The sequence below is a fragment of the Streptomyces sp. NPDC094448 genome (assembly GCF_044763775.1).
Lineage (GTDB): Bacteria > Actinomycetota > Actinomycetes > Streptomycetales > Streptomycetaceae > Streptomyces.
In genome coordinates this window covers 1-115,343 of sequence record NZ_JBIWGU010000009.1, presented here as the reverse complement: position 1 = coordinate 115,343, position 115,343 = coordinate 1, and the positions used below count along the sequence as shown (strand labels likewise).

Below are 115,343 nucleotides of genomic sequence, written 5' to 3'. Positions count from 1 at the left end.
CAGCGTCACCCTCCCCTTCCCGGTGATCGACAACGACGAGCTGGCCAAGCTCATCCACATCAACGCCGACGGCGATATGCCGGGGATGAAGGCGGTCACGCTCTCCGGCCTCTACCGGGTCTCCGGCGGCGGTGACGCGCTCGCCGCCCGGCTGGAGGCCGTCTGCGCCGAGGCCGACACCGCCATCGAGGGCGGCGCCCGGCTGATCGTCCTCTCCGACCGGCACTCCGACGCCGAGCATGCGCCGATCCCGTCGCTGCTGCTCACCTCCGCCGTGCACCACCACCTCATCCGCACCAAGCAGCGCACCAAGGTGGGGCTGCTGGTCGAGGCGGGCGATGTGCGCGAGGTCCACCATGTCGCGCTGCTCATCGGCTACGGCGCCGCCGCGGTCAACCCGTATCTGGCCATGGAGTCCGTCGAGGACCTCGTCCGCGCCGACACCTTCATCAACGGCATCGAGCCCGAGCAGGCCATCCGCAACCTGATCTACGCGCTCGGCAAGGGCGTGCTGAAGGTCATGTCCAAGATGGGCATCTCGACCGTCGCCTCCTACCGCGGAGCCCAGGTCTTCGAGGCCATCGGCCTCGACGAGGGCTTCGTCGGCACCTACTTCGACGGCACCGCGTCCAAGATCGGCGGCGCCGGTATCGCGGTGATCGCCGGCGAGGTCGCCGCCCGCCACGCCAAGGCGTACCCGGTGTCCGGGGTCGCCTCGGCGCACCGCGCGCTGGACATCGGCGGCGAGTACCAGTGGCGCCGCGAGGGCGAGCCGCACCTCTTCGACCCGGACACCGTCTTCCGGCTCCAGCACGCCACCCGCACCCGCCGCTACGACATCTTCAAGCAGTACACGGACCGGGTGAACGAACAGTCCGAGCGGCTGATGACGCTCCGCGGCCTGTTCGGCTTCGCCGAGGGCCGTGAGCCCGTGCCGCTGGACGAGGTCGAGCCGGTCTCCGAGATCGTCAAGCGGTTCTCCACCGGTGCGATGTCGTACGGCTCCATCTCCCGCGAGGCCCACGAGACCCTCGCCATCGCGATGAACCGCCTCGGCGGCAAGTCCAACACCGGTGAGGGAGGCGAGGACCCGGAGCGCCTGTACGACCCCGAGCGCCGCTCGTCCATCAAGCAGGTCGCCTCCGGCCGCTTCGGCGTCACCAGCGAGTACCTCGTCAACGCCGACGACATCCAGATCAAGATGGCCCAGGGCGCCAAGCCCGGCGAGGGCGGCCAGCTGCCCGGCCACAAGGTCTACCCGTGGGTGGCCAAGACCCGGCACTCCACCCCCGGCGTCGGACTGATCTCCCCGCCGCCGCACCACGACATCTACTCCATCGAGGATCTCGCGCAGCTGATCCACGATCTGAAGAACGCCAACCCGCAGGCCCGGATCCACGTCAAGCTGGTCTCCGAGGTCGGTGTCGGCACCGTCGCCGCGGGCGTCTCCAAGGCCCACGCCGATGTCGTGCTGATCTCCGGCCACGACGGCGGCACCGGCGCCTCCCCGCTCACCAGCCTCAAGCACGCGGGCGGCCCCTGGGAGCTGGGCCTGGCCGAGACCCAGCAGACGCTGCTGCTCAACGGTCTGCGCGACCGGATCGTCGTCCAGACCGACGGCCAGCTCAAGACCGGCCGTGACGTCGTCATCGCCGCCCTGCTGGGCGCCGAGGAGTTCGGCTTCGCCACCGCGCCGCTCGTCGTCTCCGGCTGCGTCATGATGCGCGTCTGCCACCTCGACACCTGCCCGGTCGGCATCGCCACCCAGAACCCGGTGCTGCGCGACCGCTTCTCCGGCAAGGCCGAGTACGTCGTCAACTTCTTCGAGTTCATCGCCGAGGAGGTCCGCGAACTCCTCGCCGAGCTGGGCTTCCGTACCCTCCGGGAGGCCGTCGGCCACGCCGAGCTGCTGGACACCGCCCGCGCGGTGCACCACTTCAAGGGCCAGGGCCTCGACCTGGCGCCGCTGTTCCACGTGCCCGAGCTGGCCGAGGGCGCGGTCCGCCACGCCCTGGTCGAGCAGGACCACGGGCTGGCGAAGGCGCTGGACAACCAGCTGGTGAAGCTGGCGGCCGACGCGCTCAACGCCGAGTCCGCCGAGGCGGCCCAGCCGGTGCGCGCCCAGGTCGCGATCCGGAACATCAACCGGACCGTCGGCACGATGCTCGGCTACGAGGTCACCCGCCGCTTCGGCGGCGCCGGGCTCCCCGACGACACCATCGACATCACCTTCACCGGTTCGGCGGGCCAGTCCTTCGGCGCCTTCGTGCCCCGCGGTGTCACGCTCCGGCTGGAGGGCGACGCCAACGACTACGTCGGCAAGGGCCTCTCCGGCGGCCGCGTCGTCGTCCGCCCGGACCGGGCGGCCGACCACCTCGCCGAGTACTCCACCATCGCGGGCAACACCATCGCCTACGGGGCCACCGGCGGCGAGATCTTCCTCCGCGGCCGTACCGGCGAGCGGTTCTGCGTCCGCAACTCCGGCGCGACCGTGGTCTCCGAAGGTGTCGGCGACCACGGCTGCGAGTACATGACCGGCGGCCGTGCCGTCGTCCTCGGCGAGACCGGGCGCAATTTCGCGGCCGGTATGTCCGGCGGCGTCGCGTACGTCGTCGACCTCGACCGCGACAACGTCAACGCGGGCAACCTGGCGGCCGTCGAGCCGCTGACCGACTCCGACCGGCAGTGGCTGCACGACGTCGTGCGCCGCCACCAGGAGGAGACGGGCTCCACCGTCGCCGGAAAGCTGCTCGCCGACTGGGAGCCGAACGCCGCCCGCTTCAGCAAGATCATCCCGACCACGTACAAGGCAGTGCTCGCCGCCAAGGACGCCGCTGAGCTGGCCGGTCTCTCCGAGCAGGAGACCACCGAGAAGATGATGGAGGCGGCGACCCATGGCTGACCCCAAGGGCTTCCTGACCACCGGCCGCGAGGTCGCAAAGACCCGTCCGGTCGGCGAACGCCTCAAGGACTGGAACGAGGTCTACGTCCCCGGCTCCCTGCTGCCGATCATCAGCAAGCAGGCCGGGCGCTGCATGGACTGCGGCATCCCGTTCTGCCACAACGGCTGCCCGCTCGGGAACCTGATCCCCGAGTGGAACGACTACGCCTACCGGGAGGACTGGGCCGCCGCCTCCGAGCGGCTGCACGCCACCAACAACTTCCCCGAGTTCACCGGGCGGCTCTGCCCCGCGCCCTGCGAGGCGGCCTGTGTGCTGGGCATCAACCAGCCCGCGGTCACCATCAAGAACGTCGAGGTCTCCATCATCGACAAGGCGTGGGACTCGGGCGACGTCACCCCGCAGCCCCCGGACCGGCTCTCCGGCAAGACGGTCGCCGTCATCGGCTCGGGACCGGCCGGTCTGGCCGCCGCCCAGCAGCTCACCCGGGCCGGCCACACCGTCGCGGTCTACGAGCGGGCCGACCGCATCGGCGGACTCCTGCGGTACGGCATCCCCGAGTTCAAGATGGAGAAGGTGCACATCAACCGCCGTATCGAGCAGATGCGCGCGGAGGGCACCAAGTTCCGTACCGAGGTGGAGATCGGTGTGGACGTCGACGCGGCCCAGCTGCGCCGCCGCTACGACGCCGTCGTCATCGCCGCCGGGGCCACCGTCTCCCGCGATCTGCCCGTCCCCGGCCGGGAGCTGAACGGCATCCACTTCGCGATGGAGTACCTGCCGCTCGCCAACAAGGTGCAGGAGGGCGACTTCGTCGCCCCGCCGATCACCGCCGAGGGCAAGCACGTCGTCGTCATCGGCGGCGGCGACACCGGAGCGGACTGCGTCGGCACCGCCCACCGGCAGGGCGCGGCCTCCGTCACCCAGCTGGAGATCATGCCCAGGCCGGGCGAGGAGCGCAGCGCCGGCCAGCCGTGGCCGACGTTCCCGATGCTCTACAAGGTGACCTCGGCCCACGAGGAGGGCGGCGAGCGCGTGTACGCCGTCTCGACCACCCGTTTCGAAGGCGACGAGGACGGCAACGTGGCCGCCCTGCACCTGGTGGAGGTCGACTTCACCGACGGGAAGCTCACCCCGAGGCCCGGCACCGAGCGCCGGATCCCGGCCCAGCTGGTGACGCTGGCGATGGGCTTCACCGGCACCGACCGGTCCAACGGGCTCGTCGAGCAGTTCGGCCTGGAGCTGGACGACCGCGGCAACGTCGCCCGTGACGCCGATTTCGCGACCAACGTCGACGGGGTCTTCGTCGCCGGTGACGCCGGCCGCGGCCAGTCGCTGATCGTCTGGGCGATCGCCGAGGGCCGTTCGGCGGCGCGCGGTGTCGACCGCTTCCTGACCGGCGCGAGCGAACTGCCCGCCCCGATCCGCCCGACGGACCGCGCCCTGACGGTCTGACCCGGGAAGTCTCTCCCCGGACCGGCCGGAACGGCGCGAGCCCCGGCCGGATCCACCGGAGACGACCCACGGCACTCCGGTGCGCGACAGCGCCGGAGGGCCGGAAGACGTCCCGTACAACGGCGTACGGAACTGATCGCGGCGCCTGCCCCGTCCCCGACCGGACCCCGGGCAGGCGCTGCGGCGTGTCCCGGCCGGGATCATCCGCCCCCACCGCGGGGCCGGTGATCCCGGCCGAACGGCATCAACTGTCGTACTCCTGACGTAATCTCGGCCTACGAGGCGATCTGCCGATCATGCGTCCGCCGGAGCCCTGCCGCCGTGCTGCTCGCGCCACCCTGCTGCCCGGGCCGGCCGTGCTGTCCGCGTGTTCCGTGCACCGCCGGACCGAGGGAACGGAGCCGTGTGCATGGCCGTTTGGCGTACCGCCGGGGGACCGGCGATCAGTCTGCGGAAGGTCGAGGAGCAGGCCCCTGAGCTGGTCGACCTCTACAAATCGGCCGGGGTCTCCCTGCACCGGCACGGTCTGGGCGGACTGCGGGCCGCCGTCTATCTCGTCCTCGACTACTCCGGTTCGATGAAGGACTACTACCGGGACGGCAGTGTGCAGGCCCTGGCCGACCGGGTGCTCGGTCTCTCCGTCAACCTCGACGACGACGGCCGGGTGCCGACGGTCTTCTTCTCCACCGATATCGACGCCGTCACGGACATCGCCCTCGGCGACCACCACGGGCGGGTGGCGAAGATCGTCGCCGGGCTCGGCCATATGGGGAAGACCAGCTATCACCTGGCGATGGACGCCGTCATCGGCCACTACATCGACAGCGGGGCCGTCGACCCGGCGCTGGTCGTCTTCCAGACCGACGGCGGCCCCATCAACAAGCTCGCCGCCGAACGCTATCTCTGCAAATCCTCGAAACTTCCGCTGTTCTGGCAGTTCATCGGCTTCGGGAACACCCACAGCAGACAATTCGACTTCCTCCGCAGACTCGACGAACTGCCCGTCCCGGAGAAACGGGCGGTGGACAACGCCGGTTTCTTCCACGCCGGTGAGGACCCGCGGCGGGTGCCGGACGGCGAGCTGTACGACCGGATGGTGGGCGAGTTCCCCCGCTGGCTGGCGGCCGCGCGGGCGCAGGGCATCATCCAGTAGGCCGGGCCGCCACGGCCCCGCACCCGGCGGCGGGGCAGGCCTGAAGACCGCCGCGCGGGCACCCTCGGCGGTGACCGTGCCGAAAACCCGGCAGAAGATTGCTCTCACGGCCGTCAGCCGTCCGGCGACGCGGTCAGTACGGCGTCCCGGCACTGCGCGGGGGTGCCCCAGGCGTCGCGCAGCGGGCGGGCCCGCCGGAGCCAGAGCGCCAGGTCGAACTCCTCCGTGTAACCGATCGCGCCATGGAGCTGGAGCGCCGTACGGGCCGCCGCGTAACCCGCCTCGCCCGCCGCCGCCTTCGCCGCCGCGATATCCCGGACATCCCCTGTCACGGCCGCCCCGAAAACCAGCGGCCGGGCGAACTCCAGCCCGATCAGCGTGTCCGCGAGCCGGTGCTTGACCGCCTGGAAGCCGCCCACCGGGACGCCGAACTGCACCCGCTGCCGCACCTGGCCGACCGTACGGTCCAGCAGCGCCCGCCCTGTGCCCAGGCACTGCGCCGCCGTCAGCAGCCGGGCCAGCCGCCCGGCCCGCAAGCCCGCTGCCACCGCGGCGGGCCCCCGGGCCAGCACCTCGCCCCCGGGGTCCGGCAGCGCGAGCCGCCGGACCGGATCGGTGGAGACCCGGACCGGCCCGTGCCCCGATGCGATCCGTACCTCCGCCGCCACCGGATCCACGACGATCACCGTCTCCGCCACGTCCGCGTCCAGGGCGTACGGCCCCCCGCCCGGGGCCACCAGCGTTGCGAGCGCCTCCCCGCGCAGCAGCCCCGGCAGCAGGTCCGCCGCCGCCCGCCGCCCGGCGGCCGGCCCGGCCAGCAGCGATGCCGCGGCCACCGTCTCCACCACCGGCCCCGGCACCGCGTGCCGGCCCAGCTCCACCAGGGCCACGGCGAGTTCCACCGGACGCCGCCCCGCCCCCTCGTACTCCTCCGGCACTGCCAGCGCCACCAGACCCGCGTCCGCCACCTTCGCCAGCAGCGCCCGCCCCGGCGCCGGATCCCCCTCGGCCCAGGCTCTGGCCACCGACGGCACATCCGCCGCGGTCAGCAGTGCGTCGAGCGACCGCCCGAAGGCCCGCTGCTCCTCCGTCGGCGTGAAACGCATCAGCGGCGTCCCTTCGGCAGGCCGAGCAGTCTCTCGGCGACGATGTCCCGCTGTATCTCGTTGGTGCCCGCGTAGATCGGCCCGGCGAGTGCGAACAGATGCCCATCGGCCCACTCCGTGTCCGCGAACTCGCCCTCCCCGCCCAGCAGGTCGAGTGCCGTCTCGTGCAGTGCGATGTCGTACTCCGACCAGAAGACCTTGTTCAGACTGGACTCGGCGCCGAGCCGCCCGCCGGCCGCGCACCGGGCCGCCGCCTCCCAGGTGAACAGCTGGTACGCCCGCGCCCCGATCACCGCGTCCGCGACCCGGTCCCGCAGCGCCCCCTCTGGCGAACCCGCCGCCTCCCACTGCCGTACGAGACGCTCCGCCGCGGCCAGGAAACGGCCCGGCGGGCGCAGCGTCAGCCCCCGCTCGTTGCCCGTCGCCGACATCGCGATCCGCCAGCCCTGCCCCGGCTCCCCGATCACGTCCTCGTCCGGGACGAAGACCTCGTCCAGGAAGATCTCCGCGAACGCGGGCTTTCCGTCGAGCCGCGCCACGGGCCGCACCGTCACCCCCGGCGCCGCCAGGCCGAACATCAGATACGTCAGCCCGTCGTGCGGGCGCGCCCGGCCCGGGTCGCTGCGGAAGACCCCGAACGCCCGGTCCGCGAAGGCCGCCCGGGACGACCAGGTCTTCTGCCCGGTCAGCAGCCAGCCGCCGGAGGTGCGGACCGCCCGCGAGCGCAGCGCCGCCAGATCGGAGCCCGCGTCCGGCTCCGACCAGGCCTGGGCCCAGACCACTTCGCCGCGGGCCATCGGAGGCAGGATCCGGGCCCGCTGCTCCTCGGTGCCGTGGTCCATCAGGGTGGGCGCGAGCAGGGCGATGCCGTTCTGCGAGACCCGCCCGGGGGCGCCCGCCGACCAGTACTCCTCCTCGAAGACCAGCCGGGCGGCCAGATCGGCGCCCCGGCCGCCGTAGCGGGCGGGCCAGTCCACCGCGGACCAGCGGCCGGCCGCCAGCTCCGCCTCCCATGCGCGGTGCGCGGCAAAGCCCTCCCGGGTCTCCAGCGACGGCAGGGGCGGCCGGGGCGCATGCGCCGAGAGCCACTCGCGGGCCTCGGCCCGGAAGGCGGTCTCCTCCGGGGAGTGGTGCAGGTCCATCGGCACACCCATCCTTCCCTAACAAGTGTTTGGTAGGTTAACGTGCCCGGGTGGAGAGCGACAGGGAGACCGCCAACGGCGGGCCGCCCGGCCGGGGTCCGCTGGGCGTGCCCCCGGCCTATGTGCCGGGCCACGGTCTGCTCCGGGGCCGTACGGCACTGGTCACCGCCGCTGCCGGGGCCGGGATCGGCGGCGCCACTGCCCGCCGGTTCCTGGAGGAGGGGGCGCGGGTCCTGCTCAGCGATGCCCACCGGCGGCGGCTCGCGGAGTCCCGGGCCGTGCTCGCCGACGAGTTCGGCGCGGACGCGGTGGCCGCCCAGCCGTGCGACGTCACCGACGAGGAGCAGGTGCGGGCGCTCTTCGCCCGGGTCGCCGAGGAGCACGGCGGCCCGGACGTGGTCGTCAACAACGCCGGGCTGGGCGGCACCGCGGCCCTCGTCGACATGGCCGACGAGCAGTGGGGCCGGGTCCTCGACACCACCCTGAACGGCACCTTCCGGTGTACCCGCGCCGCCCTGCGGTCCTTCCGCGACAGCGGCCGCGGCGGAGTGATCGTCAACAATGCCTCGGTCCTCGGCTGGCGCGCCCAGACCGGGCAGGCCCACTACGCGGCGGCGAAGGCCGGGGTGATGGCCCTGACCCGGTGCGCGGCGCTGGAGGCCGCGGCGTACGGAGTCCGGGTCAACGCGGTCGCGCCCAGCCTCGCCATGCACCCCCATCTGGCGAAGGCGACCTCGGCCGAACTGCTGGCGGAGCTGGTGGAGCGCGAGGCGTTCGGCCGGTACGCCGAGCCGTGGGAGGTCGCCAATGTGATCGTCTTCCTGGCGGGGGACTACTCCTCCTATATGACGGGTGAGATCGTCCCGGTCAGCAGCAGACGGGCGTGAGCGGTGACGGGCGCGGCGGACGGTACGGGGGGAGCACGGAACCGGAGGCGGACAATGAAGGTGTGCCGAAGACGAACAGAGCGAACACGCCGGACGGAACGACCGGAACGACCGGAGCAGCAGGCTTGGAGAGACCGGATCGGACCTCCGGGTCGCCCGGCTCGCCCGGGACGAAGGGCCCGGCGGCGAAGTCCCGGGTGAACGCCGCCCCGGAGCGCCGCCGGGAACTGCTCGACGTCGCCGCCGCAGTCTTCGCGGCCCACGGCTACAACGCCACCACCGTCCGCCGTATCGCGGACGAGGCGGGCATGCTCGCGGGCAGCCTCTACTACCACTTCGACTCCAAGGAGTCGATGCTCGACGAGATCCTCTCGGCCTTCCTGAACGAGCTGTGGGCCGGATACGACGCCGTACTGGCCGCGGGGCTCGGCCCTCGCGAGACCGTCGAGGCCCTTGTCACCGAGTCCTTCCGCGAGATCGACCGGCACCGCGCCGCCGTCGCGATCTACCAGAAGGAGTCCCCGCAGCTGGCGGGGCAGCCGCGCTTCGGCTATCTCGACGCATCGCGGCGCCGGTTCGAGGAGCTGTGGACGGGAACCCTGGAGCGCGGCGTCGCCGCCGGGGTGTTCCGCGCCGACCTCGACACCGGGCTGGCGTACCGCTTTCTGCGCGACACCGTCTGGGTGGCCGCGTCCTGGTACCGGCCGGACGGGCGGTACGGACCCGAGGAGATCGCCCGGCAGTTCCTGTCGATGGTGCTGGACGGAATCGCGGTGGGCACCGGAACCACCGGCTCCGAAACCGCCGGCACACCGAGTCCGCGGCCCCGCTAGCCGCGAGAGGGAGGACCGAGATGGCCGAGGCCTATATCGTCGAAGCGGTACGTACCCCCGTGGGCAGGCGCCGCGGGGCACTGGCCGCGGTCCATCCCGCGGACCTCGGCGCCCATGTCCTGACGGCCCTGGTCGAACGCTCCGGCATCGATCCGGCGGCCGTCGACGACGTCGTCTTCGGCTGTCTGGACACCGTCGGCCCGCAGGCGGGGAACATCGCCCGGACGGCGTGGCTGGCCGCCGGACTGCCGGAGGAGGTGCCGGGCGTCACCGTCGACCGCCAGTGCGGCTCCTCCCAGCAGGCGCTGCACTTCGCGGCCCAGGCGGTCCTCTCGGGAACCCAGGACCTGGTCGTCGCGGGCGGGGTGCAGAACATGTCCATGGTTCCGATCGCCTTCGCGTCCCGGCAGGCCGCCGGTCCCCTCGGGCTCACCGAAGGCCCCTTCGCGGGCAGCGCGGGCTGGCGGGCCCGCTACGGCGACGCGCCCGTCGACCAGTTCCACGGCGCCGAACTGATCGCCCGCCGCCGGCGGATCACCCGCAGCGACCAGGAGGAGTACGCGCTCCGCTCCCACCGGCGGGCGGTCCGGGCGATCGACGAGGGCCGGTTCGCCCGCGAGACCGTGCCGTACGGCGCGTTCACCACCGACGAGGGCCCGCGCCGCGACACCACCGCGGAGAAGATGGCCGCCCTCGCCCCGGTGGTCGAGGGCGGCACGATCACCGCCGCCTGCTCCTCCCAGCTCTCCGACGCGGCGGCGGCCCTGCTGCTGGCGAGCGAACGCGCGGTCCGCGACCACGGCCTGACCCCGCGCGCCCGCGTCCACCACCTCTCGGTCCGCGGCGACGACCCGATCCGGATGCTCGCCGCCCCCATCCCGGCCACCGCGTACGCCCTGGAGAAGACCGGCCTCTCCCTCGACGACATCGACCTGGTCGAGATCAACGAGGCCTTCGCCCCCGTCGTCCTGGCCTGGCTGAAGGAGACCGGCGCGGATCCGGCGCGGACCAACGTCAACGGCGGGGCGATAGCCCTGGGCCATCCGCTGGGCGCGACCGGCGCCCGGCTGATGACCACCCTCCTCCATGAACTGGAACGCACGGGGGGCCGGTTCGGCCTCCAGACGATGTGCGAGGGCGGCGGCCTGGCGAACGTCACGATCATCGAACGGCTGTGAGCGGCGGCCGCACGGCGGTCGGCCGACCGGGGCGATCGCCGAACGGCCCGGCGTGCCCCGGACGGGTTCGGAGCGCCCGTACACATCGCGCCGATGGCCCACCTCGACCAGGAGGACGACGAGTTCACCGTCGTCCACGGTGGAGGCGATGCGGTAGTCGCCGACCCGCAGCCGGTAGTGGCTGTCGTGCCCCGAGAGTCTTGATGTCGGCGTCCTCGCGCCGGGGGCCGTCGCCGAGGGGTGTCAGCGCGATGAGCATGCGGATGGTGTCGTACGGCGGGATCGCCCGGGACTGCTCGCCGGGCCGCCGCGGTGAACCGGACCGCGTACTGCACGCGGTGACGGCCCTTCCGGCCGGCTACCCGCCGCGTTCGCCGAGGATATCGGCGAGTACCTCGGCCATCGAACTCGTCGGCTCGTCGAGGTGCCGGAGGGCCTCGCGCGCGAGCAGCTCGTCCGCCGCGTGCGCCGGCGCGCTGTACTCGTCCAGGGGCACCACTGCGGCGACGGGCCTGCCGTTGCTTGTGATCACGGTGGCCTCACCGGACTCGGCCCGGTTCAGGATCTCGGGGAGCCCGGCGCGGGTCTCCCGCATGCCGAGGGGATCGGTCACGGCCTCAGCGTACGCGCATCCGTGTACACCGTCCCCGGAATCAGACCTTCCCCGCCAGCCCCGCCAGCCCCGCCACCACCCCCGCCGCCTCTCCCATCACCCGCTCCATCAGCTCCGCGCAGCTCGGGAGATCGTCGATCACGCCCGCGATCTGTCCCGCCGCCATCACCCCCAGATCCGTACGGCCCTCCACCATCGCCGCCCGCAGCAGCATCGGGGTGTTCGCCGCCATCAGCACCTGGCTCCAGGACAGCTCCCGGCCGTGGCGCAGCGCCAGGCCGTCGCGGACCAGCGCCCGCCACGAGAGCCCCGACAGCCGCCGGAAGGACGCCGCGTGGCGGGCCGCGCGGGCCAGGGTCCGGGCACGGCCGTGGTGTTCCAGGGACTCCACCAGCTCCGTACGGAGCATGCGGTGCGGCAGCCCGTCCACCGCCCGGGTGACCGTCACATCCTGGACTCCCGCCGCCAGATACCGCGCCTTCACCGCGTCCGGCACCGTCGAGTCCGACGTCAGCAGGAACCGGGTGCCCATGGCGATCCCGGCCGCGCCCAGCGCCAGCGCCGCCACCAGCCCCCGGCCGTCGCGAAAGCCCCCGGCGCCGATCACCGGGATTCCGACCGCGTCCACGACCTGCGGCAGCAGCACGGTCGTGGCGACCTCCCCGGTGTGGCCGCCGCCCTCGCCGCCCTGCACGATCACCGCGTCCGCGCCCCAGTCCGCGACCTTCTCGGCATGCCGGCGCGCCCCCACCGACGGGATCACGACCACGCCCGCGTCCTTCAGCTCGGCGATCAGCTCCCGCGACGGCGCCAGGGCGAACGAGGCGACGCGTACCCCCTCGTCGACGACGATCCGCACCCGCTCCCGGGCGTCCGCCGCGTCCGCGCGGAGATTCACCCCGAACGGCGCCTCCGTACGCGACCGCACCTCCCGGACGGCCGACCGCAGTGCGGCGGGCGACATCGTGGCCGAGCCGAGGATCCCCAGCGCGCCCGCGTTCGCGGCGGCCGACACCAGCCTCGGCCCGGCGACCCAGCCCATACCGGTCTGGACGACGGGATGCCGGACCCCGGTGAGCCGGGTGAACGCCGTCTCCACGACCGCTGCCCCCGCCCCGGGGCCGGTACCTTCGGCACCCGTCATCCGCCCGGTACCTTCCGCCCCTGTCGTACGCCCGGTACCTTCCACCCCCGTCATCCGCCCGGCACCTTCCGCCCCTGTCGTACGCCCGTTCATCCGCCCGGCACCTCCCGCTCCCGCAGCCCCTCCGGGTCCAGCCGCTCCCGGATCAGCCGCAGCTCCCCGGCCGTGGGCTCCCGTGTCTCCGGAACACCGCCATCCGGTACGGCCGGGGGGAAACCGGTCGCCTCCCGCACCCGCTCCACCGTCACCCCGGGGTGCACCGACACCAGCCGCATCGACCGGTCCGGGGTCGCGAAGTCGAAAACGCCCAGATCGGTGACGACCCGGTCGATCCGGTGGTACCGGGTCGCGCTCGGCCCGGCCGCCGCGGCCCGGTCGTACCCCACCCCGCACACCAGGTCGACCCGCTCCACGAACACCCGCCGGGAATGCCGCGGCACCCAGTAGCTGACGGGATGGTTGAGGGTGTTCACCGGCGCCCCGCGCACCCCCAGCAACTGCCGGTCCGGGCGCTCCCACGGGCCGATGCAGGAGATGTTCTGGTTGCCGTGCCGGTCGAGCTGGGACGCGCCCATCATCACGTGCCGCCGCCCGCCCGTGACCATCGTCAGATGCCTGCGGTACGGCAGCCAGCCCTCGGCCGCCCCGTCGGGTCCGACGAGCAGCGCCTCGCCGTCCGTCAGCAGCAGGTCCGGCGCGAAGGTGAGCCGTGCCAGCCGGGCCCCGAGGGAGGGGATCAGCCCCATCGGGGCGGCCAGCACCTCGCCGGCGCCCCGCCATGCCTCCGCACAGGCGGCCACACAGTACTCGGCCCGGGTCACCGCCGCCGTACCGCCGCTCATCGCGTCTCCTCCCGCCAGGCCTCGACGGCCGACCGGTACGCCTGCTCGTCCCCGTCCAGGAACCGTCCGGCGAACTCCTCCCACGGTGTGCTCGCGTACATCCGCAGAAACGCCTCGTCCCGCCCGTAGCCGGGGGCGCACGAGGTGAAGTGCGCGCCGTTCGGTGCCTCGACCACGCCGGTCACCGCCTGCCGGGAGACCAGCAGCCGCTGCGGCGGTACGTCCCCGAAACCGTCGACGAGCCGTTCGCAGGAGACGTACGCCGTATCCGCCGCCTCGCAGAACAGATCGTCGAAGTACGGATCGGGGCCCAGATAGCAGGCGTTGCCCCGCCGGTCGGCGCGGTCGAGGTGGACCAGCGCCGCGTCCATCCGCAGCGCGGGCATCGCCACGAACTCCTCCCCGTCCGCGTAGGGCGAACGGACCGTCCGCAGCTCCGGATCGACCCGCATGACATCCGAACCGAGCCCGGCCCGTACCGGCAGGAACGGCAGCCGGTTGGCCGCGGCCGTCAGCCCCCACAGGAACATCGCCTCGTCGATCTCGCTCAGCGCGAAGGCGCCGCGCTCGCGGGCGGCCCGGTAGTGGGGTTCGAGGGGCACCGAGTCCAGGGTGACGAACGCGGTCACCAGCTTCCGGATCCGGCCCGCGGCGGCCAGCAGACCGATATCGGGACCGCCGTACGAGACCACCGTCAGATCGGTCACCTCCGACCGCAGCAGCGCCCGGACCAGCGCCATCGGCTTGCGGCGTGCACCCCAGCCGCCGATCCCGACCGTCATTCCGCTGCGCAGCCCGCCGATCGCCTCGTCGGCCGACATCACCTTTCCGCCGCTCATGTCCCGCCTTCCCGGCCGGAGCCCCGGCCGAAGGTGCCGCGGACCCGGTCACCGGCCCCGCCGAGCGCGGCCTCGAAGGTGAACCCCTGCTCGAACCGGTAGCTGCGCCGTACGTCGACGGGGTCGATACCGTTGATGGCGGCCTTGGCGAGCCGGATCAGGGTGCCGTCCTTACCGGCGATCTCGCCCGCCAGTTCCAGCGCCGCGGCGGCGAGTTCCGCACGCGGGACGACCCGCCACACCGAACCGTGGCCGTGCAGCTCCCCGGCGGTGACCGTGGCCGAGGTGTAGTACAGGGCGCGCATCAGATGGGGCGGCACCAGCCGGGCCAGATGCGTCGCGGCCCCGAGGGCGCCGCGGTCCAGCTCCGGCAGCCCGAAGACGGCGTCGTCGGCGGCGACGATCGCGTCCGCGTTGCCGACGAGCCCGATCCCGCCGCCCAGACAGAAGCCGCCGACCGCCGCGACCACGGGCACCTCGCATTCGTACACCGCCGCGAAGGCCTCCGCGCAGGCCCGGTTGGCGCCGAGCAGCGCGGTCCGGGGCCCGCCGGGGCCGCCGTCGCCGTCGCGCTGGAGTTCCTTGATATCGACGCCCGCGTTGAAACCGCGGCCCTCGGCGGCCAGCACCACACAGCGCACTTCCGGATCGGCCCCGGCGGCACGGACCGCGCGGGCCAGGTCGTACCAGCCCTGTACGGGCAGGGCGTTGACGGGCGGATAGGCGGCCGTGACGACGCGGACCCCGGCCGCCGGGTCCGAGGCCGGGTCCGTGGTGGAGACACCCATGACAGGATCAGCTACCTTTCCACCAAACGTTTGTTAGGTGGAAGGTAGCAGCGGATGGAGCCGGACGGGAGAGTCACGGTCGTCACCGGCGGCACCCGGGGGGTCGGCGCGGGGATCGCCCGTGCCTTCCTGGAAGCGGGCGCGACGGTCGTCGTCTGCGCCCGGCGGCCCCCCGCGGTCCCGCTGGACGGCGCGGTCTACCTCCCCCTCGACCTGCGGGACGCCGACGCGGTGGGGGAGTTCTTCACCGGGGTCGTCCGCCGGTACGGACGCCTCGACTGCCTGGTCAACAACGCGGGCGGAACGCCCTACCGGCCGCTCGCGGACGGGGGAGCGGCCCGGCACGCCCGGGTCATCGCCCTCAATCTGACGGCGCCGCTGTCCGCGAGCATCGCGGCGTACGAATATCTGCGGGCGGCCCGCGGTTCGGTGCTGATGATCGGCAGTGTGAGCGGGGACCGGCCGTCGCCGGGCTCCGCCGCCTACGGCGCGGCGAAAGCGGGCCTGGCGAGCCTGGCCCGGTCGATGGCGGTCGAATGGGCGCCGGAGGTACGGGTGAACACCCTGGTCGTCGGCATGGTCGGAACCGAACGCGCCGCCCTCCACTACGGCGGTGAGCAGGGCGTCGCGGCCGTGGGGCGCACGGTCCCGCTGGGGCGGCTCGCGGAACCGGCCGATGTGGGCGACGCGGCCGTATTCCTGGCCTCGGACCGGGCGGCGTACATCAGCGGGGCGTCCCTGCACGTCCACGGCGGCGGGGAGCGCCCGGCGTTCCTCGCCGCCGCCACGGTGAACCGGACTTCCGGGCCCGGAGAGGGAGAACCGAGATGACGGGAATCTGCGCGGGCCGGGTCGTGGTGGTGACCGGCGCCGGCCGGGGACTGGGCCGGGCCCATGCCGTCGCCTTCGCCGCCGAAGGGGCGAAGGTCGTGGTCAACGATCTGGGCGCGGGCCCCGACGGCGCGGGTGCTTCGGCGGGCCCGGCGGCCGATGTGGTCGCGGAGATCCGCGCGGGCGGCGGCGAAGCGGTCCCCCACGGCGGCGATATCACCACCGCGGCGGGCGCCGCCTCGCTGATCTCCACCGCGCTCGACGCCTACGGACGGCTCGACACCCTGGTCAACAACGCGGGTTTCGTACGGGACCGGATGCTGGTCAATCTGGCCGAGGACGATTTCGACGCGGTGGTACGGGTCCACCTCAAGGGCCATTTCCTGCCGCTGCGCGCCGCGGCGGCCCACTGGCGCGCCGAGGCCAAGGCGGGCCGGCCCGCCGCAGCGCGGGTGGTCAACACCACCTCGGGCGCGGGCCTGCTGGGCAGCGTCGGCCAGGCCAACTACGCCGCGGCCAAGGCGGGCATCGTCGGCCTCACCCTGGTCGCGGCGGCGGAACTGGCCCGCTACGGCGTCCTGGTGAACGCGATCGCCCCCGCCGCCCGCACCCGGATGACGGAACACGTCTTCGCGGACCTCGCGGCGCTCCCGGAGGATGTGGCGCCGCTGGTGGTCTGGCTGGGCTCGGCGGAGAGCACGGGCGTCACGGGCCGGGTCATCGAGGCGGAGGCCGGCCGGCTGACGGTGATGCAGGGCTGGCGGCCGGGCCCGACCGCCGACTCCCGGACCCGCCGCACACCCAGGGCGACGGGCCGGGCCCTGCGCGAGCTGCTGTCGCGTGCGGAGGAGCCGGGGGCGGTGTACGGGACGGGCTGAGGCCGCGCCGCGAGGGGGCCCGGGGAGCCCGCAGCCCCTTCAGCCCGCAGCCCCTTCAGTCCTCGGCCCCTTCAGTCCTCGGCCGTTTGGTCCGCCGTTTCCAGCAGCGCGGCGATCTCCGCATGGCCCGTCCCGCGCTCGTCGCTCGCGACGAGCGTGCCGTTCCGGAGGAGTTCGACGACGACCGTCGCGCCGTCGTCCCCCGGCACCCGGCGGGTCCTGGTGGCGAGGGGCTCGTCGTACCGCGCGAGGAGCGCGGCGCGCAGCTCGGCCTCCGGATCGCGGCCCCGGCGGGCGCGGGCCTCGGTGAGGGCCGCGGTACGGCCGGGTGCGCCCCGGTCCAGCAGCGCGCGTACGGTGCCCGCCGAACCCCGCCTCGCCGCGGCGACCAGGGGGAGGGCGCCGTCGGGGGCAGGCAGCGACGGATCGGCGCCGTGCTCCAGCAGGATCCGTACCACCGGCACATGGCCGCCCCGGACCGCCCAGGCCAGCGGAGTCCAGCCGTCCGATTCGCGTCCGTCCGGCCGGGCGCCCGCCGCCAGCAGGGCCAGGACCACCTCCGTACCGCCGTGAACGGCCGCCCCGCACAACGGCAGCGCGCCGTCGCCGCCCGGTCGCTCCGGATCGGCGCCCGCCGCCAGCAGCGGACGGACGAGGCGTACGTCACCGAGCAGGACGGCCGCCAGATACAGCGCGGTCGTGCCGTCCTCGTCGGAGGAATCCGCGGGCGCCCCCGCCGCCAGCAGACGGGCTACCGCGTCCGCATCGCCCTCGTATACCGCCGTGAGCAGTTCCGTCATACGCGGCACCCCGCCGCGAACCATTGCGTCATGCGCCGAGGCTAGGCGGCGGGCCTCAGGTCTCGCATTCGAGAATCGTGCGGCAGAGCCCGCAGCGGGCCCTGACCCGCCCGCGGACCGGGAGACGGATCCGCTGGTGGCAGGTGGGGCAGGGGAAGGAGACCCGCATTCCGCCGTCCGGCCCCTGCTCGAAGGCGTAGCCGCCCGATGCCGGGCCCCCGGCCGACGGGTGCTCGCGTGCGTACCGCCGGTCGCGGGCATAGCGGTGGCGGCCGGTCCAGCCCGCGGCGGTGAGCGGCGGTCTGCCGGCGTCGCGCCGGGCCCGGTCCCGGCCGCGGGTGTACGCGGTGTACCCCTGTGGGGAGGTGAACCACGGCGACGGGTCCTCGTCGAAGAGCAGCGCCCGTTTGGCGAGGACGTAGCCGAACTCCTCCGGGGTGAGATAGCCGAGCTTCTGCCGGGAGAGCGCGTCCTCGCGGAACGCGTCCAGCAGCAGCCACCCCGCGCCCAGATACGTGGTCACGGTGTCCGTGAGGATCTCGTTGTCGCCGGTGCCGGGGAAGGACAGTCCCAGCCGGTGCAGCAGGACATGGGTGACCTCGTGGGCCAGGGCCGCCCCGATATCGCGGCGGTGGGTCCGGAAGCGGTTGTTCAGCTCGATGAAGTACTCCGGGCCCGCGGTGAGTTCGACGCTCGCCGCGTACTCCATCTCGCGGAAGCCGACGATCATCCGGGCGTCCGGCAGCCTCAGATGCCGGACGAGCGCCCGCGCGATCCGCTGGGTCCCCAGGTGGAGGTCGTCGGTGTCGGCGAAGGCGACATCGGCCGGGAGGACGCTGGGGGCGTAGCGGCCCAGTGCCTCGGGGGCGAGTCTGCGGTGCAGGGCGGTGATCGCCGCGCGCACGGTGCCGAGATGCGGAAACCCGTGCACGACCGGGCCGGCCGGGGCGCCGTCCCTGCTGCCCGCGCCGTCCTTCGCCATCACGTTCCGTACCCCCTCGTGCGACGTAGGGACGCCCGCGGTCCACTGTACGGCGCGGCTCCCGAGGGCGCCCCGGGATCCGGCGGCCGGCTGTCCGGACTCCGCCGGTCGTACCTCCGTCGGACCCGGGTGGTGCCCCGGTGGCCCCTGCATCCCGGCCACCCGACCCGGCCACACCCTGCTCGCTGGCCGGAAACCGCTCCTTGTGGGGCCCGGTGAGCCTTGTCCATAATCCGGTCAGGTCTTGTCGGGGCCATGACATGTCTGGTGCTTCGGTGCCGGTCCCGGCAGGCCGCCGTCCCCGGCCAATCCCCCACGAAAGGCTGTCCCGTGAAGCTCATGCGTACGCTCAAGAGAGTCGTCGCGGCCGCCACCGTCGCCCTCGCCGCCCTCAGCCTCCAGCCCGCGTCCGCCTTCGCCGCGCCCCCGCCCGTCGTCGGCGGCGTCCGGGCCGCCCAGGGCGAGTTCCCCTTCATGGTCCGGCTCTCCATGGGCTGCGGCGGCTCCCTGATCACCCAGCAGATCGTGCTGACCGCCGCGCACTGCGTCGGCGCCACCGGGAACAACACCAGCATCACCGCCACCGCGGGTGTCGTGGACCTCCAGAGCACCAGTGCGGTGAAGGTCCGCTCGACCAAGATCTACCGGGCCCCCGGCTACAACGGCACGGGCAAGGACTGGGCCCTGGTCAAACTCGCCCAGCCGATCAACCTGCCCCTCCTGAAGATCGCCGAGACCAACGCGTACAACAGCGGCACCTTCCAGGTCGCCGGCTGGGGCGCGGCCCGCGAGGGCGGCGCGCAGCAGCGCTATCTGCTCAAGGCCCAGGTCCCGTTCGTCTCCGACGCCTCGTGCCGCCAGGCCTACCCCGGCCTCGTGGACTCCGAGGAGATCTGCGCCGGGCTGCCCCAGGGCGGCGTCGACACCTGCCAGGGCGACTCCGGCGGCCCCATGTTCCGCCGGGACAACGCCAACGAGTGGGTCCAGGTCGGCATTGTGAGCTGGGGCGAGGGCTGCGCCCGCCCGGGTCTGCCGGGGGTCTACGCGGAGGTGTCGACCTTCGCCGCCCAGATCAAGGCCGCGGCGGCGACGCTGTAGCGAACCGGGGTACGGCTGCGGGGCGGGCGGCGACCTTCCGGGGTCCTGCCCGCCCCTTCCGTATCTCCCGTCCCCGCCCCTTCCGCTCTCCCGTCCCCGCCCGGCCGCGCCGTCCGCGCCCTCGTGGCGGCCGGACCGCCGCCCCCGGCGGCCCGGCGGCTGTCCCGTCCGCACCCTGAACACCCCGGTCGGCCCCGGTCCGGCCCCGCGTAAGCTCGACGACCATGACCACCAGCGACATCGACGAGAACGTCCGGGCCGAACTGGACCGCCTGCGGGGGAGCATCGACAATATCGACGCGGCCGTGGTCCATATGCTCGCCGAACGCTTCAAATGCACTCAGCAGGTCGGCCATCTCAAGGCCCGCCACCAGTTGCCCCCGGCCGACCCGGACCGTGAGGCCCGCCAGATTCAGCGCCTGCGCGAACTGGCCGAATCGGCGAAGCTGGACCCGGCCTTCGCCGAGAAACTGCTGAACTTTATTATCGCCGAGGTCATCCGCCACCACGAACAGATCGCGGGAGATTCCCCGGCCGACGGCACCGCCGGCGAGTGACGATTCCCAGGAAAACCAGGCCGCCCCGGACCGGTATCGCGCGTATTTCCTTTTCCGTCGATTTCCGGTGATCGTGAAGGGGCCCCGGACCGCCGCGGCCCGGGGTCTTGGTGCGGGCGGCCTCGCGGGAGGACGCCGTACCCGGGGCTCAGTGGTTGACGAAGCCCCAGTAGCTGCCGTTGTAGTAGGTGCAGTAGCCCCGGGTCGCCGGAGTGACTTCGATATTGCGGGCGACCCCCTGGAGGCACTCCGCGTTCGACGGGTACGACGACAGACAGCGGAAGCCCGGCGCCGCCGCGGGTGCCCCGTTCGGACAGGACAGGATCCCCGCATCCGGGACCGCCGCCGGGGCCGTCTGTGCCACCGGGGCCGCCCGGACCTGGGATGCCTGCGCCGGAACGGCCAGCGCGCCGAAGGCGACCAGGGCTCCGACACCTGCGCCTGCGAGCAGCCTGCGAACAACCATGCTGATTCTCCTTTTCGGGGACGGGTGCAATCCGTCGTCACTGTCGATCGGTGCCGGGCTTTCCCGGCCGGCGATGACCTACCCGAGGCGCCGGCGCTTCAGGCTTATCCCCTTCTTCCGAGTTCCCGATCGGCTTCCGAGTTCCTGGCCGGAACGCTCGGCGACGCTCCTCGCCGATGAATACGGCCGCTCATCCATTACGGCGGGATAAGCCGGGTAATGCAGCCCTTCGCCCGACGGCAAACGACGATTTCACGCCACAGAGCCCCGCGGGGGGTCGCGGAGTCGCACGGCTCCGGTCGCACCGCACCGCGGCGGACCGCGCGGGCGGGCGCACCCGGAGCGCGCTCCCGGGCCCGTGCGCTCAGAGCGCAACACCCACCCCGTGTGCGAACCGCCCCCCATCAGGCAGCATGGCCTCCATGCCCGTACTGACGCGTGACGAAGCCCGGAACCGAGCCCGCCTCCTCGATGTCCACCACTACACGATCGGTCTCGACCTGACCGCGCGTGCCGCCGCACCCGGCACCGGACAGGAGCCGGGAACGGGCGGCGGAGGCACGGCGGGCGCCGCGGAGGAGGAACTCTTCGGGTCGCGGACCGTCATACGGTTCACCGCACGGACCGCCGGGGACACCTTCGTCGAACTCAAGCCGGCCGCCCTGCGCTCCATCACCCTCGACGGCGAGCCGCTCGACCCGACGGCCCTCGACGGCAACCGCTATCCGCTGCCCGGACTCGCCGCCGGAGAACACGAGCTGGCCGTCGAGGCCGATATGCGCTACTCCCGCACCGGCGAGGGCATGCACCGCTTCACCGACCCCGGCGACGGCGAGACGTACGTCTACACCCAGCTCTTCCTGGACGACGTCCAGCGCGTCTTCGCCGCCTTCGACCAGCCCGACCTCAAGGCCGTGTTCGAGGTGACCGTCACCGCCCCCGAACGCTGGACCGTCCTCGGCAACGGCGTCGCCACCCACCGGGGCGACGGCGTCTGGACCTGCACCCCCACCCCGCCGATCTCCACCTACCTCGTCGCCGTCGCCGCCGGGCCCTGGCATTCGGTACGCACCGAGCACGCCGGTCTCCCCTTCGGCCTGCACTGCCGCCGCTCCCTCGCCGAGCACCTCGACACCGACACCGACGAACTCTTCGAGATCACGCGCCAGTGCTACGACCGCTACCACGAGAAGTTCGAGGAGCCGTACCCCTTCGACTCGTACGACCAGGCCTTCGTCCCCGAGTTCAACGCGGGCGCGATGGAGAACCCCGGTCTGGTCACCTTCCGCGACGAGTTCGTCTTCCGCTCCGCCGTCACCGACACCGAGCGGCAGACCCGGGCCATGGTCGTCGCCCATGAGATGGCGCATATGTGGTTCGGCGACCTGGTGACGCTCACCTGGTGGGACGATATCTGGCTCAACGAGTCCTTCGCCGAGTACATGGGCTACCAGACCCTCACCGAGGCCACCCGCTTCACCGACACCTGGACCGACTTCGCGGCCAACCGCAAGCGCTGGGGGTACGAGGCCGACCAGCGGCCCACCACCCACCCTGTCGCTCCCGACGCCGAGGCCGTTCCCGACACCGCGTCCGCGCTGCTCAACTTCGACGGCATCTCCTACGCCAAGGGCGCCTCCGCCCTGCGCCAGCTCGTGGCGTGGATGGGCGAGAAGGACTTCCTCGCCGGGATCAACCTCCACTTCGCCCGGCACCGCTTCGGCAATGCCACCCTCGCGGACTTCATCGACTCCCTCGCCCGCGCCACCGAGCGCGATATCCACGCCTGGGCCGAGTCCTGGCTGCGCACCAGCGGCGTCGACACGCTGCGGCCCGCCGTCACCGACGAGGGCGGCAGCTGGAGCCTGGGCATCACCCGCGACGGCAGCCGCCCCCACCGCGTCACGGTCGCCGCGTACGACACCGACCCCGTCGACCCGGCCCGGCTCGTCCTCCGCGACCGCTTCGACACCGACGTCCCCGCGGGCGAAACCCCCGAGGGGCCCAGGACCGGCCGCCGGCCCTCCCTCGTCGTCCTCAACGAGAACGACACCACCTACGCCAAGATCCGCTTCGACTCCGTCTCCTGGGAGACCGTCCGGACCTCGCTGTCCTGTCTGCCCTCCCCGCTGACCCGCGCCGTCGTCTGGAACGCGGCCCGCGATCTGGTCCGGGACGGTGAGCTGGCGCCCGCCGCCTATCTGGAGACCGCCCGCGCCCATCTGCCGCGCGAGACCGACCTCGCCGTCGTCCAGGGCGTCCTCGGCTTCTGCCGTACGGAGATCGCCGACCGGCTGCTGCCCGACGCCGAACGGCCGGCGGCGCTCGCCACGATCCGCGCGGTCTGCCGCGATATCCTCCGCCGCACCGAGGACGGCAGCGCCGCGGGACTGCGCCTGATCGCCGTCCGGCAGATCATCGACGCCACCTCTCAGCCCGAGACCATCCGGGAGTGGCTGAGCGACGGCTCCGTCACCGGCGGCCCCGAACTGGACCCCGAACTGCGGTGGCGGATCCTGCACCGGCTCGCCGTACTCGGCGCCGTCGACGATACGGCGATCGCGGCCGAGCTGGCCGCCGACCCCAGCGCCACCGGCCAGGAGGGTGCCGCCCGCTGCCGGGCCGCCCTGCCGGCCGCCGAGGCCAAGGCCGCCGCCTGGGACCTCCTCTTCGGCTCCGACACCCTCTCGAACTACCTGTTCACGGCGGTTGCCCAGGGCTTCTGGCACCCGGAGCAGGACACGCTGGTACGGGAGTACGTCCCCCGCTTCTTCACCGATGTGATCGGGCTGGCCGCCCGCCGCGGCCCCGCCCTGGCCGCCGCGGCCGGACGCTACGCCTTCCCCGCCTACGCCGTCTCCGGGGAGACCGTCGCCCTCGGCGAGACCGCGCTCGCCGACCCGGAGGTGACCCCGGCACTCCGCCGCGGCCTCGCCGACCGGCTCGACGACCTCGGCCGCGCGCTGACGGTCCGCACCGCCACGGAGGCACCCACGGTCTGACCGGGTGCCGGAGGAGGAGCGGACCGGCACCGGGGGGCCGGTCCTGGTGCACCGGGAGCCACCGGATGGCCCCCGAGCCGGGGTCCGCCCCTCGGGCCGGGTCGCTCTCCGGGCCGCGATCCGGCCCTGGGCCGGATGGCCCCCGGGCAGTGGTCCCTGCCCGGGGCCGACCCGTGCGGCCCCGCAGATCGCGCTCCGTCCCCGGGCCGGGATCCCCCCGGGCCGCGGTCCGATACCGGCCGGGCGTCCCCGGGCCGCGGTTCCGTGCACCACCCCCGCACTGCGCCGCAAGGCGCCGCCGTGCGCCCCGGCAACCACTCGGCCTCCCCGTCGTTGAACACGGCGGTGCCCCCGGCCCGGGGGCACCGCCGACGGGCCCGAGGAGCCGCGCCACGGCCGTGCCACGCACCGGAGCGGCCGGACACGCCGGGGGTACGGCCCCGGCCCAGGCCCCTTCCTCGACCTCCGCGGCACCTCCGCGCGACCGGACCGCACCGATCGCCCTCGTGGAAGGCAGCCCCGATGACCGGCACGCCCGCCCCCGACCAGCACCGCGCCCTCGACCTCGTGGGCATCGGCATCGGCCCCGCCAACCTCTCCCTCGCGGCCCTCGCCGACGGCGTACCCGGCGGCCTGGACACCGCCTTCTACGAGCAGAGACCCCACTTCGGCCGGCCCGGCGGACCGCCCGTCGAGGACGCCGCGCTCCGGGTGCCGTTCCTCGCCGATCTGGTCACCCTCGCCGACCCGGCCAGCCCGTGGAGCTTCCTCCGCTTCCTCCGCTCCCGCGACCGGCTCTTCCCCTTCTGCGCGGCGGAGCGGTTCCGTATCGACCGAGCCGAGTACGACGCCTACTGCCGCTGGGTCGCCGAAGCACTGCCCGGCCTCCACTTCGGCCACCAGGTCGACGGCGTCCGATGGAACCCCGAACAGGAACTGTTCGAGATCGACTTCACCCGGACCGGCGCCGAAGGCGGGACCCGCGCCGAAGGGGAGACCGCCGCCCCCGGCCGTATCCGCGCCCGCTCCGTGGCCGTCGGCATCGGCAGCGAACCGTACGTCCCCGAACCGCTGCGCCCGCTCGCCGACACCCCGACCGTCCCCGTCGTCCACTCCGCGGACTACCTCCGCCACCGCGACACGCTCGTGGCCGCCGGGCACATCACGGTCGTCGGCTCCGGGCAGTCCGGCGCCGAGATCTTCCTCGACCTGCTCAGATCCCGGCCCGAAGGCCGGGAGGGGCTCCACTGGATCACCAGGACCGAGGCCTTCGCACCGAGGGAGCACTCCGGACTCGGCCTGGAAGACCTCACCCCCGACCACACCCGCTACTTCCACGCCCTGCCCGAGGACGTCCGCGACGGGCCGGCACCCCGCCGGCGGCAGCGCCACCAGGGCATCGACCCGGCCACCCTGGCCGCTGTCCACGACGAGCTGTACCGCCGCTCCCTGCCCGGCGGCTGGCCGGACGCCGTACTCACGCCCGGCGTCCGGGTCCGCACCGCGGGCCGGGTCGCCACCACCCGCGTCGAACTCCATCTGGAACATGTCCAGCAGGGCACCCGCTCCCGGCTCACCACCGACGCCGTCGTCCTCGCCACCGGCTACCGGGAGCGGCCCCTCACCCGGGTACTGACCGGGCTCGACCCCTATCTGCGGCGGGACGCCGCGGGCCGGCCCCGGATCGGCGAGGACTTCCGGCTGGTCCTCGACCCGTCGGTGACCGGCACGGTGTTCGTGCAGAGCGCCGACGTCCGCACCCACGGCGCCGGCGTCTCCGGCCCCGGGCTCACCGCCTGGCGCAGCGCGAGCATCCTCAACAGCCTCACCGGCCGCGAGCCCTACCGGCTGCCGCACCGGACCGCGTTCACCGCCTTCGGCCTGGAACGGCCCGATGCGCCCCGGATCCCCGGCCAGGACCGACGGCTGACCCCCCTGGTCCGGACCTGACCCCGTGGGTGTCCGTCCCGCCCGCGGACGGCGGTTCCCCCTGCCGGATGCGAGAGTTGGGGGCACGCCGTCCGGAGCGCGCCCGCGCGCCGTCCCGAAGGAGCCCGCCCGATGACCGAGGTGTCCCCCGTACCGTTCCAGCCGTACGGCACCCCCCAGGCGCCCCGGGTCGCCGTCTGCGGCGAGGCCCGGCTGGAGGTCGACCCCGAGATCGCCCGGATCACCGTCCAGGTCAGGGCCCGCGGCGTCGACCGGCGCGGCGCCCTGGACGATCTGACCCGGCGCAACCAGGCCGCCCTCGACCTGCTGCGGTCCTACGGGGAGGCGGTGGAGAAACTGGAGACCGGGATGCTCTCCATCACCCCCGAGCTGTCCCGGCGCGGCCGGGGCGAGGAGATCAGGACGTACCACGGAGTCGTGCACATCAACGCCGAGGTGGCCGACTTCACCGTCCTCGGCGAGCTGACCGGCCGGCTCGGCGATCTGGAACTGACCGCCGTCAGCGGCCTCTGGTGGGACCTGCGGCCGGATTCCCCCGCGCGCGGCGCGGCCCGCCGGCAGGCGGTCCTGGAGGCGGTCAAACGGGCCCGGGAGTACGCCGAGGCGCTCGGCGCGCGGCCGGTCGCCTTGGTGGAACTGGCCGACGACGGTGTGGCCCCGGTCCATCCGTACGAGGCCTCCATCGCCTCCGCGGGCCGCTCCGGCGGTGCGGGGTACGCGCTTGCCGAGGCCGCCCCCGAACTGGACCTCGAACCCCGTCGCCAGACCGTCCACGCCCAGGTGAACGCCCGGTTCGTGATCACCCCGCCTGCCCTCTGACCTGCCCTCCGGCCGCCCTCCGGCAGGTCCGGGACCCGGCCTCCGGCCGTCCTTCGCAAGCCCCCGCCGGCCGCTCATCGGAGCAGCCCCTCGCACACTTCTCCAGCTGTCAATACCCTTTAACGCAGAAGTTGTTGAGGAGTCATCCGGACGTCCGTCGCTACCCATCGGTACGGCGTAGGGTCGGGCGCATGCGCCGAGCAAAGATCGTTTGTACCCTGGGCCCAGCGACCGATTCCTACGAGGGGATCAAGGCCCTCGTCGAGGCCGGAATGGACGTGGCCCGGCTCAACCTCAGCCACGGTTCGTACGCCGAGCACGAGGAGCGTTACCGCCACGTCCGCAAGGCATCCGACGAGACCGGGCGCAGCGTCGGGATCCTGGCCGACCTCCAGGGGCCGAAGATCCGCCTCGGCCGGTTCCGCGAGGGACCCGTACTGCTCGAACGCGGCGACCTGTTCACCATCACCGTCGAGGAGACCGAGGGCGACCGCCACCTCTGCGGCACCACCTACTCCGGACTGGCCGGTGATGTCACCCCCGGCGAGCGCATCCTCGTCGACGACGGCAAGGTCGCCCTGGAGGTCACCTCCGTGGACGGCCCCCGGGTCCGCACGACCGTTGTCGAGGGCGGCATGGTCTCCGACAACAAGGGGCTCAACCTCCCCGGGGTCGCGGTCTCCGTGCCCGCGCTCTCCGGGAAGGACATCGACGATCTGCGCTGGGCGCTGCGCACCGGAGCCGATGTGATCGCCCTGTCGTTCGTCCGCAGCGGCCGGGACATCGAGGACGTCCACCGCATCATGGACGAGGAGGGCCGCCGCCTTCCGGTGATCGCCAAGATCGAGAAGCCGCAGGCGGTCGAGAACATCGAGGAGATCGTGGCCGCCTTCGACGGCATCATGGTGGCCCGCGGCGACCTCGGCGTGGAAATGCCCCTGGAGCAGGTCCCGATGGTCCAGAAGCGGGCGGTCAAACTGGCGAAGCGGAACGCCAAGCCGGTGATCGTCGCCACCCAGATGCTGGACTCCATGATCGACAATTCCCGGCCCACCCGGGCCGAGGCCTCCGACGTGGCCAATGCCGTCATCGACGGCACGGACGCCGTGATGCTCTCCGGTGAGACCAGCGTCGGCAAGTACGCGGTGGAGACGGTCCGTACGATGAGCCGTATCGTCGCGGCGGCCGAGGAGGACGTCCTCGCCCAGGGGCTGCCCCCGCTGACCGAGCGGAACAAGCCCCGGACCCAGGGCGGTGCGGTGGCCCGGGCGGCGGCCGAGATGGGCGACTTCCTCGGAGCGAAGTTCCTGGTCGCGTTCACCCAGTCCGGAGACACCGCCCGGCGGCTGTCCCGCTACCGCTCGCCGATCCCGCTGCTCGCCTTCACCCCCGATCCGGCGACCCGTTCCCAGCTCAACCTGACCTGGGGCGTGGAGACTTTCCTCGGGCCGCAGGTCGACTCCACCGATGCGATGGTGGCCCAGGTCGACGAGGAGCTGCTGAAGATCGGCCGCTGCCGGCCCGGCGACACCGTGGTGATCACGGCGGGGTCGCCGCCCGGGGTGTCCGGCTCCACCAATCTGGTCCGGGTCCATCGCATCGGTGACTCCGAGACCGTCTGACCTGCCGGGAGGCGCCCCGCCGGGCCTCCCGAGAACTGCGTCGGGCCCCTCCGCAGAGGGGCCCGATACGTGACCTTGGAATCGAAGCTAAAGTACCCCGGGTGGGATTCGAACCCACGCTGGATGGTGTTTGAGACCATTGCCTCTACCGCTGGGCTACCGGGGCATCCTTGGAAACAAAGGGAAGCTAGCCCCCTTCGTGCCCCAACCATACAGGAGCTGGGTAGTCTCGTGGGGAGTAGCCTGCCTTGGAATGAGGAGTCCCGTGACCGCCCCCGACCAGCCGACCTCCGTCCCCGACGACGACACGTCGCACGTCCCGCCGCAGACCACCCGCGTGGTCATCGCGGAGGACGAGGCCCTCATCCGGCTCGACCTCAAAGAGATGCTGGAGGAGGAGGGCTACACGGTCGTCGGTGAGGCCGGAGACGGCCAGAAGGCCGTCGACCTGGCCCGTGAGCACCGCCCGGACCTCGTCATCCTCGATGTGAAGATGCCCGTCCTCGACGGCATCTCCGCCGCCGAGAAGATCGCCGGCGAATCCATCGCCCCCGTACTGATGCTGACCGCCTTCTCCCAGCGCGAACTGGTCGAACGGGCCCGCGACGCCGGGGCGATGGCCTATCTCGTCAAGCCGTTCAGCAAGAGCGACGTGGTGCCCGCCATCGAGATGGCGGTCTCCCGCTTCGCCGAACTGAAGGCGCTGGAGAAGGAGGTCGCCGACCTCTCCCAGCGGCTGGAGACCCGCAAGCTCGTCGACCGCGCCAAGAGCGTGCTCCAGACCGAGTACGGACTCACCGAGCCCGCCGCCTTCCGCTGGATCCAGAAGACCTCCATGGACCGGCGGCTCTCGATGCAGCAGGTCGCGGAGGCGGTCATCGCGGACTCCGAGGAGAAGAAGGCCGCGAAGGGGCAGTAGCGGGGGTACGGTTCCGGCGCCCCCGCCCGGCACCGGCCGGCCTGCCGGACGGCGATGGGCCCGCATCCCCCCTCGGGGACGCGGGCCCGTCGCCGTATCACGGCCCGGTCGCCTCCGGGGCGCGCCGCGCCCCTTCGGCTCCACCGCCGATCCGTACCGCCTGCGGCGATCAGTCCTCGCCGAGATACGCCTTGCGGACCGACTCGTCGTGCAGCAACTGCTCGCCGGAGCCCGACAGCACCACCTTGCCGACCTCCATCACATGACCGCGGTCGGCCAGCGAGAGCGCCGCCTGGGCGTTCTGTTCGACCAGCAGGATCGTGGTGCCCTGCGACCGCAGTTCGGTGATCGTCGACATGATCTTCTGCATCATGATCGGCGACAGCCCCATGGAGGGCTCGTCGAGCATCAGCAGCTTCGGCCGCGACATCAGCGCCCGGCCCATGGCGAGCATCTGCTGCTCACCGCCGGAGAGGGTGCCCGCGGCCTGCTTGCTCCGCTCCCGCAGGATCGGGAACAGCTCGTAGGCCCGCTCGATGTCCTGGGCGATGCCCGCCTTGTCCGACCGGAGGAACGCTCCGAGCTGGAGGTTCTCCGCGATCGACAGCCGCGGGAAGATATGCCGCCCCTCGGGGGAGTGGGCCAGTCCCAGCGCCACGATCTTATGGGCCGGGATACCGTCGAGCGGTTTGCCGTCGAAGACGATCCGGCCGCCGGCCGGTTTCAGCAGCCCCGACAGGGTGCGCAGGGTCGTGGTCTTCCCCGCGCCGTTGGTCCCGATCAGGGTGACGACCTGACCGGCCTCGACGCTGAAGGAGATGCCCTTCACGGCCTCGATCTTGCCGTAGGCGACCCGGAGGTCCTCGACCTCAAGCAGTGCGGTCACGGGGTCTCCTTGTCCGGGCCGGTGGTACGGGTGGTGCTCTGGTGGCCCTCGGGTACGGCGTCGGCCGGGGCGCTCGCGGCGGCCTCGGCCTCCGCCGCCTCCACTTCGGCCACCTCCTCGGCACCGGGCGCGCCCTCGAAGGGCGTCCCCAGATAGGCGGCGACCACCCGGTCGTCGCCCTGGACGACCTCCGGCGACCCCTCCACGAGCTTCTCGCCCTGGACCAGACAGGCCACGCGGTCGCAGAGGTTGAAGATGAACCGCATATCGTGCTCGATCACGAGCACCGCGATCCCCTGGTCCCGGATGGCGAAGATCAGATCCTCGGCCGCCCGGGTCTCCTGCGGGTTCATGCCCGCGGTCGGCTCGTCGAGCAGCAGCAGCCCGGGATCGCTCGCCAGCGCGCGGGCGATCTCCAGCTTGCGCTGCTCACCGTAGGGGAGGTTGCGGGCCAGATGGTCGGCCTTCGCCGCCAGACCGGTGAACTCCAGCAGCTCCATGGCCCGGTCACGGGACTCGGCCTCGGCCCGCTTGAAACCGGGTCCGCGCAGCAGCGCGGACCACAGGCCCTCCTTGGTCCGGGTGTGCCGGCCGACGAGGACGTTCTCCAGAACGGTCATATTGGAGAAGAGCCGGATGTTCTGGAAGGTCCGGGCCACTCCCGCCTGGGTGACCAGATGCGGTTTGGGCGGCAGGACGGTGCCCTTGTAGCTCACCCGTCCCTCGGTAGGGACGTACAGCCCCGTCAGACAGTTGAAGAAGGTCGTCTTCCCGGCGCCGTTGGGGCCGATCAGCCCGACGATCTCGCCCGAGTTGACGGTGAGGTCGACCGAGCGCACGGCGGTCAGTCCGCCGAAGCGCATGGTGACACCGCTGGCGTCGAGCACGGTCTCGGCCGTGGTCGTGGTGGTGGTCGTCATGACGGTCACGCCCCCGCCTTGCTGAGGCCGACACCCGGGCCGGAGCCGGTCTGGTCGGCCGGGTCGTCGTCGTCCTCGTGGTACTCCAGCTGGGCCCGCCGGTTGGCGATCAGGCCCTCCGGCCGGAAGCGCATCAGCAGGATCAGCGCGATACCGAAGCCGAGGAGCTGGTAGTCGGCGAGGAAGTCGAGCTTCGCCGGGATCATGTACAGCAGCGCGGCGCCCAGGAGCGGACCGCTGACCGTGCCCATACCGCCGAGGATCACCGCGGCCAGCAGGAACGCCGAGTTCGGCGGGACCGGCCCGGCGAACTGGTACATCTCCGGGACGACGGTGTGCTGCACATGGGCCTGGACGGTACCGGCCAGACCGGCGAGGAAGGCGCCGAGCGCGAAGGCGATCAGCTTGACCCGGAAGCCGTTGATGCCCATGGCCGTCGCCGCGGTCTCGTCCTCGCGGATGGCGACCCAGGCACGGCCCATCCGGGAGTCCTCGGCCCGTTTGAACACCATCACCACGACCACGGTGACCAGCAGCATCAGCAGGTAGTAGTTGGCGTAGGAGCCCAGCTCGAAGCCGAGGACGGTGTGCGGCTCGCCGAAGTTGAACCCGAAGAACTCCAGATCGGGGATGTTCGGGATGCCGTTGGGGCCGTTGGTGATGTCGGGGCCCGAGTCGCCGTCGAGGTTGAGCATGGCGATCCGGAAGATCTCGCCGAAGCCCAGGGTCACGATGGCGAGGTAGTCGCCGCGCAGCCGCAGGGTGGGGGCGCCGATGATGACACCGAAGACCAGCGAGACCACACCGCCGGTGATGACGGCGGCCCAGAACGGGAAGTGGATGTCGAAGGCCGAGGCCGTGGAGCCGGAGACCAGGGCCGCGGTGTAGGCGCCGACGCCGAGGAAGGCGACGTAGCCCAGGTCGAGCAGACCGGCCAGACCGACGACGATGTTCAGACCCAGGGCCACCGTCGCGAAGATCAGGATGTTGACCGCGATCAGGGTGTACGTGTCGGTGTTCTGGGTGAAGGGGAACGCGGCCGCGGCGGCGAACGCCGAGATCACCGTGATCTGGCGGTAGCGGGCCGTCAGTGCCGACAGCCGGGCCAGCAGACCGGACCGGTTCAGACCGGCCATGGCGAAGCCGACGATGATCAGATAGCCGGTGAACAGCTCGGCGTACTCGGTGTCGATGCCGTACGTGATCACGTACAGGCCCAGCGCGAAGACGCCCACGATGATCAGGATCTCGGCCCAGGAGGGCAGTTCCCGGGGGCGTGCGACCTGGCGGGTGTCGTCCGGGAGCGCGAAGGCGGCCAGCGGTACGGCGGAGACGACCAGCGCCACGTAGCCGCCGGGCTCCACATTGACCAGTCCGCCGAGCTTGTAGGCGATGGCGACGATGGTGTAAGCGGTGGTGCCGAAGGCGCCGAGGGCGAGCATGCGCAGGGCCCGGGCCGAACCGGCGGGCACCAGCCAGCGCAGGCCCTTCACGCCCAGACCGGCCAGCGCGAACACGGTGACCAGGAGACCGGCGACGAGGCTGAGGATCTGCAGGCCGCCGGGGTAGCCGTAGACCGTCAGATCGCCGGGGAACTCGTCGGTGTAGGTCCAGGCCAGCAGGGTGCTGATGACGGTGGCGACACCGCCGGCCGCCACGACCGTCCGGAGCATCCGGGCGCGGGACTCGGCGTCGGTGGGCGCCGTGGAGTCGGTGGTGGGGGAGGTCTGTGTGGTCATCGCACTCACGCCCGATCCGCGACGCGCTCACCGAGCAGACCCTGGGGCCGCACGAGGAGGACAAGGATGAGAAGGACGAAGGCCCAGACGTTGGCCCAGGCGCCGCCGCCGAGCTGCTGCATCCCGGGGATCTCGGCGACGTACGCGATGGACAGTGCCTCCGCGACACCGAGGACGACCCCGCCGACCATGGCCCCGTAGATATTGCCGATACCGCCGAGTACGGCGGCCGTGAAGGCCTTCAGCCCGAGGATGAAGCCCATCTCGAACTGGATCTGGCCCTTGTCGAGCCCGTAGGCGACGGCCGCGATCGCGGCGAAGCCCGCACCGATGGCGAAGGCCATCACGATGATCCGGTCGGTGTTGATGCCCATCAGCTTGGCCGTGTCCGGGTCCTGCGCGGTGGCCTGCATGGCGCGGCCGCTGCGGCTCTTGGAGACGAACAGTCCGAGCGCGAGCATGCAGAGCGGGGCGAGGACCAGCACGAAGAGGTCCGCCCGCTGAAGGTGCAGATTCTCGGTGATCTCGAAGGACTTGCCCGCGAACTCGGGGAAGCTGCGGGCCTTCTTGGCGTCCGGGTACCAGGCCCAGACGATCTGCTGGAGGGCGATGGACAGACCGATCGCGGTGATCAGCGGGGCCAGCCTGGGGGCACCTCGGAGAGGCCGATAGGCGAACCGTTCCGCCGCGGTCGCGACGGCGACCGCCGTGATGGCTCCACCGATGATCATCACCGGGATCGCGACGATCAGCGAACTCCCGTCGGGGAGGATCAGATAGGCGGTGAGGGCGCCGAAGCCCCCGATCATAAAGATCTCGCCGTGGGCGAAGTTGATGAGCTGGACGATGCCGTAGACCATGGTGTACCCGATGGCTATGAGGCCGTAGAGGGCACCGAGGGCAAGGCCGTTCGCCAGCTGTTGCGGCAGTTCGTTCACCGCAGAGCCTCCGATGAGCGTGTCGGATATGACTCCGCGCGAGGGCGCTGTTTGCACCCTCGCGCGGCTGGGGTCAGATGCTGGGGGCCGGTCGGCTCAGTCCTGGAGAGTGGCGTTCTTGATGGACTTCCACTCGCCGTTCTCCACCCGGTACACGGTGAGCTGCTTGTTCGTGGTGTCACCGAACTCGTCGAAGGAGACCTTGCCGGTCACTCCGTCGAAGGAGACCTTGGAGAGCGCCTCGGTCACCTTGGCGCGGGCGTCGCCCGGGACCTTGTTGTCGTTCTCCGCGACGACTGCCTTCACTGCCTGGATGATGGCCCAGGCGGCGTCGTAGGAGTAGCCGCCGTAGGCCGCGTACGGGTCCTTGTAGCCGCCCGCCTTGTAGTCGTCGATGAACTTCTTCGCGGTCGGCAGCATCTCGATCGGGTAGCCGACGGAGGTGGCCAGGTCGCCGTCGTTCGACTGGCCGGAGGCCTTGATGTACGCCGGGTCGTAGAGCGCGTCGCCGCCCATGGTCGGGACGTTCGCGCCGGCCTTCTTGATCTGGTCGGCCAGCAGACCGCCCTCGGGGTACTGACCGCCGAAGAAGACCGAGTCGGCGCCCGAGGCCTTGATCTTGTCGGCGGCGGGGGAGAAGTCGGTCTCCTTGACCGTGACCTTGTCGGTGCCCACCACGGTGCCGCCGAGCTTCTTGAACTCGTCCGCGAAGATCGCGGCGAGGCCGGCGCCGTAGGTCTGCTTGTCGTCGACGACGAAGACCTTCTTCTTCTTCGCCTCGTTGAACAGGTACTGGGCGGCGAACTTGCCCTGGATGACGTCCGTGGTGGCGGTACGGAAGTAGGTCTTGAACGGACGCTTCTTGTCGCCGGAGCCCCAGTTGTCGCCCTGGGACAGGGCCGGGTTGGTGTTGGCGGGCGAGATCTGCGCCAGGTTGGCCTTGGCGAAGTCACCCTGCATCGACTGGGCGACGCCCGAGTTCAGCGGGCCGACGACCCCGAGGACGTCCTTGTTGGCGACCAGCTTGATCGCGTTCTGCTGGCCGGAGGCCGGCAGCGCCTGGTCGTCGTAGGACTCGACCTTGAACTCGACGCCCGGGACGACGTTCTCCTTGTTCGCGGTCTTGGCCGCGAGGTCCACGGAGTTCTTGATGCCCTGGCCGAGCGCGGAGAGCGAGCCGGTCAGCGGGGCGTCGATGCCGATGACCACGGTGGTCTTGCCACCGCCGCTGTCGCTGCCCTTCTTGTCGTCATCGCGCGATCCGCAGGCGGTGAGGGTGAGTGCTCCCGTCGTGACCACGGCGGTAAGTATGAGCAAGGAACGGTTTCGCACGATATGTCCTCTCCCTGGCACGGCCCTCCCCCTAGAGGTGCCGTTTGGTCGCCGGGCCGAACGGGAATGCGCGGTGCTGATATGCGCCCGGCGGCGCGGTAACTGGCCGTGACTCTAAGGGGAGGGGGTTGGGCAGGGCACTAGGGAAGTCAGGATGTGACGTTCTTGTTATCGAGGTCGAATATCGGTGTGCCCGAATGGGGGCCCGCTGAGGTGTTCCTGCCCGGTCGTCGGTGACCACATGGTGAGAACGCCCTGTTCCGCTAAGGCCCTTGAGGCAATCTTGGTCCTGTCAGGCCCACTATCACGTCTTTCCGGGTCCGCTGACCGTCCGATAGTCGGTGAGGGGCGGAAGGGCGCTTTTCGGACGCCAAGGTCGATTACTGAGAGTGAAAATTTCCGCGTCGGCGTGATCTCTTATATGGCATATGCATCCACCCTGGGGCGGGAGGCGGTGTGAACGCCGCGACGGGATAAGGGTGTTCGAGAGGGCTCCCGTGGCGGTCCGTCAGCCGGCCTCCGGGGTGCGGCGATCGACCCGCGTAGACGCATCGCGACTGGTGAGATGTCCCTGTCATGACCGGGGTGGCGCCGATCCGTGCCGCCACCGCCCGCCCGCCCGGCGCCTCGTGGATGACGATCGGCCGGCCGCCGGAGGCGTCCCGGGTGACACCGGTGTGACGTCTGTATTTCGGGCGTCCGCGGGGCGGCGGAGGCCGCAGCCTTCGAAGATCACGCAGAGTGCGGTTGCCGCCACGGCCGCGGGGCGGCGATGGCGCCCGCGCGGGCCGCGAAGGGCGGGGGAAGGGGAGGCCGCCGGGGTGTCCGGGGGCCGGTGCCCCGCGGGAAGCCGGGCCGGGTGCCGGACCGGGCGGCGCACATCGGAAAACGCCGCAAAAAGGATAAAGCGCAGGGGGTGGGGCGCCCCGGAGGCCGTCCGGCGCGCCCCGGTGGACGACGGTCAGGCGGTACGGCCCCGGTCCGGGACCCGGTCGGCGTCCGCGGGGACGGCGTCCCGCAGCATGCACGTCAGCCGGGCCGTGCAGACCCGCTTCCCCTGCTCGTCGGTGATCACGATCTCGTACGTCGCCGTCGACCTGCCCCGGTGGACGGCCGTCGCGACCCCGGTGACCAGCCCGGAACGGACCCCGCGGTGGTGGGTGCAGTTGAGGTCCACCCCGACCGCGATCCGGTCGCTGCGGCCGTGGAGCATGGCGCCGACCGAACCGAGCGTCTCCGCCAGCACCGCGGACGCCCCGCCGTGCAGCAGCCCGTACGGCTGGGTGTTGCCCTCCACCGGCATCGTTCCCACGACCCGCTCCGCCGAGGCCTCCAGGATCCGTACGCCCATCCGGTCGCCCAGCTGCCCCGCCGAGAACAGGGCGGGCAGGTCCACCCCCAGCGCCGCGTACTCGTCGACGATGTCCTGCGGGAACTGCGCGGTGTGGTGCTCGCCCATGGGTCCGGCTCCGATCTCGGTCGTTCCAGTGCGTTGGCTGCTGCAGGCACCGTCATATCAGATGCCTGAGCGGGCGCTTAGCAGGTCCGGCGTGCCGTTGACCACACCCCGCGGCGCCCGCGGTGGCTCACCCGTCGTCGCGCGGTTCCAGCCGCACCACGACCGACTTCGACGCGGGCGTATTGCTGGTGTCCGCCGTCGAGTCCAGGGGCACCAGGACGTTCGTCTCCGGGTAGTACGCGGCCGCGCAGCCCCGGGCGGTCGGATAGTGCACCACCCGGAAACCCGGGGCCCGGCGCTCCACTCCGTCCCGCCACTCGCCCACCAGATCCACGTACGCCCCGTCCGCGAGACCCAGCCGGCCGGCGTCCTCCGGATGCACCAGCACGACCCGGCGCCCGCCCCGCACCCCGCGGTAGCGGTCGTCCAGTCCGTACACCGTGGTGTTGTACTGGTCGTGGGAGCGCAGGGTCTGGAGCAGCAGCCGCCCCTCCGGTACCCGCGGATACTCGACGGGAGCGGCCGTGAAGTTGGCCCGGCCCGTGGCCGTCGGGAAGCGGCGCTCGTCGCGGGGCGCGTGCGGCAGGGTGAAACCACCCGGCCGGGCCACCCTCGTATTGAAGTCCTCGAACCCGGGGACCACCCGCGCGATACGGTCGCGGATCGCGCCGTAATCCCGCTCGAACCCCTCCCACGGCGTCCGCGATCCACTGCCGAGGACCGCCCGCGCCAGCCGGGCCACGATCGCCGGCTCCGACAGCAGCGACGGGCTCGCGGGCGGCAGATTGCCCCGCGAGGCGTGCACCATCCCCATCGAGTCCTCCACGGTGACGAACTGCCGTCCGCCGGCCTGCACGTCCCGGTCCGTACGGCCGAGGGTCGGCAGGATCAGCGCCCGCCGGCCGGTGACCACATGGGAGCGGTTGAGCTTGGTGGACACCTGGACCGTCAGCCGGGCGCGGCGCAGCGCCGCCTCGGTCACCGCCGTATCGGGGGAGGCGGCGACGAAGTTGCCGCCCATCGCGAAGAACACCTTCGCGTCCCCGTCCCGCAGCGCCCGGATCGACCGCACCACGTCGAGGCCGTGCTGCCGCGGCGGGGCGAAGCCGAACTCCTTCTCCAGCGCGTCGAGGAACGCGGGCGCGGGCCGTTCGAAGATGCCCATCGTCCGGTCGCCCTGCACATTGGAGTGCCCTCGTACCGGACACACCCCGGCGCCCGGCCTGCCCACCGCACCGCGCAGCAGCAGGAAGTTCACCACTTCGCGGATGGTGGCCACGGCGTGCTTGTGCTGGGTCAGGCCCATCGCCCAGCAGACCACGGTCCGCTCCGACGCCAGCACCAGCTCCAGCGCCCGTTCGATCTCGGCCCGGTCCAGACCGGTCGCGGTGAGGGTCTCGGCCCAGTCCGCCGACCGCGCGGCGGCCGCGAACTCCGCGAAACCGTGGGTGTGGTCACGGACGAACTCCTCGTCCACCGCCCCATCGGTCTCGACGATCAGCCGGTTGAGGAGCCGGAACAGTGCCTGGTCGCCGCCGATGCGGATCTGGAGGAACAGATCGGCCAGCGGGGTGCCCCGCAGGAGGCTCAGGGGGTTCTGGGGGTTCTTGAAGCGCTGGAGACCCGCCTCCGGCAGCGGGTTCACCGAGATGATCCGCGCGCCCGCCGCCTTCGCCTTCTCCAGCGCGCTCAGCATCCGGGGGTGGTTCGTACCGGGGTTCTGTCCGGCGACCACGATCAGATCCGCCCGGTGGAGATCCTCCAGGGAGACGCTGCCCTTGCCGACGCCGAGGGTCTCGGTCAGCGCCGAACCCGACGATTCGTGGCACATGTTCGAGCAGTCGGGCAGATTGTTCGTACCGAACTCCCTGACGAACAGCTGGAACAGGAACGCGGCCTCGTTGCTGGTCCGGCCCGAGGTGTAGAAGACGGCTTCGTCGGGGGAGGAGAGCGCGGCCAGCTCCTCGGCGACGACGGCGAAGGCCTGCTCCCAGCTCACCGGCGTGTAGTGGCCGGCGCCCTCGGCGAGGTACATCGGTTCGGTGATCCGGCCCTGCTGCCCCAGCCAGTAGCCGCTGCGCCCGGCCAGCTCGGCCACCGGGTGCCGGGCGAAGAACTCCGGCGTCACCCGGCGCAGTGTGGCCTCTTCGGCGACGGCCTTCGCGCCGTTCTCGCAGAACTCCGCGCGGTGCCGCTTGCCGGACTCCTCCGGCCAGGCGCAGCCGGGACAGTCGAAGCCGTCCTTCTGGTTGACCTTGAGCAGGGTCCGCAGGGAGCGGGCCACGCCCATCTGCTCCCCGGCGACCCGCACCGTGTGGGCGACGGCCGGCAGACCTGCCGCGGACCGGCCGGGCGGGCCGGTCACGGGTGCGTCCTGCGCCGGGTCGTCCGCGGGCGGCTTGGTGACCATCGTGCTCCCCTCGGTCGGGGCCGGGCCCTGCCACGGCGGGCTCCGGCGGGGGCCGGAACCCTGCGCCGTCGGACCCCGGGCCGCGGTGCTGCCCCGGTGGGGGTGCCCGGCGTCCGGGTGGTTCCGGTCCGGTGTCATCCTGTCACGGACCGGTGACGGCGCCGCGGCCCGGCCGAGCACGCCGTGGCCGTCATTGTCAGTGGGGCGTGGCAGGATCGTCTCCGTGGCTGAGACGGCATCGAAGAAGACCCCCCGGACCCCCGACGGCGCGCAGGACGGCAGTGCGGGGCGTCCGCGCCTGCTCCTCATGGACGGGCACTCCCTGGCGTACCGGGCGTTCTTCGCGCTGCCCGCGGAGAACTTCACCACCGCGAGCGGCCAGACGACGAACGCCGTCTACGGTTTCGCGTCGATGCTGGCGAACACGCTGCGCGACGAGGCGCCCACGCACTTCGCCGTCGCGTTCGACGTATCCCGCAAGACCTGGCGCTCCGCGGACTTCCCGGAGTACAAGGCGAACCGCTCCTCGACCCCGGACGAGTTCAAGGGCCAGGTCGAGCTGATCGGCGAACTCCTCGACACGATGAACGCGGTCCGGTTCGCCGTCGACGGCTTCGAGGCCGACGACATCATCGCGACCCTCGCCACGCGGGCCGAGGCCGCCGGGTTCGAGGTGCTGATCGTCACCGGCGACCGGGACTCCTTCCAGCTGGTCAGCGAGCACACCACCGTGCTCTACCCCACCAAGGGCGTCTCCGAGCTGACCCGCTTCACCCCCGCGAAGGTCCAGGAGAAGTACGGACTGACCCCGGCGCAGTATCCCGATTTCGCCGCCCTGCGCGGTGACCCGTCGGACAACCTCCCCGGTATCCCGGGTGTCGGTGAGAAGACCGCGACCAAGTGGATCAACCAGTTCGGTTCCTTCGCCGAACTGGTCGAGCGGGCCGACGAGGTCAAGGGCAAGGTCGGCCAGTCCCTGCGGGACCATCTGGAGGCCGTCAAGCTCAACCGGCACCTCACCGAACTGGTCCGGGACGTCGAGCTGCCGAAGGCCGTGGCCGAGCTGGAGCGCGCTCCCTACGACCGTGCGGCGCTCCAGGGCTTCCTCGAAGTCCTGGAGATCCGCAATCCGAGCCTGCGCGAGCGGCTGCTGGCGGTCGACCCGGGTACGGCGGAGGAGGCGGCCCCGGCCCCCGCCGCCGGTGTCGAACTGGACGGTTCCGTCCTCGGCACCGGTGAACTGGCCCCCTGGCTCGCCGCCCACGGCGACCGGCCGCTCGGTATGACCACCGTCGCGAGCTGGTCCCTCGGCACCGGCAGCGTCACCGAGGTCGCCCTGGCCGCCGCCGACGGCAAGGCCGCCTGGTTCGACCCCACCCGTCTCGACGAGGCCGACGAACGCGCCTTCGCCGCATGGGCCGGCGACCCCGCCCGCCCCAAGGTGCTGCACGGAGCCAAGGAGGCCCTGCGGGTCTTCCCCGAGCACGGCTGGCCCCTCGACGGCATCACCATGGACACCGCCCTCGCGGCCTATCTGGTCAAGCCCGGACGCCGCTCCTTCGCCCTCGACGCCCTCTCCGTCGAATACCTCGGACGGGAGCTGGCCCCCGCCGCGGCCGACGGCCAGCTCGCCTTCGGCACCGACGAGCACGCCGAGGCCGACGCCCTGATGGCCCAGGCCCGTGCCGTCCTCGACCTCGGTGACGCCCTGGGCACCCGGCTCACCGAGGTGGGTGCCGCCGACCTGCTCCATGAGATGGAGCTGCCCACCTCCCTCCTCCTGGCCCGGATGGAGCGGTACGGCATCGCCGCCGACCGTGCCCATCTGGAGGCCATGGAGCAGCTGTTCGCCGGTGCTGTCCAGCAGGCGGTCAAGGAGGCGCATGCCGCCGTGGGCCACGAGTTCAACCTCGGCTCGCCCAAGCAGCTCCAGGAGGTCTTCTTCGGCGAGCTGAACCTGCCCAAGACCAAGAAGACCAAGACCGGTTACACCACCGACGCCGACGCGCTGGCCTGGCTCGCCGGGCAGACCGACCACGAACTGCCCGTGATCATGCTCCGGCACCGGGAGCAGGCCAGGCTCCGCTCCACCGTCGAGGGACTGATCAAGACCGTCGCCGCCGACGGCCGGATCCACACCACCTTCAGCCAGACGGTGGCCGCCACGGGCCGGCTCTCCTCCACCGACCCCAACCTCCAGAACGTGCCGGTGCGGACCGACGAGGGCCGGGCCATCCGCCGCGGCTTCGTCGTCGGTGAGGGCTTCGAGTCCCTGATGACCGCCGACTACAGCCAGATCGAACTGCGCGTGATGGCCCATCTCTCGCAGGACGAAGGCCTCATCCGGGCCTTCACCTCCGGCGAGGACCTCCACAACACCGTGGCCTCCCAGGTCTTCGGGGTCGCCACCTCCGAGGTCGACGCCGAGATGCGCCGCAAGATCAAAGCCATGTCCTACGGCCTGGCGTACGGGCTCTCCGCCTTCGGGCTCTCCCAGCAGCTGAACATCGAGGCGGGCGAGGCCCGGGCCCTGATGGACACCTACTTCGAGCGTTTCGGCGGCGTCCGCGACTATCTCCGCCATGTCGTGGACGAGGCCAGGGCCACCGGCTACACGGCCACCATGCTCGGCCGCCGCCGCTATCTGCCCGACCTCACCAGCGACAACCGCCAGCGCCGCGAGGCCGCCGAGCGGATGGCGCTGAACGCCCCCATCCAGGGCACCGCCGCGGACATTGTGAAGATCGCCATGCTCCGGGTGGACTCCGCGCTGCGGGAGGCCGGACTGACGTCCCGTCTGCTGCTCCAGGTCCACGACGAAATCGTGCTGGAGATCTCCCCCGGCGAGCGCGAGGCCGTGGAGGCCCTGGTGCGCCGGGAGATGTCCGGTGCCGCGGAGCTGAGCGCCCCGCTCGACGTCTCCGTGGGCGTGGGCGGCGACTGGGAGTCCGCTGCGCACTGAGCACCCGCCGGAACCCCCGGTCTATCCGGTAGTCGGGTACGACCGGGGCTTTCGCGCCCGGGTGGATGTCCGCCCCCGGGCCGACGGCCGGAGTTCGCCGTACGGGAGCATCATCACCAGGTGGCGAAGTGGTGAAAAACGGTCAAGGCCCGGTACCCCGGGGGCCATGGGTGACGTAGGGTCGGCTGGGTCGACGCGTACGCGGAGCAGGGGGAATCGTCTCGGGGAGGGGACAAGGTATGGCAGCGCACTTCGGCCGCCGACTGCGCAGGGGGGCGACCACCACAGCCGTGGCCGCCGCCGCAGTGGCCGCGCTCTCGGCCTCACAGGCGCCGGGCGTCACGCACACCGTCTCGGGTGACAGCCACGGGGCGCAGGACGATGTGACCGATGAGGCAACCCCGCCGCCCGGCACCCCCGTCACCGGAGACTCTCCTTACTACACCGACCTCCCGCCGCTGAAGTCCCCTACCCCGGCGGGCGCCGCGCCCGGTACGGAAGGCACCCCGGGCGGCATCAGCCCGTCCGGCACCGCCGAGGCGGGCATACCCGCGACCGTCCTCGCCGCCTACAAGCGTGCCGAGCAGACGATCGCCTCCTCGGACCCGGGCTGCAAGGTCCCCTGGCAACTGCTGGCCGCGATCGGCAAGGTGGAGTCGGGCCAGGCCCGCGGCGGCCGGGTCGACGCCAACGGCACCACGCTCTCCCCGATCCGTGGACCGGTCCTCAACGGTGTGGGCTTCGCCAACATCCCCGACACCGACAACGGCGCCTACGACGGCGACACGGTCTACGACCGGGCCGTCGGACCGATGCAGTTCATCCCCTCCACCTGGGCCACCTGGGGCCAGGACGCCAACGGCGACGGCCGCAAGGACCCCAACAACATCTACGACGCGGCCCTCGCCGCGGGCCGCTACCTCTGCGCCAACGACCGGGACCTGACCAAAGCGAACGACCTCGAACGGGCGATCCTGGGCTACAACCGCTCCCGCGCGTATCTGAACACGGTCCTGTCCTGGTTCGAGTACTACAAGAAGGGCACCCACCAGGTCCCCGACGGAAGCGGAGTCCAGCCCGGCTCCGACACTCCGGACAGCGGCAGCACGGGCAGCGGCAGCGGTACGGACGGCGGCACCACCGCGCCGTCCCAGGGCGGCGGAGGCACCGGCGGACCCGCCAAGGAGCCCGCCGAGCCCGGTGGCAAGCAGCCCGGGAAGACCCCGTCGCCCGGACCCGCCCAGCCGCCCGGGAAGCCCAAGCCCCCGACCACCCCGCCGCCGAAGCCCGCCCCGGTCCCCGTCCTGGAGAACGCCGGCACCGGCGCCCTGACCGCCATGGCGGGCCGGGATATGACGGAACGGGTCACCGTCCGGGTGAAGACCGAGGGACGGCCCACCGCCGGGCAGGAGGTCCGCTTCGAGATCTCCGGTACGACGGCGACCGTCTTCGCCGGGGGCAAGCGGAGCGTCGTCCTGCGCACCGCCGCCGACGGCACGGTCACCGCGCCGGTGCTGGAGGCGGGTGACCGCACCGGAACCTTCATCCTGCGCGCCACGACCGTCGCCCCGAAGCCGTCCGCCGTCGGCTTCCGCGGCAAGGTCACGGCGCGATCCGCGGACCGGGTCGTCCGGCTGGACGAGAAGGAGCTGACCGCCGCCCCGGGTACCGCGTTCGCCCACCGGATCGCCGTCGAGGCGACCTACCGCGACACCGTCGCCCCCGGGGTGACCGCCGTCGCCTCCATCCTCACCGAGGACGCCGACGGGGTATTCGTGCCCGCCGAGAAGGGCCCCTACTTCAAGGGCCCCGACGGCACCCGGCTGAACATCCTCGGCGGGCTGACCACGGCCGCCGACGGAACGCTCACCCTCCCCGAGCTGTACGCCGACGATCTGGCCGGCACCTTCCAGCTCAAGCTGGCACTGGTGGGCGGCGCCGTTCTGACGATCGACCTCACGGTCGCCGCGGACCCGGCACCGACGCCCTCCCCGAGCGCCTCCGCCACGGCAACGGCGCCCTGACGCCCGCCACCGGGCACCCTTCGCCCCTTCGCCGGACCCGGCGGAGGGGCGATGCCGTTGCCCGGCTCCGGTCGGGCCGCGGGTTCTCATCTCACGGCCCGATTGCTACGGTGCCCGGACCTGACCTGACGATGTGTCAGGTTCCTGTGATCCGACCACCGGGAGGCCGAGCATGCGCGCCCTCGCCGCCGCCGCCATCGGACTGGCCGCCGCCGTCGCCCTCGTCCTCACCGTCACCGCGATCGGCGCGCCACCGGGGGAGACCTCGCCCCGGCCCCTGCTGACCACCGTTCCCGGCCCCAAGGAATAGGGGGCCGGTCATGCGCCGCCGCGCCGGACTCGTGCTGCTCTCCCTCGCCGTCTTCTTCGCCGCGCTCTGCCCTCTGCTGCGCTTCTACGCCTTCCCCCGGCTCGTCAAGGTCCCCCCGGGCCAGTACCAGGAGATCGTCCTGGAAGCCCGGCCCGCGACCCTGCTGAACTACGGCACCCTCCGGGCCGAACGGGTCGAGAAGATCACCATCGTCCAGACCCTCAAGGGCAATGTGGAGGAGTCCGAGAGGATCGAACGCGACTCCGGCCGCTCCACCGTCGTCTGGGACGCCCTCACCCATGTCCAGGGGCCCGACGGGAAGCTGGTCTCCCAGATCCCCGAACGCTATGTCTTCGACGCCCACAGCCAGGCGCCCGTCCACGCCGGCGGCGAATCCGTCGACGGCGACCCCGTACGGCGGGAGGGCATCGAGTACAAATGGCCCTTCCTCACGGAGAAACGGGACTATCGGTACTTCGACGCACAGACCCGCACCTCCGCCCCTATCCACTACCGGGGCACCCGCACCTTCCGCGGGCTCGACGTCTACTACTTCGAACAGACCGTGCCCTGGACCAAGGTCCCCTTCCCCAAGAAGATGCCCATTCCCGGAGTCGACGCCACGACGCTGGAGAAGCAGACCGGCACCACCCGCTGGTACACCACCAAGCGCATGTTCTGGGTGGACCCCGTCACCGGGGCGCCTGTCAACGGCGAGGAAGTCCACAAGGAGGAGCTGCGCGGCGGGACCCTCCTCGGCGGCCGGGACCGGGTCACCGCCTTCGAAGGCCATGTGAAGATGCGCCCCGACTACCTCGACCACACCGTCGAACTGGTCAGGGACCAGCGGCTGCTCGTCCTGCTGATGACCTCCTACCTGCCCCGGGGCTTTCTCGCCCTGGCGCTGACGCTGCTGGCCCTGGCCTTCCTCCTGGAGGCCCGCGCCCGCCGCCCGGCGGCCCCCACCGGATAACCCCGCCCGTCCCCCCACCGGATGGCTCCCGCCCGACCGCTCCCGCCCGATGCCCCCACCGGCCTCCACCGGATAAGCCCGCCCGCCCCCCAGGGGACTGCCTGCCCGGCGGCTCCCGCCGGATGCCCCCACCGGCCTCCACCGGATGGCCCCGCCCGTCCCCCAGGGGACTGCCCGCCCGGCCGCTCCCGCCGGATGACCCCGCTCGCCCGATGCCGCCGGGCCCGGCGCGCCGTCAGCCGTCCCGGGCCGCACGGGCCCGGGTATGCCGGGTGGGCTCGGCCTTCGACGGATCCTCCGGCCAGGGGTGCTTCGGATACCGGCCCCGCAGCTCCGCCCGCACCGAGCGGTAGCCGTCCCGCCAGAACGAAGCCAGATCCGCGGTCACCGCAACCGGCCGCCCGGCCGGTGAGAGCAGATGCACCAGCACCGGCACCCCGGCCACCTCCGGCGTCGACTCCAGCCCGAACAGCTCCTGGAGCTTCACCGCCAGCACCGGCTGGTCCCCGCCGTAGTCCACCCGCATCAGGGAGCCGCTCGGCACCGCGATCCGCTCCGGTGCCAGCCGGTCCAGACGGGCGGCCTCACCGCTCGCCCACGGCAACAGCCTCCGCAGACACGGCTCCGCGTGGATCCGGCCCAGATCGGTCCGCCGCCGCACCCGGGAGAGTTCGGGCTCCAGCCACTCCCCGGCCCGGTCCAGCAGGGCCGCGTCCCCCGTATCCGGCCAGGGGTCCCCCACCACCCGGTGGAGAAAGGCCAGCCGCTCCCGCAGCCCCCGGGCGTCCCGCGTCCAGTGCAGCAGCCCGACCCCCTCCCGGCGCAGCCCGTCGAGCACCGCGGCCCGCAGCAGCCCCGGATCGGGATCCGGCAGCGGTCGCGCCGACAGCTCCACCGCCCCCAGTCTCCGCACGCTCCGGGCGACGACCTCACCGTCCTCCCAGTGCACCTGCTCCTCGGATACCAGCAGATGACCGGCGGCCACCCGAGCGGTCCCCTCCTCGACGACCGCGGCCAGCCTCACCCGGGCCGAGGCGGCCGAAGCGGGCCGGTCCGCCACCGCGACCGCCAGCCAGGGAGCGCCCCGCAGCACCGAACCCGCCCCGACCTCCCCACGGGTGCCCGAGGCCATCAGGAACGACCCCTCTCCCCGGGAACGCGCCACCCGCTCCGGGAACGCCAGTGCCGTGACCAGCCCGGCGACCGCATCGTCCGACAGTCCGCCGCCCGCCTGCCGCCCGGCCCCGCGACCGGCCGGGCCCACCGCCGCCAGCGCCGACTCCAGCCGCCGCACCTCGGCGCGCCAGCGACCCGCATAGCCGTCACCGCCCCGCCGGGCCGTCCGCCAGGCGGTCGCCAGATCGTCGCCGTACTCCCGGGGCGGCTCCTCACTGAGCAGCCCCACCACCTCCGCGGCCCGGCCCGCACCGACCTTCCCCGCGCCGTCCAGCAGAGCCCGGCCGAGCCGGGGATGCACCCCGAGCCGGGCCATCAGCACCCCGCGCTCCGTCGCCCTGCCCTCCCGGTCCACCGCGCCGACGGCCCGCAGGACCGCGCCCGCGGCGGCCATCGCCCCACCGGGCGGTGCGTCCAACAGGGCCAGCCCCTCCGCCGACGGGTCGCCCCAGCAGGCCACCCGCAGGGCGAACCCCGTCAGATCCGCGACACTGATCTCCGGCGCGGGGAATCGGGCCCGCCGACCCTCCTCGGCCTCGGCCCAGCAGCGGTACACCGTGCCGGGGGCCTCACGCCCGGCCCGGCCCAGCCGCTGGGCCGCCCCCGCCGCCGACACCGGAACCGTCGTCAGTGATCCGAGCCCCCGCGCATGATCGGTCCGCGGCTCCCGGGCCAGCCCCGAATCCACCACGATCCGCACCCCGGGAACCGTCAGGCTCGACTCCGCGACCGAAGTGGCCAGCACCACCCGCCGCCGCTCACCGCCGCCCCGCAGCACCGCGTCCTGGACCGCGGCCGGTGCCCGCCCGTGCAGCTGGAGGACCTCGGCCTCCACCCCGTCCAGCAGCCCGGCCGTCCGGGCGATCTCCCCCGTGCCCGGCAGAAAGCAGAGAACGTCCCCCTCGTGCCGGGCGAGCGCCAGACGCACGGTCGCCGCGATATGCCGGAGCAGGGCCGGATCCACCCGGGTCCCATGGGCGGGCCGGATCCCGGCCGGCGGCGGCGCGAAGTGCACCTCGCAGCCGAAGCCCTCGCCGCGGCCCCGGACCACGGGAGCGGGACCGGAACCGTCCAACGAGGTCAGCAACCGGGCCCAGGCCTCCGTATCGGTGGTCGCGGAGGCCGCGATCAGCTCCAGCTCCGGCCGGAGCGCGGCCCGCACATCCACCAGGAAGGCCAGTGCCGTATCGGCATCGAGATGGCGCTCATGGCACTCGTCGAGCAGGACCGTGTCCACATCCGCCAGCTCGGGATCGCGCTGGAGACGCTGGAGCAGCACCCCCGTGGTCACGACCTCGACCAGGGTTCCCCCGCCGACCCGCCGCTCGCCCCGGACCGTATAACCGACGGCCTCACCGACCTCCTGGCCCAGCAGCCAGGCCATCCGCCGGGCCGCGGCGCGCACCGCCATCCGCCGCGGCTCCGCGACCAGCACCCGGCGCCGCCGGCCGGTCCCGACCAGCCCGGCCAGCGCCATCGGCACCAGCGTCGTCTTGCCCGTGCCCGGGGGCGCGTGCAGTACCGCGGTGCCGTGCTCGTCGAGCGCGGCCAGCAGCTCGGGGACGCAGTGGCGGACCGGGAGCCGGTCGATTGCCTCGGTTCGGATCATGCGCTCAGTCTGGTCGTTCCCCGAGAACCGCGCCGCGGGTTGTCCACCGCCCCGACGGATTCAGCGGTTTATAAGAAAATATGAAAAGAAAAGGGAGGGGTGGAGGCCGCCGCCCGGAGGCCGCCGCCCGGAGGCCGCCGCCCGGAGGCCGCCGCCCGGAGGGGGACCCCGGCCGCACCCCGGTCCTCAGTCCCGGACGCAAACGAAGATCGCCGTACCCGGAATCAGATTTCCCCTCAGCGGGGACCAGCCGCCCCACTCCTGGGCGTTCCACGCCGGCCACTCCGGCTCCACCAGGTCCACCAGCCGGAAGCCGCCCGCCACCACGTCCCGGACCCGGTCGCCGATCGTCCGGTGGTGCTCCACGTAGACCGCGCGCCCCTCCTCGTCCTGCTCGACGTACGGCGTCCGGTCGAAGTAGGACGCGGAGATGCTCAGCCCCTCGGGTCCGGGTTCGTCCGGGAAGGCCCAGCGGATCGGATGCGTGACCGAGAAGACCCAGCGTCCGCCGGGTCGCAGCACCCGGCGCACCTCGGTGAAGACGGCCACCGGATCCGCGACGAACGGCACCGCTCCATAGGCGGAGCACGCCAGGTCGAAGGAGCCGTCGCGGAAGGGCAGCGCACCCGCGTCCCCCTCCACCAGCACCGGCCCGCCGCCGATCCGCAGCGCGTGCTGCAACTGGCGGTGGGAGAGGTCCAGCGCCACCGGGCGCGCCCCCTGCGCCGCCAGCCAGCGGGAGCACTGCGCCGCGCCGGCCCCGATCTCCAGAACGTCCAGGCCCTTGAGCGCTTCGCGCGGACCGAGCAGTGCGGCGTCCTCCTCGTCGAGCCCCTCGGGGCCCCAGACGAAGCGGTCGTCTCCCAGGAACGCGCCGTGATCGTGCTGGTACTCGTCGGCGTTCCGGTCCCACCAGCCCCGGTTCGCCCGGCTGCTCTCGGTGGCCCCCGCGTCACGGCGGGTGGCCTCGGGCTCCGGCTCCGGTGCGCCCGCCGGACCGGCCGTGCCCGGCCTCCGGTCTGCCTCCAGTCTGCCGGACGGATATGCGGGACCTTGGACGTCTTGGCTCATGTTCACCGTCGTTGTAGTTTGCGTTCGGATTGCCGATCGGCGGCCATGACGGCCTCCGCAAACCTCAGTTGTGCCGGGATTGGGGCGATCCGCCCCCGGTGTGCGCCTTCGCGCATTGACCGCCTTCGGCTGCCCCCGTATGCTACAAGTTGCGCTGCGGGCCTGCGTGCCTCGGACGGAGTAGGCCGCTCGCATCTGTGATGTATGTCCCCTCGGTTCACGAGGCGCCTCCGGACGGAGTCGTTTCGTCCGGGCGCTCTCGGGCCCCGGACGGCGGCCGGTCCCGCGCCTCTACGCGGTTCGGCTTCTTGCAGCATGCGATACGGGCTCTCGGCGTAGCAGTACCTACGACTTCAATGTCCGTACCGGAGCCCTTTCCCACATGACGAGCAGCACCGAGACCACCGCCACTCCGCAGGTAGCGGTCAACGACATCGGTAACGAGGAAGCCTTCCTCGCCGCGATCGACGAGACGATCAAGTACTTCAACGACGGCGACATCGTCGACGGCGTCATCGTGAAGGTCGACCGGGACGAGGTCCTGCTCGACATCGGTTACAAGACCGAAGGTGTTATCCCGAGCCGCGAGCTCTCGATCAAGCACGACGTCGACCCGAACGAGGTCGTCAAGGTCGGCGACGAGATCGAGGCCCTGGTCCTTCAGAAGGAGGACAAGGAAGGCCGCCTGATCCTCTCGAAGAAGCGCGCCCAGTACGAGCGTGCCTGGGGCACCATCGAGAAGATCAAGGAAGAGGACGGGATCGTCACCGGTACCGTCATCGAGGTCGTCAAGGGTGGTCTCATCCTCGACATCGGCCTCCGCGGCTTCCTCCCGGCCTCCCTGGTCGAGATGCGCCGTGTCCGCGACCTCCAGCCGTACGTCGGCAAGGAGCTCGACGCCAAGATCATCGAGCTGGACAAGAACCGCAACAACGTGGTCCTGTCCCGCCGTGCCTGGCTGGAGCAGACCCAGTCCGAGGTCCGCCAGACCTTCCTCACCACCCTCCAGAAGGGCCAGGTCCGGTCCGGTGTGGTGTCCTCGATCGTCAACTTCGGTGCCTTCGTGGACCTGGGTGGCGTCGACGGTCTGGTCCACGTCTCGGAGCTGTCCTGGAAGCACATCGACCACCCGTCCGAGGTTGTCGAGGTCGGCCAGGAGGTCACGGTCGAGGTCCTGGACGTCGACATGGACCGCGAGCGCGTCTCCCTGTCGCTGAAGGCGACCCAGGAAGACCCGTGGCAGCAGTTCGCCCGCACCCACCAGATCGGCCAGGTCGTCCCCGGCAAGGTCACCAAGCTGGTTCCGTTCGGTGCGTTCGTCCGCGTCGACGAGGGCATCGAGGGCCTGGTCCACATCTCCGAGCTGGCCGAGCGCCACGTGGAGATCCCGGAGCAGGTCGTCCAGGTCAACGACGAGATCTTCGTCAAGGTCATCGACATCGACCTGGAGCGTCGCCGGATCTCGCTGTCGCTGAAGCAGGCCAACGAGTCCTTCGGTGCCGACCCGGCGTCGGTCGAGTTCGACCCGACCCTCTACGGCATGGCCGCGTCCTACGACGACCAGGGGAACTACATCTACCCCGAGGGCTTCGACCCGGAGACCAACGACTGGCTGGCGGGCTTCGAGACCCAGCGCGAGGCCTGGGAGACCCAGTACGCCGAGGCGCAGCAGCGCTTCGAGCAGCACCAGGCCCAGGTCATCAAGTCCCGCGAGGCCGACGAGGCCGCCGCTGCCGAGGGTGGCGCCGCCGCTCCGGCCGCTGCGCCGACCGGCGGTTCGTACTCCTCGGAGTCGGACGACAACTCCGGCGCCCTGGCGTCGGACGAGGCCCTCGCCGCCCTGCGCGAGAAGCTGGCCGGCGGCCAGAGCTGAGGCTCTGACCCGCTGATCCACGGCTGAAACACCGGGCCCGTCCCCCTCGGGGGGCGGGCCCGGTGGCATGGGTGCGGACGCTCCGCGCCGTCCCCGCACCGGTTTCCCGGCGTGTTCGATCCGTACCGGGGGAATGCCCGTCCGTCACCTCGCGTTGTTCACGGAGAACACGAGGAGGAGCGGTGATCGTGGCTGATCCGCAGGATTTGTACACATGGGACCCCAAGGGCCTTGCCGTTGTCGACATGGCGCTCGCGCAGGAGTCGGCCGGTCTGGTCATGCTGTACCACTTCGAGGGCTACATCGACGCGGGCGAGACCGGTGAACAGATCGTCGACCATCTGCTGGCGACCCTGCCGCACCAACTGGTGGCCCGCTTCGACCACGACCGGCTGGTCGACTACCGGGCCCGCCGCCCCCTGCTGACCTTCCGGCGCGACCGCTGGACGGCCTACGAGACCCCGGCCATCGAGGTCCGGCTGATCCAGGACACCACCGGTGCGCCGTTCCTGCTGCTGTCCGGCCCGGAACCGGACGTCGAGTGGGAGCTGTTCGCGGCCGCCGTCGCCCAGATCGTGGAGCGACTCGGGGTCCGGCTGTCGGTCAACTTCCACGGCATCCCCATGGGCGTGCCGCACACCCGCCCGGTCGGGCTGACCCCGCACGGCAACCGTACGGATCTCATGCCCGGCCACCGCAGCCCCTTCGACGAGGCCCAGGTTCCCGGCAGCGCCGAATCCCTCATCGAGTACCGGCTGATGAAGGCGGGGAAGGACGTCCTCGGAGTCGCCGCTCATGTGCCGCACTACGTGGCCCGCTCCGCCTATCCCGATGCCGCGCTCACCGCCCTGGAGGCGATCACCGCAGCCACCGGTCTGGTGCTCCCGGCGGTCGCGCACGAGCTGCGCACCGCGGCCCACCGCACGCAGAACGAAATCGAGCGCCAGATCGGCGAGGGCGACGAAGAGCTGACGGCCCTCGTCCAGGGACTGGAGCACCAGTACGACGCGATGGCGGGAGCCGAGAGCCGCGGCAACCTCGTCGCGGAGCCGGTCGATCTGCCGTCCGCCGACGAGATCGGGCTGGAGTTCGAGCGTTTCCTCGCGGAGCGTGAGGGCGACAGCTGAGCCATCTGGAATGCCGGAGACATCCGAGGCATCCGGGACGCCATGACGGGCGGGGAGGCGGCCCACAGGCCCGGGACAACCCCGGGGCACGACCCCGTCGGAGCACGGAGCCATGACTTAGGCTGCTGCTCATGCTGTCTGTAGGCCTGACCGGTGGAATCGGCGCCGGCAAGAGCGAAGTCGCCCGGCTGCTGGAGTCGTACGGCGCGGTACGTATCGACGCCGACCTGATCGCCCGGGAGGTCGTGGAGCCGGGTACCGAAGGGCTGGCCGCCGTCGTCGCGGAGTTCGGCAGCGGAATGCTCCGCCCCGACGGAAGCCTGGACCGGCCGAAACTGGGCGCCGTCGTCTTCGCCGACCCCGAGCGGCTGGGCGCGCTCAACGCCATCGTGCACCCCTTGGTCGCGGCCCGCTCGAAGGAACTCGCCGACGCGGCACCCGCGGACGCCGTCGTCGTCCACGAGGTCCCCCTGCTGACCGAGAACGGACTCGCCCCCCGGTACGACCTCGTGGTCGTGGTCGATACCGACCCCGCGACCCAGCTCGACCGTCTCGTACGGCTGCGGGGTATGACGGAGTCCGACGCACGGGCCCGGATGGCCGCCCAGGCCGGCCGGGAGGAGCGGCGCGCCGTTGCGGACCTGATCATCGACAACGACGGTCCGCGCGAGGAACTGGAGCCCCGGGTGCGCGAAGTGTGGGCCGAGCTGACCCGCCGGGCCGCCGGCGGATCCGGCTGACGCCCGGCCCCCGCGGTGCGCCGCCCCGGAATAGCTCCGGGGCGACCGGTGTTGGATTGGTGCGCCGAGGGGAAGGATTCGACCGTGCCCACAAGCGATCCGCACACGCATGTCATCGACTACCGCGCGGCGGAGCAACTGCTCGCCGCGAGGGACCCCCGCGGTGCCGTGAAGCTGCTGGATTCGGTCATCGCGGCCCACCCCGAGAACACGGCCGCACGTCTGCTGCGCGCCAGAGCCTTCTTCGCCGCCGCCCAACTGCGCCCGGCCGAACTCGAATTCGAGCTGGTGCTGGAGCGGGAGCCCGACAACGCCTTCGCGCACTTCGCCCTGGCCCGGACCTTCGAGCGGTCCGGCCGCCCTCAGCAGGCCAAACGTCACTTCAGGCTGGCGGCCGCCCTCGACCCCAGACCGGAGTACCTCCAGGCGGCCCGTTTCGAACCCGATCCGCACCCCGACCGTGGAGGTGCCCGGGACACCGGGTCCACCGAAGACTGATCCGCCCGGCGGTCCGGCTCACCGAGGGTCGTGGGGCGGGTCGTCCCGACCGGCGGGCCCGGACCGGTGTTCCTCGTGCACGGGTTCGTACGGAGGGATGTCCCGCCCCGGCTGATAGTGCGGCCCCTGCCGGATATGCCGCACCACGACCACCAGATCGACGAGGACGATCAGCAGCAGCACCCCGCAGAGCGCCGCCCAGTGGGGGTGCGAGGTCAGCAGGAAGATCACCAGGCCGCCGCCGGCCCAGATCACACCCCAGATACTCAGCCAGAACCGCATCCGCAGCGGACTGCGCGCGGTCGCCGGCTCACTGCCCGTACGCATCGCAACCCCTCTCCTTCTCCAGCATGCACCCACCACCGGACCGGCCGGGGAAGCCCGGCCGCAGGGCGGCCCCGGGACCGGTTCGGAGGGGCACCGGCGCGGGCCTCGCCCGAGCCGCCGTCCGGGCATACCGTGGAGAACGGGCGTACCGGAAGGGGGTGCCCCATGGTCGAAGAGCTGGTGATCGGTGTGGTGGCCGCAGCCTCCGCTCTCACGGTCTATACGGCCGCCGCGGCCAAAGTGGTCAAGCAGTTCGAGCGGGGTGTGGTCTTCCGGCTCGGCCGTCTGCACGGTGGGATCCGCGGCCCCGGATTCACCATGATCGTTCCGATGGTCGACCGGCTGCAGAAGGTGAATATGCAGATCGTGACCATGCCCGTGCCCGCCCAGGAGGGCATCACGCGGGACAATGTCACCGTCCGGGTCGACGCCGTCGTCTACTTCAAGGTCGTCGAAGCGGCGGATGCCCTGATCGAGGTGGAGGACTACCGCTTCGCCGTCTCCCAGATGGCTCAGACCTCGCTGCGCTCCATCATCGGCAAGAGCGACCTCGACGATCTGCTCTCCAACCGCGAGAAGCTCAACCAGGGCCTGGAGCTGATGATCGACAGCCCGGCCATGGGCTGGGGAGTCCAGATCGACCGCGTCGAGATCAAAGACGTGTCCCTGCCCGAGGCGATGAAGCGCTCCATGGCGCGTCAGGCGGAGGCGGACCGGGAGCGGCGTGCCAGGGTGATCAACGCCGATGCCGAATTCCAGGCCTCCAAAAAGCTGGCCGAGGCCGCCAGGGCCATGTCGCAGGAGCCGGCGGCACTGCAGCTCCGGCTGCTCCAGACCGTCGTGGCCGTCGCCGCGGAGAAGAACTCCACCCTGGTGCTGCCGTTCCCCGTCGAACTGCTGCGCTTCCTGGAACGGGCGGCCCAGCCGCCGCTCGAACGGTCCGCCCCGGAGACCGCGGCGCCCCCGGTGCCGCCCGCTGCCGAAGAACCCGCCCCACCGCCGACCGGCCCCGGAGCGGTACCCGAGGCGGAGTCGCCGGTTCCGCCGGAGCGCGCGGTGCCGCCCGCGCCCCCCGGACCGGACCCCGACCTGCCCGAGGGCCGGGCACCCCGGCTGCGCAGACTGCCGCCCGCCGTCTGACCTCCCGGATCCCCTCGGTACGGCCGGTCCGGGGTATCCGGATGTCCGCGCCCCGGCTCGTTGTCGTACCCCACCCGTATCGTCGGAGACGACGACACTCGGAAACACTCCGGAACACTCCGGGAGACTCCGACCCACGGCGACGGGAGGTGACCCATGACGTCCGCGACCGCGTCCAGGCCGCCCCTGAGCCGGGCGGCAGCGGCGGGGGAGCCCTCGCCCGCCTGGGCCGCCGTCTTTCTGCCCGGGGCCCTGCCGCGCGAGGGCAAGGTCGCGTTCTGGGCGCCCGGGGGCGACCCGCCGCACGGCGCCGCGGACACCCTCACGGTCGTCGGGCCCGCCCCCGACGACCGTGAGGGTGTCCACAGCCGTACGGTCCCCGCGCTGTTGCTCCCGGTCGCCGACGCCCTGCCGTCACTGATCCGCGCCCGGGGGCTCGCCGCCGCCCACCCGGCCGCCGCCTGCTGGGGAGCGGCGGCGCTGCACGCGCTGCACCTCGTGGCGCGCGGCAGGCTGCTCCCCGGACTGACCGCCGCCGACCACGACGTCTGGCGGGCCGGGCCCCTCGACGCCGCGGACACCGCCCAACTGCAGGCGATCGCAGCCGCCATGCCGTACGAGGCGTACGCTGCACCGCTGCCGGGACCGGGACCTTTCGCCCTGCCCCGGCCCGAGGCCTTGGTGCGGGCCTTCTTCGACGCGGTCGCCGACACCCTGCCCCGGAGCCCGGCCGCGGCCCATGCGGCGGGCGGCCCGTTCGCCGCCCCGGGAGCCCACCATCTGCCCGGGGCCCGCGTCTGGGCGGAGCGGACCGCCGAGGGCATGGACGCCGGGGTCAGGGTCTCCCTCCGGCTCGACCTGTCCGCGTTCCGCCTCTTCGACACAACCGACACAACCGACACGACCGAGGCGACCGACACGACCGAGGCGACCGGCCCGGCCGACACGACCGAGGCGACCGGCCCGACCGAAACGACCGAGCAGACCACCCCCGCCACCGCAACCGGGGCCCCCGCGGCGGGCGGTACGCAGAGAGCGCGGGCGCTGCGCCGGGCGGGCGCAGCCGTGGTCCAGGTGCACAGCCTCGGCGATCCCACGCTCGTCACCGATGCCGCCCGGCTCTGGGCGGGGGAGAGCGGGCCGGGCTTCGGGCCCCGGTCGCGGATCGACACGGTCCTGGCGCTGCGGGCCGCGGCCCGTGCCTGGCCACCTCTCGCCGCCCTGCTGGACCGGGATGTGCCCGATGTCCTCCCGCTCTCGGAAGAGGAGCTGTACGACCTGCTGGGCCCCGGGGCGCCGCGACTGGACGCCGCCGGGGTGGCCGTCCACTGGCCCAGGGAACTCGCCCGGGGGCTGACGGCCACGGCCGTGGTCCGGCCCGCGCCGGGCTCGGCGACCGACGGGACCCCCTTCTTCGACAGCGGCGAACTGCTCCGCTTCGGCTGGCAGCTCGCGCTGGGCGGCGATCCGCTGACCGAGCGCGAGATGGACGAACTGGCCGCCTCGCACCGCCCCCTGGTACGCCTGCGCGACCAGTGGGTGGTCGTGGACCCCGATCTCGTCCGCAAGGTCCGCGCCCGTGAACTGGGGCTGCTGCGCCCCGCCGAAGCCCTCGGCGCGGCCCTGACCGGCACCGTCGAGACCGGTGGCGAGATCGTCGAAGCCGTCCCGGCCGGTGCTCTCGCCGCCCTGCGCGACCGGATCGTCACCGGACCGGAAGCCGTGCCCCAGCCCCCGGCGCTGGCCGCCACCCTCCGCGACTACCAGCTCCGCGGTCTGGCCTGGCTGGACCTGATGACCTCACTCGGCCTCGGCGGCTGCCTCGCCGACGATATGGGCCTGGGCAAGACGATCACCGTGATCGCCCTCCACCTCCACCGCGACCGGACCGCCCCCACCCTGGTGGTCTGCCCCGCGTCCCTGCTCGGCAACTGGCAGCGGGAAATCGCCCGGTTCGCCCCCGGCACCCCGGTCCACCGCTACCACGGCGCCGGCCGGTCCCTCCCCGAGGTGCCCGGCGGCTTCGTCCTCACCACCTACGGCACCCTGCGCACCAGCGCGGAGCGGCTGGCCGGGCAGGACTGGGGCATGATCGTCGCCGACGAGGCCCAGCACATCAAGAACCCCTACTCCGCGACCGCCAGAGCCCTGCGGCGTATCCCCGCGCCCGCCCGGGTCGCCCTCACCGGCACTCCCGTCGAGAACAACCTCTCCGAGCTGTGGGCCCTGCTGGACTGGACGACCCCCGGGCTGCTCGGCCCCCTCAAGGCGTTCCGGGCCCGGCATGCGCGCCCCGTCGAGCTGGGCGAGGAGGACGGCGCCGCGGAACGGCTCGCCCGGCTGGTCCGGCCCTTCCTGCTGCGCCGCCGGAAGACCGACCCCGGTATCGTGCCCGAGCTGCCGCCCAAGACCGAGTCGGACCATGTCGTCGCCCTCACCCGGGAGCAGGCGTCGCTCTACGAGGCGGTGGTCCGCGAGGCGATGGCGGCCATCGGCGCCGCCGAGGGCATCGCCCGCCGGGGCCTGGTGATGAAGCTCCTCACCGACCTCAAACAGATCTGCAACCACCCGGCGCAGTATCTGAAGGAGTACGGCGGCGGGAGCCCGGCGCGGGCCGCGGGCGGCACGGTCGGCCCGGTCCGGCTCACGGGCCGCTCCGGAAAGCTCGCCCACCTCGACGAGCTGCTGGACACGATCCTCGCCGAGGACGGCTCGGTTCTCGTCTTCACCCAGTACGTGACCATGGCCCGGCTGCTGATGGATCATCTGGCCGCCCGTGCCGTCCCTGCTCAGCTGCTCCACGGCGGCACACCCGTCGCCGAACGGGAGCGCATGGTCGACCGGTTCCAGGCGGGCGAGGTCCCCGTCTTCGTCCTCTCCCTCAAGGCGGCGGGCACCGGACTCAACCTCACCCGCGCCGGACACGTCGTCCACTTCGACCGCTGGTGGAACCCGGCCGTCGAGGAGCAGGCCACGGACCGTGCGTACCGGATCGGCCAGACCCGGCCGGTCCAGGTGCACCGGCTGCTCACGGAAGGCACCGTGGAGGACCGCATCGCCACCCTCCTCGCCGCCAAACGGGCCCTCGCGGACGCCGTACTCGGCTCCGGCGACACCGCCCTCACCGAACTCACCGACCGCGAGCTGGCCGACCTGGTATCCCTCCGGAGGCGCCCATGACCCCGCCGCCCACCGGGCCCCGGACGGCCGCCGTGTCCCGCGCCCGTTCCGCGGGCCGACGCCCCCCACTGCCCGACGACCGCAGACGCACCTATCCCGCCGCGGCCCCGGGGCCGGCCGGCGCCGCCGCGGAGAGCTGGTGGGGCGAGGCCTGGGTACGGGCGCTGGAGGACAGCGCCCTGGACCCCGCCCGGCTGGCCCGCGGGCAGGCGTACGCCCGCCGGGGTCTGGTCGATGCGATCACCGTCACCCCGGGCCGGATCACCGCCTACGTCCACGGCGGCCGGCCCCGCCCGTACCGCACCCGGGTCGGGCTGCGGACCCTCGCCGACAGCGAGTGGGAGGACTTCCTCGACACGGCCGCGGCCCGGCCCGAGCATCTCGCCGCCCTCCTCGACCGGGACGTGCCCCGGGCGCTCGCCGCCGTCGTCGATCTGCTGCCCGGCCGGGGTGATCTGATCCCCGACTGCTCCTGCCCCGACGACGGCTTCCCGTGCAAGCACGCCGCCGCCCTCTGCTATCGGACGGCAGGGCTGCTGGACCGGGACCCGTTCGCGCTGTTCCTGCTGCGCGGCCGGGGCGAACAGGAGATCCTCGCCGAACTGGCCCGGCGCCATGCCCGCGCCTCGGCCGCCGGGCGCCCCGACCCGGCCACCGGGGGAGCCGTGGTACCCGAGCCCCTGCCGGGCGTTGCGGCGGAGTCGGTGCTGAGCAGCCGTCGGCGGCCGGGCGCGCTGCCGCCGCCGTTTCCCCCGCCGCCGCAGCCGGGCCGGGCCCCGTCCTGCCCCGAACTGCCCGGCGCCCCCGACCCCCTCGCACTCGACCTGCTGGCGACCGAGGCGGTCCACCGCGCCCACGCCCTGCTCACCACCGGCACGGACCCCGTCGCCGGGCTCACCGCATGGCAGGACACCGTCCGGCTGGCCGCGGCCCACCCCGGCGCCGGGCTCACCGCCTCCAGCCGCACCCTCTACCGCGACCTGGCCGCGGCCACCGGCCGTACCTCCGGCGAACTCGCCCGCGCCGTCGCCGCCTGGCGCCAGGGCGGGCAGGCAGCCCTGGCCGTACTGGAAGAGCCCTGGGACCCGCCCGCGGGCCCCTTCGACCGGGCCGGACCTGCGCTGGTGGCCGCCGGGCTCACTGGTTTCCGGCCCCGGCGCAACCGGCTGTCCACCCCGGCCCTGCAACTGCGTCTGGGCCGGGACGGATGGTGGTACGGGTACGAATCCGACCCGGGCCGCGAGGAGTGGTGGCCGCGCGGAACGCCGGCCGGCGACCCGGTGGCGGCGGCCACCGGACTGCTCGGCCGCTGAACCCCGCCCCGCCCAGCCCGGTCCGGGTGCTCAGAGGGTTTCGGCCCAGGAGCGCAGGCGGGCGAAGTCCGCGTTCCGCAGACCCCACTGGGGCGGTATCCGCAGCAACAGCGCCGGGGCGTCGTGGTGTTCCGCGATATGCGCGGCATCCCGCTCCGTCAGCATGTCGTCCACCCAGGCGAACGGATGTCCGGCGGCCCACTCCAGCAGCGGGCGCGTCTTCCAGCACAGCCCGCCGGGGTCCGCGGCCGGAGGTACCGGCCACTCCACCACCCGCAGGTCCTCCGGCAGGCCGATCCTCGGCGAGATCAGGCTGTTGGCCTCGTGCGCCCAGGCCGACGCCCATACGGTTTCGTACGGCAGCCCCGTCAACCGCGCGCCGTGCGAGGGGTTCAGCCGGACCCGCAGCCCGCGCCGGTGGCGGCGGGAGCCGGGCGTCTGACGCTCCAGCCACACGGCGGGACGGAGCCGGTGGCTGGTGTAGCCGCGCAGCCGGGGCAGGCGGGCCGCGAAAGGGTTCAGGGGGCCGTCGACGTCGAGGAGCAGCAGCGGGCGGTCCGTCATGACGGAGAACTCTCCCACCCCCCGCCGGACCCGGCCCACCCGGGCCCGTACCCGGGCGCCCGCCGACGGGATGGCGAGTACTCGCCATGCGGGTCGACGGCGGACCTGGACGATGATGAACCGACGAGACTCGAACCGATCACCTGGGAGCGGCTGACCGAGGCCGTCACCGAACGGGCCCTGGCGGCCGGGGCCGCTTCCGCGGGGGCGGAGGGCAGGGCCTCCTGGGTACGCATCGGCATCGACGGGGCGCCCGCGGCGGGCGGCGGGGAGTTCGCCGTCCGGATCGGGGAGGCGCTGCGGTTGCGCGGGCGGCGCGGACTCGTCGTCGGCACCGCCGGATTCCTTCGCCCCGCGTCCCTGCGGTACGAGTACGGGCGCGAGGACCCCGATGCGTACTACGGCGACTGGTTCGACACGGGCGCCCTGTGGCGGGAGGTGTTCGGTCCTCTGGAGAGCGGGGGTACGGGGCGGGTGCTGCCCGATCTGTGGGATCCGGCGACCGACCGGGCGACGCGCAGCTCCCGGATGGAACTGCCGCGCGGCGGAGTGCTCCTGCTGCACGGGCCGTTTCTGCTCGGCCACGGCTTCCCGTTCGATCTGACGGTCCATCTGCGGCTCTCACCGGCCGCGCTCCGCCGGAGGACGGAGCGGTCCGGGCAGTGGACGCTGCCCGCGTTCCGGCGGTACGAGGAGGAGGTGGGGCCGGAGGAGACGGCCGATGTCCTGGTACGGGTCGACGATCCCCGGCACCCGGCGTGGACGGTTCCGGGCTGACCGGCTCCGCCCCGGACGGGGTCGTACCGGGCGCCAGGGGGCGGTGCGCAGAGAAGTGGCGCCCCGGCCGGGGTCGTGTCCGGCCGTCCGGGAGCCGTGTCCGGCCGTCCGGGACGAGGGCCTTCCGGCGGGTGGGGCGCCGGGGTTCAGAGGGCCGCCGCGATCAGCGAGGCCAGCCGGACATTGCCGCGTACCGCCGCCACATTGGCCTCCAGGGAGGCGCCGTCGGTGTGCCGGGTCAGGAACTCCAGCAGGAAGGGGGTGACGGCCTGGCCCGTGATCCCGTGCTCGGTACAGGCGTCGAGCGCCTCGTTCAGCACCCGGTCGTGCAGTGCGGGGTCGAGCTGCTCCGACTCCGGTACCGGGTTGGCGATGACCAGGGCGGACGCGGTGCCCCCGAGCGACTCACGGGCGCGGATCACCGCGGCGGCCTCCTCCGGTGAGCCGACGGTCCAGTCGACGGGTTCCCCCGAGGACGTCAGATAGAAGCCGGGGAAGCGGTCCGTCCGGTAGCCGACGACGCCGACCCCGAGCGTCTCCAGCCGCTGGAGCGTGGCCGGCACGTCCAGAACGGACTTCACGCCCGCGCAGACCACGGCGATCCCGGTCCTGGCCAGTTGCGGCAGATCGGCCGATTCGTCCTGGGTGTGCGTCCAGTCGCGGTGCACCCCGCCCAGACCGCCCGTCGCGAAGACCCGGATCCCGGCCCCGGCGGCGAGGAAGGCCGTCGCGGACACGGTCGTCGCCCCGTCGGCGCCCGCTGCCAGAGCGGGCGCCAGATCCCGGCGGCCCAGCTTGCGGACGCCGTCGCCGCTCGCGATCCGTGCCAGCTGTGCGGCGTCGAGCCCGATCCGGGCCCGCCCGCCGAGGACGGCGATCGTGGCCGGGACGGCGCCCTGCGAACGTACGATCGCCTCCAGTTCGGCGGCGACGGCCAGATTCCGCGGACGCGGCAGACCGTGCGCGATGATCGTGGACTCCAGTGCGACGACCGGCCGCCCGGCGGCAAGGGCGTCGCGTACTTCCTCGGAAACCTCCGTGAGCACCATGTCCCCATCCCTGGCACCGGACGGGAGTGCGCAAACCCGCCTCAGGGCGGCAGCGGCGAGCCGTTCCCGGTCCGGGGGAGCGCGCGGCGGAGGGCCAGCACCGCAAGGGGGAGCAGCAGCAGGGCGCCGAGGAGGTTCAGATACCCGTAGCCGAGCTGCGACACCACCAGCCCCGACAGGGCGCCGCCGACACCCGCCGACGCGTTCATCGCCAGATCGGACAGACCCTGGACGGGGGCGCGGGCGGCCTGCGGTACCGAGTCGGTCAGCAGCGCGGAACCGGCGACCACACCCGCCGACCAGCCCAGTCCCAGGACGAACAGGCCCGCGGCGACCCGGGAGTGGCTCGGTCCGGCCGTTCCGGCGAGCAGTGCGGCCACCGCCAGCAGTCCGACGGCGAGCCCGATCACGGCGATCCGGCCGTACCGGTCCGCCAGCCAGCCCATCACCGGGGAGAACGCGTACATGCCCGCGATATGCCCGCTGATCACCACGCCGATGAGTTCGATTCCGCCCCCGTGGTGCTGGAGGGCGACCGGGGTCATCGACATGATCGACACCATGACGGTGTGCGCGACGGCGAGGGACACCAGGGCCAGCAGCGCGGCCGGGGACTCCCGGACCGCGCGGACGGCGGACCGCAGCGAGCCGTCCGTGCGATCGGCGGTCTCCCGGGACAGCGTCCGGGCCGTCAGCAGCGGATCGGGCCGCAGCATGGCCTGGAGCACCAGCGCCGCCAGAAGGAGGACGCCCGCGGCCCAGAGGAAGGGACCGGCCTCGCGCGGAATGCCGAGCCCGGAGACGCTGCGGCCCGCGGGGGCCGCGATGTTCGGGCCGAGGACGGCGCCGATCGTGGTCGCCCAGACCACCAGCGAGATGGCCCGGCCGCGCCGTTCGGGCAGCGCGAGGTCGGCGGCGGCAAACCTGGCCTGGAGATTCGCCGAACTCGCGGCGCCGAACGCGGCCAGCCCCAGCAACAGCAGCGGGAAACTGCCCATGACGGCAGCCAGAACCACCACGCCCGACCCCAGAACCCCGATGGCATAGGCCAGGACCAGTCCGGCCCGCCGCCCGCGCGCCGTCATCAGCGCGGCCAGTGGTACCGACAGCAGGGCCGTGCCCACTACGGACGCGGTGGACGCGAGCCCGGAGAGGGCGTCCGTACCACTGACCTCCTGGGCCAGCACGGAGGCCAGGGCGACTCCGGTGGCGATCCCCAGACCGCCGAGGATCTGGCTGATGACCAGGGCGACGGTGATCCGCCGCCGCAGGGCGGGGAGTTCCGCCGCCGATACCGCGGCCGTCCCCGCTTCCGCCTGCGGCTCCGTCCCCGAACCCGTCGCGGCTCCGGCCCCCGGTATCTCCGGCGGGGGTACGGGGCCCGCGGCGGCCTTGCCGACGGCCGTCCCGTCGGGGGGCAACGCGGATATCTCGGGCGGATCAGGGCTTGGGCTCACCGACGCAGTGTGTCAGTCCGCCCGTCGGCTTGGAACCGTCCGTACCCCTCTCACCTGCTGTTCCGCCCTTCCGCGGGCTGGGGAGGGGTTCAGAACAGGGGCTCCGGCAGCACCCCTTCCAGGGCGAGCAGTCTGCGCTTGGCCTCGAGGCCCCCGCCGAAGCCGCCCAGCTTGCCGTCCGTCTCCACCACCCGGTGGCAGGCCACGACCACCGGCAGCGGATTGGACCCCATCGCCGCGCCCACCGCCTGTGCACCGCCCGGCCGGTCGACCAGGGCGGCCAGGTCCCCGTATCCGACGACCGTGCCGTACGGGACGTCCGCGGCCAGCCTGAGCAGCACCTCCCGGTTGAATCCGCCGGACAGCGACCAGTCGAGCGGCAGGGAGAACTCCGTCAGGCCGCCCGCGAAGTACGCCGCGATCTGGCGGACCGGCTCGGCGAGCCGCCCCGGCGGGGTGATCCCCGCGGCGGACACCCCGACCGGTGTCGCCCCGAGGCGCGCGGCCAGTCTCCGCACCGCGGCGTCCCGGACCCGCTCGTCGGCATGGAACACGACCTGGACCAGCCCGCGCTCGGTCGCGGCCAGCAGCAGCGGCCCGACGGGCGAGTCCACGACCGTCCACTCGAAGCTCTTCATACCGCCACGGTACGACCGGGCACCGACAGCGCCCCGGCCCCGGGATCATCCGGTCCGCCGAATTCCCCGGCCCACCGGATCCGGCGGTCCCGGCGGCCCTGTACCGCCCGATTTTCGGCCCCGGTCGCCGCATCACGTAAAAACGGACACCGTCCAAGCCGAAGCCATCAGGTGGAAAAGCGGCCGGAAACCGTAGCCGAGCGTGCAGAACACGCTACCCGGACGCTTCCGCTCCGATCATTCGCCCCCGGCTGTTCATCGACGTTCTCCGAGGTCATAGGCTCATTGCCTGAACAGACGTTCCACCGGGGGATCACGGGATCACACCAGGGGATCGCGCCAGGCAGGAGCAGGTAAGCACGACATGCAGGGAACCATCGACGGATTCAGCTACGGAATCGTCACGCCATTGGCCGCATTCCTGATGGCCTGCCTCGGCAGTGCCCTCGGACTGCGCTGCACGACCCGGTCGGTCCGCAATGCGGGTTCGTTCAAGGCCGGATGGCTGGCCCTGGGCTCCGCGGCGATCGGGTCCGGCATCTGGACCATGCATTTCATCGCCATGATCGGATTCACGGTCGACGAGGTTTCGATCACCTACGATCCGCCGATCACCTTCGCCAGTCTCGGCGTCGCGATCGTCATGGTCGGTATCGGGATCTTCATCGTCGGCCACCGCGGCGCGACGCCCATGGCCCTGGTGACCGGGGGCACGATCACCGGCCTCGGGGTCGCGTCCATGCACTACCTCGGCATGGCCGGAATGCGGCTCCCGGGCACCCTGGCGTACGACACCGTGACCGTCACCCTCTCCGTCGTCATCGCGGTCGTCGCCGCCACCGCCGCCCTCTGGGCCGCCGTGTCCGTCCACGGCTTCCTCGCCAGCCTCGGCGCCAGCCTGGTGATGGGCGTCGCCGTGACCGGCATGCACTACACGGGAATGGCCGCCGTCAGCGTCCATCTCCACGGTTCGGCGGGTTCGGCACGGGCCGGCGAATCGGCCGCTTCCCTGCTGCTGCCGATGCTGATCGGACCGCTGGTGTTCCTGATCGTCGCCGGGGTCGTGGTGATGTTCGACCCGCTGCTGGTGATGGGCGACCCGGAGTGGGAGCGCCGCTCCGGCCGGGTCTCCGTCCCCGTGTCCGGGATCCCCGGCACCGGCCCGCGCCGCGCCCCCGGTGCCGCCGACGCCGGAGCCCAGGACTGGGGCCCGGCCCCCGGCACCCCCGGGCCCGGGGCGGGCCGCGAACCGCGGTCGCCGTACTACGACGGCTGGTGACCTGCGGTCCGCCCCCTGGACACCGCCCCTGAGCACCGCCCCGGCGGGCGCCCGGGAGCGGTCCGGACCCCGATTGTCGGTGGCGGGTCGTACGGTGGATGCCATGCGGCCCGTTTCCGATATCGAACGTACGGTGGCGCCTTTCGAGGTCGTCAGCCCCTTCCAGCCCAGCGGCGACCAGCCCACGGCCATCGCCGACCTGGAGCGGCGTATCCGCGCCGGGGAGAAGGACGTCGTCCTGCTCGGCGCCACCGGCACCGGCAAGTCGGCCACCACCGCGTGGATGATCGAGAAGCTCCAGCGGCCCACCCTGGTCATGGCGCCCAACAAGACCCTGGCCGCCCAGCTGGCGAACGAGTTCCGCGAGCTGCTCCCGAACAACGCCGTGGAGTACTTCGTCTCGTACTACGACTACTACCAGCCCGAGGCGTACGTCCCGCAGTCCGACACCTACATCGAGAAGGACTCCTCGATCAACGAGGAGGTCGAGCGGCTGCGGCACTCCGCGACGAACTCCCTCCTCACCCGGCGCGATGTGATCGTGGTCGCCTCCGTCTCCTGTATCTACGGCCTCGGCACCCCGCAGGAGTACGTGGACCGCATGGTCCAGCTCAAGGTCGGCGAGGAGACCGACCGTGACGCTCTGCTGCGCCGCTTCGTCGACATCCAGTACACGCGCAACGACACCGCGTTCGCCCGGGGCACCTTCCGGGTCCGCGGCGACACCATCGAGATCTTCCCGGTCTACGAGGAGCTGGCCGTCCGGATCGAGATGTTCGGCGACGAGATCGAAGCCCTCTCCACCCTCCACCCCCTCACCGGCGAGATCCTCGGCGACCACCGGTCCCTCCACGTCTTCCCCGCCAGCCACTACGTCGCCGGGCCGGAACGGCTGGAGAAGGCGGTCAACGGCATCGAGGCCGAGCTGGAGCAGCGCCTCGCGGAGCTGGACAAGCAGGGCAAGCTGCTGGAGGCCCAGCGGCTGCGGATGCGGACGACCTACGACATCGAGATGATGCGCCAGATCGGCTCCTGCTCCGGTATCGAGAACTACTCGATGCACTTCGACGGCCGTGAGCCCGGCTCGCCCCCCAACACCCTCCTCGACTACTTCCCCGAAGACTTCCTGCTGGTCATCGACGAATCCCATGTCACCGTCCCGCAGATCGGCGCGATGTACGAGGGCGACGCCTCCCGCAAGCGGACCCTGGTCGACCACGGCTTCCGGCTGCCGTCCGCCCTCGACAACCGCCCGCTGAAGTGGGAGGAGTTCACCCGGCGGATCGGCCAGACCGTCTATCTGTCGGCCACCCCCGGCGCCTATGAACTCGCCCGCGGCGACGGTTTCGTGGAGCAGATCATCCGCCCCACCGGCCTGGTCGACCCCGAGGTCGTCATCAAGCCCACCGAGGGCCAGATCGACGATCTGGTGCACGAGATCCGGCTGCGCACCGAACGGGACGAGCGGGTGCTCGTCACCACCCTCACCAAGAAGATGGCCGAGGACCTCACGGACTACTTCCTGGAGATGGGCATCCAGGTCCGCTATCTCCACAGCGATGTCGACACCCTGCGCCGGGTGGAGCTGCTGCGCGAACTCCGGGCCGGTGAATACGACGTCCTCGTCGGCATCAACCTGCTGCGGGAGGGGCTCGACCTGCCCGAGGTCTCCCTGGTGGCGATCCTCGACGCCGACAAGGAGGGCTTCCTGCGCTCGGGCACCTCCCTCATCCAGACCATCGGCCGGGCGGCGCGCAATGTCTCCGGCCAGGTCCATATGTACGCGGACAAGATCACCCCGGCCATGGAGAAGGCCATCGAGGAGACCAACCGCCGCCGCGAGAAGCAGATCGCCTACAACACCGAGAAGGGCATCGACCCCCAGCCGCTCCGCAAGAAGATCAACGACATCGTGGCGACCATCGCGCGTGAGGAGATCGACACGGAGGAGCTGCTCGGCTCCGGCTACCGCAAGGGCAAGGACGGCAAGGGCGCCAAGGCGCCGGTGCCCGCGCTGCGGACCACGGACGGCGGCCCGAACCGGGCCGCGGGCAAGGGCGCGAAGGGCAGAGCGGCGGACGCCGCACCGACCGACCGCCCCGCCGCCGAGCTGTCCGCGATCATCGAGGAGATGACCGCCAGGATGCGTGCGGCCGCCGCCGACCTCCAGTTCGAGGTGGCCGCCCGGCTGCGCGACGAGGTCGGGGAGTTGAAGAAGGAATTGCGCCAGATGAAGGAGGCGGGGCTGGTGTAAGCCCCGCGGACCATATGTGTTGCAAGACCGACACAATAATCGGCCAATCGTGCCGCAGCGTTGATGAGACTGCGTAGGGTGCGGGGCAGCCGCTCACCGGAGCGGCGGCACTTCAGTGAGAAGGGGACAGCGCGTGACGGTCAATATGACCAAGGGTCAGGCCATCAGCCTGCAGAAGAGCGACGGGGGCACCCTCACGGCTGTGCGGATGGGACTGGGCTGGCAGGCGGCGGCCCGCCGCGGTCTGTTCGGTTCGCGGACCAAGGAGATCGACCTGGACGCCTCGGCGGTGCTGTTCGCCGAGAAGCAGCCGGTGGACGTGGTCTTCTTCCGTCACCTCGTCAGCGACGACGGCTCGGTCCGGCACACCGGTGACAATCTGGTCGGCGGCGCCGGTTCGGGCGGCGACGACGAGGCCATCCTCGTCGACCTGGCGCGGATTCCCGTCCACATCGACCAGATCGTCTTCACGGTGAACTCCTTTACCGGCCAGACGTTCCAGGAGGTGAAGAACGCCTTCTGCCGGATCGTCGACGAGACCAACGGCCAGGAGATGGCGCGTTACACGCTGGACGGCGGCGGCAACTACACCGCGCAGATCATGGCGAAGGTGCACCGCGTCGGCGACGGCTGGAAGATGACGGCCCTGGGCAACCCCGCCAACGGCCGGACCTTCCAGGATCTGATGCCCTCGATCCTGCCGCACCTCTGATCGCGGAGCCGCACCCGGGGGCCGGGACGCGGCACCCCTGAGGGCGCGACCGCCCGGCACCGGGCGGAGGTACGACGGACGAACACAGCTCCCGGCGGCAGACCGCCGGGAGCTGTACCGCTTGCCACCCGCGGGCACCGCACGGCACCGCCGCCGTATCCGCGCACCACCCTGCGGTACCCGCCCGACGACAGCAGAACCGAGGGGACGAGGCGATGACCGCCGAGCTGGTCCGTGGGCAGAACCATCCGCTGCCCGAGACCCTCCTGGAGGTACGGGTGTCCGCCGGCCATCCGGTGGTGGCCTGCGCCGCCGGCGCCGACGAGGGCGGTGCCGTACGCGAGGCCTGGATCGCGCACCCCGGAGCCCCGGCCGTGCCCGGGGTCGAGGTGCCCGCCGAGGCCGCACAGGCGCCGCGCTTCGCCGTCGACCTCGGGGCCGTCGCGGCGGCGGTCCACCGGATCCATCTGCTGATCGCCCTCCCCGAGGGCACCGGAGGACCGGCCCGCTTCGGGGCCACCGCCGCCCCCTTCCTCGCCGTGATCAGCTCGGCCGGCGCCGAGATCGCGAGCTTCACCGTCACCGGACTGGACAGCGAGACCGCGGTCGTCGCCCTGGAGCTGTACCGCAGGCAGGGCGCCTGGAAGGTGCGGGCCGTCGGCCAGGGGTACGCGGGCGGTCTGGCCCGGCTGCTCGCCGACCACGGTCTCGACCGGGCCCATGAGGTCGCGGACCGGATCCGGGCCGCGACCGCCCGTACAGCGCCCCGGACCGAGCCCGCCCGGCTCCGGACCCCGGCGGCGACGGACGGCGCCCGTCCGCCCGCCGGCCCCCGGAGCGGCCCGCAGCCCGGCGGCGCCCGCCCCGGTCCGGAGACCCCGGTCCCCACGGGTGGCGACGACCGGCCCCCGCCGGCGGCAGCCGCCCCCGGCGGCGGTCCGGAAGGCGCCGCGGGCCCGCCGACCGTCCCCGGCGGCCGGATCGACTATGCGCACCCCCGCCGCTCCGCCCCGCCGCCCGCCGCCCCGGCCGCGGCCCCCGGAGAGCCGGCCCGCCCGGTGGCCGGTGATGCCACCGGCTGGTCCATGGAGGAGCGGCTGTACAACCAGATCTGGGGCATGTTCGAGGATCTGGCCCGGAGCGTCGCGGCCTACCGCAACGCCGTCGAGTTCGCCGAATCCCGGCTGGACCAGGAGCTGGACCGGGCGCTCGCGGACCCGCGCAGCCGGATCGGCGATGCCGGCGACGCCGCCCGTGCCGCCGCCCGGGCCAAATGCGAGCAGCTCACGGCCCTGGCCCGGCAGTCCCTCGACCGCGACCTGGCGCAGCTCACCGCCGAATCGGACGTGGTGGAGCCCGCGCTCCCACCCGCCTACGCCCGCTGGGACAACCCCGCCTGGCACGCCTACCGGGTGCCCATGGAGTCGCCGATGGCGGTCCGGCTGGGCGATCTCCAGCTGCCCGAGTCCCCGGAGCTGCGGATCCCGTTCCTGATCCGGCTGCCGCTGGAACGGGGCCTCTGGGTGGACAGCGGCCGGTCCGGCTCCGCGGCGGCGCTCATGGTCGACGAGGCCAGGATGCGCAGGCTGGCCATGGACTGCGCGGTCTCCCACGCGGCCCGGCTGCTCGCCGTCCACCCGGTGGGCGACTACACGGTCCAGGTGATCGACCCGGCCGGGACCGGTACGGACTCGCTGGCCCCGCTCGTCCGGTCCGGGGCCCTGGCGGCCCCTCCGGCGACCGGAGCCCAGGGGGTGACCACCACCCTCGCCCGGCTCACCCAGCGTGTGGACCTGGTGACCATGGCGATGCGCGGCGGCGCCCCGGACGCGCTGCCGCCGGACCTCGACACCTCCGAGCAGCTCCTGATCGTCAACGACTTCCCGCACGGCTTCGACGACCGGGCCGTCACCCAGTTGCGCTATCTCGCCGACGAGGGCCCTCAGGTCGGGGTCCATCTGCTGATGGTCGCCGACCGTGAGGACGCCAGTGCGTACGGTCCCGTACTCGACCCGCTGTGGCGCTCTCTGCTGCGGATCACCCCGGTGCCGGACGACCATCTGGCGGATCCCTGGGTACGGCATTCCTGGACGTATCAGCCACCGACCGTCCCCGCGGGCAGTGAGGTTCTGCGCCAGGTGCTGGATCAGGTCACCGCCGCACGGCGGTCATGGGGGCACTGACCAGCAGATTTTGGTACTTCTTTACCAACTGCTTTACCAGTGCTTGGGCGCTCCTGTACGCTCGTTTTGAAGCGGAGGGGAGTACTCCCTAATGTGGCGTGCCCGTCAATACGGACCCTCAGGTCCCGGGGCGCCGGCCCGCGGCCGTATGGCCGGCCGGGTGGAGGAGACCTCCGGCAGCGACGACGCTGATCAAGTAGCCGTACGACGCCGGAGGCGCAGTGGACATCACGTTTACCGTGTGGTTGTTGACCATTCTCGGTCTTTCAGCCCTGATCGCGGTCGACTTCTTCATCGGGCGCAAGCCCCATGACGTGTCGATCAAGGAAGCCGGAATCTGGACGATCGTCTGGATTGCGCTGGCCGTGCTCTTCGGCATCGGCCTCGCGATCTGGGGCACCGGCCAGGCGTCCGGAGAGTTCTTCGCCGGATTCATCACCGAGAAGTCGCTCAGCGTCGACAACCTCTTCGTCTTCGTCCTGATCATGGCGAAGTTCTCGGTGCCCTCCCACCTCCAGCAGCGCGTGCTGCTGATCGGTGTGCTGATCGCCCTGGTTCTGCGCGCCATCTTCATCGCCGCCGGTGCCGCGATCATCTCCAACTTCTCGTGGGTCTTCTACATCTTCGGCGCCTTCCTGATCTACACCGCCTGGAAGCTCATCCAGGAGGCGCGCGCCGGCGAGGACGAGGACGACTGGGAGGAGAACAAGCTCCTCAAGGCCGCCGAGAAGCGGTTCGGGGTCGCCGACCAGTACCACGGCACGAAGCTGTTCATCCAGAAGAACGGCAAGCGCATCATGACCCCGCTGATGGTGGTCATGCTCGCCATCGGCACCACGGACATCCTGTTCGCCCTGGACTCGATCCCCGCGATCTTCGGCCTGACCCAGGACCCGTACATCGTCTTCACCGCCAATGCCTTCGCCCTGATGGGTCTGCGCCAGCTGTACTTCCTGATCGGCGGACTGCTGAAGAAGCTGGTCCACCTCAGCTACGGCCTGTCGGTGATCCTCGGCTTCATCGGTGTGAAGCTGGTGCTGCACGCACTGCACGAGAGCGGCGTCAACGTCCCGGAGATCTCCATCCCGTTCTCCCTGTCCGTCATCGGCGGTGTGCTGGTCATCACCACCATCACCAGCCTGATCGCCTCCAGGAAGCAGGCGAAGCTGGAGGCCGAGGAAGCGGCGGCCGGTTCCGGCGACGGCACCGACGGCAGCGGTGGCAGCGACACCCCGAAGGACAGCGTCGACGCCTGACGGCTCCCTGCGGGAAACGTATGACGGAAGGGTGGGTACGACGGCCGGAACGGCCGTCGTACCCACCCTTTCCGCTGCCCCCGGGGCGGGCAGCCGTGCGGGCCCCGGGGCGGTCAGGGGGTGGCCAGTGCCTCGGTGGGGGAGAGCCGGGAGGCCCGTACCGCCGGATAGAGACCGGCGAGCGCGCCGATGGCGAGCGTGGCACCGATCCCCCCGGACACCGCCCACAGCGGCACCACTGCCGGCCAGCCCTGGTAGACCGCGTATCCCACGGTGACACCGGTGCCCAGCACCGCACCGCCGAGCCCGCCGAGCGCCGACAGCAGCAGGGATTCCGCGAGGAACTGCGTACGGATCTGCCCGCGGGTCGCTCCCAGGGAACGCCGCAGCCCGATCTCGGCCCGCCGCTCCAGCACCGAGATGACCATGGTGTTGGCCACCCCGACCCCGCCCACCAGCAGCGCGACCGCGCCCAGCCCCAGCAGCAGGGCCGTGAACGCCTGGTCCGCCGCCTGCTGCGCCGCCAGCGCGTCCGAGGGGCGGGAGACGTCCACCTCGTTGGGCGCCTCCGGATGGGCGGTCGACCCGAGGACGTCCCGTACGCTCTCCACCGCCGAGTCCGCGGACCGTGTGTAGACCGTCGTCGGATGCCCGTCGAAGCCCAGCGCAGAGACCGCCACCGGCCAGCCGACCAGTGCCGCGTCGTCCAGCTCCGGCGCCAGCGCGGCGGGTTCCAGGATGCCCACGACGGTGAACAGCCGCTCCCCGACCAGGACCCGGACATCCGGCCCCGGCCGCCCGATACCCAGCAGCTCGGCGGCCTCCGCCCCGAGCACCACCGCCGGATAGCGGCCCGTGGCCCCGTTCAGCCAGGTCCCGGCGGCCAGCTCGGCCGCCACGGTTTTCAGCAGCCCGGTGCGGGCCGCATACGCCGCCAGACCGTTGGTCTGCGCCTTCGGGATCTTCCCGGTCCGGAAGATCTTGACATCGGGGATCTCCCCGATCGCCGACACCTTCTGCACCGGCCCGATCCGGCCCACCATGGCCTCCGACTCCACCGGCAGCCGGGCCTCGCCGCCGGTCAGCGTCCGGCCGGGCGAGACGGTGAGCAGATTGGTGCCGAGGGCGCTCAGCCGCCGGTCCAGCTCGGCACGGGACGACGAGGAGATGCCCACCACGGCGACCATCGCGGCGATACCGATGGCTATGCCCAGGGCCGAGAGGAAGGCGCGCAGCGGGCGGGTACGCAGCCCCACCGCACCGACCCCGAGCACATCGCCCGGCCCCAGCCGGGCGGGCCGCAGCTCCTGGGCGGCCGTCCTGCGGGCACCCCGGGAGCGGGGCCCCGGCTCCTCGGACGGGGCGTCCGGGGCGAGGGCCGTGGCACGCGGGCTCACCGGGCCGCCCCCGTACCCGTACCGCCCGTCGTGTGCCCGCCCGTACCGCCGTCCCGCGTGTCGGCCACCATCAGCCCGTCCCGCATCAGCACCTGCCGCGGCAGCGAGGCCGCGATCTCCCGGTCGTGCGTGATCACGACGACGGTGGTGCCCGCCCGGTTCAGCTCCCGCAGCAGCGCCATCACCCCGTCGCCCGATACCGAGTCCAGGGCGCCCGTCGGTTCGTCGGCGAGGAGCAGCGGGGGATCCCCGGCCACCGCGCGGGCGATCGCCACCCGCTGTTTCTCGCCACCCGACAGCTCGTGGGGTTCGTGGTCCGTCCGGTGCCCGAGGCCGACCCGCTCCAGCGCCGCGGCCGCCCGCCGGCGCCGTTCCGCCGGGCGCAGCCCGCTGTAGAGCAGGCCGTCCGCGACATTGCCGAGGGCCGTCGTCCCGGCCGCGAGGTGGAAGTGCTGGAAGACGAAGCCGATACGGCTCGCCCGCAGCGCGGAGAGCCGGTGGTCGGGCAGTGCCCCGACGTCGTACCCGTCGATCCGGACCCGGCCCGACGACGGCCGGTCCAGCGTGCCGAGGACATGCAGCATCGTCGACTTCCCCGAACCGGACGGCCCGACGATCCCGACCAGTTCGCCGCGGCCGATCCGCAGCGACACCCCGGCGAGCGCGGCCACTCCACCCGGGTACACCTTGGTGACCTCCGTCAGTTCGATCACTTCGGCATCCCCACGACCGCGCCCTCGGTGACCCCGTCGCCGGAGACCTCCACCCGGCCCTCGGCGAAGAGGCCCGTGGTCACCGGGAGATAGGTGGAGGTGGTGCCGGTGACCACCTCCACGCCGAATCCGCCGCCGGCGAACGCCAGCAGGGCCGCGACCGGGACGGTGAGCACATCGGGCCGGGTGCCGGCGACGAAGTCCGCGTCCACCGAGGCCGATCCGAACCTCGAGGCCGCCTTCTGCGCCTTCGCCCCGGTCAGCGCCACGATCACCTCGACCTTCGTGGTCGCCTCCTGCTGGCCGGTCGCGGGCCGGACGACGGTGGAGACCCGGTCGATCCGGCCCGCCGCGCGGGTGTCGTCGGGCAGGGTGACGGTGACCGCTGCGCCCTTCTTCGCCAGCCGCAGATGCTCCGGCTCCAGCTCGACCGTGACGGCTTTCGCGGTGCCGGTGTACGAGAGGATCTTGGCGCCCGTCTGCACGGTGCCGCCCTTCTCGGTCTCCACCGCCTCGACCCGGATCGCGGAGGGGACGAACACCACCCGCCCGAGGTCCACGACCCCGGTCTCCTCCAGGCCGACGTCCTCCTGCCACGCCTCCACCGCCGAGGCGGTCGCCCCGGTGAACTCCTCGTCGACGGTGAACCCGGTGTATCCGAGGGCCCGCAGATTCCGCTCCAACTGCCGGACGTCCGGACCCTCCACGTCCTCCTTCAAGGGGCGGTACGCGGGCACGGCGCCGTACATCAGCGTCACCGGCAGATCGTCCACCGCGTACAGCTCCTCACCCCGGGTGATCCGCTCCCCGGTCTCCGGTACGGCGGTGACCGTGCCGGACACCCGGCTCACGATCTCGGCGGTGTCGCCGAATCCGAGGGTGCCGTCCGCCGTGTGCAGATCGCGCAGGGTCTGCCGGGTCACCTGCGCCGTGTTCGGCGGCAGCCCGCCGGAGGCCCCGCCGCCCGTGTCCGCGTCGCCGCCGAGACCGAGCCCGGCGACGGCCACCGCGCCGCCCGCGGCGAGCACCGTGAGGACTGCGGCGGCCCGGCGGCCGCGCCGCCTGCGGCGCCGGTTGCTCCGGAAGGGCGGCGGAGGCAGATCCTCCGCACCGTCCCCACCCGCCAACCCCTCCGGACTGTCCGGACCGTCTGCTTCCGCGCCGTCCGGTTCGATGCCGTCTGCTTCCGCGCCGTCCGGTTCGATGCCGTCCGGCCAGGCGCTGCCGGCTCCGGTGCCGTCCGGTCCCGTACCGTGCGGCTCGTTCGGACCGCCGGACTCCGTACGGTACGGATCCCGAGGACCGGAGCCCGGCCCTCCGCTCCCCGCGTACCCTCGCGCCGACGGCTCAGCCATCGAGGTCCTGCTTCCCGGGGCCCTTCGGCATACCGGCCCGGCACTTCGTCTCGGCGGCCTTGAAGTCCGGGTCCCCGGCGATGCTGCCGTCGATCTGGATACCGCCGCCGGAGCCCGGGTCGGGGAACTCCTCCACCCCGTTGGTCCGCATGCACTCGGCGAACTTCCGCATCGATTCGGCCGTCTTCGGGTCCGGCTTCCCTTTGCCCGCGCCCTGCGGCTGGAAGGCGCGGCACGCCTCCATCGCCTTGTCCAGCTTGTCCTTGGGCAGCCCGTTCCCGTCCATGGTGAACCTGCCCTCCCGCGGGTCTCCCACATCAAGACCGTGTTTCCGCAGGCACTCCGCGAACTTTCTGGCCTTGCCCTCCTCGTCCTGGGGCACCGCACCGTCCCCGGGCGCACCGCCGTCCCGCTGCGCACCGCCCGTGCCGGTGGCGGACGGCGCCGCGGCCACCTTCTCCCCGCCGCCGTCCGAACCGCATCCGGCCGCCCCGAACCCCAGCGCCAGCACCAGCGCCAGGGCCGGAGCGGCCGGTGCTCCGGCGGCCCGGCCCCGGCGGATGAGTGATCGCATCGTTCGTCTCCTCGTGCCACGGGCCGGTCGCTTCCGGCCCCTCGACGACCGATGGAACGCGCACTGCCGTTTCCGCGCCGTTTCCGGTCCGGGGATACTTGCGGCGCTCCGGCCCGGCGTGCGTCCCCTGGGTGTACGTCCCCGGCGTATGTCCCGGGCGGACCTCCCCGGCGTACGGTCCGGGTGTCCGTCCCCGGCGGCCGGCCCGTGCCGGACGCCACCGCCGTACCGCCGCGCCGCACTAACGCGGCGGAAACGTCCGGGTGTTCACGATGGCGGAGTAACCCGGCGCACACGGGGGTGCCGGGGACGCCGCCGTGCCCCGGCGCGCCGCAGCACCGGGGCCGGTACGGCGCCGGACCATGCGGACCATGCGGACCGGGCGCACCGGCGCCCGGACACGGGGAAGAGGGGCCGACCCATGCGGGTACTGGTGGTGGAGGACGAGCCGAGGCTCGCCGACGCGATCGCGGAGTGGCTGCGCGAGGACACCCATGCCGTCGACATCGCCCACGACGGCGCCGCGGCGCTGGAGCGCGTGGGCGTCAACGACTACGACGTCGTGGTCCTCGACCGCGATCTGCCCGTCGTCCACGGCGACGACGTATGCCGTGCGATCACCGGCACCGGGAACACCGCCCGGGTCCTGATGCTGACCGCCGCCGCGGAGATCGCCGACCGGGTCGGCGGCCTCGGCCTCGGCGCCGACGACTACCTCACCAAACCCTTCGCCTTTCCCGAACTGGCCGCCCGGGTCCAGGCGCTGGGCCGGCGCTCCCGGCCCGCCGCACCGCCGGTGCTCCGCCGGGCGGGCATCGCCCTCGATCCGGCCCGCCGCGAGGTGTTCCGCGACGGGCGGTACGTTCCCCTGTCCCCCAAGGAGTTCGCGGTCCTCACCGAACTGCTGCGCGCCGAAGGGGCCGCCGTCTCCACCGAGCAACTGCTGGAGAAGGCGTGGGACGAGAACGCCGATCCGTTCACGGGCGCGGTACGGCTCGTCGTCCTCAAACTCCGGCGGAAGCTCGGCGATCCGCCGGTGGTCGAGACCGTCACGGGAGCGGGGTACCGCATCTCATGAACGGTGGCCCCGACGGGACCGTCCCGCCGTACGCCCCGGACCCGGACTCGGACCCGCCGGGCCCCCGGCGCCGCGGCGGACCGCGCCGGGCCCGCCGGAGGCTGTGGCGGGCCCGCCGGCCCCGGACCGGCGCACTGCCGCTGCGGGCCCGGCTGACCCTGATCTACGGCGGGTTGTTCATGGCCGCCGGAGTGGTGCTGCTCGGGGTGCTCCATGTGCTCTTCCAGCAGCAGATGCCGGGGGGCGCCAAACTGATCAGTACGGTGCAGAAGGCGCCGTCCGGCAGCTCCACGCCGTCCGGGGCGGCCCCACCGCCCGAGGTGACGTACATCCTGCCCGACGGCAGCCGCAGCGACCGGCCGGCCACCAGCGCCGAACTGCTGAAACAGCATCAGAAGGCGGTCCGGGAGACGGCCGCCACCACCCTGCTCAGCCAGGGCGGCCTGGTCCTGGTGGTGGTCGGCGGCGCCGCCGCGGGGTTCGGCTGGCTGGTCTCCGGACGGGTACTGGCCCCGCTGCGCCGGGTCACCGAGACCGCCCGCCGGATCGCCGCGGCCCCCGCCGCCGGGCGCGGGCTGCACGAACGCATCGCCCTCGCCGGACCCCGGGACGAGGTCAAGGATCTCGCCGACACCTTCGACACCATGCTCGAACGGCTGGACCGCTCCTTCGACGGGCAGCGGCGGTTCGTCGCCAACGCCTCCCACGAACTGCGCACCCCGCTCACCCTGGGGCGGGCCCTGGTCGAGGTGGCGATGCACCGCAGGACCGCCTCCGACGACGTGAAGCAGCTCGGGGAGGATCTGCTGGAGATCAACCTGCGGCACGAGCGGCTGATCGGCGGGCTGCTGCTGCTCGCGGACTCGGAGAACGAGGTCACCGAACGCATCCCGCTCGACCTGGCGGATGTGGTGACCCATGTGGCCGCGCTGGCCGCGGCGGAGGCGCGGTCCGCGGGCATCATCGTCGACGAGTCCGCGGCCGAGGCCCTGACCAGCGGCAACGCCCTGCTGTTGGAACGGCTGGTTCACAATCTGGTGGAGAACGGCATCCGCCACAACAGCGGTCCGGGCGGTTTCGTACGGGTCACGAGCCGTCCGGCGCCCGGCGGCGGGGCCGTGCTGGAGGTGGCCAACACCGGGCCCCCGGTGTCCCCGTTCGATGTGCCGACGCTCTTCGAACCCTTCCGGCGGCTCGGCCGGGACCGGGTCATCAGCGCCAAGGGGGCCGGGCTGGGCCTCTCCATCGTCCGCGCGGTGGCCCGAGCCCACGGCGGAACCGTCACGGCCCGCCCCCGCGAGGGCGGCGGGCTGGTGGTCACCGCGGTCCTGCCGCCATGACCACGGTCCGGTCCGGGCCCGCGCGTTCCTGACGCGGGTTCCTCACGCGCGTGCCGGTCCGTTGCCCATCGCCAGGGGGGGGACCGGCGGTCGGCTCGCCCGGTTCCGGCTCTTCTTCACCGCCCACAGCGCCCCGCCGCTGGTTCGAGCCCGGCGCTCCGCCACCGTCGGGACCGTGCTCGCAGCCCCCCTCAGTGGAGTGAACTGGGTCACAGGCTGTCACGCCGACCGGCTACGCGGTGACTCAAGGCCGAACACCTGAAACGGAGGAGGCGCCATGACCTGGCAGACGCGTGTGGTCGTGATCGGTGGCGGATACGCGGGCGTGATGGCCGCGAACCGGCTGACCCTGCGGCACGACGTGGCCGTGACACTGATCAACCCGCGCCCGGAGTTCGTTCACCGGCTGCGCCTGCACCAGCTGGTGGGCGGTTCCGACGACGCGGTCGTCGCCCACCGGGACGTACTCGCCGAGCGCGTCCGGCCGGTGGTCGACACCGTGACCCGGATCGACGCGGCCGGCCGTGGCGTGACGCTGACGACCGGCGGCACGCTCGGCTACGACTATCTGATCTACGCCGTGGGCAGTGGCAGTGCCGAGCCGGGCGTGCCCGGGGCGGCCGAGTCCGCCCATCCGCTCGCCACCCTGGAAGAGGCGCGGCGGCTGCGCACGGTCCTCGGCGCCACGCCCGTGACGGCCCCGGTGACGGTGGTGGGCGGCGGTCCCACCGGCATCGAGACCGCCGCCGAACTGGCGGAGCAGCGCCGTCGGGTGACGCTGGTCTGCGGCGGTGTCCTCGGCCCCTACCTGCACCCGCGGGGCCGGCGCTCGGTCGCGAAGCGGTTGGCCGCACTCGGAGTGACGGTCGTCGACGGCCCCGGCGCGAAGGTGACGGAGGTGACCCGCGATGCCGTGCGGCTCGCCGACGGCTGTGAGCTGCCGAGCGAGGTCACTGTCTGGACCGCCGGATTCGGCGTTCCCGACCTGGCCGCGCGCAGTGGGCTGAGCACCGACGCCGTGGGCCGGCTGCTCACGGACGAGACGCTGACGAGCGTGGACACCCCGCGTATCGTCGCGGCCGGGGACTCGGCGGCCCCGTCCGGCCTGCCGCTGCGGATGAGCTGCCTCAACGCGATGCCGCTGGGCGCACGCGCCGCCGACACGGTGCTCAGCCGGCTCGCCGGTAAGGAGCCGGTGAAACTTCATCAGTCGGTGTACGCGCAGTGCATCAGCCTGGGCCGGAGGGCGGGCATCTACCAGTTCGCGAACCGGTCCGACGCCGCGGTGTGGCTGTACATCGGCAGTGGTCTCGGCGCCAGGATCAAGGAACGCGTCTGCACGGGCATACCGGGGCATCTGGCCGAGGAGGCGCGCAGGCCCGGTTCGTACGGCCTGCACCGCGTCCGTGGCGGTGCGGCCAAGCGCCGGCAACTGCTGCTGGCCCACCGTGCCGAGGCACCGGCCGCCGCCGACAGGGCGGTCTGAACGGTGCATTCCGCGAGGGTCCTGCCGCAGCGGCACGGGCATACGGACGGCCGACGGTGCCGACCACGAAGGACGAGAGGCAGGGGCGAGGGATGAGCGGCAGCTCTGCAGAGCCGGAGACCGAGGCGTTCCTCGCCTACCGCAACCTGCTGTTCACCGTCGCCTACGAAATGCTCGGATCGGCCACCGACGCCGAGGACGTCCTCCAGGAGACCTGGCTGCAATGGGTCAAGGCCAACCGGGAACAGGTGCGTGACCAGCGTGCCTTCCTGATCCGCATCACCACCCGCCAGGCGCTCAACCGGCTGCGGACCATCAAGCGCCGGCGGGAGGCGTACGTCGGCTGCTGGCTGCCCGAGCCCCTGCTCACCGCGCCGGACGTCGCCGAGGACGTCGAACTCGCCGAGAGCGTGTCGATGGCGCTGATGCTCGTACTGGAGACGTTGTCGCCGACCGAGCGAGCCGTCTTCGTGCTCCGGGAGGTCTTCGTCGTCGACTACGCCGAGATCGCGGCCGTCGTCGGCAAGAGCCCCGCGGCCGTCCGCCAGATCGCCCACCGCGCCCGTCGGCACGTCGATGCCCGGCGCCCCCGTCAGCCCGCTTCCCCGGACGAGGGGCGGGCGGTCATGGAGTCGTTCCGGAGTGCCGTGGCAACCGGGAATCCGCAGGCCCTCCTGGAGGTGCTCGCCCCCCAGGCCGTCCTGACCAGCGACGGCGGCGGCGTCAAACACGCCGCTCTGCGGCCGGTCACCGGCGCCGGCCGGGTGGCTCGTCTGCTCGCCGGCGGTATGGGCAGGCTGGAGGGCACGATCATCACCACCGAGCCGGCCGTGGTCAACGGCAACCCCGCACTCCTCGTCCGGCTGGACGGCGAGATCGACGGTGTCATGGCGATCGCCGTCGAGGACGGCCGCATCGCCGGTCTCTACTACGTCCGCAACCCGGAGAAGCTGTCCCGGGTCACATCCGCGACCCCGCTCACCCTGCACTGACTCCCTCGGCTCGGATCCGTGCGCCGGACTGCACGGCGATCGGCCGTGCCCGCCGCACGGCCGGTCCTCCCGGGCCGGGGACCATGCCGGATTCCCGGAGCATCGGCACGCCTGAACGCGGCGACCGCCCCCCGCTGAGGCCGGGGGCGGTCGCCGTTGCCATGGTCACCAGCCTCGCGCGCGCCACTCCGCGAGGTGGGGGCGTTCGGCCCCGAGGGTGGTGTCGTTGCCGTGGCCGGGGTAGATCCACGTCTCGTCCGGGAGGACGCCGAACACCTTGGCCTCCAGGCCGGCCATGAGGGAGTCGAACTCCTCCGGATTCGTCGTCCGGCCGGGACCGCCCGGAAAGAGGCAGTCGCCCGTGAACACATGGGGCGGGCCGTGCGGATCGTCGTAGACCAGGGCGATCGAACCCGGGGTGTGGCCGACGAGGTGCCGGGCGGTGAGCCGGACCCGGCCGACCGCGATCTCGTCCCCGTCCTCGACCGGGACGTCGGTCGGCACGGGAATGCCCTCGGCGTCGTACCGGCCCGCATACGTCCGGGCGCCGGTCGCGGCCACCACCTCGGCCAGCGCCTGCCAGTGGTCGCCGTGCCGGTGGGTGGTCACCACCGAGGCGATGGAATCGTCCCCGATCAGCCGGAGCAGCGTGGCCGGCTCGGCCGCCGCGTCGATCAGCAACTGCTCCCCGGTGGCCCGGCAGCGCAGCAGATAGGAGTTGTTGTCCATCGGGCCGACCGCGACCTTGGAGATCATCAGGTCCGTCAGCTCGTGTACGTCCGCCGGTCCGCCGACCTTCACCGCTCCGCTGTACGTCATGACAGCAGCCTATGCCCCCGGCCCGCTCCGGTCAGGGGGTCACAGTGCGGGCAGGGCGGGCAGGGCGGCCGGAGCGCCGTCCGCTCCCGTCGCGGTGAGGGCGGGATCGCCCGTACGCCGTCCGGCCAGCCAGCCGACCAGGGACGCAGGCGGGCCCTCGACGGACACCGCGGCCGTGCTGTCGCCGTCGGCCTCGCGGCCCGTCCGCAGGGTGCCGTGGCCGCCGGAGACCGTGATCAGCGTGGGCGGTACGTCCGCACGGCCCGCGAAGCGGTCGGCGAGGAACGCGGTCTCGCGCAGGAGGAACTCCTCCGGGAGGTCCTCCAGCTCGTGCCCGGCGCCGAGGTCCACATGGTGCAGTTCGACCTCGACGAGCCTGCGGAAGGGGATTCCCGCCGCCCGGTCCGTGACGCCGTTGCGGAGGGTGACCGTCCGGTCCCAGTCCGAGGGCAGCGAGGCCACCGCGTGCAGCCGGGCGGCGCTGTCGCGGACATCGGCGAGCTGGACGTCCAGCGGGCGGCCTGCGCCGCTCTCGATATCGGCTTCGCGCGCCTCGGGGCTCGTGTACATCGGACGCCCCTCCAGGACGTTCACCAGTGCTTCGGCGTTCCGGGACAGATGCGCCAGGACATGCCCCCTGGTCCAGCCCGGAAGCCGGGACGGGCCGGCCACGGCGGTGTTCTCTGCGCTGCCGAGGGCGTGGGCGGTGGTGAGCAGCCGCTCGGTGGCCGCACGGAGAGAGGCGAGGTCGCGCAAGGGATCGGTCATGCGGCCGACGATAGTGCGCCTCCCTGCCGCCACACGATCGGGTGAAGGTATCGGCGGGCCGCGGTAAATCGAATGTGCGTGCTATAGCCTGGGGCGAGGCATCCTGGTTGTCGGGCAGCTGTCCGACACCTCGCCGGGCACGCCGTCGGGCGCCTCACCGGGCATATGGCCGGGCACCTCGCCCGGCGTCCGGCCGTGACCGGCCCGGTCGGCGCCCCGCTGCGGCGGGCGTCCGGCGGATCCGGTCCGTTCCCGCGGCGACCCCCGTAGGCTGGGAAGGTCCGGTCCACGGCCGTCTCCCGGCCGGTGCCTCCGTTCAGGACCGGTTCACTCAAGAAAGGTGCGGACCCGGCGTGGCCGACCGTCTCATCGTCCGTGGCGCTCGCGAGCACAATCTGAAGAACGTCTCGCTGGACCTCCCCCGTGACTCGCTGATCGTGTTCACGGGGCTCTCCGGGTCGGGCAAGTCTTCGCTCGCCTTCGACACGATCTTCGCCGAAGGCCAGCGCCGTTACGTGGAGTCCCTGTCGTCGTACGCACGGCAGTTCCTGGGCCAGATGGACAAGCCCGACGTCGACTTCATCGAAGGCCTCTCCCCGGCCGTGTCGATCGACCAGAAGTCGACCTCGCGCAACCCCCGCTCCACCGTGGGCACCATCACCGAGGTCTACGACTATCTGCGGCTGCTGTTCGCCCGGATCGGCAAACCGCACTGCCCCGAGTGCCGCCGGCCCATCTCCCGGCAGTCGCCGCAGGCCATCGTGGACCGGGTGCTGGAGCTGCCCGAGGGCAGCCGCTTCCAGGTGCTGTCGCCGCTGGTGCGCGAGCGCAAGGGAGAGTTCATCGACCTCTTCGCCGACCTCCAGACCAAGGGATACAGCCGGGCCCGGGTCGACGGTGCGACGATTCAGCTGGCCGAGCCGCCGAAGCTGAAGAAGCAGGAGAAGCACACGATCGAGGTGGTCGTCGACCGCCTGACCGTCAAGGAGAGCGCCAAGCGGCGGCTGACGGACTCCGTGGAGACCGCCCTCGGACTCTCCGGCGGCATGGTCGTGCTCGACTTCGTCGACCTCCCCGAGGACGACCCCGAGCGCGAGCGGATGTTCTCGGAGCATCTGTACTGCCCCTACGACGATCTCTCCTTCGAGGAGCTGGAGCCCCGCTCCTTCTCCTTCAACTCGCCCTTCGGCGCCTGCCCCGACTGCACCGGTATCGGCACCAGGATGGAGGTCGACGCCGAGCTGATCGTCCCGGACCCGGAGAAGTCCCTCGACGAGGGCGCGATCCACCCCTGGTCCCACGGCCACACCAAGGAGTACTTCGGCCGGCTGATCGGCGGACTGGCGGGGGCCCTGGGCTTCGCCACCGACATGCCGTGGGCCGGGCTGCCGCAGCGCGCCAAGAAGGCCCTGCTGTACGGCCACAAGACCCAGGTCGAGGTCCGCTACCGCAACCGGTACGGGCGCGAGCGCGCCTACACCACCCCGGCCTTCGAAGGCGCCGTCCAGTTCGTGCGGCGGCGGCACCAGGAGGCCGAGAGCGACGCGAGCCGCGAGCGTTTCGAGGGCTATATGCGCGAGGTGCCCTGCCCCACCTGCGAGGGCACCCGCCTCAAGCCGGTGGTCCTCGCGGTGACGGTGATGGACCGCTCCATCGCCGATGTCTCCGGTATGTCGATCAGCGAGTGCGCCGACTTCCTCGGCCGGCTGAAGCTGACCGCCCGGGACAAGAAGATCGCGGAGCGGGTGCTGAAGGAGGTCAACGAACGGCTGCGGTTCCTGGTCGACGTGGGCCTCGACTACCTCTCCCTGAACCGCGCCGCGGGCACCCTGTCCGGCGGTGAGGCCCAGCGCATCCGGCTGGCCACCCAGATCGGCTCCGGTCTCGTCGGTGTGCTCTACGTTCTCGACGAACCCTCCATCGGGCTGCACCAGCGGGACAACCACCGGCTGATCGAAACCCTGGTCCGCCTCCGCGACATGGGCAACACCCTGATCGTCGTCGAGCACGACGAGGACACCATCAAGGTCGCCGACTGGGTCGTCGACATCGGCCCCGGCGCCGGTGAGCACGGCGGAAAGGTCGTCCACTCGGGGCCGCTGGCGGAGCTGCTGGCCAACGACGGCTCGGCGACCGGCCAGTACCTCTCGGGCAAGAAGTCCATCGCCACCCCCGAGCTGCGCAGGCCGACCGACCCGACCCGGCGGATCACGGTCCGCGGCGCCCGGGAGAACAACCTCCGCGATATCGATGTGTCGTTCCCGCTCGGGGTGTTCACCGCGATTACCGGAGTCTCCGGATCCGGTAAGTCGACCCTGGTCAACGACATTCTCTACACCCATCTCGCCCGCGAGCTGAACGGCGCCAAGTCGGTTCCGGGACGGCACACCCGGGTCGACGGCGACGATCTGGTCGACAAGGTCGTCCATGTCGACCAGTCGCCCATCGGCCGCACCCCGCGCTCCAACCCGGCGACGTACACCGGTGTCTTCGACCATGTCCGCAAGCTCTTCGCCGAGACGATGGAGGCGAAGGTCCGGGGCTATCAGCCCGGCCGGTTCTCCTTCAACGTCAAGGGCGGCCGCTGCGAGAACTGCTCCGGCGACGGCACCATCAAGATCGAGATGAACTTCCTGCCGGACGTCTACGTCCCGTGCGAGGTCTGTCACGGAGCGCGCTACAACCGCGAGACGCTGGAGGTCCACTACAAGGGCAAGTCCATCGCCGAGGTCCTCGATATGCCCATCGAGGAGGCGCTGGACTTCTTCGAGGCCGTACCGACGATCGCCCGCCATCTGCGGACGCTGCACGAGGTCGGCCTCGGGTACGTCCGGCTCGGCCAGCCCGCGACGACGCTCTCCGGCGGTGAGGCGCAGCGCGTCAAGCTCGCCTCCGAGCTTCAGAAGCGTTCCACCGGACGCACGGTGTACGTCCTCGACGAGCCGACCACGGGTCTGCACTTCGAGGACATCAGCAAGCTGATCACGGTGCTGTCCGGGCTGGTCGACAAGGGCAACACGGTCATCGTCATCGAGCACAACCTCGATGTCATCAAGACCGCGGACTGGGTCGTCGACATGGGCCCCGAAGGCGGCAGCGGCGGCGGTCTGGTGGTCGCCGAGGGCACCCCGGAGGAGGTCGCGGGCGTCACCACCAGCCACACCGGCAAGTTCCTCCGGGACATCCTGGACCCGGAGCGGGTCAGCGACGCCACGGCCCCGGCCCGGTCGCGTACAACCCCCCGGAAGCGCACCGCGACGACGGCAGCGGCGGCCAAGAAGGCGGTCGCCAAGACGGCCGCCAAGACGGGCGCGAAGAAGCCGGTCGCCAAGAAGACGGCGGCGAAGACCACGGCGGCCCGCGCGCGGAAGGCGTAACTCCCGGCGCGGGCAGTGAGCCCGTCGCCACGGCCGGAGACCGGCCTCTTACCGGCCCCGTATCCGCGCACCTGTCCGCCGGTACGGGGCCGGTCCGCTGCGGAGGCGCTACGCCAGTTCCGCGGCGTACGGGGGTTCGGCACCCGGGCGGGAGCAGGTCAGGGCGGCGGCGCGGGCGGCCAGGGCCAGCACCTCGCGCCAGCCGTCCGGGCCCAGGGCCGCCGCCCCGGCGGGCGAGAGGGCGTTCCGGGCGGCCAGTCCGTGGAGCAGGGCCGCGTTCACGGTGTCGCCCGCGCCGATGGTGTCGGCGACCGCCACCGGGACCGCCGGGACCAGGACCCGTACCCCGCCACCACCCCGGGTGCGGACCTCCAGCCCCGCCGCGCCCCTGGTCAGCACCACCGCCCCCGGCCCCTCCGGCACCCCGCCCAGCCACTCCGCGTCCTCCTCGGAGAGCTTCAGCAGCGAGACGTACGGCAGCCAGGAGCGGAACCGCTCGCGGTAGGCACCGGCGTCCGGGATCAGCGCGGGCCGCACATTGGGGTCCAGCAGAACGAACCTGCCCGCCCGGGCCTCCCGCCGCAGCAGCGCCTCGTACGCGGACGCGCCCGGCTCCAGGACCAGCGAGCAGGTGCCGAACGCCACCGCCCGGGTCCCGGCCGGCAGCGGCGGCGGCAGTTCGAAGAGCCGGTCGGCGGTGCCCCCGGCGTAGAAGGAGTAGCCCGCCGAACCGTCCGGTCCGACGGCGGCGACCGCCAGCGTCGTCGGCTCGGGCCCGCGCGCCACGTACGCCGTGTCCACCCCGGCCGCCGCCAGCCCCGCCACCAGCGCGTCCCCGAAACCGTCCGCCGAGATCCGGGAGCAGAACGCGGCCGGCCCGCCGAGCCGTCCCAGGGCGATCGCGGTGTTGTACGGGCCGCCGCCGAGCCGGGGTGCCAGCACCGGCAGCGGTCCACCGGGCTCCGGCGGGGCGAGGGGGACCAGGTCGATCAGGGCCTCTCCGGCGACGACGATCATGGCCCCGAACGTAGTCCATGGCCCGGGCACCGGGGGAGGGAGCCCGGACGCGGGTCGTCCGGTGCGCGCCGGTATCGTCGGATCCGTCGCCGCCGGCCCGGACCGGCGCCGGATCCGGACCGCCCGGGACCGGCGCATGCCCGTCACCCGGGCCCCGGCCCCGTACGACCGCCCCCGAACCCGTGGAGCCCCCTATGTCCGCCACCCCCGCAGCCCGCCGTACCGTGCTGAAAGGCGCGGCCCTCGCCGGAGCCGCGGGCCTGGGGGCCGCCGCCTGCTCCACCGAGTCCAAGCTGGGCCACGCCAGGACCCCCACGCCCACCGCACCCGTCGATCTGGGCGCGGCGGACGCGGTCCCGGTCGGCGGCGCCCGGCTCTACCGGGAGCAGCGGCTCGTGGTGAGCTGCCCGGCGAAGGGCGAGTACCTGGCGTTCAGCGCCCAGTGCACGCACGCGGGCTGCGCGCTCGACAAGGTCGAGGGAAACGAGGGGAACTGCCCCTGCCACGGCAGCCGCTTCGACGTCACCACCGGCGAGGCGCTCAAGGGCCCGGCGACGGTACCGCTGCCGAAGGTCCCGGTCGTGGTCCGCGACGGCAAGCTGATCGCGGGCCCCGAGGCCTGACCGGGGCCCGTACCGCAGAGGCCTGCCCGGGCCCGCTCAGTCCCAGTCCCAGTCGATGCCCAGGATCCCCGGGCGGACCCCCTGCTCGACCAGATGGACCGTGCGGTGGCGGCCGCTGAGCGTCAGCTCGGATCGGCCGCCCCGCGGCGCCCCGGTCGTCGCCTGGGAGAACCGGCGGCAGCGCACCGGCAGCGCACCCTCGTCGAAGCGCACCTGGAGCACGTACTGCCCGCCCGCGTAGGTGAAGCCGCGGACGTACTCGGCGCTCGGGCCGCCCGTACCGTCCTCGAAGCCGTAGCCGAAGAAGTACGTCTCACCGGCGCGCAGCCGGGTGTCGAAGAGCAGCTCCGCGACCACGATCGCGCTCTCCCGGTCCCGCCGCACCCGCCCCGTACGACAGTTCTCCAACGCGCTGACCTGCACCCGCGCCGGATCGCACCCCGGGTCGCCGTGGTGGATGGCGAGACAGCGGTCGACCCCGTCGCGATGGGCCCGTACCACGTGCCGGGAGTCCCGGCCGAGCAGTTCGCGGGCGGCTCCGATGCTGACCCGCTCGTGGTGGCCGACCGTGTGCAGCCCGCCGTCCGCGGGTGACTCCAGATCCGCCAGCAGCGCCTCCACGGTGTCCGAGACTTCGAGGAGTGAGCGGTACGAACGGGACGGCGGCCGCTCGACCTCGGGCTGCTCACCGGCGCCGAGCAGCCTGGTCAGCGAGTTGCCCGGCAGGTCGAGCACCTCCTCCAGGGCGCGTACGGCCCGCAGCGATTCGGGCCGCTGCGGGCGGCGGGCCCCCTGCTGCCAGTAGCTGAGGCTGGTCACCCCGACCCGGATACCGCGGTGGGCGAGATGGTGCTGCACCCGCTGGAGCGGCAGCCCGCGCACGGAGAGCGCGGCCCGCAGCGCCAGATGGAAGGGGCCGGTGTGCAGCACCTGTGCCAGATCGGCCTCGGTGTGACCCATGGAAACCTCCAGCGGCGTCGCATCGCGTCGGGCGGGCCGCGGTACGGCCGCGGGGCGCCCCCCGGGTCCGCGCGGGCCGGTTTCGGGGCTGTCCGGGGCGGTGCCGGTCCGCTGCCGCGTCCGGCCCGCGCGGGAACCGGCCGGCGGGTGAACGTTCACGGTCGCGGCCCGCCCCCGGGGCCGGGCCGCGGTGGCGGCGCAGGTGGGGCCGGACGGTCCGTTCACAACCCGGTCGGGCCGTTCACAGTGCCGTGTTCCCCCGCATTGAAGCGTGTTGACCTGCTCCCGACAAGGACTGATGCTCAACGGGCAGCGTCCGGACGCGCTCCTCCACCCCCACCCTTTTCCTTCGGGAGGAACGCGATGAGCAACACCACGAGACGGCTCGCCTCCGCGGCGGCCGTCCTCGCCGCGGTATTCACCCTTCCCCTGTCCACCGCACAGGCGGCTCCGGCGGCGGCGGCCCCCGCCGCCGTGGCACCGGCCTCCCCCGGCCCCGGTGACGTCGGCGCACTCGCCTCGAAGCGGCTGGACATCGCCATGCAGGCCCAGTTGAAGTCCAATTGGTGCTGGGCCGCCGCCGGAAACACCATCTCCGCCTACTACGGCCGCTCCTACTCCCAGAACCAGTTCTGCAACGCCGCCTTCAACCGCTCCCAGAACAGCGAGTGCCCCAACTCGCAGGCCACCCTGGCCAATGTGCAGACCGGACTGCGGTGGACGGGCGTCAGCCCCGGAACGTACATCGCCGACTGGCTGCGCTACACCGCCGTACAGACCGAGATCAACGCCAACCGGCCCGTCGAGACCCGGATCCAGTGGTCCAGCGGCGGCGGCCATATGCATGTCATCTACGGCTACGACACCGCCAGCAGCTGGGTGTACTGGGGCGACCCCTGGCCGTCCAGCTCCCGCTACAACTGGGCCTCCCACGCCTGGTACGTGAACAACAACAGCTTCTCGTGGACCCACTCGCTGTACCGGATCGGAGCGTGAGCGCCATGAAGCGGAACCCCCGCCCCGCACCGGCCCGGACGGGCACCGCCCGCGAGGCCGCCCTCGCCGGCGCCGCCGTCTGCCTCGCCCTGGGCGCCCTCGGCACCCTCTCCGGCCAGGCCTCCGCCGCACCCGCCCCGGCCCCGGCCCCGGTCCCGGCCGCCGCATCGGACCTCGCGGCCGCCCGCGCCGCCGCCACCTCACCGGCCACCCTCTCCACACTGTCCCGGTTCTTCGCCCGGGACGGGGCCGTGGCCCGCGCCGCCGCGGAGCCGCGCGCCGGGGGCGCGACCGTGGCGGTATACGTCCTGTCGCCGGACTTCGTGGCCGGGAAGAAGGGCGCCCCGGTCGCCCGCAGCGAGTTCCTCGCCACCCCGGCGGTCTCCTCCGACGGGCAGAAGGCGTCCGTCTGGGCGGCCGACACCGGCTCCGGCTGGCAAGTCGTGAACATAGCGACCGGCGACGACGAGTTCCGGTACGCGAAGGCGGGCGCCGCGAAGCTGCCCGGCGGAACGGTCTTCCGCGAGCCGCAGACGGACGCCTGGTACGTCACCGGCGGCAGCAGGGTGCTGCCGCTCGACGAGGACGCGGTACGGGCCGTGGGCACGAAGGGCACCACCCTGGCCGCCTACCGCGCCCGGGTGGCGGCCGCCTACGGCGACAAGCTCCCCGGCTCCGCCTACGCGAAGAAGGGCGCGGCGGGCGGCTACGGAGGCCCCGTCCAGGCGCCCCCCGAGCAGGCCGCACCGGCCGCACCGGCACCGGCGGACGGCCCGGCCGGCTCCGCCGCCGTCGCGGCCGCCGGAGCCGGCGGGCTGACCGTCCTGCTGCTCGGCGGGCTCACGGTCCGGCGCCTGCGCCGGCCCTCCGTGGAGGCCTGACCTCCGCATCGCCGTCCTCCGACGGCCCCCACGGCCGCCGGGGGACGGTGGGCATCCGCCCGCGCCCGGCCGCCCGGACACCCCACCGGCGGGACCGCCGGGACGGTGGGCGGCCGGTCCCGCGCTCCCGGCGCGGGGGAGGATCCGGGCCGGTCCCCGCACCGGCCCGGTGCCCGTGGCGCCCGCCGCCCGCCCCGGCGGCGGGCGCCCGTCCGCGCCACCCGGCCCGCCCGCGGGACCGGCCCGCCGCAACCTCCTGACACAGCCCCCGCGCGAGGGCCCTCCGGGCCCCGCGGTGTCGGTGCCCGCCAGTAGGGTGGACGGTATGGCCGACCCCTCCAGCTACCGTCCCAAGCCGGGAGAGATCCCCGACTCGCCGGGGGTCTACCGCTTCCGCGACGAACACCGCCGCGTGATCTACGTGGGCAAGGCCAAGAACCTCCGCGCCCGCCTCGCCAACTACTTCCAGGACGTGGCCAACCTCCATCCGCGTACGGCCACCATGGTCACCACGGCGGCGTCCGTGGAGTGGACGGTCGTCGGCACCGAGGTCGAGGCGCTCCAGCTGGAGTACACCTGGATCAAGGAGTACGACCCCCGGTTCAACGTCAAGTACCGGGACGACAAGAGCTATCCCTATCTGGCGGTCACCCTCAACGAGGAGTTCCCCCGGGTCCAGGTCCTGCGCGGCGCCAAGCGCAAGGGCGTGCGCTACTTCGGCCCGTACGGCCACGCCTGGGCCATCCGCGAGACCGTCGATCTGATGCTCCGGGTCTTCCCCGTCCGCACCTGCTCCGCCGGGGTCTTCCGGAACCACCGGCAGAAGGGCCGCCCCTGTCTGCTGGGGTACATCGGCAAGTGTTCGGCCCCCTGCGTCGGCCGGGTCACCCCCGAGGAGCACCGCGAACTGGCCGAGGAGTTCTGCGATTTCATGGCCGGGCGCACGGGCACCTATCTGCGCCGGCTGGAACAGCAGATGGCCGAGGCCGCCGAGGAGATGGAGTACGAGCGGGCCGCCCGGCTCCGCGACGACATAGCGGCCCTGCGGCGCGCCCTGGAGAAGAACGCCGTCGTCCTCGCCGATGCCACGGACGCCGATCTGATCGCCGTCGCCGAGGACGAACTGGAGGCCGCCGTCCAGATCTTCCACGTCCGCGGCGGCCGGGTGCGCGGCCAGCGCGGCTGGGTCACCGACAAGGTCGAGGCCGTCTCCACCGCCGGGCTGGTCGAGCACGCCCTCCAGCAGTTGTACGGGGAGGAGCGCGGCGACTCCGTACCCAAGGAGGTTCTGGTGCCCGCCCTGCCCGCCGCCCCGGAGGCGGTCGGGGAGTGGCTGGCCGGGCGGCGCGGCTCCCAGGTCTCCCTGCGGGTGCCGCAGCGCGGGGACAAGAGGGCCCTGATGGAGACCGTCGAGCGCAACGCCGAGCAGGCGCTGGCGCTCCACAAGACCAAGCGGGCCAGTGACCTCACCACCCGCTCCCGGGCGCTGGAGGAGATCGCCGGGGCCCTCGGCCTCGAATCGGCGCCCCTGCGCATCGAATGCTTCGACATCTCGCACCTCCAGGGCGAGGACGTGGTGGCGTCCATGGTCGTCTTCGAGGACGGACTGCCCCGCAAGAGCGAGTACCGCCGCTTCCAGATCAAATCCTTCGCCGGTCAGGACGATGTCCGGGCGATGCACGAGGTGGTCTCCCGCCGGTTCCGCCGCTATCTGGCGGAGAAGGACCGGACGGGGGAGTGGATCGGCGCGGACGACGCCCCGGTCTCCGGCCCGGACCCGCTCGACGGACCGGTCGGCCCGGCCGGTGCCGGAGCCGGAGCGACCGGCCCGGAGGCCGCGGAGGGTGCGGAGGGTGTCCGTACGGACCCGGACGGTGCCCACGGCGGGATCCGGGACGACGAGGGACGCCCCCGCCGCTTCGCCTACCCCCCGCAGCTCGTGGTGGTCGACGGCGGCGCCCCGCAGGTCGCGGCGGCCCGCCGGGCCCTGGACGAACTGGGGATCGACGATGTCGCCGTCTGCGGGCTCGCCAAGCGACTGGAGGAGGTCTGGCTGCCCGGCGAGGACGATCCGGTGGTGCTCCCGCGCTCCAGCGAAGGGCTCTATCTGCTCCAGCGGGTCCGTGACACGGCACACGACTTCGCCATCCGCTACCAGCGCAGCAAGCGCACCAAACGCCTCCGCAGCAGCCCCCTCGACGACATCCCCGGTCTCGGTGACGCCCGCAAGCAGGCGCTGATCAAGCATTTCGGCTCGGTGAAACGGCTGAGAGGCGCGACAATCGAGCAGATCTGCGAAGTTCCCGGCATGGGCCGCAAGACCGCCGAATCGGTGGTCGCGGCCCTCAGCGGGGCGGCCCCGGCCGCCCCTGCCGTGAACACGGCAACCGGAGAGATCATGGAAGAGAACGACGGGGGAAGCACGGAATGAACGAGCACCACACAGACGGAGCGGCAGACGTGAGTACGGGCAGTGTCAACGAGCCCGGAGGGGCCGTGGAAGCGGCCATCCCCGAGCTGGTCATCATCTCCGGCATGTCCGGCGCCGGGCGCAGTACCGCCGCCAAATGCCTGGAGGACCTCGGCTGGTTCGTGGTGGACAACCTCCCGCCCGCCCTGATCCCCACCATGGTGGAGCTGGGCGCGCGCTCCCAGGGCAATGTGGCCAGGATCGCGGTCGTCGTCGACGTCCGCGGCGGGCGGTTCTTCGACAACCTCCGCGAATCCCTCGCCGACCTCGACGCCAAGCAGGTCACGCGCCGGATCGTTTTCCTGGAGTCCTCCGACGAGGCCCTGGTGCGCCGCTTCGAATCGGTCCGCCGGCCGCACCCCCTCCAGGGCGACGGCCGGATCGTCGACGGTATCGCCGCCGAACGCGATCTCCTGCGCGAGCTGCGCGGGGACGCCGATCTGGTGATCGACACCTCCAGCCTCAACGTCCACGAGCTGCGGGCCAAGATGGACGCCCAGTTCGCCGGCGACGAGGAGCCCGAGCTGCGGGCCACCGTGATGTCCTTCGGCTTCAAGTACGGCCTGCCCGTCGACGCCGATCTCGTCGTCGACATGCGCTTCCTGCCGAACCCCCACTGGGTTCCCGAGCTGCGTCCGTTCACCGGACTCAACGAAGAGGTGTCCAACTACGTCTACAACCAGCCCGGCGCCAAGGAGTTCCTCGACCGCTACACCGAACTGCTCCAGCTGATCGCCGCCGGATACCGCCGCGAGGGCAAGCGGTACGTCACCGTCGCCGTCGGCTGTACCGGCGGCAAGCACCGCTCCGTCGCCACGGCCGAGAAGCTCGCGGCCCGGCTCTCCTCCGCGGGCGTCGAGACCGTCGTCGTCCACCGGGACATGGGGCGCGAGTGACCGGACACTCCCTGCGCCTGCGGCGGCTGCGCCGGTTCGGCAGTGCGGCCGGCGCACGCAAGCGCGGCGCCCAGCCCAAGGTCGTCGCCCTCGGCGGCGGCCGCGGCCTGTCCGCGTCCCTCGCCGCGCTGCGCCGGATCACCGGCGATCTCACCGCCGTGGTCACCGTCGCCGACGACGGCGGTTCCAGCGGCCGGCTCCGGGAGGAGCTGGGAGTGCTGCCGCCCGGTGATCTCCGCAAGGCGCTGGCCGCGCTCTGCGGGGACGACGAATGGGGCCGGACCTGGTCCCGGGTGATCCAGCACCGTTTCCAGTCCCGCGGCGAGCTGCACGACCACGCCGTGGGCAATGTGCTGATCGTCGCCCTCTGGGAACAGCTCGGGGACCCTGTCCAGGCCCTCGACCTGGTCGGCAGGCTGCTCGGAGCGCACGGCAGGGTGCTGCCGATGTCCGCCGTGCCACTGGAGCTCCAGGCCCTGGTCCGGGGCCACGATCCGGCGCGCCCGGACGAGGTGGACACCGTCCGGGGGCAGGCGACCGTCGCCCTCACTCCCGGGGAGGTGCAGTCCGTCCATCTCGTCCCGGCCGATCCGCCCGCGGTACCGGAGGCCGTGGCCGCCGTCCTTGACGCCGACTGGGTGGTTCTGGGCCCCGGTTCCTGGTTCTCCTCCGTGATCCCCCATCTTCTGGTGCCCGAACTGCTCGACGCGCTGGTGGAGACCAAGGCACGGCGGGTTCTCTCCCTCAACCTGGCGCCCCAACCGGGCGAAACGGACGGGTTCTCACCGCAGCGTCATTTGGAGGTTTTGGGACGACACGCGCCTAAACTCGCTCTGGACGTGGTGCTGGCCGACGAGGCCGCCGTGCCCGACCGCGACTCCCTGGCCGAGGCCGCCCGGCGCCTCGGCGCCGCGGTCGAGCTGGCGCCCGTGGCGGTCGCCGGTACGGCCTCCGGCGCGGGCGAAGGCCCGGGGGGAGGGGTTCCGAAGCACGACCCGGAGCTGCTGGCCGCCGCGTACGACCGTATTTTTCGGATGCATGGAAGGATCGGCCCATGGCGATGACGGCAGCGGTGAAGGACGAGATCTCCCGGCTTCCCGTCACCCGGACCTGCTGCAGAAAAGCGGAGGTCTCGGCGATCCTGCGGTTCGCGGGCGGACTGCATCTGGTGAGCGGGCGCATCGTGATCGAAGCCGAGCTGGACACCGGTATCGCGGCGCGCCGGCTGAAGCGGGACATCCTGGAGATCTTCGGCCACGGCTCCGAGCTGATGGTGATGGCCCCCGGCGGGCTGCGCCGCGGCTCGCGCTATGTGGTGCGGGTGGTCGCGGGCGGTGACCAGCTGGCCCGGCAGACCGGCCTGGTGGACGGCCGCGGCCGCCCCATCCGGGGACTGCCGCCGCAGGTCGTCTCCGGGGCCACCTGCGATGCGGAGGCGGCCTGGCGCGGAGCGTTCCTGGCCCACGGCTCCCTCACCGAACCCGGCCGCTCCTCCTCGCTGGAGGTCACCTGCCCCGGCCCGGAGGCCGCGCTCGCGCTGGTGGGCGCCGCCCGCCGGCTCTCCATCGCGGCCAAGGCCCGTGAGGTACGGGGCGTGGACCGGGTCGTCGTCCGGGACGGCGACGCCATCGGGGCGCTGCTGACCCGGCTCGGGGCGCACGAGTCCGTCCTGGCCTGGGAGGAGCGGCGGATGCGGCGCGAGGTCCGCGCCACCGCCAACCGCCTGGCCAATTTCGACGACGCCAATCTGCGCCGCTCGGCGCGGGCCGCGGTCGCCGCGGGCGCCCGGGTCCAGCGGGCCCTGGAGATCCTCGGCGAGGAGGTTCCCGAGCATCTCGCGGCCGCCGGCCGGCTCCGCATGGAGCACAAGCAGGCGTCCCTGGAGGAGCTGGGCGCGCTCGCCGACCCGCCGCTCACCAAGGACGCGGTGGCCGGCCGGATCCGCCGGCTGCTGGCGATGGCCGACAAGCGCGCCCAGGATCTGGGCATCCCCGGCACCGAGTCCAGCCTCACCGAGGACATGGCCGAGGGCCTCGCCGTCTGACCCGGTCCGCGCGCCGGCGGCCCCGGTGCGCGGACCACTCCGCCGACCGGCGGCGCCCGCAGCCGCGTAGCGACACGGCCCCGGAAGCATTCGCTCCGGGGCCGTACGCATGCGTGGCCCCTGAGATAGCCGGGGCCAATGTCTTGACATGGTCATTCACGATGAACAGTCTGGCTCCCGTTCGCTTTCTGGCGCATAACCAGCAAGGGGGGCTCATGAGACGAAGAGCGAGATCGCTGCTCGCCGCGGCATCACTCCTGGCCGCGACGCTCGCGGCCGCACCGTTCGCCCAGGCGCAGTCCGACGGCGGGGGCGGGGGAGCCGGCGACAACGGGCTGTCCGTGTGGCGGGCCACCGTCACCAAGGCCCAGGTGCCGCTGCTGCTCGCGGCGGGCGCCGACGGCCACGAACTCAGCGAGCGGGTACCCGAAGAGGGAACCGCCACCGTCGAGGTGTATCTGACCGACCAGCAGGCGGGTGAGCTGCGCGGACAGGGCATCAGCCTCAAGGAGCACCAGCTCTCGGCGGCCGCCCTGAAGCGGGTCGCCGCCGCGGGGGACGGGGTCTTCCGCCCGTACAGCGGCGCGAACGGGCTGAAGAACGAGATCCTGGCCACCGCCCAGGCCAACCCGTCGATCACCAAGGCCGTCAGCATCGGAAAGTCGGTCAAGGGCCAGGACATCCTCGCGCTGAAGGTCAGCAAGAACGCGAAGACCGTCCGGGACGGCTCCAAACCCGCCACGCTCTATCTGTCCAATCAGCATGCCCGGGAGTGGATCACCCCGGAGATGACCCGGCGGCTGATGCACCACTATCTGGACGGCTACGGCAAGGACCCGAAGATCACCAAGCTGGTGGACAGCTCGGAGATCTGGTTCGTGCTCTCGGCCAACCCGGACGGCTACGACTACACCTTCACCGGCACGTCCGAGCGCCAGTGGCGGAAGAACCTCCGCGACAACAACGGCGACGGCACCATATCCGCCGGCGACGGTGTCGACCTGAACCGTAACTTCTCCTACAAATGGGGCTACGACAACGAGGGTTCGTCCCCCGACCCGTTCGACGAGACCTTCCGCGGCGCCGGCCCCGGTTCGGAGCCCGAGACCAAGGCCATCGACGCCTTCCAGAAGCGGATCGGCTTCCAGTACGGCATCAACTACCACTCGGCGGCCGAGCTGATCCTCTACGGCGTCGGCTGGCAGGTCGCCAGCAAGACCCCGGACGACGTGGCGTACGAGACGATCGCCGGAACGCCCGCGAACTCCGCGATCCCGGGCTACCGCCCCCAGGTCTCCTCCGAGCTGTACATCACCAACGGCGAGGCGGACGGCCACGCGGCCAACGTCAACGGGATGATGATGTTCACCCCCGAGATGTCGACCTGTGCCACGATCTCCCGGATCGACCCGAACGACCCGTGGAACCCGGCCGACTGCGCCTCCGTCTTCACCTTCCCGGACGACGAGAAGCTGATCCAGCAGGAGTTCGCGAAGAACATCCCCTTCGCGGTCGCGGTCGCGGAGAGTTCCCTGACGCCGGACCAGCCCGCTTCGTCGCTCGGTCTGAAGGCCGCCGACTTCACCCCCGACCCGTTCACCGTCTCGTACGCCCGCGGCGGCGACCAGGAGGTGTCCGTCGTCGCCAACAGGAACCTGCGGGACAAGGAGCTGAACTACCGCGTCAACGGCGGCCGGGTCCACGACGAGGACCTCGAAGCCTGGAAGGGCGGCGAGACCTTCGGCGGCGAGGACAACATCCGCTTCGACGAATACCGCGCCGAGGTCGAACACGGCGAGGTCGGCGATACCGTCGAGGTCTGGTTCACCGGCCGGAACAAGCAGGGCAAGCAGGTCTCCAGCACGCCCTTCAGCTACACCGTCGCCGAACGGCCCCGCGCCGACACCCTGGTGATCGCGGAGGAGGGCGGCACCGCCCCCGCGCAGCACGCCGGCCTCTACACCGCCGCCCTGGCGCAGAACAAGAAGAGCGCCGCCGTCTGGGACGTCGCCACCCAGGGCGCCCCGCACCCGCTGGGCGTCCTCGGCCACTTCGACACCGCCGTCTGGTACACGGGTGCCGCCGCGCCGTCCTGGGCCACCACCAAGGCGGTACGGGCCTACCTCAACGAGGGGGGCAAGCTGGTCACCGCGGGTGAGCGCGCCGGAGGCAGCGCCAACCTCGGCCGTGCCGTCAGCGACGACTTCGCCCAGTACTACCTCGGAGCCTCCGGCCGCGCCTCACTCGGCGGAGTGAACGCCTTCGCCGGATCCGGACGCCTCGCGGGTGCCGCCGGCGGGCTCGGTGACGCGCCCGGGAACCCGCTGAACGCGGCCGGGGCCTACACCATCACCTCCGACACGCTGCCGCCGGCCCAGTTCCCGCAGTTCCGCAGCGCGGCGGCGGGCGACTATCCGGGCGTACGGATGCCGTTCTCGCCGTACGAGGGCCAGTACTACGCGGTCGCGCCGCACCGCAACGGCTCGTGGCAGCGGCTCAGCCGCACCGTCGACCTCGGCGGCACCACCGCGGCCGACGGCCCGAAGCTGAACATGCGGCTGAGCTTCAACACGGAGCCCGGCTACGACAACGCCGTCGTCGAGGTCCGTACCGCGGGCCAGAGCGACTGGACCACGCTGCCGGATCTCAACGGCGGTACCCGTACCACCGTGCCGACGGAGTGCGAGGCGGCGTTCTACCTCAACCAGCACCCCCATCTGCGCCACTATCTGACCCTGGGCGCCGACGGCTGCACGGCGACCGGGACGACCGGCGCCTGGAACTCCTTCACCGGAGCCTCCGACGGCTGGAAGGCCGCCTCCTTCGATCTGAGCGCCTACGCGGGCAAGCAGATCGAGGTCCACGTCTCCTACATCACCGACCCGAGTGACGGCGGTCGCGGCGTCTTCGTCGACGACACCCGGCTGGTCACCGCGGGCGGCGAGCAGGCGGACGGCGGTTTCGAGACCTCCCTCGGCGCGTGGAGCACCACGGCACCGCCCGCGGGCAGCCCGGCACCGCGCGGAAACTGGGAGCGGAGCCAGGACCGGTTCCCGTCGGCCTCGGCCGTCACCACCCGTGACACGCTGCTCCTCGGCTTCGGCCTGGAGCACGTGAGCACGGCGGCCGAGCGGGCACAGATCGTCGGGAAGGCGCTGAACACCCTTCGGCGGTGACCGAGCGTGACCGGAAGAAGTCATTCTGAATAAGTCATTCCGGACAGCGGGCGGCGGCCCGTACCTCTACCGGGGGGTACGGGCCGCCGTCGTCGTGCCAGTGGCCGTCCGATGTCACTCGGGGGCGCCCGTGGAGGTAGGGTCGTAAGCGGTCGGGGACTTCCCATACAGCTCGCCGGCGACGAGCCGGCACACCAACGAGGAGATCGGTTCGTGACGATCCGCGTAGGCATCAACGGCTTTGGCCGCATCGGTCGTAATTACTTCCGCGCGCTGCTGGAGCAGGGTGCAGACATCGAGATCGTGGCTGTCAACGACCTGGGTGACACCGCGACCACCGCCCACCTGCTGAAGTACGACACCATCCTCGGCCGCCTCAAGGCCGAGGTGTCGCACACCGCCGACACCATCACCGTCGGTGGCCACACCATCAAGGTTCTCTCCGAGCGCAACCCCGCGGACATCCCCTGGGGCGAGCTGGGCGTCGACATCGTCATCGAGTCGACCGGCATCTTCACCAAGAAGGCGGATGCCGAGAAGCACCTCGCGGGCGGTGCGAAGAAGGTCCTCATCTCGGCTCCGGCCAGCGACGAGGACATCACCGTCGTCATGGGCGTCAACCAGGACAAGTACGACCCTGCGCAGCACCACATCATCTCGAACGCGTCCTGCACCACCAACTGTGTGGCGCCGATGGCCAAGGTGCTCGACGAGAACTTCGGCATCGTCCGCGGTCTGATGACCACGGTCCACGCCTACACCAACGACCAGCGGATCCTGGACTTCCCGCACAAGGACCTGCGCCGCGCCCGCGCCGCCGCGGAGAACATCATCCCGACCACCACGGGTGCCGCCAAGGCCACCGCGCTGGTCCTCCCGCAGCTCAAGGGCAAGCTGGACGGTATCGCCATGCGCGTCCCGGTCCCCACCGGCTCCGCCACCGACCTGGTCGTCGAGCTGTCCCGCGAGGTCACCAAGGACGAGGTCAACGCCGCGTTCAAGAAGGCCGCCGAGGGCGAGCTCCAGGGCATCCTGACGTACACCGAGGACCAGATCGTCTCCTCGGACATCGTCAGCGACCCGGCGTCCTGCACCTTCGACTCGTCGCTGACGATGGTCCAGGAGGGCAACTCGGTCAAGATCCTCGGCTGGTACGACAACGAGTGGGGCTACTCCAACCGCCTCGTCGACCTGACGGTCTTCGTCGGCAACCAGCTCTGAGCACTCAGTTGGCTCCGACGGCTCTGACAGCTCCACCCGGCTCGGCACCGCACAGCCCAGCACAGAACAGCAATCAGAGCACCACGATGTGAGCGAGAGGGCTCGGACGGCGCAGCGCAGCGCCGCCCGGGCCCTGTCGCACGTCCTGCCCTTCCGAGGAGACCGTCCATGAAGACGATCGACGACCTGTTGGCCGACGGCGTCAGCGGCAAGCGGGTTTTCGTCCGCGCCGACCTCAATGTGCCTCTCGACGGCACCACCATCACCGACGACGGCCGGATCCGGGCCGTCGCCCCCACCATCGCCAGGCTGGCCGAGGCCGGTGCCCGGGTGATCGTCGCCTCGCATCTGGGACGTCCGAAGGGCGCCCCCGACCCGGCGTTCTCGCTGGCCCCGGCCGCGGCGCGGCTCGGCGACGTCCTCGGCCGCCCGGTCGCCTTCGCCACCGATACGGTCGGTGACTCGGCGAAGGCCGTCACCGCCGCGCTCGCCGACGGCGAGGTGGCGGTGCTGGAGAACCTCCGCTTCAACCCCGGCGAGACCAGCAAGGACGATGCCGAGCGCGGTGCCTTCGCCGACGAGCTGGCCGCCCTCGCCGATGTCTATGTGGGCGACGGCTTCGGCGCCGTGCACCGCAAGCACGCCTCCGTCTTCGATCTGCCCGCCAGGCTTCCGCACGCCGCGGGCGATCTGATCGCCACCGAGGTCGGTGTCCTCAAGAAGCTCACCGAGGACGTCGCGCGGCCCTACGCCGTGGTCCTGGGCGGTGCCAAGGTCTCCGACAAGCTCGGTGTGATCGACAATCTGCTGGGCAAGGCCGACCGCATCCTGATCGGCGGCGGTATGGCCTACACCTTCCTCAAGGCCCAGGGCCACGAGGTCGGTATCTCGCTGCTCCAGGAGGACCAGGTCCCGGTCGTCCAGGAGTATCTGAAGCGCGCCGAGGAGCAGGGCGTGGAGTTCGTCCTCCCCGTGGACGTGCTGGTCGCCCCCGAGTTCCCGGACCTCAAGACCAAGGCCCCGGCGAACCCCACCACCGTCGCCGCGGACGCCATCCCGGCCGACCAGGAGGGTCTGGACATCGGTCCCGAGACCCGCAAGCTGTACGCAGAGAAGCTCGCCGACGCGGCCACCGTCTTCTGGAACGGGCCGATGGGCGTCTTCGAACACCCCGACTACGCCGAGGGCACCCGCGCCGTGGCCCGGGCCCTCGTCGACTCCCCGGCCTTCTCCGTGGTCGGCGGCGGTGACTCGGCCGCCGCCGTCCGGACCCTGGGCTTCGACGAGAACACCTTCGGCCATATTTCGACCGGCGGCGGCGCCAGCCTCGAATACCTCGAAGGCAAGACGCTTCCCGGCCTCGCCGCACTGGAGGACTGATCACCGCTATGACCACCCGTACCCCGCTGATGGCGGGCAACTGGAAGATGAACCTCAACCACCTGGAGGCCATCGCCCACGTCCAGAAGCTCGCGTTCGCCCTCGCCGACAAGGACTACGACGCCGTGGAGGTCGCGGTCCTGCCGCCCTTCACCGACCTCCGGTCCGTCCAGACCCTGGTCGACGGCGACAAGCTCAAGATCGTCTACGGTGCCCAGGACCTCTCGGCCCAGGACTCCGGCGCCTACACCGGCGAGATCTCCGGCCCGATGCTGGCCAAGCTGAAGTGCACGTACGTGGCCGTGGGCCACTCCGAGCGACGCCAGTACCACGGTGAGTCGGACGAACTCTGCAACGCCAAGGTGAAGGCCGCCTTCCGGAACGGCATCACCCCGATCCTCTGCGTCGGCGAGGGCCTCGACGTCCGCAAGGCCGGCGAGCAGGTCCCGTACACCCTGGCGCAGCTCGACGGCGGTCTGAAGGACGTACCCGCCGAGCAGGCCGAGTCGGTCGTCATCGCGTACGAACCCGTCTGGGCCATCGGCACCGGCGAGGTGGCCACGCCCGCAGACGCCCAGGAGGTCTGCGGGGCGATCCGCGGCCGGCTCGCCGAGCTGTACTCCCAGGAGCTGGCCGACAAGGTCCGGATCCAGTACGGCGGCTCCGTGAAGTCCGGGAACGTGGCCGCGATCATGGCCCAGCCCGATGTCGACGGCGCCCTGGTGGGCGGTGCCGCGCTCGACACCGACGAGTTCGTCAAGATCGTCCGCTTCCGCGACCAGTGAGTATGCGCTAGCGCCGATCCGTCGTACCCTTGCGGGGACCCCGGGCCGTGTCCGGGGTCCCCGCAGTCACCAGACCATCCAGAGAATTGCCAGGAAGTAGGGCCAAGCCGTGGTTATGGGGTTCTCGATCGCCCTGATCGTCTTCAGCCTGCTGCTGATGCTGCTCGTGCTGATGCACAAGGGGAAGGGCGGCGGTCTCTCCGACATGTTCGGCGGCGGCATGCAGTCCTCCGTCGGCGGCTCCTCGGTCGCCGAGCGCAACCTCGACCGCATCACCGTGGTGGTCGGGCTGCTCTGGTTCGCCTGCATCATGGTGCTCGGTCTGCTGATGAAGATGGACAACTGACACCCGAGCCACTCTTCCGGGAGGCCGGTGGGGGCGAGGGTGTAACTCCAATGACTGGACGGGCGTTGGGCCTTACGTAGACTGGGGCACCGCGGCGCAGCCGCTGTGAGACGCTGTGCAGCACCATCACGCAGGGAGTTACACCGTGGCAAGTGGCAACGCGATCCGGGGGAGCCGGGTCGGGGCGGGGCCGATGGGCGAGGCCGAGCGCGGCGAGTCCGCGCCACGTCTGCGCATCTCCTTCTGGTGCTCCAACGGGCACGAGACGCAGCCGAGCTTCGCCAGCGACGCGCAGGTCCCCGACACCTGGGACTGCCCGCGCTGTGGGTTCCCGGCCGGTCAGGACCAGGACAATCCGCCGGACCCGCCGCGCACCGAGCCGTACAAGACGCATCTGGCGTACGTACGGGAGCGGCGCAGCGACGCGGACGGCGAGGCGATCCTCGCCGAGGCCCTTGCCAAACTCCGCGGCGAAATCTAGAGCTTGAATCCGGCCGGACCGCCGAAAGGCGGTCCGGCCGGATTTTTTCCCGGGCTTCCGGGGTTGGTCACGATGCCCCGTTGTCAGTGCCGTCGCCTACGGTTCTGTATCAGGTGACCACGGAACGTCACCGGGCCGGGGGTCCGGTGCGGCTGTCGACGCCTCGCGGCCCCGCTGATCAACTAGGTTGGGCGCGGTGGGGCACCAGGCAGGTACAAGACGAAGTGAGCTGATGTCCGAGTGAACGAGACAGGCCGAACCCGGCTCGACCAGACACCCGAGTGGACCGCGCTCGGCAAGCACCGCGAGCAGGTGGGCGGCACCGGACTGCGCGAGCTGTTCGCCGCGGACCCGGAGCGCGGCCGCCGCCTGACCCTGCGCGTCGGCGACCTCCACCTCGACTACTCCAAGCACCTGGTCACCGATGAGACCCTCGCCCTGCTGCGGCAACTGGCGGCGGCCACCGACGTCGCCGGACTGCGGGACGCCATGTTCCGCGGCGAGAAGATCAACACCACCGAGGACCGGGCCGTCCTCCACACCGCCCTGCGGGCCCCGCGGGACGCGGTGATCGAAGTCGACGGCGAGAATGTGGTGCCGGGTGTCCACGCGGTGCTCGACAAGATGGCCGGCTTCGCGGAGCGGATCCGCTCGGGCGAGTGGACCGGCCACACCGGACGCCCCATCAGAAACGTGGTCAACATCGGTATCGGCGGCTCCGATCTCGGCCCCGCCATGGCGTACGAGGCGCTGCGCGCCTACACCGCCCGCGAACTGACCCTCCGTTTCGTCTCCAACGTCGACGGAGCCGACCTCCACGAGGCCGTCCACGACCTCGACCCGGCCGAGACGCTCTTCGTCGTCGCCTCCAAGACCTTCACCACCATCGAGACCATCACCAACGCCACCTCCGCCCGCCGGTGGCTGCTGGACGGTCTGAGCGCCGGTCAGGAGGCCGTCGCCCGGCACTTCGTGGCCCTCTCCACCAATGCCGAGAAGGTCACCGACTTCGGTATCGACCCGGTGAACATGTTCGAGTTCTGGGACTGGGTCGGCGGCCGGTACTCCTACGACTCCGCCATCGGGCTCTCGCTGATGATCGCGATCGGCCCGGAGCGCTTCCGGGAGATGCTCGACGGCTTCCACCTCGTCGACGAACACTTCCGCACCGCCCCGCCGGAGGCCAACGCCCCGCTGCTGCTCGGACTGCTCGGCATCTGGTACGGCGCGTTCTTCGACGCCCAGTCGCACGCCGTGCTGCCCTACTCCCACTACCTGAGCAGGTTCACCGCCTACCTCCAGCAGCTGGACATGGAGTCCAACGGCAAGTCCGTCGACCGGGACGGCCGGCCGGTGCACTGGCAGACCGGTCCCGTCGTCTGGGGCACCCCGGGCACCAACGGCCAGCACGCCTACTACCAGCTGATCCACCAGGGCACCAAGACCATCCCCGCGGACTTCATCGGCTTCGCCCGGCCCGTGCCCGGCCTCCCGCCCGCCCTGGTCGCCCAGCACGATCTGCTGATGGCCAACTTCTTCGCCCAGACCCAGGCCCTGGCCTTCGGGAAGACCGCCGACGAGGTGCGGGCCGAAGGCGTCCCCGAGCAGCTCGTGCCGCACAAGACCTTCCGCGGCGACCACCCGACGACGACGATCCTCGCCGACGAGCTGACCCCGTCGGTGCTCGGCCAGCTGATCGCCCTCTACGAGCACAAGGTGTTCGTCCAGGGCGCCGTCTGGAACATCGACTCCTTCGACCAGTGGGGCGTCGAACTGGGCAAGGTCCTGGCCCGGCGCATCGAACCGGTGCTGACCGACGGCACCGGAGGCGAGGAGCTGGACAGCTCCACGGCCGCGCTCACCGCCGCCTACCGGGACCTGCGGGGACGCTGATCCCATGGCCGCGGGGGAGACCGGCAGGACCGGACCGGCCCACCGGCCGGTCCGGGCAGCCGCCGGAGGCGCCGGATGAACGCCGGTCCTGACGGCTGTCCGGACGCCGCGGCGGGCCCGCCGGAGGAGTGGCGGCGGCTCGACCGGCGGTCGCTCCTGGTCACCGGGGCCGTGATGGGCGGGGTCGCCGGAGGTATCTGTCTGCCCGTGCTGCTCGGGCTCTCCTCCGGCGCCTGGTTCGGCAACGGCCCCCGCCGGGGAATCGGACTCACCCTGCTGGTCACCGCGGGGGTACTGCTGGTCGTGGGCTCCGTAGCCGCCGACTGGACCGCCCTGCGCCGGACGCGCTACCGCATCGGCCCCGAGCGGGTCGACCTCCACAGCGGACTGCTGCTGCTGAAACGGCGCTCCCTGGCCCGGGAACGGATCCGCAGCGTCGATCTGACCGCCCATCCACTGCTGCGGCTGCTCGGCCTGGTGAAGGTCCGGATAGGGACCGGCGAGAGCGGCGGCGGGGAGTCCTCGCTGGAGCTGAATCCGGTCTCCCGCGCCGAGGGCGACCGGCTCCGGGCCGAACTGCTCGGCCGGCCCACCGGCCCGGCCACCGCCCCGCCCGGCGGCCCCCTGGCCCGGTTCGACCTCCGGTGGATCCGGTACGCCCCGACGTCCTTCCTCACCTTCGCCGTCGGAGGCGCGGCGGCCGGTGCCGTGCTCCAGATCAGCGACTGGTTCGGGGTCCAGGAGGATCTGATCGGCTGGACCGGCGACCGGATCCGGGACCATCCGATCGCCCTCGTCGTCCCGGTGCTCCTCCTCGGTGCCCTGCTGACCGGCGCGGTCGGGGCGCTCGGCCTCTGGCTGGAGATGTGGTGGGGCTACCGCCTCGAACGCGAGCCCGGCGGAGTGCTCCGGGTCCGGCGCGGGCTGTTCACCACCCGCTCCGTCTCCGTCGCGGAGCACCGGCTCCGCGGGGTCGAACTGGTGGAGCCGATCGGGGTCCGGGCCATCGGCGGGGCCCGGGTGGACGCGGTCGCCACCGGACTCGCCGAGGCCGACGGCGACCGGCACGCGGACGCCCGAGGGCTGCTCCCGGCCGTCCCCCGGGCCGCCGCGGACGAGGTGGCGGCGCTGGTGCTCCGCGAGCCCCGGCCGCCCACCGGAGCACCGCTGACCCGCCATCCGCGCCGGGCGAGGAACCGGCGGCTGTCCTGGGCCCTCGCCGCGGCGCTGCTGCCCGCCGCCGCACTCGCCGCCGCGGGCCCCTGGCTCACCCCGGTGCTGTCGGCTGTCGCCGCCGGATACGCGCTGGTGGCGCTGCCGGTCGGCACGGCGCTCGCCCTCGACGCGTACCGCAGTCTCGGTCACGGCATCGCCGGACGCTATCTGCTGGCCCGCTCCGGCACCCCCTCACGGCGTACGGTCGCCCTCCAGCGGACCGGGATCATCGGCTGGACCGTCACCGAAACGCTCGCCCAGCGCCGGGGCGGGCTGATCACACTGACCGCGACCACGGCCGCCGGTGCGGGGGGCTACTCCGTCCATGACGCGGACACCTCCGAGGGGCTCGCCTTCGCCGATGCGGCGGTCCCCGGACTCCTCGCACCGTTCCTGGTGGAGATACCCGCACCGGCCGTACCCGAGGCGCCGGAGGGCCGGCCGCCGGTGATAGCGCGGTGATCGAATAAGCACCCGGGCCCCGGACATGATCGTGTGGTGACCACCACCAGCAGCAGACGAACCGTTCTGACCGCCGCCCTGGCCGCCGCCGCGGGGAGCACCGGACTGGCCGCCGTACCTGCCACGGCTCACGCCGCCCCCTCGGTCGCGGCCGGCAATCCTCCGGCCCCGACGTACACCAGCCATATCTACCGCAATCCGCAGTACACGGAAGGCACCGACTACGGCCGGCGCTTCAAACGGCACGAGCGCAGCGATCCGGGCTTCGCCGCCGAGGTGCGGCTGCCCGGCACCGCTGTACTCGCCCTGCACGGCGGCGGTATCGAGACCGGCACCTCCGAAGTCGCCCTCGGTATCGCCGGATACCACCCGAAGGACCTCGCGCCCACCGGGGCGGCGGGCGACCCCCGCTACGACTACTGGCTGTTCGAGGGGTTGCGGGGCCCCGGACTCAATGCCGAACTCCATGTCACCTCCACCGGATGCGACGATCTGCACGCCCTGGGACTGGCCGAGGGCAGTCTGGGCGCCGTCAGCGTCCACGGCTTCGCCAACAGCCAGGTACCGGGTTACGACATCGTGCTCGGCGGGCTCGACCAGGAGTTCAAGGCACTGGTCCGGCAGCAGCTCGAACTGCTCGCCACCGCCGGCCCCGACCCCTGGAACATCGGCATCGTCGACGGCAGCCAGGTCCCGGCCCTCGGCGGCACCGACCCGGACAACCCCTGCAACCGCACCCTGCGCAACCAGGGCGTCCAGCTCGAACTCTCCGGGAATCTGCGCAACAGCCTCTTCGACGACCCCTCGTCCCGGACCGGCCGGGCGAACACCACGAACGCCAGGTTCCGGGCCTTCACCGGAGCGGTCCGGGCCGCGATCGCCCTCCACGAGGCGAGCCTGACGGTCGACTGACCCTCCCGCCGCACCGGGAGGCCGCTGTGACAGCACTCAGGGCCCGGACACCGTCACGGTGTCCGGGCCCTGAGCCGTCACTTGCGCTATGCGGAGGCCGGGGGATACAGCTCCCGCGGCAACTGGGCCGCCGCGGCCGCGTCCAGCAGCCACAGGGTCCGGGCCCGGCCCCGGGCACCCGCGGCCGGGGCCTGGAGTTCGCCCGCACCGGACAGGGCGATCGCCGCGGCGTTCGCCTTGTCCTCGCCCGCCGCCAGCAGCCACACCTCGCGCGCCGCCCGGATCGCCGGAAGGGTCAGCGAGATCCGGACCGGCGGCGGCTTCGGGGAGCCGTGGACACCGACGACCGTACGCTCCGTCTCCCGGACCGCCGGATGCTCCGGGAAGAGCGACGCGATATGGGTGTCGGGGCCGACACCCAGCATCAGCACGTCGAACGTCGGCACCGGACCGTGGTCCTCCGGGCCCGCCGCCGCGGCCAGCTGCGCGGCATAGGCGGCGGCCGCCGCCTCGACATCGCTGCCGTACGGACCGTCGGACGCGGCCATCGGACGGACCCGGGCCGGATCGACCGGGACATGGTCCAGCAGGGCCCGCCGGGCCTGGGAGACATTGCGCTCCGGGTCCCCCTCGGGGAGGAACCTTTCATCGCCCCACCACAGGTCCAGACGTCCCCAGTCGACCGCGTCCCGGGCCGGGGAGGCCCCGAGCGCGGCCAGCAGACCGTTTCCGTTCCGCCCGCCCGTGAGTACCACGGACGCGGTGCCCCGGGCGGCCTGGGCGTCGACGATCCGGGTGATCAGCCGGGCCGCCGCGGCCTGGGCCATCAGCTCCTTGTCGCGGTGGACGACGATCTGCGGGGCGCCGCTCACTTGGCGGCCGCCTTCTTCGCCGCAGCCTTCTTGGCCGCACTCTTGGCCGCGGGCGCGGCCGGGGCCGCCGCGGCGGCCCCCTCCGCCCCGCCCTGCCCGGCGGCGACGGCCCGGGAGGCCGCCGCGATCTCGGAGACATCCGCCGAACCGCCGGGCCCGCCGTCACCGAGCCGGTCCACCCCGTACCGCAGGGCGGAGGCATAGGTGTCGTCCGGGTCCAGCCGCCGCAGCTCCTCCGCGATCAGCTCGGCGGTCTCCCGCCGCTTCAGGGCGACCGCACGGTCGGGCTGCCCCTGGATGGAGAGGTTCGCCAGCGCGCCGTCGGCCCGGTCGAGCACGATCGGACCGCAGTCGGTCTCCATCCGCACGGCGGTGAGCCCCGGCCCGGGGGACTGGGTGCGCCGCACGGGCACCCCCAGCCGGTCCGCCAGCCACATCGCCAGCAGCTCCACGCTCGGATTGAACTCCTCGCCCTCCACCTCGACCTCGGTGACCTCGCAGGCCACCTGGTCCAGCGCGGCGGCCAGCATGGAGCGCCAGGGCGTGATCCGGGTCCACGACAGATCCGTATCGCCCGGGGTGTACGCCTCGGCGCGGGCCTTCAGCTCCCCGATGGGGTCCTCGGCCGCATAGGTGTCGGTCACCCGGCGCTGGGCCAGCGCGCCCAGCGGGTCCTTCGCAGGGTCGAGCGGGGCGTTCACCGCCCACCACACGACCACCGGCGCGTCCGGCAGCAGCAGCGGCAGCACCACCGACTGGGCGTGCTCGGTGACTTCGCCGTACAGCCGCAGGACGACCGTCTCGCCGGTGCCCGCGTCGGCGCCGACGCGGACCTCGGCGTCCAGCCGGGTCTGCGCCCGGTCCCGCGGGGTCCGCGAAACCCGCTTGATGACCACGAGCGTGCGCGAGGGGTGCTCGCGCGAGGCGTCGTTCGCGGCCTTCAGGGCGTCGTAGGCGTTCTCCTCGTCGGTGACGATGACCAGGGTGAGCACCATGCCGACGGCTGGTGTGCCGATGGCCCGCCGCCCCTGCACCAACGCCTTGTTGATCTTGCTGGAGGTGGTGTCCGTAAGGTCGATCTTCATGGCCGGCGCCAGCTCCGTCCGTCTCGTGCGAGCATTTCGTCCGCCTCGACCGGACCCCAGGTCCCGGAGGGGTACTGGGCGGGCTTGCCGTGGCTGTCCCAGTACTGCTCGATGGGGTCGAGGATCTTCCACGACAGCTCGACCTCCTCGACCCGGGGGAAGAGGTTGGAGTCGCCGAGCAGCACATCGAGGATGAGCCGCTCGTACGCCTCCGGGCTGGACTCCGTGAAGGACTCGCCATAGGCGAAGTCCATCGAGACGTCCCGTACCTCCATGGAGGTACCGGGCACCTTGGAGCCGAAGCGCAGGGTCACGCCCTCGTCCGGCTGGACCCGGATGACCAGGGCGTTCTGCCCCAGCTCCTCGGTCGCGGTGTGGTCGAAGGGATTGTGCGGGGCGCGCTGGAAGACCACCGCGATCTCGGTGACCCGGCGCCCCAGCCGCTTGCCCGTGCGCAGATAGAACGGCACCCCGGCCCAGCGGCGGTTGTCGATCTCCAGTTTGACCGCCGCATAGGTGTCGGTCTTGGAGTCCGGGTCGATCCCGTCCTCCTGGAGATAGCCGACGGCCCGCTCGCCGCCCTGCCAGCCCGCCGCGTACTGGCCGCGCACGGTGGTGGCGCCCAGATCCTTCGGCAGCTTCACGGCACCCAGGACCTTGGTCTTCTCCGCGGCCAGCGCATCGGCGTCGAAGGAGGCGGGCTCCTCCATCGCGGTCAGCGCCAGCAGCTGGAGCAGATGGTTCTGGATGACGTCACGGGCGGCACCGATGCCGTCGTAGTATCCGGCGCGGCCGCCGATGCCGATGTCCTCGGCCATGGTGATCTGGACATGGTCCACATAGGACCGGTTCCAGATCGGCTCGAAGAGGGTGTTGGCGAAGCGCAGCGCCAGAATGTTCTGGACGGTCTCCTTGCCGAGGTAGTGGTCGATCCGGAAGACCTCGTTCGGCGGGAAGACCTCGTGGACCACCTGGTTGAGCTCGACGGCGGACACCAGATCGTGGCCGAAGGGCTTCTCGATGACCGCCCGGCGCCAGGAGCCCTCCTTCTGGTCGGCCAGCCCGTGCTTCTTGAGCTGCTGGACGACCTTGGGGAAGAACTTCGGCGGCACCGAGAGATAGAAGGCGAAGTTGCCGCCGGTGCCCTGGGCCTGGTCCAGCTCGGCGATCGTCTTCTTCAGGGTCTCGAAGGCGTCGTCGTCGTCGAAATCGCCCTGGACGAAGCGCATGCCCTGGTTCAGCTGCTGCCAGACCTCCTCACGGAAGGGGGTCCTGGCGTGTTCCTTGACCGCGTCGTGGACCTCCTGCGCGAAGTCCTCGTCCTGCCATTCGCGGCGGGCGAAGCCGACGAGGGAGAACCCCGGCGGCAGCAGTCCGCGGTTGGCCAGGTCGTACACGGCCGGCATCAGCTTCTTGCGCGACAGGTCGCCCGTGACCCCGAAGATCACCAGGCCCGACGGCCCCGCGATCCGCGGGAGCCGCCGGTCGGCGGGGTCGCGAAGCGGATTGGCCTCGCTTGAACCGGACACGATGGTCAGCCCTCCGACGGTGCGAGACGGGCCAGCGCCGCCTCGGTCGACTTGAGCAGGTCGTTCCACGCGGCCTCGAACTTCTCGACGCCTTCGTCCTCCAGCAGCTGCACGACCTCGTCGTACGAGATCCCCAGCGCCGCCACCGCCGCCAGCTCGGCGCGCGCGGCGTCGTAGGTGCCGCGGATGGTGTCACCGGTGATGGCCCCGTGGTCGGCGGTGGCCTCCAGGGTCCCCTCCGGCATGGTGTTCACCGTGCCGGGGGCCACCAGCTCGTCCACGTACAGCGTGTCCTTGTAGGCCGGGTCCTTGACACCGGTCGAGGCCCACAGCGGACGCTGCTTATTGGCGCGGGCCCGGTCCAGGGCGGCCCAGCGGTCGGAGGAGAAGACCTCCTCGTACGCCTCGTAGGCGAGCCGGGCGTTGGCCAGGGCGGCCTTGCCGCGGGCGGCCTTCGCCTCGTCGGTGCCCAGGGCGTCCAGCCGCCGGTCGATCTCGGTGTCCACCCGGGAGACGAAGAACGACGCCACCGAATGAATCTTCGACAGGTCCAGGCCGCGGTCCTTGGCCTTCTCCAGACCGGCCAGGTAGGCGTCCATGACCTCGCGGTAACGCTCCAGCGAGAAGATCAGGGTCACATTGACGCTGATGCCGAGACCGATGGTCTCGGTGATCGCCGGGAGGCCCGCCCGGGTGGCCGGGATCTTGATCAGGGTGTTCGGGCGGTCGACCAGCCAGGCCAGCTGCTTGGCCTCGGCGACCGTGGCCGCCGTGTGGTGGGCCAGCCGCGGGTCGACCTCGATGGAGACCCGGCCGTCCTGGCCATCGGTGGCGTCGAAGACCGGGCGGAGGATGTCCGCCGCGTCCCGGACGTCCGCCGTGGTGATCATGCGGATGGCTTCCTCGACGGTCACCTTGCGGGTCGCCAGCTCACGGAGCTGCTGCTCGTAGCCGTCACCCCCGCTGATCGCCTTCTGGAAGATCGAAGGGTTGGTCGTCACACCCACCACGTGCTGCTGGTCGATCAGCTCCGAGAGGTTCCCGGAGGTGATCCGCTTGCGGGACAGGTCGTCCAGCCAGATCGCGACGCCTTCGTCGGTGAGGCGCTTGAGCGCGTCGTTCGTCATCGAAAAACAACTCCTGAAATCACTGTGTGTTGGCGTCAGCGCCGGACGGCGTCAAGAGATTCCCGGGCGGCGGCGACCACCGCGTCGGCGGTGATGCCGAACTCCCGGAAGAGGACCTTGCCGTCCGCCGAGGCACCGAAGTGCTCCAGCGACACGATCCGGCCCGCGTCACCGACATAGCGGTACCAGGTCAGCCCGATGCCCGCCTCGACGGCCACCCGTGCCCGCACCGACGGCGGCAGCACCGAGTCCTTGTACACCTGGTCCTGCTCCTCGAACCACTCCACCGACGGCATGGAGACCACCCGGGTCGGCACCCCGGCCGCCTGCAGCTCGTCCCGGGCCGCGACGGCCAGCTGGACCTCGGAGCCCGTACCGATCAGCACGGCCTCCGGAGCGCCGCCCTCGGCCTCCGCCAGGACGTAACCGCCGCGCGCCGCGTCCTCGTTGAGCGGGTACGTCGGCACTCCCTGCCGGGTCAGCGCCAGACCGTGCGGGGCGCCCGTGCCGAACTTCTTCGTCCAGCGGCGCTGGATCTCGCGCCAGGCGATCACCGTCTCGTTGGCGTCCGCCGGACGGACCACGTTCAGGCCCGGGATCGCCCGCAGCGACGCCAGGTGCTCCACCGGCTGGTGGGTCGGGCCGTCCTCGCCGAGGCCGATCGAATCGTGCGTCCACACGTATGTCACCGGCAGATGCATCAGCGCGGACAGCCGGACCGCGTTGCGCATGTAGTCGGAGAAGACGAGGAACGTACCGCCGTAGATACGGGTGTTGCCGTGCAGCGCGATGCCGTTCATCTCGGCGGCCATCGCATGCTCGCGGATACCGAAGTGGATCGTCCGGCCGTACGGGTCGGCCTCCGGCAGCGGGTTGCCCTCGGGCAGGAACGACGAGGTCTTGTCGATCGTCGTGTTGTTGGAGCCCGCGAGGTCGGCCGAACCGCCCCACAGCTCCGGGACCACCGCGCCCAGCGCCTGGAGGATCTTGCCGGAGGCGGCGCGGGTGGCGACGGACTTCCCGGTCTCGAAGTCGGGGAGCGCGTCCTCCCAGCCCTCGGGCAGCTCACCGGCGCGGATCCGGTCGAACTCGGCCGCGCGCTCCGGGTTGGCCGTCCGCCACGCGGCGAACGTCTTCTCCCACTCGCCGCGCGCCTCGCGGCCCCGGTCCAGCGCCTCCCGGGTGTGCGCGATGACCTGGTCGGCGACCTCGAAGCTCTGCTCCGGGTCGAAGCCGAGGACCTTCTTGGTGGCCGCGACCTCCTCGTCGCCCAGCGCCGAACCGTGCGCGGCCTCGGTGTTCTGGGCGTGCGGCGCGGGCCAGGCGATGATGGAGCGGGCCGCGATGAACGACGGCCGGTCGGTCACGGCCTGCGCCTCGCGCATCGCCGCGTACAGCGCCGCCGGGTCGAGGTCGCCGTTCTCCTTGGGCGCCACCCGCTGGACGTGCCAGCCGTAGGCCTCGTACCGCTTGAGGGTGTCCTCGGAGACCGCGGTCTCGGTGTCGCCCTCGATGGAGATGTGGTTGTCATCCCAGAGCAGCACCAGATTGCCGAGCTTCTGGTGGCCGGCGAGGGACGAGGCCTCGGCCGAGATGCCCTCCTGGAGACAGCCGTCACCGGCGATCGCCCAGATGGTGTGGTCGAACGGGGACGTGCCCACGGCCGCGTCCGGGTCGAACAGACCGCGCTCGTAGCGGGCGGCCATCGCCATGCCCACCGCGTTGGCCACCCCCTGGCCCAGCGGGCCGGTGGTGGTCTCGACGCCGGTGGTGTGGCCGTACTCCGGGTGGCCGGGGGTCTTCGAACCCCAGGTCCGGAAGGCCTTCAGATCGTCCAGTTCCAGACCGTACCCGGCCAGGTAGAGCTGGATGTAGAGGGTCAGCGACGAATGCCCGGCGGACAGGACGAACCGGTCGCGGCCGGTCCAGTCCGCATCGGCCGGGTCGTGCCGCATCAGCTTCTGGAACAGCACGTACGCGGCGGGCGCGAGGCTCATGGCCGTACCGGGGTGGCCGTTTCCGACCTTCTGTACGGCATCCATGGCCAGGACGCGGGCCGTGTCGACGGCTCGCTGGTCCAGATCGGTCCACGTGAGGTCTGTGGTGGTCGGCTTGGTGCTCACCCTGGGTCAGGGCTCCTCTCCGCATGTCTCCACATGTCAGGTCCCGGTGACGGCAGATGTACCGGGCGTCGTCGAGCCTACCCTCGCCGCCACCCGGCGGTTTTCGGCCATCCGGCCACTGGACACCCCCGGCCGGCGGCGTCTCCTGCCAGCCTGCCGCGCCCGGACGCACTTCGCCTCCCGGCGGCGGCTCCCCGGGGCCCGCCGCCCGGGTGCGGCCCCCGTCCGGCTCGCGGCCCGCCCGCGACAACACGACCCACCCCCGTGCGAGGCGAGTGATGGGCAACCTCTACAGTGGCGTGGTACGCGCAAGTCTCACCGGGCCTCAACTGTGCTGTCATGCGCCCGGGACTTGCTGGAATCTTCCTCAGGGGTGTGCGTGACGGCCGTCGAATCCCGTCCAGCGGGTGGGGGCACCGCCCGTCCCGAGCGGGCCGCGGGGGGACCCGGGACGAACCCGGGCAGCAGGCCCTTCGGGGCCCGGGTCATGGCGTTCGTGGCGCTGACGAAGCCGCGGATCATCGAACTGCTGCTGATCACCACGGTGCCGGTGATGTTCCTCGCGGCGCAAGGGGTGCCGGACCTCTGGCTGGTCCTGACCACCTGCATCGGCGGCTATCTCTCGGCCGGCGGCGCCAACGCGCTGAACATGTACATCGACCGGGACATCGACGCACTGATGGACCGCACCGCCCAGCGCCCGCTGGTCACCGGCATGGTCTCGCCGCGCGAGGGCCTGGTCTTCGGACTGGTCCTGGCCGTGGTCTCCACGCTCTGGTTCGGTCTGCTCGTCAACTGGCTGTCGGCCTGGCTCTCCCTGGGCGCCCTGCTGTTCTACGTCGTCGTCTACACGATGATCCTGAAGCGGCGCACCACGCAGAACATCGTGTGGGGCGGGATCGCGGGCTGTCTGCCGGTGCTGATCGGCTGGTCCGCGGTCACCAACTCGATGTCGTGGGCCGCGGTCGTCCTCTTCCTCGTCATCTTCTTCTGGACCCCGCCGCACTACTGGCCGCTGTCCATGCGGGTGCGCGAGGACTACGCCCGGGTCGGCGTCCCCATGCTGCCGGTCGTCGCCTCCAACCGGGTCGTGGCCCGTCAGATCGTCCTCTACAGCTGGGTGATGGTCGCGGTCTCCCTGCTGCTCACCCCGATGGGCTACACCGGCTGGTTCTACACGGCTGTGGCCCTGCTGGCGGGCGGCTGGTGGCTCTGGGAGGCGCATGCGCTCCAGGCCCGCGCCAAGGCCGGGCTCTCGGGCGCCAAGCTCAAGGAGATGCGGCTGTTCCACTGGTCCATCACCTATGTGTCGCTGCTCTTCGTGGCCGTCGCGGTGGACCCGTTCCTGCGCTGACCGCCGCCGCACCTCATCGAACCGCCCCGGGGGCGGGCCCGTCCGGGCCCGCCCCCGGGTCTTTCCACCCGACCGTGGTACGTGGTCCAGGCCACGCCCCGGACGCATGGTCAGCGCCGATTACCCGTACGTAACATCGGGGCCATGGCAGATACCAAGCACGCGGACCGCAAGGCCGCCGGGCTCGCCCGGCAGATCGGCGCCTTCGCGAAGAAGCACGGCGGCGCGGAGGGGCAGCTCGCCTACCTCGGGCAGACGGGCACCCGGATCGTCCTCGTCGGTTCCGACGGCACCTGGGGGGATCTGGTGGCCCCCACCCATGCGGTGGCCGAGGCGGCGGCAGGCAAGGCCGGACTCACCCTCCACGAGAGCTTCGACGGGGAGTTCGCGGCGAGGGTGCGGACGGGGCCGTACGAGTGGACCCGGATGGCGGGCATCCAGATCGGCGGCCCCTCCAACGGCTGACCTGCGGATACGGAAACGGGCGGGGGGGGGGGGCGGGGGGGGGGGGGGGGGCGCCCCCCCGGGGCGGGGGGGCGGGGGGGGGGGGGGGGGGGGGGGGCCGCGCCCCCCCCCCCCCCCCCCCCCCCCCCCCCCCCCCCGCCCCCGCCCCCCG

At 72.2% G+C, this 115,343-nt stretch carries 92 protein-coding genes, 1 tRNA gene and 1 pseudogene (1 of these 94 running past the window's edge); 55 read left to right on the top strand and 39 right to left on the bottom strand.

Annotated features, from left to right (window positions below):
* From gltB to ACIQ9E_RS18940, 3 genes are all read left to right on the top strand, one after another.
* A protein-coding gene (gene gltB, locus ACIQ9E_RS18950) for a glutamate synthase large subunit (RefSeq protein WP_403708396.1) crosses the window boundary here: on the top strand, positions 1-2,902 show its 3' portion. Its footprint begins 1,724 nt before the window's first position; the window shows 2,902 of its 4,626 coding nt (coding positions 1,725-4,626); its start codon lies off the left edge, out of view; it ends in the stop codon at positions 2,900-2,902.
* Positions 2,895-4,355 carry a glutamate synthase subunit beta gene (locus ACIQ9E_RS18945; protein ID WP_403708394.1) on the top strand — a complete coding sequence of 487 codons (1,461 nt, stop codon included), beginning with the start codon at positions 2,895-2,897 and terminating at the stop codon, positions 4,353-4,355. Before gltB ends, ACIQ9E_RS18945 begins: the two co-directional genes overlap by 8 nt.
* A 409-nt stretch (positions 4,356-4,764) precedes the next feature.
* Positions 4,765-5,508 (top strand): VWA domain-containing protein, encoded by a 744-nt coding sequence (locus tag ACIQ9E_RS18940; protein WP_403708392.1) that lies wholly within the window; start codon positions 4,765-4,767, stop codon positions 5,506-5,508.
* Between the two features lie 113 nt (positions 5,509-5,621).
* On the opposite strand, the gene ACIQ9E_RS18935 is transcribed toward ACIQ9E_RS18940, so the two are convergent.
* Together ACIQ9E_RS18935 and ACIQ9E_RS18930 are read right to left on the bottom strand one after the other, a co-directional pair.
* A complete protein-coding gene (locus tag ACIQ9E_RS18935) occupies positions 5,622-6,614 on the bottom strand; it encodes an acyl-CoA dehydrogenase family protein (RefSeq protein WP_403708390.1) in 993 nt (330 codons plus the stop codon).
* A complete protein-coding gene (locus ACIQ9E_RS18930) occupies positions 6,614-7,756 on the bottom strand; it encodes an acyl-CoA dehydrogenase family protein (RefSeq protein WP_403708388.1) in 1,143 nt (380 codons plus the stop codon). Before ACIQ9E_RS18930 ends, ACIQ9E_RS18935 begins: the two co-directional genes overlap by 1 nt.
* Before the next feature lie 101 nt (positions 7,757-7,857).
* Between ACIQ9E_RS18930 and ACIQ9E_RS18925 the strand changes: the two genes are divergently transcribed.
* The 3 genes from ACIQ9E_RS18925 (at position 7,858) to ACIQ9E_RS18915 (ending at position 10,654) form a co-directional block, all read left to right on the top strand.
* Positions 7,858-8,643, top strand: coding sequence for an SDR family oxidoreductase (locus tag ACIQ9E_RS18925; RefSeq protein WP_403708826.1), 786 nt, complete (start codon positions 7,858-7,860; stop codon positions 8,641-8,643).
* A 197-nt stretch (positions 8,644-8,840) separates the two neighbouring features.
* Positions 8,841-9,476 carry a TetR/AcrR family transcriptional regulator gene (locus ACIQ9E_RS18920; RefSeq protein WP_403708386.1) on the top strand — a complete coding sequence of 212 codons (636 nt, stop codon included), beginning with the start codon at positions 8,841-8,843 and terminating at the stop codon, positions 9,474-9,476.
* A 20-nt stretch (positions 9,477-9,496) separates the two neighbouring features.
* The gene (locus ACIQ9E_RS18915) at positions 9,497-10,654 is read left to right on the top strand and encodes an acetyl-CoA C-acetyltransferase (protein WP_403708384.1); all 1,158 of its coding nucleotides are present in this window, start codon (positions 9,497-9,499) and stop codon (positions 10,652-10,654) included.
* A 78-nt stretch (positions 10,655-10,732) separates the two neighbouring features.
* On the opposite strand, the pseudogene ACIQ9E_RS18910 reads toward ACIQ9E_RS18915, so the two are convergent.
* The 6 genes and pseudogenes from ACIQ9E_RS18910 to ACIQ9E_RS18885 form a co-directional block, all read right to left on the bottom strand.
* Positions 10,733-10,989 (bottom strand): annotated as a pseudogene (locus ACIQ9E_RS18910) (type II toxin-antitoxin system RelE/ParE family toxin); the annotation flags it as partial.
* Between the two features lie 23 nt (positions 10,990-11,012).
* Entirely contained in the window at positions 11,013-11,267 is a 255-nt protein-coding gene (locus ACIQ9E_RS18905) for a type II toxin-antitoxin system Phd/YefM family antitoxin (RefSeq protein WP_403708382.1), read from the bottom strand.
* A 40-nt stretch (positions 11,268-11,307) separates the two neighbouring features.
* Entirely contained in the window at positions 11,308-12,366 is a 1,059-nt protein-coding gene (locus ACIQ9E_RS18900; RefSeq protein WP_403708824.1) for an NAD(P)H-dependent flavin oxidoreductase, read from the bottom strand.
* A 134-nt stretch (positions 12,367-12,500) separates the two neighbouring features.
* The gene (locus ACIQ9E_RS18895) at positions 12,501-13,253 is read right to left on the bottom strand and encodes a CoA-transferase subunit beta (protein ID WP_403708380.1); all 753 of its coding nucleotides are present in this window, start codon (positions 13,251-13,253) and stop codon (positions 12,501-12,503) included.
* Positions 13,250-14,092 carry a CoA transferase subunit A gene (locus tag ACIQ9E_RS18890; RefSeq protein ID WP_403708376.1) on the bottom strand — a complete coding sequence of 281 codons (843 nt, stop codon included), beginning with the start codon at positions 14,090-14,092 and terminating at the stop codon, positions 13,250-13,252. Before ACIQ9E_RS18890 ends, ACIQ9E_RS18895 begins: the two co-directional genes overlap by 4 nt.
* On the bottom strand, positions 14,089-14,880 hold the full coding sequence (locus tag ACIQ9E_RS18885; protein ID WP_403708374.1) for an enoyl-CoA hydratase family protein: 792 nt from the start codon (positions 14,878-14,880) through the stop codon (positions 14,089-14,091). Before ACIQ9E_RS18885 ends, ACIQ9E_RS18890 begins: the two co-directional genes overlap by 4 nt.
* A gap of 54 nt (positions 14,881-14,934) precedes the next feature.
* On the opposite strand from ACIQ9E_RS18885, the gene ACIQ9E_RS18880 reads away from it, so the two are divergent.
* Positions 14,935-15,711: an SDR family oxidoreductase gene (locus tag ACIQ9E_RS18880; RefSeq protein ID WP_403708372.1), complete on the top strand. Its 777-nt coding sequence runs from the start codon at positions 14,935-14,937 to the stop codon at positions 15,709-15,711.
* Positions 15,708-16,589, top strand: a complete 882-nt coding sequence (locus ACIQ9E_RS18875; protein WP_403708370.1) for an SDR family oxidoreductase — start codon at positions 15,708-15,710, stop codon at positions 16,587-16,589. The genes ACIQ9E_RS18880 and ACIQ9E_RS18875 overlap by 4 nt, the downstream gene beginning before the upstream one ends.
* Before the next feature lie 71 nt (positions 16,590-16,660).
* On the opposite strand, the gene ACIQ9E_RS18870 is transcribed toward ACIQ9E_RS18875, so the two are convergent.
* Together ACIQ9E_RS18870 and ACIQ9E_RS18865 are read right to left on the bottom strand one after the other, a co-directional pair.
* On the bottom strand, positions 16,661-17,389 hold the full coding sequence (locus ACIQ9E_RS18870; RefSeq protein WP_403708367.1) for an ankyrin repeat domain-containing protein: 729 nt from the start codon (positions 17,387-17,389) through the stop codon (positions 16,661-16,663).
* 55 nt (positions 17,390-17,444) lie between these two features.
* On the bottom strand, positions 17,445-18,371 hold the full coding sequence (locus tag ACIQ9E_RS18865; RefSeq protein ID WP_403708822.1) for a hypothetical protein: 927 nt from the start codon (positions 18,369-18,371) through the stop codon (positions 17,445-17,447).
* A 339-nt stretch (positions 18,372-18,710) separates the two neighbouring features.
* On the opposite strand from ACIQ9E_RS18865, the gene ACIQ9E_RS18860 reads away from it, so the two are divergent.
* Positions 18,711-19,469 (top strand): S1 family peptidase, encoded by a 759-nt coding sequence (locus tag ACIQ9E_RS18860; protein ID WP_403708364.1) that lies wholly within the window; start codon positions 18,711-18,713, stop codon positions 19,467-19,469.
* Positions 19,470-19,693: 224 nt separating this feature from the next.
* Complete coding sequence (locus tag ACIQ9E_RS18855) at positions 19,694-20,026, top strand: chorismate mutase (protein ID WP_403708361.1); 333 nt, start codon at positions 19,694-19,696, stop codon at positions 20,024-20,026.
* A gap of 148 nt (positions 20,027-20,174) precedes the next feature.
* Here ACIQ9E_RS18855 and ACIQ9E_RS18850 read toward each other — a convergent pair whose 3' ends face one another.
* Positions 20,175-20,492 carry a hypothetical protein gene (locus ACIQ9E_RS18850; protein ID WP_403708358.1) on the bottom strand — a complete coding sequence of 106 codons (318 nt, stop codon included), beginning with the start codon at positions 20,490-20,492 and terminating at the stop codon, positions 20,175-20,177.
* Positions 20,493-20,914: 422 nt separating this feature from the next.
* Between ACIQ9E_RS18850 and pepN the strand changes: the two genes are divergently transcribed.
* The 4 genes from pepN to pyk all read left to right on the top strand — a co-directional run bounded on the left by pepN (position 20,915) and on the right by pyk (position 27,885).
* Positions 20,915-23,494 carry an aminopeptidase N gene (gene pepN / locus ACIQ9E_RS18845; protein ID WP_403708355.1) on the top strand — a complete coding sequence of 860 codons (2,580 nt, stop codon included), beginning with the start codon at positions 20,915-20,917 and terminating at the stop codon, positions 23,492-23,494.
* Positions 23,495-24,016: 522 nt separating this feature from the next.
* Positions 24,017-25,444, top strand: coding sequence for a lysine N(6)-hydroxylase/L-ornithine N(5)-oxygenase family protein (locus ACIQ9E_RS18840; RefSeq protein ID WP_403708352.1), 1,428 nt, complete (start codon positions 24,017-24,019; stop codon positions 25,442-25,444).
* 111 nt (positions 25,445-25,555) lie between these two features.
* Complete coding sequence (locus ACIQ9E_RS18835; RefSeq protein ID WP_403708349.1) at positions 25,556-26,263, top strand: SIMPL domain-containing protein; 708 nt, start codon at positions 25,556-25,558, stop codon at positions 26,261-26,263.
* A gap of 191 nt (positions 26,264-26,454) precedes the next feature.
* Complete coding sequence (pyk, locus tag ACIQ9E_RS18830) at positions 26,455-27,885, top strand: pyruvate kinase (RefSeq protein ID WP_403708346.1); 1,431 nt, start codon at positions 26,455-26,457, stop codon at positions 27,883-27,885.
* 93 nt (positions 27,886-27,978) lie between these two features.
* Here the strand turns inward: pyk and ACIQ9E_RS18825 are convergent.
* Positions 27,979-28,051 (bottom strand) — tRNA-Leu (locus ACIQ9E_RS18825).
* Positions 28,052-28,150: 99 nt separating this feature from the next.
* Between ACIQ9E_RS18825 and ACIQ9E_RS18820 the strand changes: the two genes are divergently transcribed.
* Positions 28,151-28,804: an ANTAR domain-containing response regulator gene (locus tag ACIQ9E_RS18820; RefSeq protein ID WP_403708344.1), complete on the top strand. Its 654-nt coding sequence runs from the start codon at positions 28,151-28,153 to the stop codon at positions 28,802-28,804.
* A 169-nt stretch (positions 28,805-28,973) separates the two neighbouring features.
* On the opposite strand, the gene ACIQ9E_RS18815 is transcribed toward ACIQ9E_RS18820, so the two are convergent.
* The 7 genes from ACIQ9E_RS18815 to ACIQ9E_RS18785 form a co-directional block, all read right to left on the bottom strand.
* Positions 28,974-29,690 (bottom strand): ABC transporter ATP-binding protein, encoded by a 717-nt coding sequence (locus ACIQ9E_RS18815; protein ID WP_006349882.1) that lies wholly within the window; start codon positions 29,688-29,690, stop codon positions 28,974-28,976.
* The gene (locus ACIQ9E_RS18810) at positions 29,687-30,610 is read right to left on the bottom strand and encodes an ABC transporter ATP-binding protein (RefSeq protein ID WP_403708820.1); all 924 of its coding nucleotides are present in this window, start codon (positions 30,608-30,610) and stop codon (positions 29,687-29,689) included. Before ACIQ9E_RS18810 ends, ACIQ9E_RS18815 begins: the two co-directional genes overlap by 4 nt.
* 5 nt (positions 30,611-30,615) lie before the next feature.
* Positions 30,616-32,349, bottom strand: a complete 1,734-nt coding sequence (locus ACIQ9E_RS18805) for a branched-chain amino acid ABC transporter permease (RefSeq protein ID WP_403708341.1) — start codon at positions 32,347-32,349, stop codon at positions 30,616-30,618.
* 5 nt (positions 32,350-32,354) lie between these two features.
* Positions 32,355-33,287, bottom strand: coding sequence for a branched-chain amino acid ABC transporter permease (locus ACIQ9E_RS18800; protein ID WP_366260563.1), 933 nt, complete (start codon positions 33,285-33,287; stop codon positions 32,355-32,357).
* 96 nt (positions 33,288-33,383) lie between these two features.
* Positions 33,384-34,619 carry an ABC transporter substrate-binding protein gene (locus ACIQ9E_RS18795; protein WP_403708337.1) on the bottom strand — a complete coding sequence of 412 codons (1,236 nt, stop codon included), beginning with the start codon at positions 34,617-34,619 and terminating at the stop codon, positions 33,384-33,386.
* A gap of 961 nt (positions 34,620-35,580) precedes the next feature.
* Positions 35,581-36,078, bottom strand: coding sequence for a PaaI family thioesterase (locus ACIQ9E_RS18790; protein ID WP_403708334.1), 498 nt, complete (start codon positions 36,076-36,078; stop codon positions 35,581-35,583).
* A 127-nt stretch (positions 36,079-36,205) separates the two neighbouring features.
* Complete coding sequence (locus ACIQ9E_RS18785; RefSeq protein ID WP_403708331.1) at positions 36,206-38,488, bottom strand: FdhF/YdeP family oxidoreductase; 2,283 nt, start codon at positions 38,486-38,488, stop codon at positions 36,206-36,208.
* A gap of 223 nt (positions 38,489-38,711) precedes the next feature.
* Between ACIQ9E_RS18785 and polA the strand changes: the two genes are divergently transcribed.
* From polA to ACIQ9E_RS18765, 4 genes are all read left to right on the top strand, one after another.
* Entirely contained in the window at positions 38,712-41,450 is a 2,739-nt protein-coding gene (polA, locus tag ACIQ9E_RS18780; protein ID WP_403708328.1) for a DNA polymerase I, read from the top strand.
* Positions 41,451-41,689: 239 nt separating this feature from the next.
* On the top strand, positions 41,690-43,474 hold the full coding sequence (locus ACIQ9E_RS18775) for a lytic transglycosylase domain-containing protein (RefSeq protein WP_403708325.1): 1,785 nt from the start codon (positions 41,690-41,692) through the stop codon (positions 43,472-43,474).
* A 172-nt stretch (positions 43,475-43,646) separates the two neighbouring features.
* A complete protein-coding gene (locus ACIQ9E_RS18770; protein WP_403708322.1) occupies positions 43,647-43,784 on the top strand; it encodes an SPW_0924 family protein in 138 nt (45 codons plus the stop codon).
* Between the two features lie 10 nt (positions 43,785-43,794).
* Positions 43,795-44,757 (top strand): DUF3068 domain-containing protein, encoded by a 963-nt coding sequence (locus ACIQ9E_RS18765; protein WP_403708319.1) that lies wholly within the window; start codon positions 43,795-43,797, stop codon positions 44,755-44,757.
* 235 nt (positions 44,758-44,992) lie between these two features.
* Here ACIQ9E_RS18765 and hrpB read toward each other — a convergent pair whose 3' ends face one another.
* Together hrpB and ACIQ9E_RS18755 are read right to left on the bottom strand one after the other, a co-directional pair.
* Positions 44,993-47,542: an ATP-dependent helicase HrpB gene (gene hrpB / locus ACIQ9E_RS18760; RefSeq protein ID WP_403708316.1), complete on the bottom strand. Its 2,550-nt coding sequence runs from the start codon at positions 47,540-47,542 to the stop codon at positions 44,993-44,995.
* A 186-nt stretch (positions 47,543-47,728) separates the two neighbouring features.
* The gene (locus tag ACIQ9E_RS18755) at positions 47,729-48,613 is read right to left on the bottom strand and encodes a class I SAM-dependent methyltransferase (RefSeq protein ID WP_403708313.1); all 885 of its coding nucleotides are present in this window, start codon (positions 48,611-48,613) and stop codon (positions 47,729-47,731) included.
* 382 nt (positions 48,614-48,995) lie between these two features.
* Here ACIQ9E_RS18755 and rpsA point away from each other — a divergent pair, with 382 nt between their 5' ends.
* The 4 genes from rpsA (at position 48,996) to ACIQ9E_RS18735 (ending at position 52,851) form a co-directional block, all read left to right on the top strand.
* Positions 48,996-50,486: a 30S ribosomal protein S1 gene (gene rpsA / locus ACIQ9E_RS18750; RefSeq protein WP_006349896.1), complete on the top strand. Its 1,491-nt coding sequence runs from the start codon at positions 48,996-48,998 to the stop codon at positions 50,484-50,486.
* 188 nt (positions 50,487-50,674) lie between these two features.
* On the top strand, positions 50,675-51,613 hold the full coding sequence (locus ACIQ9E_RS18745; RefSeq protein WP_403708310.1) for a PAC2 family protein: 939 nt from the start codon (positions 50,675-50,677) through the stop codon (positions 51,611-51,613).
* Positions 51,614-51,744: 131 nt separating this feature from the next.
* A complete protein-coding gene (gene coaE, locus ACIQ9E_RS18740; protein ID WP_403708307.1) occupies positions 51,745-52,353 on the top strand; it encodes a dephospho-CoA kinase in 609 nt (202 codons plus the stop codon).
* An 84-nt stretch (positions 52,354-52,437) separates the two neighbouring features.
* Entirely contained in the window at positions 52,438-52,851 is a 414-nt protein-coding gene (locus ACIQ9E_RS18735) for a tetratricopeptide repeat protein (RefSeq protein WP_403708304.1), read from the top strand.
* An 18-nt stretch (positions 52,852-52,869) separates the two neighbouring features.
* Here the strand turns inward: ACIQ9E_RS18735 and ACIQ9E_RS18730 are convergent, their stop codons facing one another.
* Positions 52,870-53,178 (bottom strand): DUF6343 family protein, encoded by a 309-nt coding sequence (locus tag ACIQ9E_RS18730; RefSeq protein ID WP_403708301.1) that lies wholly within the window; start codon positions 53,176-53,178, stop codon positions 52,870-52,872.
* Positions 53,179-53,343: 165 nt separating this feature from the next.
* Here ACIQ9E_RS18730 and ACIQ9E_RS18725 point away from each other — a divergent pair, with 165 nt between their 5' ends.
* The 3 genes from ACIQ9E_RS18725 to ACIQ9E_RS18715 all read left to right on the top strand — a co-directional run bounded on the left by ACIQ9E_RS18725 (position 53,344) and on the right by ACIQ9E_RS18715 (position 58,811).
* Positions 53,344-54,318, top strand: coding sequence for a slipin family protein (locus tag ACIQ9E_RS18725; protein ID WP_403708298.1), 975 nt, complete (start codon positions 53,344-53,346; stop codon positions 54,316-54,318).
* Positions 54,319-54,474: 156 nt separating this feature from the next.
* Entirely contained in the window at positions 54,475-57,498 is a 3,024-nt protein-coding gene (locus tag ACIQ9E_RS18720; protein ID WP_403708295.1) for a DEAD/DEAH box helicase, read from the top strand.
* Complete coding sequence (locus ACIQ9E_RS18715) at positions 57,495-58,811, top strand: SWIM zinc finger family protein (protein WP_403708293.1); 1,317 nt, start codon at positions 57,495-57,497, stop codon at positions 58,809-58,811. The genes ACIQ9E_RS18720 and ACIQ9E_RS18715 overlap by 4 nt, the downstream gene beginning before the upstream one ends.
* Before the next feature lie 30 nt (positions 58,812-58,841).
* Here the strand turns inward: ACIQ9E_RS18715 and ACIQ9E_RS18710 are convergent, their stop codons facing one another.
* Positions 58,842-59,375, bottom strand: coding sequence for a hypothetical protein (locus tag ACIQ9E_RS18710; protein WP_403708290.1), 534 nt, complete (start codon positions 59,373-59,375; stop codon positions 58,842-58,844).
* Positions 59,376-59,555: 180 nt separating this feature from the next.
* Here ACIQ9E_RS18710 and ACIQ9E_RS18705 point away from each other — a divergent pair, with 180 nt between their 5' ends.
* Positions 59,556-60,152 (top strand): uridine kinase, encoded by a 597-nt coding sequence (locus ACIQ9E_RS18705; RefSeq protein ID WP_403708818.1) that lies wholly within the window; start codon positions 59,556-59,558, stop codon positions 60,150-60,152.
* 146 nt (positions 60,153-60,298) lie between these two features.
* Here ACIQ9E_RS18705 and ACIQ9E_RS18700 read toward each other — a convergent pair whose 3' ends face one another.
* The 3 genes from ACIQ9E_RS18700 to ACIQ9E_RS18690 all read right to left on the bottom strand — a co-directional run bounded on the left by ACIQ9E_RS18700 (position 60,299) and on the right by ACIQ9E_RS18690 (position 63,296).
* The gene (locus ACIQ9E_RS18700) at positions 60,299-61,201 is read right to left on the bottom strand and encodes a pseudouridine-5'-phosphate glycosidase (protein WP_403708287.1); all 903 of its coding nucleotides are present in this window, start codon (positions 61,199-61,201) and stop codon (positions 60,299-60,301) included.
* 41 nt (positions 61,202-61,242) lie between these two features.
* On the bottom strand, positions 61,243-62,472 hold the full coding sequence (locus ACIQ9E_RS18695) for an MFS transporter (protein ID WP_403708816.1): 1,230 nt from the start codon (positions 62,470-62,472) through the stop codon (positions 61,243-61,245).
* 275 nt (positions 62,473-62,747) lie between these two features.
* The gene (locus ACIQ9E_RS18690) at positions 62,748-63,296 is read right to left on the bottom strand and encodes a methylated-DNA--[protein]-cysteine S-methyltransferase (protein ID WP_403708284.1); all 549 of its coding nucleotides are present in this window, start codon (positions 63,294-63,296) and stop codon (positions 62,748-62,750) included.
* Positions 63,297-63,660: 364 nt separating this feature from the next.
* Between ACIQ9E_RS18690 and ACIQ9E_RS18685 the strand changes: the two genes are divergently transcribed.
* From ACIQ9E_RS18685 to ACIQ9E_RS18665, 5 genes are all read left to right on the top strand, one after another.
* Complete coding sequence (locus ACIQ9E_RS18685) at positions 63,661-64,575, top strand: MHYT domain-containing protein (RefSeq protein ID WP_403708281.1); 915 nt, start codon at positions 63,661-63,663, stop codon at positions 64,573-64,575.
* Positions 64,576-64,678: 103 nt separating this feature from the next.
* Positions 64,679-66,829 (top strand): excinuclease ABC subunit UvrB, encoded by a 2,151-nt coding sequence (uvrB, locus tag ACIQ9E_RS18680; protein WP_403708278.1) that lies wholly within the window; start codon positions 64,679-64,681, stop codon positions 66,827-66,829.
* Between the two features lie 133 nt (positions 66,830-66,962).
* A complete protein-coding gene (locus tag ACIQ9E_RS18675) occupies positions 66,963-67,541 on the top strand; it encodes a TerD family protein (RefSeq protein WP_006349913.1) in 579 nt (192 codons plus the stop codon).
* Between the two features lie 215 nt (positions 67,542-67,756).
* Positions 67,757-69,724: a TerD family protein gene (locus tag ACIQ9E_RS18670; RefSeq protein WP_403708275.1), complete on the top strand. Its 1,968-nt coding sequence runs from the start codon at positions 67,757-67,759 to the stop codon at positions 69,722-69,724.
* Positions 69,725-69,945: 221 nt separating this feature from the next.
* A complete protein-coding gene (locus ACIQ9E_RS18665; protein WP_403708272.1) occupies positions 69,946-70,980 on the top strand; it encodes a TerC family protein in 1,035 nt (344 codons plus the stop codon).
* A gap of 113 nt (positions 70,981-71,093) precedes the next feature.
* Here the strand turns inward: ACIQ9E_RS18665 and ACIQ9E_RS18660 are convergent, their stop codons facing one another.
* The 4 genes from ACIQ9E_RS18660 to ACIQ9E_RS18645 all read right to left on the bottom strand — a co-directional run bounded on the left by ACIQ9E_RS18660 (position 71,094) and on the right by ACIQ9E_RS18645 (position 75,019).
* Positions 71,094-72,284, bottom strand: a complete 1,191-nt coding sequence (locus tag ACIQ9E_RS18660) for an ABC transporter permease (RefSeq protein ID WP_403708814.1) — start codon at positions 72,282-72,284, stop codon at positions 71,094-71,096.
* Positions 72,285-72,373: 89 nt separating this feature from the next.
* The gene (locus tag ACIQ9E_RS18655) at positions 72,374-73,090 is read right to left on the bottom strand and encodes an ABC transporter ATP-binding protein (protein ID WP_403708269.1); all 717 of its coding nucleotides are present in this window, start codon (positions 73,088-73,090) and stop codon (positions 72,374-72,376) included.
* Entirely contained in the window at positions 73,087-74,445 is a 1,359-nt protein-coding gene (locus tag ACIQ9E_RS18650) for an efflux RND transporter periplasmic adaptor subunit (RefSeq protein ID WP_403708266.1), read from the bottom strand. Before ACIQ9E_RS18650 ends, ACIQ9E_RS18655 begins: the two co-directional genes overlap by 4 nt.
* Entirely contained in the window at positions 74,438-75,019 is a 582-nt protein-coding gene (locus tag ACIQ9E_RS18645; protein ID WP_403708263.1) for a hypothetical protein, read from the bottom strand. The genes ACIQ9E_RS18650 and ACIQ9E_RS18645 overlap by 8 nt, the downstream gene beginning before the upstream one ends.
* Positions 75,020-75,440: 421 nt before the next feature.
* On the opposite strand from ACIQ9E_RS18645, the gene ACIQ9E_RS18640 reads away from it, so the two are divergent.
* The 4 genes from ACIQ9E_RS18640 (at position 75,441) to ACIQ9E_RS18625 (ending at position 79,915) form a co-directional block, all read left to right on the top strand.
* The gene (locus ACIQ9E_RS18640) at positions 75,441-76,097 is read left to right on the top strand and encodes a response regulator transcription factor (protein ID WP_403708260.1); all 657 of its coding nucleotides are present in this window, start codon (positions 75,441-75,443) and stop codon (positions 76,095-76,097) included.
* A complete protein-coding gene (locus ACIQ9E_RS18635) occupies positions 76,094-77,437 on the top strand; it encodes a sensor histidine kinase (protein WP_403708257.1) in 1,344 nt (447 codons plus the stop codon). The genes ACIQ9E_RS18640 and ACIQ9E_RS18635 overlap by 4 nt, the downstream gene beginning before the upstream one ends.
* Positions 77,438-77,714: 277 nt before the next feature.
* Entirely contained in the window at positions 77,715-78,923 is a 1,209-nt protein-coding gene (locus ACIQ9E_RS18630) for an NAD(P)/FAD-dependent oxidoreductase (RefSeq protein WP_403708254.1), read from the top strand.
* Between the two features lie 92 nt (positions 78,924-79,015).
* Positions 79,016-79,915, top strand: coding sequence for an RNA polymerase sigma-70 factor (locus tag ACIQ9E_RS18625; RefSeq protein ID WP_403708251.1), 900 nt, complete (start codon positions 79,016-79,018; stop codon positions 79,913-79,915).
* Between the two features lie 165 nt (positions 79,916-80,080).
* On the opposite strand, the gene ACIQ9E_RS18620 is transcribed toward ACIQ9E_RS18625, so the two are convergent.
* Positions 80,081-80,734 (bottom strand): MBL fold metallo-hydrolase, encoded by a 654-nt coding sequence (locus ACIQ9E_RS18620; RefSeq protein WP_403708248.1) that lies wholly within the window; start codon positions 80,732-80,734, stop codon positions 80,081-80,083.
* Positions 80,735-80,773: 39 nt separating this feature from the next.
* Positions 80,774-81,502 carry a maleylpyruvate isomerase family mycothiol-dependent enzyme gene (locus ACIQ9E_RS18615; RefSeq protein WP_403708245.1) on the bottom strand — a complete coding sequence of 243 codons (729 nt, stop codon included), beginning with the start codon at positions 81,500-81,502 and terminating at the stop codon, positions 80,774-80,776.
* A gap of 353 nt (positions 81,503-81,855) precedes the next feature.
* On the opposite strand from ACIQ9E_RS18615, the gene uvrA reads away from it, so the two are divergent.
* Positions 81,856-84,879 (top strand): excinuclease ABC subunit UvrA, encoded by a 3,024-nt coding sequence (gene uvrA / locus ACIQ9E_RS18610; RefSeq protein ID WP_403708242.1) that lies wholly within the window; start codon positions 81,856-81,858, stop codon positions 84,877-84,879.
* A 108-nt stretch (positions 84,880-84,987) separates the two neighbouring features.
* Here the strand turns inward: uvrA and ACIQ9E_RS18605 are convergent, their stop codons facing one another.
* Positions 84,988-85,896, bottom strand: a complete 909-nt coding sequence (locus ACIQ9E_RS18605; protein WP_403708239.1) for a carbohydrate kinase — start codon at positions 85,894-85,896, stop codon at positions 84,988-84,990.
* Positions 85,897-86,090: 194 nt separating this feature from the next.
* Between ACIQ9E_RS18605 and ACIQ9E_RS18600 the strand changes: the two genes are divergently transcribed.
* On the top strand, positions 86,091-86,519 hold the full coding sequence (locus ACIQ9E_RS18600) for a Rieske (2Fe-2S) protein (RefSeq protein ID WP_403708236.1): 429 nt from the start codon (positions 86,091-86,093) through the stop codon (positions 86,517-86,519).
* A gap of 36 nt (positions 86,520-86,555) precedes the next feature.
* Here the strand turns inward: ACIQ9E_RS18600 and ACIQ9E_RS18595 are convergent, their stop codons facing one another.
* Positions 86,556-87,479 carry a hypothetical protein gene (locus tag ACIQ9E_RS18595; protein ID WP_403708233.1) on the bottom strand — a complete coding sequence of 308 codons (924 nt, stop codon included), beginning with the start codon at positions 87,477-87,479 and terminating at the stop codon, positions 86,556-86,558.
* 363 nt (positions 87,480-87,842) lie between these two features.
* On the opposite strand from ACIQ9E_RS18595, the gene ACIQ9E_RS18590 reads away from it, so the two are divergent.
* The 15 genes from ACIQ9E_RS18590 (at position 87,843) to ACIQ9E_RS18520 (ending at position 106,637) form a co-directional block, all read left to right on the top strand.
* On the top strand, positions 87,843-88,475 hold the full coding sequence (locus ACIQ9E_RS18590) for a papain-like cysteine protease family protein (protein ID WP_403708230.1): 633 nt from the start codon (positions 87,843-87,845) through the stop codon (positions 88,473-88,475).
* Positions 88,476-88,480: 5 nt separating this feature from the next.
* Entirely contained in the window at positions 88,481-89,356 is an 876-nt protein-coding gene (locus tag ACIQ9E_RS18585) for a hypothetical protein (RefSeq protein WP_403708227.1), read from the top strand.
* A gap of 325 nt (positions 89,357-89,681) precedes the next feature.
* Positions 89,682-91,787 (top strand): excinuclease ABC subunit UvrC, encoded by a 2,106-nt coding sequence (uvrC, locus tag ACIQ9E_RS18580; RefSeq protein WP_403708224.1) that lies wholly within the window; start codon positions 89,682-89,684, stop codon positions 91,785-91,787.
* Positions 91,784-92,722 carry an RNase adapter RapZ gene (gene rapZ / locus ACIQ9E_RS18575; RefSeq protein WP_403708221.1) on the top strand — a complete coding sequence of 313 codons (939 nt, stop codon included), beginning with the start codon at positions 91,784-91,786 and terminating at the stop codon, positions 92,720-92,722. The genes uvrC and rapZ overlap by 4 nt, the downstream gene beginning before the upstream one ends.
* The gene (gene yvcK, locus ACIQ9E_RS18570; protein ID WP_403708218.1) at positions 92,719-93,786 is read left to right on the top strand and encodes a uridine diphosphate-N-acetylglucosamine-binding protein YvcK; all 1,068 of its coding nucleotides are present in this window, start codon (positions 92,719-92,721) and stop codon (positions 93,784-93,786) included. The genes rapZ and yvcK overlap by 4 nt, the downstream gene beginning before the upstream one ends.
* Entirely contained in the window at positions 93,777-94,766 is a 990-nt protein-coding gene (gene whiA / locus ACIQ9E_RS18565) for a DNA-binding protein WhiA (protein WP_006349930.1), read from the top strand. Before yvcK ends, whiA begins: the two co-directional genes overlap by 10 nt.
* A 215-nt stretch (positions 94,767-94,981) precedes the next feature.
* Positions 94,982-97,942, top strand: a complete 2,961-nt coding sequence (locus ACIQ9E_RS18560) for a M14 family zinc carboxypeptidase (protein WP_403708214.1) — start codon at positions 94,982-94,984, stop codon at positions 97,940-97,942.
* A gap of 213 nt (positions 97,943-98,155) precedes the next feature.
* Positions 98,156-99,163 carry a type I glyceraldehyde-3-phosphate dehydrogenase gene (gap, locus tag ACIQ9E_RS18555; RefSeq protein ID WP_403708211.1) on the top strand — a complete coding sequence of 336 codons (1,008 nt, stop codon included), beginning with the start codon at positions 98,156-98,158 and terminating at the stop codon, positions 99,161-99,163.
* A gap of 168 nt (positions 99,164-99,331) precedes the next feature.
* Complete coding sequence (locus ACIQ9E_RS18550) at positions 99,332-100,543, top strand: phosphoglycerate kinase (RefSeq protein ID WP_403708208.1); 1,212 nt, start codon at positions 99,332-99,334, stop codon at positions 100,541-100,543.
* An 8-nt stretch (positions 100,544-100,551) separates the two neighbouring features.
* A complete protein-coding gene (gene tpiA, locus ACIQ9E_RS18545) occupies positions 100,552-101,328 on the top strand; it encodes a triose-phosphate isomerase (protein WP_403708205.1) in 777 nt (258 codons plus the stop codon).
* Between the two features lie 115 nt (positions 101,329-101,443).
* Positions 101,444-101,674 (top strand): preprotein translocase subunit SecG, encoded by a 231-nt coding sequence (gene secG / locus ACIQ9E_RS18540; protein WP_040916633.1) that lies wholly within the window; start codon positions 101,444-101,446, stop codon positions 101,672-101,674.
* Positions 101,675-101,867: 193 nt separating this feature from the next.
* A complete protein-coding gene (locus tag ACIQ9E_RS18535; RefSeq protein WP_019984039.1) occupies positions 101,868-102,155 on the top strand; it encodes an RNA polymerase-binding protein RbpA in 288 nt (95 codons plus the stop codon).
* 240 nt (positions 102,156-102,395) lie between these two features.
* Positions 102,396-104,048: a glucose-6-phosphate isomerase gene (gene pgi / locus ACIQ9E_RS18530; protein WP_403708202.1), complete on the top strand. Its 1,653-nt coding sequence runs from the start codon at positions 102,396-102,398 to the stop codon at positions 104,046-104,048.
* Positions 104,049-104,123: 75 nt separating this feature from the next.
* The gene (locus ACIQ9E_RS18525; protein WP_403708199.1) at positions 104,124-105,725 is read left to right on the top strand and encodes a PH domain-containing protein; all 1,602 of its coding nucleotides are present in this window, start codon (positions 104,124-104,126) and stop codon (positions 105,723-105,725) included.
* A 36-nt stretch (positions 105,726-105,761) separates the two neighbouring features.
* Entirely contained in the window at positions 105,762-106,637 is an 876-nt protein-coding gene (locus tag ACIQ9E_RS18520) for a poly-gamma-glutamate hydrolase family protein (protein ID WP_403708196.1), read from the top strand.
* Between the two features lie 86 nt (positions 106,638-106,723).
* Here the strand turns inward: ACIQ9E_RS18520 and pgl are convergent, their stop codons facing one another.
* From pgl to tkt, 5 genes are read right to left on the bottom strand one after another with little or no spacing between them, the layout of a single operon-like run.
* A complete protein-coding gene (gene pgl / locus ACIQ9E_RS18515) occupies positions 106,724-107,509 on the bottom strand; it encodes a 6-phosphogluconolactonase (RefSeq protein ID WP_403708193.1) in 786 nt (261 codons plus the stop codon).
* On the bottom strand, positions 107,506-108,594 hold the full coding sequence (opcA, locus tag ACIQ9E_RS18510) for a glucose-6-phosphate dehydrogenase assembly protein OpcA (protein WP_403708189.1): 1,089 nt from the start codon (positions 108,592-108,594) through the stop codon (positions 107,506-107,508). Before opcA ends, pgl begins: the two co-directional genes overlap by 4 nt.
* Positions 108,591-110,123 carry a glucose-6-phosphate dehydrogenase gene (gene zwf, locus ACIQ9E_RS18505; protein WP_403708186.1) on the bottom strand — a complete coding sequence of 511 codons (1,533 nt, stop codon included), beginning with the start codon at positions 110,121-110,123 and terminating at the stop codon, positions 108,591-108,593. Before zwf ends, opcA begins: the two co-directional genes overlap by 4 nt.
* 5 nt (positions 110,124-110,128) lie before the next feature.
* Positions 110,129-111,250: a transaldolase gene (gene tal, locus ACIQ9E_RS18500; RefSeq protein WP_403708183.1), complete on the bottom strand. Its 1,122-nt coding sequence runs from the start codon at positions 111,248-111,250 to the stop codon at positions 110,129-110,131.
* Between the two features lie 35 nt (positions 111,251-111,285).
* Positions 111,286-113,373: a transketolase gene (tkt, locus tag ACIQ9E_RS18495; RefSeq protein ID WP_403708180.1), complete on the bottom strand. Its 2,088-nt coding sequence runs from the start codon at positions 113,371-113,373 to the stop codon at positions 111,286-111,288.
* Between the two features lie 373 nt (positions 113,374-113,746).
* Between tkt and ACIQ9E_RS18490 the strand changes: the two genes are divergently transcribed.
* Together ACIQ9E_RS18490 and ACIQ9E_RS18485 are read left to right on the top strand one after the other, a co-directional pair.
* Positions 113,747-114,727, top strand: coding sequence for a heme o synthase (locus tag ACIQ9E_RS18490; protein ID WP_403708177.1), 981 nt, complete (start codon positions 113,747-113,749; stop codon positions 114,725-114,727).
* Between the two features lie 144 nt (positions 114,728-114,871).
* Positions 114,872-115,192, top strand: a complete 321-nt coding sequence (locus tag ACIQ9E_RS18485) for a hypothetical protein (RefSeq protein ID WP_403708174.1) — start codon at positions 114,872-114,874, stop codon at positions 115,190-115,192.
* The last annotated feature ends 151 nt before the right edge of the window (positions 115,193-115,343 follow it).

Coding starts and splice junctions, on each gene's coding strand:
- ACIQ9E_RS18560 (WP_403708214.1), top strand. CDS start 94,982: ATGAGACGAAGAGCGAGATCGCTGCTCGCCGCGGCATCACTCCTGGCC.
- ACIQ9E_RS18940 (WP_403708392.1), top strand. CDS start 4,765: ATGGCCGTTTGGCGTACCGCCGGGGGACCGGCGATCAGTCTGCGGAAG.
- ACIQ9E_RS18785 (WP_403708331.1), bottom strand. CDS start 38,488: ATGGTCACCAAGCCGCCCGCGGACGACCCGGCGCAGGACGCACCCGTG.
- ACIQ9E_RS18870 (WP_403708367.1), bottom strand. CDS start 17,389: ATGACGGAACTGCTCACGGCGGTATACGAGGGCGATGCGGACGCGGTA.
- ACIQ9E_RS18485 (WP_403708174.1), top strand. CDS start 114,872: ATGGCAGATACCAAGCACGCGGACCGCAAGGCCGCCGGGCTCGCCCGG.
- ACIQ9E_RS18790 (WP_403708334.1), bottom strand. CDS start 36,078: ATGGGCGAGCACCACACCGCGCAGTTCCCGCAGGACATCGTCGACGAG.
- ACIQ9E_RS18725 (WP_403708298.1), top strand. CDS start 53,344: ATGGTCGAAGAGCTGGTGATCGGTGTGGTGGCCGCAGCCTCCGCTCTC.
- pyk (WP_403708346.1), top strand. CDS start 26,455: ATGCGCCGAGCAAAGATCGTTTGTACCCTGGGCCCAGCGACCGATTCC.
- ACIQ9E_RS18720 (WP_403708295.1), top strand. CDS start 54,475: ATGACGTCCGCGACCGCGTCCAGGCCGCCCCTGAGCCGGGCGGCAGCG.
- ACIQ9E_RS18860 (WP_403708364.1), top strand. CDS start 18,711: ATGCGTACGCTCAAGAGAGTCGTCGCGGCCGCCACCGTCGCCCTCGCC.
- ACIQ9E_RS18765 (WP_403708319.1), top strand. CDS start 43,795: ATGCGCCGCCGCGCCGGACTCGTGCTGCTCTCCCTCGCCGTCTTCTTC.
- ACIQ9E_RS18590 (WP_403708230.1), top strand. CDS start 87,843: ATGAGCAACACCACGAGACGGCTCGCCTCCGCGGCGGCCGTCCTCGCC.
- ACIQ9E_RS18885 (WP_403708374.1), bottom strand. CDS start 14,880: ATGGGTGTCTCCACCACGGACCCGGCCTCGGACCCGGCGGCCGGGGTC.
- uvrC (WP_403708224.1), top strand. CDS start 89,682: ATGGCCGACCCCTCCAGCTACCGTCCCAAGCCGGGAGAGATCCCCGAC.
- ACIQ9E_RS18700 (WP_403708287.1), bottom strand. CDS start 61,201: ATGGTGCTCACGGAGGTTTCCGAGGAAGTACGCGACGCCCTTGCCGCC.
- ACIQ9E_RS18615 (WP_403708245.1), bottom strand. CDS start 81,502: ATGACCGATCCCTTGCGCGACCTCGCCTCTCTCCGTGCGGCCACCGAG.
- ACIQ9E_RS18535 (WP_019984039.1), top strand. CDS start 101,868: ATGGGCGAGGCCGAGCGCGGCGAGTCCGCGCCACGTCTGCGCATCTCC.
- ACIQ9E_RS18630 (WP_403708254.1), top strand. CDS start 77,715: ATGACCTGGCAGACGCGTGTGGTCGTGATCGGTGGCGGATACGCGGGC.
- ACIQ9E_RS18650 (WP_403708266.1), bottom strand. CDS start 74,445: ATGGCTGAGCCGTCGGCGCGAGGGTACGCGGGGAGCGGAGGGCCGGGC.
- uvrB (WP_403708278.1), top strand. CDS start 64,679: ATGCGGCCCGTTTCCGATATCGAACGTACGGTGGCGCCTTTCGAGGTC.
- coaE (WP_403708307.1), top strand. CDS start 51,745: ATGCTGTCTGTAGGCCTGACCGGTGGAATCGGCGCCGGCAAGAGCGAA.
- ACIQ9E_RS18875 (WP_403708370.1), top strand. CDS start 15,708: ATGACGGGAATCTGCGCGGGCCGGGTCGTGGTGGTGACCGGCGCCGGC.
- rpsA (WP_006349896.1), top strand. CDS start 48,996: ATGACGAGCAGCACCGAGACCACCGCCACTCCGCAGGTAGCGGTCAAC.
- rapZ (WP_403708221.1), top strand. CDS start 91,784: ATGAACGAGCACCACACAGACGGAGCGGCAGACGTGAGTACGGGCAGT.
- tpiA (WP_403708205.1), top strand. CDS start 100,552: ATGACCACCCGTACCCCGCTGATGGCGGGCAACTGGAAGATGAACCTC.
- ACIQ9E_RS18895 (WP_403708380.1), bottom strand. CDS start 13,253: ATGAGCGGCGGTACGGCGGCGGTGACCCGGGCCGAGTACTGTGTGGCC.
- ACIQ9E_RS18625 (WP_403708251.1), top strand. CDS start 79,016: ATGAGCGGCAGCTCTGCAGAGCCGGAGACCGAGGCGTTCCTCGCCTAC.
- ACIQ9E_RS18840 (WP_403708352.1), top strand. CDS start 24,017: ATGACCGGCACGCCCGCCCCCGACCAGCACCGCGCCCTCGACCTCGTG.
- ACIQ9E_RS18770 (WP_403708322.1), top strand. CDS start 43,647: ATGCGCGCCCTCGCCGCCGCCGCCATCGGACTGGCCGCCGCCGTCGCC.
- ACIQ9E_RS18595 (WP_403708233.1), bottom strand. CDS start 87,479: ATGGGTCACACCGAGGCCGATCTGGCACAGGTGCTGCACACCGGCCCC.
- ACIQ9E_RS18935 (WP_403708390.1), bottom strand. CDS start 6,614: ATGCGTTTCACGCCGACGGAGGAGCAGCGGGCCTTCGGGCGGTCGCTC.
- ACIQ9E_RS18715 (WP_403708293.1), top strand. CDS start 57,495: ATGACCCCGCCGCCCACCGGGCCCCGGACGGCCGCCGTGTCCCGCGCC.
- ACIQ9E_RS18620 (WP_403708248.1), bottom strand. CDS start 80,734: ATGACGTACAGCGGAGCGGTGAAGGTCGGCGGACCGGCGGACGTACAC.
- whiA (WP_006349930.1), top strand. CDS start 93,777: ATGGCGATGACGGCAGCGGTGAAGGACGAGATCTCCCGGCTTCCCGTC.
- ACIQ9E_RS18810 (WP_403708820.1), bottom strand. CDS start 30,610: ATGACGACCACCACCACGACCACGGCCGAGACCGTGCTCGACGCCAGC.
- ACIQ9E_RS18730 (WP_403708301.1), bottom strand. CDS start 53,178: ATGCGTACGGGCAGTGAGCCGGCGACCGCGCGCAGTCCGCTGCGGATG.
- opcA (WP_403708189.1), bottom strand. CDS start 108,594: ATGAAGATCGACCTTACGGACACCACCTCCAGCAAGATCAACAAGGCG.
- ACIQ9E_RS18930 (WP_403708388.1), bottom strand. CDS start 7,756: ATGGACCTGCACCACTCCCCGGAGGAGACCGCCTTCCGGGCCGAGGCC.
- ACIQ9E_RS18945 (WP_403708394.1), top strand. CDS start 2,895: ATGGCTGACCCCAAGGGCTTCCTGACCACCGGCCGCGAGGTCGCAAAG.
- ACIQ9E_RS18600 (WP_403708236.1), top strand. CDS start 86,091: ATGTCCGCCACCCCCGCAGCCCGCCGTACCGTGCTGAAAGGCGCGGCC.
- ACIQ9E_RS18865 (WP_403708822.1), bottom strand. CDS start 18,371: ATGGCGAAGGACGGCGCGGGCAGCAGGGACGGCGCCCCGGCCGGCCCG.
- hrpB (WP_403708316.1), bottom strand. CDS start 47,542: ATGATCCGAACCGAGGCAATCGACCGGCTCCCGGTCCGCCACTGCGTC.
- ACIQ9E_RS18880 (WP_403708372.1), top strand. CDS start 14,935: ATGGAGCCGGACGGGAGAGTCACGGTCGTCACCGGCGGCACCCGGGGG.
- ACIQ9E_RS18755 (WP_403708313.1), bottom strand. CDS start 48,613: ATGAGCCAAGACGTCCAAGGTCCCGCATATCCGTCCGGCAGACTGGAG.
- ACIQ9E_RS18775 (WP_403708325.1), top strand. CDS start 41,690: ATGGCAGCGCACTTCGGCCGCCGACTGCGCAGGGGGGCGACCACCACA.
- ACIQ9E_RS18605 (WP_403708239.1), bottom strand. CDS start 85,896: ATGATCGTCGTCGCCGGAGAGGCCCTGATCGACCTGGTCCCCCTCGCC.
- ACIQ9E_RS18635 (WP_403708257.1), top strand. CDS start 76,094: ATGAACGGTGGCCCCGACGGGACCGTCCCGCCGTACGCCCCGGACCCG.
- ACIQ9E_RS18805 (WP_403708341.1), bottom strand. CDS start 32,349: ATGACCACACAGACCTCCCCCACCACCGACTCCACGGCGCCCACCGAC.
- ACIQ9E_RS18890 (WP_403708376.1), bottom strand. CDS start 14,092: ATGAGCGGCGGAAAGGTGATGTCGGCCGACGAGGCGATCGGCGGGCTG.
- ACIQ9E_RS18690 (WP_403708284.1), bottom strand. CDS start 63,296: ATGAAGAGCTTCGAGTGGACGGTCGTGGACTCGCCCGTCGGGCCGCTG.
- ACIQ9E_RS18670 (WP_403708275.1), top strand. CDS start 67,757: ATGACCGCCGAGCTGGTCCGTGGGCAGAACCATCCGCTGCCCGAGACC.
- ACIQ9E_RS18640 (WP_403708260.1), top strand. CDS start 75,441: ATGCGGGTACTGGTGGTGGAGGACGAGCCGAGGCTCGCCGACGCGATC.
- ACIQ9E_RS18855 (WP_403708361.1), top strand. CDS start 19,694: ATGACCACCAGCGACATCGACGAGAACGTCCGGGCCGAACTGGACCGC.
- ACIQ9E_RS18850 (WP_403708358.1), bottom strand. CDS start 20,492: ATGGTTGTTCGCAGGCTGCTCGCAGGCGCAGGTGTCGGAGCCCTGGTC.
- secG (WP_040916633.1), top strand. CDS start 101,444: ATGGGGTTCTCGATCGCCCTGATCGTCTTCAGCCTGCTGCTGATGCTG.
- ACIQ9E_RS18710 (WP_403708290.1), bottom strand. CDS start 59,375: ATGACGGACCGCCCGCTGCTGCTCCTCGACGTCGACGGCCCCCTGAAC.
- ACIQ9E_RS18525 (WP_403708199.1), top strand. CDS start 104,124: ATGAACGCCGGTCCTGACGGCTGTCCGGACGCCGCGGCGGGCCCGCCG.
- ACIQ9E_RS18645 (WP_403708263.1), bottom strand. CDS start 75,019: ATGCGATCACTCATCCGCCGGGGCCGGGCCGCCGGAGCACCGGCCGCT.
- pepN (WP_403708355.1), top strand. CDS start 20,915: ATGCCCGTACTGACGCGTGACGAAGCCCGGAACCGAGCCCGCCTCCTC.
- ACIQ9E_RS18550 (WP_403708208.1), top strand. CDS start 99,332: ATGAAGACGATCGACGACCTGTTGGCCGACGGCGTCAGCGGCAAGCGG.
- ACIQ9E_RS18685 (WP_403708281.1), top strand. CDS start 63,661: ATGCAGGGAACCATCGACGGATTCAGCTACGGAATCGTCACGCCATTG.
- tal (WP_403708183.1), bottom strand. CDS start 111,250: ATGACGAACGACGCGCTCAAGCGCCTCACCGACGAAGGCGTCGCGATC.
- ACIQ9E_RS18585 (WP_403708227.1), top strand. CDS start 88,481: ATGAAGCGGAACCCCCGCCCCGCACCGGCCCGGACGGGCACCGCCCGC.
- ACIQ9E_RS18835 (WP_403708349.1), top strand. CDS start 25,556: ATGACCGAGGTGTCCCCCGTACCGTTCCAGCCGTACGGCACCCCCCAG.
- ACIQ9E_RS18915 (WP_403708384.1), top strand. CDS start 9,497: ATGGCCGAGGCCTATATCGTCGAAGCGGTACGTACCCCCGTGGGCAGG.